The sequence below is a fragment of the Kitasatospora sp. NPDC004272 genome (assembly GCF_053603035.1).
On the sequence record NZ_JBSGET010000015.1, the window covers coordinates 1 to 81,532 of the forward strand.

General features: G+C 73.2%; 69 protein-coding genes and 1 pseudogene. 49 read left to right on the forward strand and 21 right to left on the reverse strand.

What is annotated here, in order from left to right:
• Positions 1-381, reverse strand: a pseudogene (locus ACWEO5_RS07260) (hypothetical protein); the annotation flags it as partial.
• Between the two features lie 31 nt (positions 382-412).
• Positions 413-1,390, reverse strand: a complete 978-nt coding sequence (locus ACWEO5_RS07265; RefSeq protein WP_452160960.1) for an aldo/keto reductase — start codon at positions 1,388-1,390, stop codon at positions 413-415.
• A 273-nt stretch (positions 1,391-1,663) separates the two neighbouring features.
• Between ACWEO5_RS07265 and ACWEO5_RS07270 the strand changes: the two genes are divergently transcribed.
• Entirely contained in the window at positions 1,664-2,710 is a 1,047-nt protein-coding gene (locus tag ACWEO5_RS07270; RefSeq protein WP_344557730.1) for an LLM class F420-dependent oxidoreductase, read from the forward strand.
• Between the two features lie 30 nt (positions 2,711-2,740).
• Here the strand turns inward: ACWEO5_RS07270 and ACWEO5_RS07275 are convergent, their stop codons facing one another.
• The 10 genes from ACWEO5_RS07275 to ACWEO5_RS07320 form a co-directional block, all read right to left on the reverse strand.
• A complete protein-coding gene (locus ACWEO5_RS07275) occupies positions 2,741-4,024 on the reverse strand; it encodes a cation:proton antiporter (protein ID WP_452160963.1) in 1,284 nt (427 codons plus the stop codon).
• A 155-nt stretch (positions 4,025-4,179) separates the two neighbouring features.
• Positions 4,180-4,719: an RBBP9/YdeN family alpha/beta hydrolase gene (locus tag ACWEO5_RS07280; protein WP_452160965.1), complete on the reverse strand. Its 540-nt coding sequence runs from the start codon at positions 4,717-4,719 to the stop codon at positions 4,180-4,182.
• 2 nt (positions 4,720-4,721) lie between these two features.
• The gene (gene cmlS / locus ACWEO5_RS07285) at positions 4,722-6,449 is read right to left on the reverse strand and encodes a chloramphenicol-biosynthetic FADH2-dependent halogenase CmlS (protein WP_452160967.1); all 1,728 of its coding nucleotides are present in this window, start codon (positions 6,447-6,449) and stop codon (positions 4,722-4,724) included.
• A gap of 63 nt (positions 6,450-6,512) precedes the next feature.
• Positions 6,513-7,136: a DapH/DapD/GlmU-related protein gene (locus ACWEO5_RS07290; RefSeq protein ID WP_452160969.1), complete on the reverse strand. Its 624-nt coding sequence runs from the start codon at positions 7,134-7,136 to the stop codon at positions 6,513-6,515.
• The gene (locus ACWEO5_RS07295; RefSeq protein ID WP_452160970.1) at positions 7,133-8,554 is read right to left on the reverse strand and encodes a long-chain fatty acid--CoA ligase; all 1,422 of its coding nucleotides are present in this window, start codon (positions 8,552-8,554) and stop codon (positions 7,133-7,135) included. The genes ACWEO5_RS07290 and ACWEO5_RS07295 overlap by 4 nt, the downstream gene beginning before the upstream one ends.
• A 1-nt stretch (position 8,555) precedes the next feature.
• Positions 8,556-9,254 (reverse strand): SDR family NAD(P)-dependent oxidoreductase, encoded by a 699-nt coding sequence (locus ACWEO5_RS07300; RefSeq protein WP_344557720.1) that lies wholly within the window; start codon positions 9,252-9,254, stop codon positions 8,556-8,558.
• Between the two features lie 31 nt (positions 9,255-9,285).
• A complete protein-coding gene (locus ACWEO5_RS07305; RefSeq protein WP_344557718.1) occupies positions 9,286-9,612 on the reverse strand; it encodes a hypothetical protein in 327 nt (108 codons plus the stop codon).
• A 62-nt stretch (positions 9,613-9,674) separates the two neighbouring features.
• Positions 9,675-10,976 (reverse strand): MFS transporter, encoded by a 1,302-nt coding sequence (locus ACWEO5_RS07310; RefSeq protein ID WP_344557716.1) that lies wholly within the window; start codon positions 10,974-10,976, stop codon positions 9,675-9,677.
• On the reverse strand, positions 10,973-13,456 hold the full coding sequence (locus tag ACWEO5_RS07315; protein ID WP_452160973.1) for an ATP-grasp domain-containing protein: 2,484 nt from the start codon (positions 13,454-13,456) through the stop codon (positions 10,973-10,975). Before ACWEO5_RS07315 ends, ACWEO5_RS07310 begins: the two co-directional genes overlap by 4 nt.
• 182 nt (positions 13,457-13,638) lie before the next feature.
• A complete protein-coding gene (locus ACWEO5_RS07320) occupies positions 13,639-14,919 on the reverse strand; it encodes a condensation domain-containing protein (protein ID WP_452160975.1) in 1,281 nt (426 codons plus the stop codon).
• 1,024 nt (positions 14,920-15,943) lie between these two features.
• Here ACWEO5_RS07320 and ACWEO5_RS07325 point away from each other — a divergent pair.
• Together ACWEO5_RS07325 and ACWEO5_RS07330 are read left to right on the forward strand one after the other, a co-directional pair.
• Entirely contained in the window at positions 15,944-17,146 is a 1,203-nt protein-coding gene (locus ACWEO5_RS07325; RefSeq protein ID WP_452160977.1) for an ALF repeat-containing protein, read from the forward strand.
• 323 nt (positions 17,147-17,469) lie between these two features.
• On the forward strand, positions 17,470-18,783 hold the full coding sequence (locus tag ACWEO5_RS07330; protein ID WP_452160979.1) for an ALF repeat-containing protein: 1,314 nt from the start codon (positions 17,470-17,472) through the stop codon (positions 18,781-18,783).
• Positions 18,784-18,901: 118 nt separating this feature from the next.
• On the opposite strand, the gene corA is transcribed toward ACWEO5_RS07330, so the two are convergent.
• The gene (gene corA, locus ACWEO5_RS07335; protein ID WP_452160981.1) at positions 18,902-19,891 is read right to left on the reverse strand and encodes a magnesium/cobalt transporter CorA; all 990 of its coding nucleotides are present in this window, start codon (positions 19,889-19,891) and stop codon (positions 18,902-18,904) included.
• Positions 19,892-19,955: 64 nt separating this feature from the next.
• Between corA and ACWEO5_RS07340 the strand changes: the two genes are divergently transcribed.
• From ACWEO5_RS07340 to mshC, 4 genes are all read left to right on the forward strand, one after another.
• Positions 19,956-20,657 carry a histidine phosphatase family protein gene (locus tag ACWEO5_RS07340; protein ID WP_452160983.1) on the forward strand — a complete coding sequence of 234 codons (702 nt, stop codon included), beginning with the start codon at positions 19,956-19,958 and terminating at the stop codon, positions 20,655-20,657.
• A gap of 124 nt (positions 20,658-20,781) precedes the next feature.
• Entirely contained in the window at positions 20,782-21,345 is a 564-nt protein-coding gene (locus ACWEO5_RS07345) for a DUF3090 domain-containing protein (RefSeq protein ID WP_344557699.1), read from the forward strand.
• 92 nt (positions 21,346-21,437) lie between these two features.
• Positions 21,438-22,235, forward strand: a complete 798-nt coding sequence (locus ACWEO5_RS07350) for an SCO1664 family protein (protein WP_452161064.1) — start codon at positions 21,438-21,440, stop codon at positions 22,233-22,235.
• An 89-nt stretch (positions 22,236-22,324) separates the two neighbouring features.
• Complete coding sequence (mshC, locus tag ACWEO5_RS07355) at positions 22,325-23,554, forward strand: cysteine--1-D-myo-inosityl 2-amino-2-deoxy-alpha-D-glucopyranoside ligase (RefSeq protein WP_452160985.1); 1,230 nt, start codon at positions 22,325-22,327, stop codon at positions 23,552-23,554.
• A 226-nt stretch (positions 23,555-23,780) separates the two neighbouring features.
• Here mshC and ACWEO5_RS07360 read toward each other — a convergent pair whose 3' ends face one another.
• On the reverse strand, positions 23,781-24,692 hold the full coding sequence (locus ACWEO5_RS07360; protein WP_452160987.1) for a PAC2 family protein: 912 nt from the start codon (positions 24,690-24,692) through the stop codon (positions 23,781-23,783).
• Between the two features lie 256 nt (positions 24,693-24,948).
• On the opposite strand from ACWEO5_RS07360, the gene adhP reads away from it, so the two are divergent.
• The 3 genes from adhP to ACWEO5_RS07375 all read left to right on the forward strand — a co-directional run bounded on the left by adhP (position 24,949) and on the right by ACWEO5_RS07375 (position 31,633).
• Complete coding sequence (adhP, locus tag ACWEO5_RS07365; protein WP_452160989.1) at positions 24,949-25,962, forward strand: alcohol dehydrogenase AdhP; 1,014 nt, start codon at positions 24,949-24,951, stop codon at positions 25,960-25,962.
• 142 nt (positions 25,963-26,104) lie between these two features.
• Positions 26,105-27,118 (forward strand): LacI family DNA-binding transcriptional regulator, encoded by a 1,014-nt coding sequence (locus tag ACWEO5_RS07370; protein WP_344557691.1) that lies wholly within the window; start codon positions 26,105-26,107, stop codon positions 27,116-27,118.
• A gap of 213 nt (positions 27,119-27,331) precedes the next feature.
• Positions 27,332-31,633: a discoidin domain-containing protein gene (locus ACWEO5_RS07375; protein WP_452160992.1), complete on the forward strand. Its 4,302-nt coding sequence runs from the start codon at positions 27,332-27,334 to the stop codon at positions 31,631-31,633.
• Between the two features lie 147 nt (positions 31,634-31,780).
• Here the strand turns inward: ACWEO5_RS07375 and ACWEO5_RS07380 are convergent, their stop codons facing one another.
• Positions 31,781-32,791: a LacI family DNA-binding transcriptional regulator gene (locus ACWEO5_RS07380; RefSeq protein ID WP_452160994.1), complete on the reverse strand. Its 1,011-nt coding sequence runs from the start codon at positions 32,789-32,791 to the stop codon at positions 31,781-31,783.
• A 261-nt stretch (positions 32,792-33,052) separates the two neighbouring features.
• Between ACWEO5_RS07380 and ACWEO5_RS07385 the strand changes: the two genes are divergently transcribed.
• The 4 genes from ACWEO5_RS07385 to ACWEO5_RS07400 all read left to right on the forward strand — a co-directional run bounded on the left by ACWEO5_RS07385 (position 33,053) and on the right by ACWEO5_RS07400 (position 37,992).
• Positions 33,053-34,456 (forward strand): ABC transporter substrate-binding protein, encoded by a 1,404-nt coding sequence (locus ACWEO5_RS07385; protein ID WP_452160996.1) that lies wholly within the window; start codon positions 33,053-33,055, stop codon positions 34,454-34,456.
• A gap of 75 nt (positions 34,457-34,531) precedes the next feature.
• Positions 34,532-35,479, forward strand: coding sequence for a carbohydrate ABC transporter permease (locus ACWEO5_RS07390; protein ID WP_452160998.1), 948 nt, complete (start codon positions 34,532-34,534; stop codon positions 35,477-35,479).
• Positions 35,480-35,481: 2 nt separating this feature from the next.
• Complete coding sequence (locus tag ACWEO5_RS07395) at positions 35,482-36,372, forward strand: carbohydrate ABC transporter permease (protein WP_344557681.1); 891 nt, start codon at positions 35,482-35,484, stop codon at positions 36,370-36,372.
• 51 nt (positions 36,373-36,423) lie between these two features.
• Positions 36,424-37,992 (forward strand): glycoside hydrolase family 13 protein, encoded by a 1,569-nt coding sequence (locus ACWEO5_RS07400; protein ID WP_452161000.1) that lies wholly within the window; start codon positions 36,424-36,426, stop codon positions 37,990-37,992.
• Between the two features lie 167 nt (positions 37,993-38,159).
• On the opposite strand, the gene ACWEO5_RS07405 is transcribed toward ACWEO5_RS07400, so the two are convergent.
• Positions 38,160-39,272 (reverse strand): hypothetical protein, encoded by a 1,113-nt coding sequence (locus ACWEO5_RS07405; protein ID WP_452161002.1) that lies wholly within the window; start codon positions 39,270-39,272, stop codon positions 38,160-38,162.
• A gap of 146 nt (positions 39,273-39,418) precedes the next feature.
• Between ACWEO5_RS07405 and metH the strand changes: the two genes are divergently transcribed.
• The 3 genes from metH (at position 39,419) to ACWEO5_RS07420 (ending at position 45,917) form a co-directional block, all read left to right on the forward strand.
• Positions 39,419-42,922 (forward strand): methionine synthase, encoded by a 3,504-nt coding sequence (metH, locus tag ACWEO5_RS07410; RefSeq protein WP_452161004.1) that lies wholly within the window; start codon positions 39,419-39,421, stop codon positions 42,920-42,922.
• 353 nt (positions 42,923-43,275) lie between these two features.
• A complete protein-coding gene (locus tag ACWEO5_RS07415; RefSeq protein ID WP_452161006.1) occupies positions 43,276-43,980 on the forward strand; it encodes an HAD family hydrolase in 705 nt (234 codons plus the stop codon).
• 347 nt (positions 43,981-44,327) lie between these two features.
• Positions 44,328-45,917 carry an ABC transporter substrate-binding protein gene (locus ACWEO5_RS07420; RefSeq protein ID WP_452161008.1) on the forward strand — a complete coding sequence of 530 codons (1,590 nt, stop codon included), beginning with the start codon at positions 44,328-44,330 and terminating at the stop codon, positions 45,915-45,917.
• 69 nt (positions 45,918-45,986) lie between these two features.
• Here the strand turns inward: ACWEO5_RS07420 and ACWEO5_RS07425 are convergent, their stop codons facing one another.
• Both ACWEO5_RS07425 and ACWEO5_RS07430 read right to left on the reverse strand, forming a co-directional pair.
• Complete coding sequence (locus ACWEO5_RS07425; RefSeq protein WP_452161009.1) at positions 45,987-46,658, reverse strand: response regulator; 672 nt, start codon at positions 46,656-46,658, stop codon at positions 45,987-45,989.
• A 1-nt stretch (position 46,659) separates the two neighbouring features.
• Positions 46,660-47,526: a RecB family exonuclease gene (locus ACWEO5_RS07430; protein ID WP_452161011.1), complete on the reverse strand. Its 867-nt coding sequence runs from the start codon at positions 47,524-47,526 to the stop codon at positions 46,660-46,662.
• Positions 47,527-47,676: 150 nt separating this feature from the next.
• Between ACWEO5_RS07430 and ACWEO5_RS07435 the strand changes: the two genes are divergently transcribed.
• The 3 genes from ACWEO5_RS07435 (at position 47,677) to ACWEO5_RS07445 (ending at position 50,633) form a co-directional block, all read left to right on the forward strand.
• Complete coding sequence (locus tag ACWEO5_RS07435; RefSeq protein WP_452161013.1) at positions 47,677-48,873, forward strand: site-2 protease family protein; 1,197 nt, start codon at positions 47,677-47,679, stop codon at positions 48,871-48,873.
• Positions 48,874-48,918: 45 nt separating this feature from the next.
• A complete protein-coding gene (locus ACWEO5_RS07440; protein WP_452161015.1) occupies positions 48,919-49,887 on the forward strand; it encodes a tRNA (adenine-N1)-methyltransferase in 969 nt (322 codons plus the stop codon).
• 173 nt (positions 49,888-50,060) lie between these two features.
• A complete protein-coding gene (locus ACWEO5_RS07445; RefSeq protein WP_452161017.1) occupies positions 50,061-50,633 on the forward strand; it encodes a hypothetical protein in 573 nt (190 codons plus the stop codon).
• Between the two features lie 7 nt (positions 50,634-50,640).
• On the opposite strand, the gene ACWEO5_RS07450 is transcribed toward ACWEO5_RS07445, so the two are convergent.
• A complete protein-coding gene (locus tag ACWEO5_RS07450; RefSeq protein WP_033212814.1) occupies positions 50,641-50,928 on the reverse strand; it encodes a ferredoxin in 288 nt (95 codons plus the stop codon).
• Between the two features lie 232 nt (positions 50,929-51,160).
• On the opposite strand from ACWEO5_RS07450, the gene arc reads away from it, so the two are divergent.
• From arc to ACWEO5_RS07575, 25 genes are all read left to right on the forward strand, one after another.
• Complete coding sequence (arc, locus tag ACWEO5_RS07455; protein ID WP_344552722.1) at positions 51,161-52,927, forward strand: proteasome ATPase; 1,767 nt, start codon at positions 51,161-51,163, stop codon at positions 52,925-52,927.
• Between the two features lie 105 nt (positions 52,928-53,032).
• Positions 53,033-54,544: a depupylase/deamidase Dop gene (gene dop, locus ACWEO5_RS07460; RefSeq protein WP_452161020.1), complete on the forward strand. Its 1,512-nt coding sequence runs from the start codon at positions 53,033-53,035 to the stop codon at positions 54,542-54,544.
• A 97-nt stretch (positions 54,545-54,641) separates the two neighbouring features.
• Entirely contained in the window at positions 54,642-54,860 is a 219-nt protein-coding gene (locus ACWEO5_RS07465; RefSeq protein ID WP_380239164.1) for a ubiquitin-like protein Pup, read from the forward strand.
• 178 nt (positions 54,861-55,038) lie between these two features.
• A complete protein-coding gene (gene prcB, locus ACWEO5_RS07470; RefSeq protein ID WP_452161022.1) occupies positions 55,039-55,884 on the forward strand; it encodes a proteasome subunit beta in 846 nt (281 codons plus the stop codon).
• Positions 55,885-55,915: 31 nt separating this feature from the next.
• Positions 55,916-56,668 (forward strand): proteasome subunit alpha, encoded by a 753-nt coding sequence (gene prcA / locus ACWEO5_RS07475; protein ID WP_344552727.1) that lies wholly within the window; start codon positions 55,916-55,918, stop codon positions 56,666-56,668.
• Between the two features lie 96 nt (positions 56,669-56,764).
• Positions 56,765-58,126: a Pup--protein ligase gene (pafA, locus tag ACWEO5_RS07480; RefSeq protein ID WP_030458364.1), complete on the forward strand. Its 1,362-nt coding sequence runs from the start codon at positions 56,765-56,767 to the stop codon at positions 58,124-58,126.
• 80 nt (positions 58,127-58,206) lie between these two features.
• On the forward strand, positions 58,207-59,202 hold the full coding sequence (locus tag ACWEO5_RS07485) for an FKBP-type peptidyl-prolyl cis-trans isomerase (protein ID WP_452161025.1): 996 nt from the start codon (positions 58,207-58,209) through the stop codon (positions 59,200-59,202).
• A gap of 113 nt (positions 59,203-59,315) precedes the next feature.
• Positions 59,316-60,611 carry an FKBP-type peptidyl-prolyl cis-trans isomerase gene (locus ACWEO5_RS07490; protein WP_452161027.1) on the forward strand — a complete coding sequence of 432 codons (1,296 nt, stop codon included), beginning with the start codon at positions 59,316-59,318 and terminating at the stop codon, positions 60,609-60,611.
• A gap of 59 nt (positions 60,612-60,670) precedes the next feature.
• Positions 60,671-61,042, forward strand: coding sequence for an FKBP-type peptidyl-prolyl cis-trans isomerase (locus ACWEO5_RS07495; RefSeq protein ID WP_452161029.1), 372 nt, complete (start codon positions 60,671-60,673; stop codon positions 61,040-61,042).
• Between the two features lie 118 nt (positions 61,043-61,160).
• Positions 61,161-62,135 (forward strand): helix-turn-helix transcriptional regulator, encoded by a 975-nt coding sequence (locus ACWEO5_RS07500; protein ID WP_344552735.1) that lies wholly within the window; start codon positions 61,161-61,163, stop codon positions 62,133-62,135.
• A complete protein-coding gene (locus tag ACWEO5_RS07505; RefSeq protein ID WP_344552736.1) occupies positions 62,132-63,088 on the forward strand; it encodes a helix-turn-helix transcriptional regulator in 957 nt (318 codons plus the stop codon). Before ACWEO5_RS07500 ends, ACWEO5_RS07505 begins: the two co-directional genes overlap by 4 nt.
• A 5-nt stretch (positions 63,089-63,093) precedes the next feature.
• Positions 63,094-63,324, forward strand: a complete 231-nt coding sequence (locus ACWEO5_RS07510; RefSeq protein WP_344552737.1) for a hypothetical protein — start codon at positions 63,094-63,096, stop codon at positions 63,322-63,324.
• Positions 63,325-63,338: 14 nt separating this feature from the next.
• A complete protein-coding gene (locus tag ACWEO5_RS07515) occupies positions 63,339-63,494 on the forward strand; it encodes a hypothetical protein (RefSeq protein ID WP_344552738.1) in 156 nt (51 codons plus the stop codon).
• 206 nt (positions 63,495-63,700) lie between these two features.
• Positions 63,701-63,973: a twin-arginine translocase TatA/TatE family subunit gene (locus ACWEO5_RS07520; protein ID WP_452161033.1), complete on the forward strand. Its 273-nt coding sequence runs from the start codon at positions 63,701-63,703 to the stop codon at positions 63,971-63,973.
• Between the two features lie 118 nt (positions 63,974-64,091).
• Positions 64,092-64,988 (forward strand): twin-arginine translocase subunit TatC, encoded by an 897-nt coding sequence (gene tatC / locus ACWEO5_RS07525; protein WP_452161066.1) that lies wholly within the window; start codon positions 64,092-64,094, stop codon positions 64,986-64,988.
• Between the two features lie 157 nt (positions 64,989-65,145).
• Positions 65,146-66,303, forward strand: a complete 1,158-nt coding sequence (locus tag ACWEO5_RS07530) for an NAD(P)/FAD-dependent oxidoreductase (protein WP_452161035.1) — start codon at positions 65,146-65,148, stop codon at positions 66,301-66,303.
• Positions 66,304-66,505: 202 nt separating this feature from the next.
• Positions 66,506-66,814: a (2Fe-2S)-binding protein gene (locus ACWEO5_RS07535; RefSeq protein WP_452161037.1), complete on the forward strand. Its 309-nt coding sequence runs from the start codon at positions 66,506-66,508 to the stop codon at positions 66,812-66,814.
• On the forward strand, positions 66,795-68,264 hold the full coding sequence (locus ACWEO5_RS07540) for an FAD/NAD(P)-dependent oxidoreductase (RefSeq protein WP_452161039.1): 1,470 nt from the start codon (positions 66,795-66,797) through the stop codon (positions 68,262-68,264). The genes ACWEO5_RS07535 and ACWEO5_RS07540 overlap by 20 nt, the downstream gene beginning before the upstream one ends.
• Before the next feature lie 161 nt (positions 68,265-68,425).
• Positions 68,426-69,364 (forward strand): dihydrodipicolinate synthase family protein, encoded by a 939-nt coding sequence (locus ACWEO5_RS07545; protein ID WP_452161041.1) that lies wholly within the window; start codon positions 68,426-68,428, stop codon positions 69,362-69,364.
• A 95-nt stretch (positions 69,365-69,459) separates the two neighbouring features.
• The gene (locus ACWEO5_RS07550) at positions 69,460-70,464 is read left to right on the forward strand and encodes a proline racemase family protein (protein WP_452161043.1); all 1,005 of its coding nucleotides are present in this window, start codon (positions 69,460-69,462) and stop codon (positions 70,462-70,464) included.
• A gap of 177 nt (positions 70,465-70,641) precedes the next feature.
• Complete coding sequence (locus ACWEO5_RS07555) at positions 70,642-72,021, forward strand: aldehyde dehydrogenase family protein (RefSeq protein WP_452161045.1); 1,380 nt, start codon at positions 70,642-70,644, stop codon at positions 72,019-72,021.
• A gap of 86 nt (positions 72,022-72,107) precedes the next feature.
• On the forward strand, positions 72,108-73,121 hold the full coding sequence (locus ACWEO5_RS07560; protein ID WP_452161068.1) for a proline racemase family protein: 1,014 nt from the start codon (positions 72,108-72,110) through the stop codon (positions 73,119-73,121).
• Positions 73,118-74,026, forward strand: a complete 909-nt coding sequence (locus ACWEO5_RS07565) for an ornithine cyclodeaminase family protein (protein ID WP_452161047.1) — start codon at positions 73,118-73,120, stop codon at positions 74,024-74,026. Before ACWEO5_RS07560 ends, ACWEO5_RS07565 begins: the two co-directional genes overlap by 4 nt.
• 110 nt (positions 74,027-74,136) lie before the next feature.
• Positions 74,137-74,856 (forward strand): GntR family transcriptional regulator, encoded by a 720-nt coding sequence (locus ACWEO5_RS07570; protein WP_452161070.1) that lies wholly within the window; start codon positions 74,137-74,139, stop codon positions 74,854-74,856.
• 114 nt (positions 74,857-74,970) lie between these two features.
• Positions 74,971-75,768, forward strand: coding sequence for a hypothetical protein (locus ACWEO5_RS07575; protein ID WP_452161049.1), 798 nt, complete (start codon positions 74,971-74,973; stop codon positions 75,766-75,768).
• On the opposite strand, the gene ACWEO5_RS07580 is transcribed toward ACWEO5_RS07575, so the two are convergent.
• Positions 75,765-76,475 carry an ABC transporter ATP-binding protein gene (locus ACWEO5_RS07580; protein ID WP_452161052.1) on the reverse strand — a complete coding sequence of 237 codons (711 nt, stop codon included), beginning with the start codon at positions 76,473-76,475 and terminating at the stop codon, positions 75,765-75,767. The two genes, ACWEO5_RS07575 and ACWEO5_RS07580, sit on opposite strands and share 4 nt — an antisense overlap.
• A 32-nt stretch (positions 76,476-76,507) precedes the next feature.
• On the reverse strand, positions 76,508-77,566 hold the full coding sequence (locus ACWEO5_RS07585) for an FtsX-like permease family protein (RefSeq protein ID WP_452161054.1): 1,059 nt from the start codon (positions 77,564-77,566) through the stop codon (positions 76,508-76,510).
• Positions 77,567-77,743: 177 nt separating this feature from the next.
• On the opposite strand from ACWEO5_RS07585, the gene ACWEO5_RS07590 reads away from it, so the two are divergent.
• The 4 genes from ACWEO5_RS07590 to ACWEO5_RS07605 form a co-directional block, all read left to right on the forward strand.
• Positions 77,744-79,021, forward strand: a complete 1,278-nt coding sequence (locus ACWEO5_RS07590) for a sensor histidine kinase (RefSeq protein ID WP_452161056.1) — start codon at positions 77,744-77,746, stop codon at positions 79,019-79,021.
• A complete protein-coding gene (locus ACWEO5_RS07595; RefSeq protein WP_452161058.1) occupies positions 79,018-79,662 on the forward strand; it encodes a response regulator in 645 nt (214 codons plus the stop codon). The genes ACWEO5_RS07590 and ACWEO5_RS07595 overlap by 4 nt, the downstream gene beginning before the upstream one ends.
• Positions 79,663-79,790: 128 nt before the next feature.
• Positions 79,791-80,693, forward strand: a complete 903-nt coding sequence (locus tag ACWEO5_RS07600; protein ID WP_452161060.1) for an AraC family transcriptional regulator — start codon at positions 79,791-79,793, stop codon at positions 80,691-80,693.
• A gap of 139 nt (positions 80,694-80,832) precedes the next feature.
• The coding region (locus ACWEO5_RS07605; RefSeq protein ID WP_452161062.1) for a TetR/AcrR family transcriptional regulator at positions 80,833-81,532 on the forward strand (700 nt) is incomplete at its 3' end.

Consider the following 81,532-nt stretch of genomic DNA (forward strand, 5'->3'; position numbering starts at 1 on the left):
GACGGTTGCGGCCGCGGGCGCCGGCTCCTCGGCCGGGCCGCCGTCCGGGCCGCCCTCCGGCCCGGGGCCGTCGGACTGATCGTCGGACGGGCCGTCGGCCTCCGCCGGCTCGACCTCGCGCGGGGGCGGCGGCGGGGCGACGATGTCGTTCGCGTTGATCGCGCCGATCGCCTTGGCCAGCGCGGCCACCGCGGCCGCGCGCTGCTCGCCGGTGAGCGGGGCTCCGGCGGCCGGCGCACCGGCGGGCCGCCCGGCGCCGCCGTCCGGACCCTCCTGGCCGGTCGGGGCAGCCGGGCCGCTCGTCGGGCCCGCCGGGCCGGTCGTCGGGGCAGCCGTCGGCTCGGCCTGGCTCTCGGCCGGGCGCTCCTCGGGGGTGGTCATCGCGGGAAGGCTCCTTCGACGGGCGGGACGGTTACAGCTCCGTCCAGCCCTGGTCCGGGTAGCGGTGCACCGGGGCCGACACGTCGTCCAGCGCAGCGCGGATCTCACCCGGAAGCGTAAGGGCCTCGACCGACAGTGAGGACTGCAGTTGGGCGGCGGTGCGGGCGCCCAGCAGGGTGGCGGACACGCCGGGGCGGTCGCGGACCCAGGCGAGCGCCACCTTGAGCGGGGTGGAGGCGAGCCCGTCGGCGGCGGTGGCCAGCGCGTCCACGATCCGCCGGGAGGTCTCGCCCAGGTAGGGCTGCACCGATCCGGTGGGGTGCGGGGAGGCGCCGCGCGACTCGGGCGGCACGCCGTGCCGGTACTTGCCGGTCAGCACGCCCCGGCCGAGCGGCGAGCAGGCCAGCAGGCCGACCCCGGCGTCCAGCGCGGCGGGCAGCGCCTCGCGCTCGATGCCGCGCTGGAGCAGCGAGTACTCCAGCTGGACGGAGGCCAGCGGGGTGCTGCCGGGCGCCGCGTGCTGCCGGGCCGCGGACTTGGCCAGCTGCCAGCCGCTGTACTGGCAGACCCCGACGTACCGGGCCCGGCCGGAGGCGACCGCCAGGTCGAGCGCGTGCAGGGTCTCCTCGGTGGGGGTGGCCGGGTCGTGCGCGTGCACCTGCCACAGGTCGACGTGGTCGGTGTTCAGGCGGCGCAGCGAGGCGTCCAGGGCGGTCAGCAGGTGGCCGCGGGAGGTGTCGTGGCGGTGCGAGCCGGGCAGCGCGCCGGCCTTGGTGGCGATCACCAGCTCGGAGCGCGGCACCAGGCCGTCGGTCAGCCGGGAGAGCAGGTACTCGGCGCCGCCGTCGGCGTACACGTCGGCGGTGTCGACCAGGGTGCCGCCCGCGTCGACGAACGCCTTCAACTGCTCGGCGGCCTCGTGCTCGTCGGTGTCCCGGCCCCAGGTGAGGGTGCCCAGGCCGAGCCGGGAGACCCGCAGGCCGGTGCGGCCGAGCCGTCGCTGTTCCATCGCGCCCTCCGTCAAGCCGGCTGCGCCAAGTGGCGATGGTGCGGCAAGTAGTGATGGTGCAGGTCGGGGGCGGTGCCCCCGGGGTGCCGCGGGGGTGGCTGCCCCCACGTGCTGTGAGGGTAGCGGCGAAACCCCCCGGGGCCGGGGACCACCCGCGCGCCGCGCCGCCGCGCGCGCCGGGGCTGTGACCCGCACCACCCTTACCGGTCAGTAGCATGACGTCCGGCGGGCGACTACGCTCACCCGCACCACCCGACTGGAAGGCTTGGGCACATGCGACTCGGGATCAACCTCGGTTACTGGGGACTCGGCCTGGACGCCGACAACATCGCGGTCGCCCAGGAGGCCGACCGCCTGGGCTACTCGGTCTGCTGGGCCGCCGAGGCGTACGGCTCGGACGCCGCCACCGTGCTCTCCTACGTGGCGGCGAAGACCGAGCGGATCGACGTCGGCTCGGCGATCTTCCAGATCCCGGCCCGCACCCCCGCGATGACCGCGATGACCGCCGCCACCCTGGACACCCTCTCCGGCGGCCGCTTCCGGCTCGGCCTCGGCGTCTCCGGCCCGCAGGTCTCCGAGGGCTGGTACGGCGTCAAGTTCGACAAGCCGCTGGCCCGCACCCGCGAGTACGTGGAGATCATCCGCAAGGCGATGTCCCGCGAGCGCCTGGTGCACGACGGCCCGAACTGGACGCTCCCGCTGCCCGGCGGCCCCGGCAAGCCGCTCAAGCTCACCGTCCACCCGGTCCGCGAGCGCGTCCCGCTGTACATCGCCTCGATGGGCCCGAAGAACCTCGAACTCACCGGCGAGATCGCCGACGGCTGGCTCGGCCTGTTCTTCGCCCCCGAGCACGCCGCCCTCTCCGTCGACGCCCTCGCCGCGGGCCGGGCCCGGGCGGGGCTCACCCTCGACGGCTTCGACCTCTGCCCCACCGTCAACATCGCCGTCGGCGACGACGTCCGGGCCGCCGCCGACACCCTGCGCGACTACACCGCCCTCTACCTCGGCGGCATGGGCAGCAAGGAGAAGAACTTCTACAGCCAACTCGCCCGCCGGATGGGCTTCGAGCAGGCCGCCGACGAGGTGCAGACCCACTACCTCGCCCGCGACAAGGCCGCCGCCGCGGCCGCCGTCCCGCACGAGTTCATCGACGCCACCGCCCTGCTCGGCGACACCGCCCGGATCGCCGACCGCATGCAGGCGTACGCCGCCGCGGGCGTCAGCACCCTCACCCTCGCCCCGGCCGGGTGGACCCTGGACGAGCGGATCGCCGCCCTGCGCACCGGGGTCGAGGCCCTGGAGCGGGCCGGGCTCGCCTGACCTGGCGGCCCGGCCCGGCCGGTGGCCGGCTCAGCCGGCCGCGGCCTCCAGGAGTTCGGGTTCGGCCTCGGCCGACGGGGCGGGCTTGCGGGTGACGGCCCTGATGACGGGGGCGGCGAGGGCGGTGGTGACCAGGGCCATCAGCACCATCGAGGAGTAGAGCGGGACGGTGAGCAGCCCGAGGTTCAGGCCGATGCTGAGCAGGACGAGTTCGGTCACGCCCCGGGTGTTCATCAGCGCGCCGATCACGGTGGCGTCGCGCCAGTTCGTGCCGGTGGCCCGGGCGGACAGCGTGACGGCGCCGAGCTTGCCGACACAGGCCACCAGGATGATCAGGCCGGCCTGGGCGAAGCCGCCGAGGGAGAGGGTGGTGAGGTCGACGGAGAGGCCGGTGACCACGAAGAAGACCGGCATCAGCAGGCGGCTGACCGACTCGAACGGGGCGTGCACGGCGCGCTGCAGCAGCAGGCTCTGCTCGGGCCGGGGCATCGCGGTGCCGAAGATGAACGCGCCGAAGATCGCGTCGATGCCGATGTGCGCGGTGGTGTAGGCGGAGAGGAAGATGCCGGCGGCGACCAGCGGCGCGGCGTACGGCAGGTGCCGGGAGCGCATCCGGGCCGCGGCGGCGGCCAGCAGCGGGCGGACCAGGCCGAACAGGACGGCGAGGTAGAGCGCGGACCAGCCCATCACGCCGAGGAAGCCGCCGGCCCCGCCGGTGTTGGTGAGGGCGACCACGACGGCGAGCATGCACCAGGCGAGCAGGTCGTCGGCGGCGGCCAGGCCGAGCGAGAGGTTGCCGGCGCGGGTGCCGCGCAGGCCCTGGTCCGCGACGATGCGGGCCAGCACGGGCAGGGCGGTGATGGACATCGCGAGGCCGAAGAAGAGCGCGAACCCGGTGTCGGAGACCGGGCGGCCGCTGGTGCTGAGGACCGGGTGCTCCAGGGTGCGGGCGAGCAGGAAGCCGAGCACCAGCGGGACGGCCAGCGAGGTCGCCCAGATCGTCCCGGCGGAGCCGAGCCGGCTCCGGACGAAGCGGGTGTCGAACTCCCAGCCGATGCCGAACATGAAGAGCAGCAGGCCGACTTGGGCGACCATGCTCAGGTAGGGGCGGGCTTCGGGCGGGAAGAGGTGGGCGGGCAGGTTCCCGGGGAGCAGCCCGAGCAGGCTGGGGCCGAGGCAGATGCCCGCGGCCATCTCGCCGACCACGGCGGGCTGGCCGAAGCGGCGGCAGAGCATGGTGACGCCGACGCCGACGGCGAGGGCGAGGGCGAGACCGCTGAGTGCGGTGACGGAGATCGACTGGGCGGCGGACACGGGGTTCTCCAACCTGCCGTGGGCGTGGGAAGCGGCACGCGGGGAGCGGCGCGCGGGAGCGGGGAACGCGGAGCTGGGAACGCGGAGCTGGGCATGCTGCGGCGGCCCCCGGCGGTGGGCCGGGGGCCGCCGTTCTCACGGGTGCGGCCGGCGGGTCAGCCGCCGAGCAGCTGGTCGAGCAGGGCCCGGCCCTCGGGCCAGTCGCCGAGGCCCGACTCGGCGTTGATGTGGCCCCGGTGGCCGACGTCGACCAGCTCGGCGCCGAAGAGCTCGGCGTCGGCGGCCGCGTGCTCCGGGGAGCCGTACGGGTCGTCCTGGCTGCTGACCACGAGCGAGCGGAACGGCAGCCGGCCGTGCCGGGCCGAGTCGAAGCCGGTGGCCTGGGTGGGGAACTCGGGGCCGTCGACGTCGGGGACGGCGACCAGCAGCGCGGCGGTGACGTCCTCGTCCCGGTGCTCGGCGGCCCATTCGGCCACCAGCGTGCAGCCGAGGCTGTGCGCGACCAGGACCTTGGGGCCCGGGACGGCGCGCAGGGCGGCGTCGAGTTCCGCGACCCAGGTGTCCCGCTCGGGCTCGTCCCAGGAGGTGTGCTCGACCCAGACGGCGCCGTCGGTCCGGTCGCGCCAGAGCGACTGCCAGTGGTCGGGGCCGGAGTTGCCGATCCCGGCGATGAAGACGTGGGTGGGGGTGCTCATGGTCAGACCTCGTACTCGACGCCGACGCCGTCGAAGCGCAGGCGGTCCTGGACGACGACCCGCTCGTCGTTCTTGTCGTAGCCGGTCAGCAGGCCGGCCTCCATGAGCCGGATCACGATCTGCGAGCTGATCTCCTGCTTGCCGGTGTCGTTGAGCTGCTTGATCAGGCTCTTGTACCCGACGGTCTCCTTGGTGACCAGCTGGAAGATCTCCCGGTGCACCTCCTCCAGCGGGAACTTGATCATGTCCAGGCCGTCCTCGTTGGCGAGGACCTGCTTCTGCTCCAGCCGGAAGGAGTGCGGCTCGACCTTGTAGTAGGGCTTGAGCAGCACCTCCTCGCCGGTCCAGGCGAGCCGGGTGATCCGGTTGAGCTGCTTGGTGAGCGCGCCGATCCACTGCACCCGGGCCGGGTTGAGCTCGTCGTCGGAGAACTCCGAGCTGAGCTCGTTGCGCTGGTGCCGGCCGATGGCGATCATCGTGGCGGCGCGGTCGCGGAAGTCGGCCACCGACCCGGTGGGGTTGGCGGCGCCGCCCTCGACCAGGCGCTCGAACCACTTCTTGCGGCTGAGCCGCTCGTCGTCGGACTCGGTGATCCGGCGCTTGAGCCAGAACTCGGACTCCGGCTCGGTGTAGGAGGCGAAGGTGTAGAACGAGGCCAGGAACTCGTGGTACTGCTCGTAGGTCTCGCGGTAGCTGCGGTTGTACCAGGCGTGGACCGCCTCGGCCTCCTCCGGGGCGCCGGTGATCCGGTCGATCGCGGAGGCGGCGCTGACCGCGGACTGGGTCGCCAGGTGCACGCCCTGGGAGAACAGCGGGTCGGTGAAGCAGGCGGCGTCGCCGACCAGGAAGTAGCGGTCGGCCGAGACGTGCTCGGAGTCGTACGACCAGTCGTGGACGATCCGGGTCTCGTCGATCGTCTCGGCGTCGCCGAGCAGGGCGACCGCGCGGGTGGCCTTGGCCAGCGTCTGGCGGTAGAACGCGTCCGGGCCGAGCTCCTTGACCTCGGCGGCCTTGGAGCGGTCGACCACGATGCCGACGCTCAGCACGTCGTCCTTGAGCGGGATGACCCAGACCCAGCCGTCCTCGAAGGTGATCGAGTAGGTGGTGCCCTTGAGGCCGCCCTCGAACGGGTCCTTGCGCTTGAAGTAGTTCCAGACCGCGAAGTTCTTGTAGAACTCGTCGTAGCGGCGCACGCCGAGCTGGCGGGCCAGCGGGCTGCCCGCGCCGCCCGCGTCGATCACGAAGTCGTACTCCGCGGTGCGGGTGCCCCCGCCCTCGCCCTCGCCGTCGCGGATCGTCAGGGTGACCCGGTCGGCGGCGGAGACGTCCACCTTGGCGACGGCGGTGCCCTCGTGGACGGCGACGCCGCGCTCGCGGACCTCGTCCAGCAGCAGCTGGTCGAACTCCTCGCGCTTGACCTGGATGGCGTGGTCGAAGATCCACGGGGCGGTGCGGGCGGTGGCGAAGGAGAAGGTCCAGGGGGCCTGGTCCTGGCCCCACAGGAAGGTCGCGGAGGGCTTCTTCACGAAGTTCCGCTCGTCGATCTTCTCCTGGAGGCCGAGCCGGTTGAGGATCGACAGGGTGCCCGGCAGGAAGGACTCGCCGACCCGGTAGCGCGGGAAGCGGCCCTTCTCGAACACCTCGACGTCGTGGCCCAGCTTCTGGAGGCTCAGCGCCGCCACGCAGCCGCCGGGGCCTGCTCCGATGACGGCGACCTTCGCTCGGTTCATGGTGGGGTGGTGCCTTTCTGTGGGGTGGTTCGGGAGGAGTTCCTGACCTGGGGCGGTGGCCGCTCAGGGCAGCGGGAGCGCCTTGACGCGGTTCGCCGTGAGGTAGCTGTGCCGGCTCGGTGCGTCCTCGAACAGCACCAGGCCGGCCTGGAACCGGCTCGCGCTGCCGACGGTCACCCCGGGGGCGACCGTGCAGCTCAGGCCGAAGAAGTTGTCGTCGCCGACGGTGACGCTGTTGCCGCAGTGGAAGTTGGGCGCGAGGAAGTTGTTGGCGCCGACGGTCGAGTGGTTGCCGATGCTGCAGTGGTTGTGGACGACCGTGTGCGCGCCGAGGACGACGCCCGCGCCGACGTGGCAGAACGGGCCCACCACCGTGCCGGGCCCGGTCAGCGCGGCCGGGTCGACCACCGAGGTCGGGTGCACGACGCTCTCGGCGACCAGCGCGTGCGCGTCCACGAAGCCGTCGATCAGCTCGCGCCGCCGCACCGGGTCGGCGGTGGCCAGCAGCACCCGGGTGCCCGGCTCCGGCCGGTACCCGTCGAACGGGACGCGCAGCCCGGCGGGGGCGTGCGCCTCCTCGTCCGGCAGGACGAGGTACCGCTCGACCGGCCCGAGGCCCGCCTCCCGCGCGTACCGGGCCAGCTCGACGGCGAACTTCCCGGCGCCGATCGCCAGCAGGCCGCTCACGGCAGGATCCGCTTCTTCTTGAACCGCTCGGAGACGGTGACGGCCTCGACCAGGTTGACCTTGGTCGGGATCTTGAACGGGTCGACCCGGCCGGTGAGGAACGCGACCACGTGCTTGCGCAGTTCGGCCCGGGTGGGCGTGCCCACCGGGATGACGTCCACGCAGACCGACTGGCCGGTGATCGCGTTGGGGCGGCCGTACACCGTGCAGTCGGCGACCATCGGGCTGGCCAGCAGCAGCGACTCCAACTCCAGCGGGAGGACCTTCTCGCCGCCGACGTTGATCACCTCCTTGGCCCGGCCCTTGATCTTCAGGTAGCCGTCCGCGTTCTCCTCCACCAGGTCGCCGGTGCGGAACCAGCCGTCCTCGGTGAGCGAGTCGCTCGGGTAGTTGAGGTACCCCAGGAACTGCGTGCTGCTGCGCAGTTGGAGCTCCCCGTCGACGATCCGGTGCTCGACGCTCGGGTCCTCGATCCGGAAGAAGGTGCTGCGGGAGGACTCGCTGGTGGTGGTGGAGATGCCGGTCTCGCTGGTGCCGAAGGTCTGCAGCAGCCGGGCCGCCGGGAAGGCCGCGCCGACCCGGGCCAGCAGCTCCTCCGGCATCGGCTCGGTGCCGTAGCTGATCATGCGCAGGCTGCTCAGGTCGTACTTCTCGTGGAAGCCGGCGATCAGGATCAGGTTGAGGAAGGTCGGGCTGGTCGGCAGCAGCCGGATGCGGTGCTCCTGGATCAGCGCGCAGATCTCCTCCGGCGTGCGCTGCCGGGGCAGGATCGCGGTGCCGCCCAGGCGCAGCACGCCGAGCAGCGAGTTGATGCCGCCGATGTGGTCGAACAGCAGGAACATCAGGATCGGGGCGGGCCGCCCGGCCGTCCGGGGCCGCTTGCCGAGCTTCTCCAGCACCAGCGCGTCCAGGTCGTGCAGGATCGCCTTCGGCGCCCCGGTGCTGCCGCTGCTGAGCAGCACCAGGCCGGACGCGCCGCGCTCCACCAGGCCGGCGTAGCCCGCCGCCGGGGCGTCGGACACGCCGGCCACCGGCTCGATCGTGACCCCGTCCGCGCCGACCCGCAGCAGGTGGCGGGGGGAGCAGGACTCGGTGACGGTGGCCAGGGTCGCCTCGGTGAGGGTGACCACCGGGACGGCCACGGCGCGGTGCAGGTGCAGCGCGAGCAGCGCGGCGATCGAGCGGAACGAGAAGTCGCCGTTCAGGATCACGGCCTGGTGCGGCCGCACCCCGGCGGCGTCCAGCTCCTTGAGCCGCAGCCGCACCTCGTCGGCGAGCTCGGCGTAGCCGTACCGCTCGTCGCCGTGCACGACGGCGGTGCGGTCGCCCAACTCGTCGAGCCGGTCGAGGAGTTCGGACCGGCCCGGGAGCCCGGGGAGGTCGTGCGGGTCGTGGGGTTCGGCTGTTTCGTACGTCACGTCAGTGCACTCCGCCAAGGAATAGTGTCTCGCCGGTGACGAACCGGGACTGCGGTGAGAGGAGGAACTCGACGGGTCCGACGACGTCGTCGGTGTCGCACATCCGCTTGATGGCCTGGCGCTGGACCAGGGCGTCGATCTTCTCGGCCGGCACCGTCCGGGTCAGGACGGTGCGCACCGGCGGCAGCCCGAGTCCGTTGACCCGGATGCCGAACTCGGCCAGCTCCTTGCTCATCACCCGGGTCAGCTGCTCGACGGCCGCCTTGCTGGCGGAGTAGAGCAGCTGGCCCTCCAGCGCCCACGGCACGGCGACCGTGGAGACGTTGAGGATCGCGGGGGACGGCTCGGTGCTCCGGCGGAGGAGTTTGACGGCCTCCCGGGAGCAGCTGAGGACGGCGAAGAAGTTGACGTCGAACAGGTGCCGGGCGGTCTCGTCGGGGGTGAGCATGAAGTGGTTCATGGTCGCCACCCCCGCGTTGTTGACCACCGCGTCGAGCGAGCCGTGGCTGGCCCGCAGCGAGCGGAACATCGCCTTGACCTGCTTGGGGTCGGTGAGGTCCGCCTCGTGGTGGGTGTACTCCGGGTGCTCGATGGTCGACGGCCGCCGGCTGCACCCGACGACCCGGTGGCCGAGGTCGAGGAAGTGCCGGGCGAGGGCCTTGCCGATGCCGGTGCGGGTGCCCGTGATCAGGATGATCATGTCTGTGCTGTCGGCCGCGGGGCCGTCCGCCCTAGGCGCCCTGCCCGGCGAGCTCGCCCTCGCCGCGGGCCAGCGCCAGCTCCTCCTCGATGAAGTCGATCAGGCGGCGGCCGCTGCTGAACGGGCTGACCCGGCGGGAGACGGCCTTCGCCGAGGTGAGCGAGATCTCGACGTCGAACTCGTCCTCCAGCGCCTCCTCGACCAGCACCAGGAAGTTCACCAGGTGCATCGAGTCGAAGACTCCGGCGTCGCCGTACAGGCAGACCTCCCGCAGGTCCTCGGTCGGGATCTTCTCCTCGCGGCGTTCGTTCAACTCGTCGACGACGCCGACGAGCAGTTCGAGGAGCTGGTCCTCCATGGCGGTTCCTCTCAGATCGGTCAGGGCCTGCGCCCGGCGGGCGGCAGGGACGGGGGAGTGGCTCAGTGCTGGGCGGCGGGCTCGGCCGCCGGTCCGTCCGCGGGCTCGGCCGCGGACGCGTCCCGCTGCGGGAGTTCGGCCCGGGCCAGCCGGCCGCCGAGCACGCTCACCGCGGCGGCGGTGCCCAGGAACAGCACGGCGAGGGCCAGCAGCCCGGCGGTCTCCCGGGCGAGCAGCAGGCCGAGCAGGGCGGGGCCGACGATGCCCGCGGCCGAGGTGCCCAGGTTGAACACCGACAGGTACTCGGTGCGCCGCTCCTCGGGCGCGTGCCGGTACGACAGCTCCCAGCCGCCGGCGCCCTGGAGCAGCTCGCCGCAGGTGAGGACGGCGGTCGCGGCCACCAGCAGGCCGATGGTCAGCCAGCGGTCGGTGTGCATGGTGGCGATCAGCAGCAGGCTGAAGGCGGCCAGCGCGAGGCCGGCGTTGCGCAGCGCGCGGGTGCCGTCCCGGGTGCTCTTGACGTTCTTGGCGAACGGCACCTGGAGGACGATCGCCAGGCCGGTGTTGACCGCGAACAGCGCGCTCAGGATGCCGACCGGGGCGTTGGTGGACTGCACGATCCACAGCGGCAGGCCGATGCCCAGCAGCACGGTGTGCAGGAACACCACCCCGTTGGCGGCCGTCAGGCCCAGGTAGCGGCGGTCGCGGCCGACCACCAGCAGCCCGGCGTGCCAGCGGGCCGGGGCCTTCTCGACCGGGGCGGCGGCGGGTTCGCCCCGGAGCAGGCCGAACACGCCCGCCGCGGACAGGCACAGCACGGCGCCGATCAGCAGCACGGCGCGCAGCATCCCGGTGCCGCCGACGGCGAGGAACGGCGTGGCGGCCAGCGCGCCCACCGACATGCCGACGTTGATGACGGAGCTGATCACGCCCAGGGTGCGGGTCCGGTCGGCCTCCCCGGCGACGCCGTTCACCAGCAGCTGCACCATCGGGAAGACCGGGCCCTGCGAGATCGCGAACAGCGAGGCGAACAGCGTGAAGGTGTACACGTCGTGGGTGAAGGCCAGCGCCGCGAACCAGGTCGCCCGCCACACCTGGAGGAGGCGCAGCAGCCGCAGCGGCCCCCAGCGGTTGGCCAGCAGGCTGACCGGCACGGTGGTGAGGAAGCCCACCAGCCCGGCGATGGTCAGCCCGGTGCCGATCTGGGCGGTGCTCAGGCCGGCGCCCTTGAGGAAGTAGACGGTGCCGCCGGCCAGGTAGAGGCCGCTGCTGCTGGCGTACACGACCACGCCGGAGGCGATGATCCGGCCGCCCCGGCTGGGCAGCGTGTAGGTGCTCAGCAGTCTGCGCAGGACGCCGCTCACCGGCCCTCCTCGCGGCCGTCCGGGTCGGCGGGCAGCGGCTCGACCTCGGCGCGGACCAGGGCCTCGGCGCGGTCCAGGACCTCCCGGCACTCCTCGGGGGTCCCGCCGGTGGCGATCACGGCGGCCAGCCGCGGCACGATGCCGCGCGGCGGCAGCAGCAGCCGCGTCCCGGGCCCGGCCAGCGGCACGATCCGCTCGACGCCGGGCACGGCCGCGGCGGCGGCGGTGTCCAGGGCGCGGACGGTGCCGTCGTGCGCGGGGTAGAGGAAGCGCACCTCGGCGCAGCGGTCGTACGGCTGGGTGAGGTCGGGTTCCGCGCCGAGGGCGAGGTCCAGGGCGGCGGCGGTCAGGTCGACGCCGTTGGCGAGCCGGCCCAGCAGCGGGATGAAGTCGCCGCCGAGGCGGCCGTTCAGCTCGACCAGCCGCGGGCCGGCCGCGGTCAGCCGCACCTCGGCGTGGGTGACGCCGGTGGTGACGCCCAGCGCGCGGTGGGCGGCGGTGACCAGCTCGACCAGCTCCTCGGCCCACGGCTCGTGCCGCCAGGGCGCGGCGAGGTGGCCGACCTCCTCGAAGAACGGGTCGTAGCCGAGGCGCTTGCGCACCACGTTCACCGGGCGGACCTCGCCGTCCCGGACCACCGAGTCCACGCTGACCTCGGGGCCGTCGAGGTACTCCTCCAGCACCAGGCCGTCCAGCGCGTCCAGGCCGGGGTAGGCGGCGTCGGAGGCGTGGTGGTAGAGCGCCCGCAGCCCGTCGGCGTCGGGGGCGACCACCACGCCGACGCTGCCGGCCAGCGAGCGCGGCTTCACCACGACGGGGTAGCCGATCGCCGCGGCGGCGGCCAGCGCCTCCTGCGGGCCGTGCACGTGGGCGTGGCCGACCCCGGCGACGCCCTCCTCCGCCAGCAGCCGGCGGGTGGCGAGCTTGTCGCGGCAGTTGCGGGCCGCCCCGGGCGACATGTGCGGCAGGCCCAGGCGGTGGGCGGCCTCGGCGGTGGCCTCCAGCAGCACCTCGTCCCAGGTGAACACGCCGACCCGGCCGGTCCGCCCGGCGGCGGCCGCGCCGATCGCCCGGACCAGCTCCTCGGGGGTGGTGGCGTCCACCTGCTGGTGGCCGGTCAGGTAGCGCTGCTGCCAGTCGGCGCCGGTGGCGGTGACCAGGGCCAGCTCGGCGCGGGCGGCGGCGGCCTCGAAGGCGTACTCGCGGTAGGCCCGGCCGCCGCTGCCGACCAGCACCACCAGGTCGGGCTCGGACGGGTCGACCGGCGCGCACCGGAAGTCGAAGGCGGCGACGGTGTGCTCCACCGCGGCCCGCACCTCGGCGCTGCTCGCGCCGCGGAAGCGGAACCGGGCGCCGGAGTGCTCGTAACCGGGCAGGTCGGCGAGCAACTGGCCGACCACGGGCACGCGTTCGGTGTACGGGCCGGACTCCGTCCCGACCCGGCTCCCGGCGGCGGTCACCCGGCAGGGGCGGACGGCAGGGGTGGGCACCAGCAGCCAGCCGCCGCGCTCCCCGGCCGACGGGCCGCCGCCGGTGCGGGCCGCCTCCGGCAGCGGCGCGTCCAGCTGGACGGCGAAGGCGGCCGCCATCAGGTCGACGCCGTGCACCTCCCGCCACAGGAACGGGATCTCCGCCCCGCCCGGGCGGGCGCCGACCTCCAGCACCTGCAGCTCGGGGGCCTCCGGCGACCCGGAGAGGAACAGCTCCAGGTGGAACACCCAGGCGTTGTCCGACAGGGCGCGCGTCACCCGGTCGGTGAACTCGCCGATCATGGCCAGCAGTTCGGGGTCGTCCAGCTCGACCGAGCCGAGCGCCGTCCCCTCGGTGAACTCCAGGCAGGTGTTCAGGTAGCTCGATGCCCGCCAGGCTCCCAGCCCCGTCCCGGTGGCCACGCCGTCCACGTGCAGCACCTCGTGCGGCAGGTACGGCTGGACCAGCACCGGCACGTCCGGCGGGAAGGCGTAGGCGGCCAGTTCGGCCTCGCCGTCGAGCCGGGTGACGCCCGCGCTCGCCGTCCCGCGCACCGGCTTCACCAGCACCGGCCAGCCGTGCACGGCGGCGAAGGCGCGCACCGCGGCGTGGTCCGGCGCGGGCTCGGTCGCCGGGACGGGCACCCCGGCGGCGGCCAGCCGACGGGCCATCACCAGCTTGTCGCGGAACGGCGCCAGCCCCTCCGAGCGCTCGCCCGGGACGCCCAGCTCCTCGCGCAGTTCGGCCGCCATGTCCAGGTCGACCTCGTGCAGCGCCACCACCCGGGCGGGCGGGCCGAACTCCTCGACCAGCGCGGCCACGGCCTCCCGCACCGCCTTGCCGTCCTCGGTGCTGTCGACGATCCGCACCGCGGCCGCCCCGGCGGGCAGCGCCGGCGCGCCCCGGCGGGTCGTCACGTAGCTGACCCGATGGGTGCGGTGGTCCAGGTAGGAACCGTAGTCCGCGTAACTGTCACTCCAGCGGTGGAGGACGACGAGGTGATCTGACACTTCCCCTCCCGGGGGAACGGCGGAGCTGGGACAGGGAAAAGGCGGTGGCGCCGGAAAGGAGGGCCGGAGGACGGGACGGCCGGCACCGGAATTCTTGGAATTCCGGTGCCGGGGAGCGCGCGGAAAAGGAGGTGCGGTGGAGCGGGGATCCGGTGGAAAAGGGGCGCCGCGGGGCGGAGGTGCTATTCGGCCGATTCGGCGGGTTCGGCCGGGTTCGCGGCGGCCGAGACCAGGACGTCCTCCAGCGCGAGCAGGATCTCCGTCACCACCTTGAAGTCCGCCGAGGAGGAATTCTCCCGCAGGGTGCTGGTGAGGGCGTCGCCGTCCTGTACCTGCAGGTAGAGCGGGGCCCCGATGTTGCGCCCGCCGGTGCCGGTCTCCATCGCGGAGTTCACCGGGGTCTGGTCCCGCTGGTAATCGCCGAGGTAGTTGAAGAAGTAGCGGAAGAAACCGCTGACCGACCCGGCGAAGGAGCCGTTGACGGTGCCCTCGTAGCCGTTCTCCGCGCCCGCCAGCAGCGCGTCGTCGACGTTGTAGGCCGCGTGCTTGTACGAGCGGATCAGCTCCCAGTGGACGCGGGTGGCGAAAGCGCCGAACTCCTCGTCCGGGGTGGTCTGCACCAGCAGCGGGATGATCTGGTTCTGGGCGGCCACCAGGCCCTCCCAGCGCGGGTCGCTGCGGTTGTTCGCGTAGACCGCGACCAGCACCCGCTCCTCGCCGGTGTGCCGCGCCAGCGCCGCGCAGAAGGCCGCCAGCAGCACCGAGGGCGCCGAGACGCCCAGCCGCTCGGCGAGCGTGCGCACCGCCTCGCCGGCCGGCGCCGAACCGTGCCTGGCCCACCGGCTGGTGACGGCCTCCGGGGCCGCGTCCCGGGCCATCGGCGGGGCGTCGGCGAGCACCTGCCGCCAGTGCCGCAGCGCCGCCCGGCGGCGGTTGGCGCGGGCCTCGGACCACTGCTCGGCGGCCAGTTCGCGACAGCTCGGGGCCGCGCCGGGCAGCTCCCCGCCCGCCACCAGGACGCCGAACTCCTCGTGCAGCTGGTTGATCGCCCAGGCGTCCACCGCGATGTGGTGGAAGCAGATCGCCAGCGCGGTCGGCACCCCCCGCTCGGTGACCAGCGCGGCCCGCCAGGGCCGGTCCGCCGCCGGGTCGAACGGGACCGCCGCCAGCTCCGCGGACACCTCCGCGGGCACCCCCTCGACCAGGTCGAGGTCGGCGGGCGCGGCCGGTTCGACCAGTTGGACGAGGCCGCCCTCCGCGGTCTCCGCGTACCGCGTGCGCAACGACTCGTGCCGCGCCTCCAGGCGCTCCAGGGCACGTCCGACCGCGTCCGGGTCGGTGCCCGGGGGGAGGGCCCAGGTCTGGGGGAGGTTGCAGGCGGTGGGCGGGATGTTCGCGATGGAACGCCAGAGCGAGAGCTGACCGAAAGTGGCTGGTCCACTGACAGCGGAAGAATTTTGCATGACAACGCACCTTGCAGTGAATAATTCTGCGCATTGGTGGAGCGAAGGAACGGGGCGCTTCGATGAGAAGATGCCAAGCACGCTTCGTTGCGTGAATCAGCCCGCGCCGGTAGTCAACGGATCGAGCGGCCGGCATCCGATCGGGATTGGCCGCGCCGGTAACCGGCGGATGCCCATTTATAGCAACGCCGGGCAGCGCCGGACAAGACTTTCGATCACACTCGGTGCACCACTGGTCCCTCCCGGCACCCTCCGGCGGAATGCGGGTACACGCAGCACCCTTTCCCCGCCTGGCGACACGGTCCGGACGGCCCGGCTCCCCGCCGGAAAGCGGCGCTCCGGCCCGGGCATGCCGGGAAGGTTCAACTTATGTGGTTTCCGCCGAACCGTTACGGTGCCGAGCGCCGTTCGGAAACCTCCCATTAACAAATGGGCGGTCCGGAGATCCGGTCCCTTTCCGCGACCGCGGTCCGGGGGCGCCCGGGCCGGTGGCGGCCGCCCCGCCAGGCCGCTGACCAGCGCGGACGCCTCTCCCCGCGCCGCGGGCCCGCTCCCGCGGCACCCCGGCGGGGCCCGGAACGGCACCACCGCGGACCGTGCGCGTTCCGTCCCACACCGGCCCAGCCCACGACACCTCGCCCATACGGCAGAAATGCCTCATCCGCGTTCCGGTGAACATCCTCCGAACGCACGGGGCCGCGCCGGCGGCCGGAAGGCGTTCGAGGGCGGCGGACCGGCGGCGATCGGCCGCTTCCTCGACGTCGACCCCCCGGCGCCGGTCCGACCCGGGCCCGCGGCTCCCGCCGCCGGCCCCGGGCGCGGGCCGCGCCCGCCCGGGTCCACCCGCGCGGGGCGGAGGCGGGGCGGGAGCGGGGGCGGCGCCGGAGTCGGCAGTGGGCAAAGGACCGGGAAAGAAATCGCCGTGGCGGGTCGGAAGGTTCCGATACGATCTCCCGCGTCCGCCGCCGGTGAGTGGTCCCGGCGGAGCCGCTTCCCGCGCGTACTGCCTTCCCCGGGGGGAAACTTGAGCATCCGTCAAACGATCGCCGCCGCCGTCTTCGTCGCCGCCGTGGCCGCGCCCACCGCGCTCGTCGCCGGCCAGGCGGTGGCCGACACCGGCCCGGTCGGCCAGTCCCAGCCGGACGCGTCCGTGCCGGACGCCGCACCCGCCGAGGCCACCCCGGCCGCCGACACCCCGGCCCCCGCCGCCCCGGCCGCGCCGACTGCCCCGGCCGGTTCGGAGACCCCGGCTGCCCCGGCCGGTTCGGAGGCGTCGGAGGCCCCGGCCGGCACGGAGACCCCGTCCGGGTCCGCCCAGCCCGCCGCTCCCGCGCTCGACGAGGCCGCGCTGCGGGCCCGGCTGGACGCGCTGCTCGCCGAACCGGGCCACTCCAGCTACTACTACGAGGCGGTGGCGGCCGCGAAGGGCGGCACCGCCGAGGAGATCCGGCAGTTCCTCGACACCGGCCTGACGGAGATCCACTACAGCGACCGGCGGGTCCAGATCTCCCAGGCGATCTACCGGGCCGGGTCGGAGAGCCGGATCGGGCTGGCCGGCCGGAAGGCACTCGACGACGGCAGCCGGGCGGCGATCGACCACTTCCTCGACGTCGAGCTCCCGGCGCTCCTGCTCTCCGACGACCGGGTCAGGATCTCCCAGCTGGCCGACGAGCCGGGCATCGGCGCCAGGCTGCGCCAGGCGGCGCTGGACGCCCTGGAGGGCGGCGACGAGGCGGTCGCCGCGTTCATCGAGCAGCTGCCCGAACTCCGCTTCCAGGACGACCTGTTGCGGGCCTCCCGGGCGATGTCCGACGGCGGCCCGGAGGTGCGGAAGGCCGCGGGCGCGGCGCTGGACGCGGGCACCCCCGAGGCCCTGCGCGCCTTCATCGCCACCGGCCTCGCCGAGGCCCGGGCCAAGGACGCGGCCGCGTCCGGCGGCCAGCAGCAGGGCGGTGGCCAACAGGGCGGTGGCCAGCAGCAGGGCGGCGGCACCGGGGTCACCCCGGTCTCCGACGAGGCCGCGGGCACCCCGCAGACCGCGGGGAGCGGCACGACGGGCACCACCGCCACCGGCGCCACGGCCACCGGCGGCACCACCACCGCCACCGGCCTGGCCTCGACCGGCACGGACGCCCCGGTCGGCGCGCTGACCGTCGGCGGTGCCACCGCGATCCTGCTCGGCGCGGGCACCCTGGTGGCCGCCCGCCGCCGGCGGCAACAGTCCTGACGCACCGTCACCGACGGCCGTCCGCGCACCCGCCGGGCGGCCGTCCGCGCGTTCCGGAGGGACGGCCGCGGTTCCGGGGGGATGGCCGGATCCGGCCCTTGACGAACCGTCCGGCCGGGCGGAACACGGCCGCGGGCCGCGGAGTTGACTGACCGGTAGTGGCCGGATCCGTTCTGACCTGCGACTCTTCCCGATCGCAAAGAGGGAGGAAAGATCTCGCTTTGCCGGGCGGGAAGGTTCCGATACGATCGCCCGGTTCGCCGCCTTGTGGGTTCGGTCCCGCGGCGGCTGTCGTCGTACGACTCGCTTCCCAGGGGGGAATCTTGAGCATCCGTCGCTCACTCGCCGCTGCCGTGTTCGTGGCCGCCGTCTCCGCGCCCACCGTCCTCGGCGCCACCCAGGCCGTGGCCGACACCGGCCCGGTCGGCCAGTCCCAGCCGGACGTGTCGACCCCGGACGCCGAGCCGACCGACGACGCGCCCAGCACTCCGGAGGCCACCCCGTCCGCGCCGCAGGCCAAGGCCGCGTTCGCCGCGGTCACCGCCGACGCCAGCGCCTCCGCGTCCTCCTCCGCCACCGGCGACCCCACCGGTGACCCGACGGGCGACCCCACGGGCGACCCGACCGGTGACCCCACGGGCGACCCCACGGGTGAGCCGACCGGCACCCCGACGGGTGAGCCGACCGGCACTCCGACCGGTGAGCCGACCGGCGGCCCCACGGGTGAGCCGACCGGCGGCCCCACGGGCGGCCCGACGGGCGGCCCGACCGGTGAGCCGACGCAGAGCGAGGAGGAGAAGCTGCGCGCCGACCTCGCGGCGGCGATCGCCGAGACCGGCCACAGCGACGAGTACTACGCCGCGGCCCACGCCGCGGCCGCGGGCGACGTCGAGGCCGTCCGCCACTTCCTGGAGGTCGAGAAGGGCCAGATCGTCGCGAAGGAGGCCGCTCAGAAGGAGCTGGACCAGAAGCGCGCCCAGCTCCAGAAGATCATCGACAACCCCAACACCTCCGACGCGATCCGCGCGAAGGCCAAGGCCGTCCAGCAGGGCACCGACGCGGCCGCGATGGACAAGTTCATCGCCGTGGACTACCCGTCGATGGTGGCCGCCGAGAACCGCTCCGCGGTCCTGGCGATCCTCTCCACCCCGGGCATCGGCAACCACGTCCGGAACGCCGCGAACGCGGCCCTGGCCGGCAGCGACGCCGACGTGATCGCCTTCCTGGACCACGTGCCGGACTACTTCCTGGCCGACCTGATCGACCTGGTCAGCCAGGCCGCCACCAACGGCGGCCCCGAGGTCCGCAAGGCCGCCCAGGCCGCGCTCGACCAGGGCGACCAGTACACCCTGCTCAACTTCCTCACCAGCGGCCTCGACGAGGCCCGCGCCCGGGACGCGGCGGCCGGCCAGTCCCAGGACGACGGCCTGGGCAACCCGAACGTGCCGACCCTGCCCAGCACCCCCAAGAGCGAGCTCACCGACGTCACGCTGGACGACGGCATCACCGCCGACGCCACCGAGCTGGCCTCGACCGGTACCGACGCCCCGATCGGCGGCCTGACCGTCGGCGGCGCCACCGCGATCCTGCTCGGCGCGGGCACCCTGGTGGTCGCCCGTCGCCGCCAGCAGTCCTGACGCACCGCGAACGGCCGTCCGGCACCCGCCGGGCGGCCGTCCGCGCGTTCCCGGCCCGGTGAACTGGCCCGGTGAACTGGCCCGGTGAACTGGCCCGGCGGGGCGCGCGAGGAGCCGGCTACAGCCAGCCGGCCCGCTTGAACAGCCGGTGCAGGCCGACGCAGACGCCCGCCATCACGGCCAGCACCGCGGGGTAGCCCCAGGGCTGGCGCAGCTCCGGCATGTGCTCGAAGTTCATCCCGTAGATGCCGGCGATCATCGTCGGCACCGCGGCCAGCGCGGCCCATGCCGAGATCTTCCGCATGTCGTCGTTCTGCTGCACGCTGACCTGCGCCAGGTTGGCGGACAGGATGTCGGACAGCAGCCGGTCCAGGCTCTCCACCACCTCGTTGACCTTGGCCAGGTGGTCCGCCACGTCCCGGAAGTACGGGCGCAGTCCGTCCGCGACGAACGGCACCTGCACGTCGGCGCCGACCCGGGTCAGCCGCAGCGCGGGCTCCATCAGCGGGAAGGTCGCCTTGCGGAAGCCGACCACCTGCCGCTTGAAGCCGTAGATCCGCTCGGCCGCGCCGCGCGAGCGCCCGGGGGAGAAGATCTGCTCCTCCAACTCGTCCAGGTCGGTCTGCAGTTCGGTGGCCACGTCGAGGTACTGGTCGACCACCAGGTCGCAGACCGCGTACAGCACGGCGGCGGGCCCGTGCGCGAGCAGCTCGGGCTGCTCCTCCAGGGTGGCCCGCAGGTCCTTGAGCGGGCTCTCCGGGCCGTGCCGGACGGTCATCACGTACGAGTCGCCCAGGAAGATCATCAGCTCGCCGATCGAGACGGTCTCGTCCGACTGGTGGTACGCGGCGGTCTTCAGGACGGTGAACACCGAGTCCCGGTAGATGTCGACCTTCGGGCGCTGGTGCGCCGTCACCGCGTCCTCCACCGCCAGCGGGTGCAGGCCGAACTCCTCGGCGACGTGGTCGAACTCCGCGGTGGTGGGGTCCGCCAGGCCGATCCACAGGAACCCGTCCCCGGCCGCGCGGACCTCCGCCAGGGCGTCCGAGAAGTCCTCGGGGCCCCGGGTGCGCTTGCCGTCCCGGTAGGTGCCGCAATCCACGATCATGACCGCCATTGTGACCGAACGGGCGGCCCGCGGGGAGGGGGTCCGACCCCGTACCCTTTCAGGTATGCCCACCCTGCTGCTCGTCCGCCACGGCCGTTCCACCGCCAACTCCGCCGGGATCCTCGCCGGATGGACCCCCGGAGTCGACCTGGACGACACCGGCCGGGCCCAGGCCGCCGTGCTGCCCGAGCGGCTCGCCGGGCTGCCGGTCGCCCGCCTGGTCAGCAGCCCGCTGGAGCGCTGCCGGCAGACCCTGGAGCCGCTGCTCGCCGCCCGCCCCGAACTGGCCGCCCCCGAGCTGGACGAGCGGCTCGGCGAGTGCCACTACGGCGAGTGGACCGGCCGCCCGCTGTCCGAGCTGGCCGGCGAGCCGCTCTGGCGCACCGTCCAGGACCACGCCTCGGCGGCCGCCTTCCCCGGCGGCGAGTCGCTGCGCGCGCTCAGCCACCGCACCGTCGACGCGGTCCGCGAGTGGAACGACAAGGTCGCCGTCGACCACGGGCCGGACGCGCTCTGGGTGGCCGCCACCCACGGCGACGTGATCAAGGCGATCGTCGCCGACGCCCTCGGCCTGCACCTCGACCACTTCCAGCGGATCTCGGTCGAGCCCTGCTCGGTCACCGCGATCCGCTACACCCCCAACCGCCCCTACCTGCTGCGCCTGGGCGACACCGGCTCGCTGGCCGCGCTGGCCCCGCGCCCGCGGGGGCACTCGGCCGGGGACGACGCGGTGGTCGGCGGCGAGACCGGCACCGCGACCGCCTGAACCCCGTCAAGGCGGCCAACTCTCCGGGCACGCACGGGAACCGACCGCCCCGTGTGCCGCGCCGGGCCGGTTTGGCCGTAGGGTGAGATCGAGAAGACCGCAACCCCCCTCCGGAGCGAGCAGCGTGTCCCGTCAGGTCCACTTCTTCGACCAGCCCGAGCGCTTCGTGGCGGGCACCGTCGGCCAGCCCGGCGCCCGCGCGTTCTACCTGCAGGCCTCCTCGCGCGGCCGGATCACCAGCGTCCTGCTGGAGAAGACCCAGGTCGCCGCGCTCGCCGAGCGCATCGAGGAGGTCCTCGACGAGGCGCTGCGGCGCAGCGGCGGCGAGGCCCCGATCCCGGCCGTCGCCCCCGCCGAGCTGCTCGACACCGCCCCGCTCGACCTGCCGCTGGAGCAGGAGTTCCGGGTCGGCACGATGGCGCTGGCCTGGGACGCCCGGGACGAGTGCCTGGTGGTCGAGGCGCAGGCGTTCGTCGAGGAGTCCGAGGAGGAGAACGAGGCCGAGGTCTTCGACGACGAGAACGGCCCCGACCTGCTGCGGGTGCGGCTCAGCGGCGCGATGGCCCGGGTGTTCGCCAAGCGCGCCCTGGACCTGGTCGCGGCCGGCCGCAAGCCGTGCCCGTTCTGCAACCTCCCGCTCGACCCGGAGGGCCACCTGTGCCCGCGCGCGAACGGCTACCGGCGCTGAACGAGGAGGGCGCCGAGGGGGGCGCCGAGGAGACCGGCGGGCAGCCCGCGGAGGTGGACGCCCCCGCCACCGACCCGGCCACCAGCGCCGCGCTGGCCGCCGACCCCGCCACCGCGCTCACCCTGCTGCGCGAGGGCGCCCTCACCGTGCACGGCCGGGTCACCGACGCCTCCAACGCCGTCCTCTACTGCACGGTCGAGCTGGACGGCCTCACCGCCCCGTGCGTCTACAAGCCCGTCGCGGGGGAGCGCCCGCTGTGGGACTTCCCCGACGGCACCCTGGCCGGCCGGGAGACCGCCGCGCACGAACTCTCCGCCGCCACCGGCTGGCACCTCGTCCCGCCCACCGTGCTGCGCGACGGCCCGGCCGGGCCCGGCATGGCGCAGCTGTGGATCGAGCCCGACCCGGACGCACCCGAGCTGCTCGACCTGCAGCCGCTGGACGGCGTCCGGGAGGGCTGGCTGCCCGTGGTCCGGGCCGAGGTCGGCGGCGGCCGCCAGGCCTGGCTGGTGCACCGCGACGACGCCCGGCTGCGCCGCCTCGCCGTGCTGGACGCCCTCCTGAACAACGCCGACCGCAAGGGCGGCCACTGGCTGCCCGCCGCCGACGGCCGGATCTACGGCATCGACCACGGCGTCACCTTCCACACCGAGCCGAAGCTGCGCACCCTGCTCTGGGGCTGGGCCGAACAGCCGCTCACCGCCGAGGCGCTCGACGTCCTGGAGCGGCTCGCCGCGGCCCTGGAGGGCCCGCTGGGCGAGCGGCTGCGCCCGCACCTGACACCGGGTGAGCTGACGGCGCTGAAGGCCCGGACGGCCGCGCTGCGGGCCGCCGGGAGGCATCCGCTGCCGTCACGGGAGTGGCCTTCTATTCCCTGGCCGCCGGTCTGATACCGATCCGAAACCGAGGACGAACCGATTCAGGCCGATCGCGTCCGTAGGTTGGTCTTTCAAATGATCGCAAGGTTAGAGTCGGTCCCATGCATGCCTGGCCCGCCTCCGAGGTTCCCGCCCTGCCCGGTCAGGGGCTCCCCCTGCGCATTTACGACACCGCCACCAGCAGTGTCCGAGAAGTCGTGCCCACCGGCCCGACCGCCCGGCTCTACGCCTGCGGCATCACCCCCTACGACGCGACCCACCTGGGCCACGCAGCCACCTACAACGCCTTCGACCTGGTCCAGCGGGTCTGGAAGGACGGCGGCCACGACGTCCTCTACGTCCAGAACGTCACCGACGTCGACGACCCGCTGCTGGAGCGCGCCGTCGCCACCGGCCAGGACTGGACCGAGCTCGCCGAGCGCGAGACCGCGCTGTTCCGCGAGGACATGACCGCGCTGCGGATGCTCCCGCCCGCGCACTACGTCGGCGCCGTCGAGTCCATCCCGTGGATCGTCCCGCTGGTGCAGCGCCTGCTCGCCTCCGGCGCCGCCTACGAGCTCGACGGCGACGTCTACTTCTCGGTCGAGTCCGACCCGCACTTCGGCGAGGTCTCCGGCCTCACCCGCGAGCAGATGCTCCCGGTCTTCGCCGAGCGCGGCGGCGACCCCGAGCGCGCCGGCAAAAAGAACCCGCTGGACGCGCTGCTCTGGCTCTCCGCCCGCCCCGGCGAGCCCGCCTGGGAGACCGAGCTCGGCCGCGGCCGCCCCGGCTGGCACATCGAGTGCGTGGCCATCGCGCTGGAGTTCCTCGGCATGGACTTCGACATCCAGGGCGGCGGCAGCGACCTGTCCTTCCCGCACCACGAGATGGGCGCCGCGCACGCCCAGGTCGCCCTCGGCGAGCACCCCTACGCCCGGGCCTACGTGCACGCGGGCATGGTCGGCCTGGACGGGCACAAGATGTCCAAGTCGCGCGGCAACCTGGTCTTCGTCTCGGCGCTGCGCCGCGACGGCGTCGACCCGGCCGCGATCCGGCTCGCCCTGCTCGCCCACCACTACCGCAGCGACTGGGAGTGGACCGCCGCGGACCTGGACACCGCCCTGGACCGCCTGGCCACCTGGCGCTCCGCGGTCTCCCGCCCCGACGGCCCGCCCGCCGAGACCCTGCTCGCCGAGGTCCGTGCCGCCCTCGCCGACGACCTCGACGCCCCGGCCGCCCTGGCCGCCGTCGACCGCTGGGCCGCCACCGCCCGCACCGAGGGCGGCGAGGACACCGGCGCCCCGGGCCTGGTCTCCCGCACCGTCGACGCCCTGCTCGGCGTGGCCCTCTAGGAAGCCCGGACGGGGGCAGGAGCGCAGCCTCCTGCCCCCCGGGCCTCCCGGCACCCCGCCGGGCCCCTGCGGGCAGAGGCGGAGCCTCCCGCCGTCCCCTGAACTTCCGCGCCCGCGCCAGGGGCGCGGGGAACTGCGCGAGCGACCAGGTGCCTGCAGCAGCGATCGGCCCGGGGAGAGTACCGCCCTCCCCGGGCCGATCCGCGTTGGGCGGGTGCGGGCCCGCCTACTCCTCGTCCTCGTCCTTCGGCCGCTCGGTCGCATGACCGGTGATCGGCTTCTCGCCCCGCGGCCCCTGGTTGTCCCGCCGCCGCAGGTAGCGCTCGAACTCCCGGGCGATCGCGTCCCCGGAGGCTTCCGGCAGTTCCGCGGTGTCCTGCGCCTCCTCCAACTGCTGCACGTACTCCGCGACTTCGGAGTCCTCCGCGGCGAGCTGGTCGACCCCGAGCTGCCAGGCCCGGGCGTCGTCGGCCAGTTCGCCCGGCGGGATGCGCAGGTCCAGCAGGTCCTCGACCTTGTTGATCAGGGCGAGGGTGGCCTTCGGGTTGGGCGGCTGCGAGACGTAGTGCGGGACGGCGGCCCAGAAGGTCACCGCGGGGACGCCGGCGTGCGCGCAGGCCTCCTGGAGGACGCCCACGATGCCGGTGGGGCCCTCGTAGCGGCTCTCCTCCAGGTCGAGCGAGCGGGCCACCGTGGCGTCCGAGGTGACGCCGGAGACCGGGACGGGCCGGGTGTGCGGGGTGTCGCCGAGCAGCGCGCCCAGGATCACCACCAGTTCGACGCCCAGCTCGTGGGCGAAGCCCAGCAGTTCGTTGCAGTAGGAGCGCCAGCGCATGCTGGGCTCGATGCCGCGGACCAGCACCAGGTCCCGCGGCTTGGGTTCGGTGACCCGGACCACCGAGAGCCGGGTGGTGGGCCAGGTGATCCGGCGGACGCCGCCGTCGAGCCAGATGGTGGGCCGGTTGACCTGGAAGTCGTAGTAGTCCTCGGCGTCGAGCGCGGCGAACACCTTGCCGCCCCAGGTCTCGTCGAGGTGCCCGAGCGCGGCGGAGGCCGCGTCGCCGGCGTCGTTCCAGCCCTCGAAGGCGCAGATCATCACCGGGTCGATCAACTCGGGAAGGTCTTCCAGCTCGATCACCCGGCATCTCCCTCCGTCAGTGGTGGGGGCTCTGCCGCCCCCGTGGTCCCTTACTGCCCAGCCTACGGGCATTGAATGCCCCCGTGGGCCGGGTGAGGTGCCCAAGCGTAGTGGCGTCGGCCGACGGCCCGGCCGGAGCCGGTCGGGTCCGCCCCCACGGCGCGTCCGTTCGCGATTCGAACCCGGAACCAGCAGGCTGTTCCGGGGGATTCGCCCCTTTTTGTCAGCATCGTTCGGTCTGCGAGGAGAGAAGGACATGAAGGCAGCCGTCGTCCGGGACTTCACCAAGCCGCTGGAGATCGAGGAGCGCGAGGTGCCCGCCCCGCAGCCGCACCAGGTGCTGGTGCGGATCGAGTGCTCCGGCCTGTGCCACACCGACATCCACGCCGCGCACGGCGACTGGCCGGTCAAGCCGTCCCCGCCGTTCGTGCCCGGTCACGAGGGCGTCGGCATCGTGGAGGCGGCCGGGGCGGACGTCCGGCACGTCAAGGTCGGCGAGCGGGTGGCCATCCCGTGGCTGGCCGACGCCTGCGGCCGGTGCGACTACTGCGTGACCGGCTGGGAGACGCTCTGCCTCAGCCAGCACAACTCCGGCTACTCGGTGGACGGCGCCTACGCCCAGTACGCGCTGGCGCACGGCGACTACGTCGTCCCGGTGCCGGACGGCGTCGACCCGATGGACGCCGCCCCGCTGTCCTGCGCGGGCGTCACCACGTACAAGGCGGTCAAGCTCTCCGGCGCCCGGCCGGGCACCCGGGTGCTGATCTCCGGCATCGGCGGCCTCGGCCACCTGGCGCTGCAGTACGCGCGGATCTTCGGCGCCGAGACCGTCGCCGTCGACATCACCGACGACAAGCTGAAGCTGGCGAAGGAGCTCGGCGCCGACCACGTGATCGACGCCCGCACCCAGGACGTGGCGCACGAGGTGGGCAAGCTCGGCGGTGCGGACGCGGCGGTCTCGCTGGCCGTCTCCAACGCCTCATTCCGGGCCGCCTACGACTCGCTGCGCCGCGGCGGCACGCTGGTCCTGGTCGCGCTGCCCGCCGGGGGCGAGCTGACCCTGCCGGTGTTCGACACGGTGCTGAACGGGACGAAGGTGGTCGGCTCGATCGTCGGCACCCGGGAGGACCTCGCGGAGGTGTTCCGGCTGCACCAGCTGGGCCGGACCACGGTGATCCGGGAGACCCGCAGGCTGGAGGACGTCAACGCCTGCTTCGAGGAGGTGCTGGCCGGCAAGGTCTCGGCCCGGCTGGTGTTCGACCTGCGCTGACCCGGCGGCGGCCGGCGGCCGGCGGCCGGCGGCCGGCGGGAGGACGGAAGACGGAAGACGGACAGAGGGCGGAACCGACCGGTTCCGTCCTCTTCTGCAAATCAACGCAAGCGGCTTGCGTTTTCTGTCGTACACTCAGCGCATGACACGACGACTTGCCGAGGTGGCGAAGAAGGTCGGGGTCAGCGAGGCGACCGTCAGCCGGGTGCTGAACGAGAAGCCCGGTGTCTCCGAAGCGACCAGGGCGGCCGTGCTCACCGCCCTCGACGTGCTCGGTTACGAGCGGCCCACCCAGTTGCGCGGGGAGCGCGCCCGGCTGATCGGGCTGGTCCTGCCGGAGCTGGGCAACCCGATCTTCCCGGCGTTCGCCGAGGCGGTGGGCGGCGCGCTGGCCGGCCAGGGCTTCACCCCGGTGCTGTGCACCCAGACCGCGGGCGGGGTCTCCGAGGCCGACTACGTCGACCTGCTGCTGGAGCAGCACGTCTCCGGGGTGGTCTTCTTCGGCGGCCTGTACGCGCAGGGGGACGCCCCGCACGACCACTACCAGCGGCTGGCCGAGCGCAGTCTGCCCACCGTGCTGCTGAACGCGGCGATCGAGCACCTGGACTTCCCCCGGGTGTCCTGCGACGACGCGGTGGCGGTCGAGCAGGCGTTCGGCCACCTGCGGCAGCTGGGGCACACCAAGATCGGCCTGGTGCTCGGCCCGCTGGACCACATGCCCTCGCAGCGCAAGCTGGCCGCGGCGCGGGCGGTGGTGGCCAAACTGGGCCTCGACCTGCCGGACCAGCACGTGGAGCGGGCGCTGTTCAGCCTGGAGGGCGGCCAGGCGGCCACCACCCGGCTGCTGCGCCAGGGCGTCACCGGCGTGGTCTGCGCGAGCGACCCGCTGGCGCTGGGCGCGGTCCGCGCGGTGCGCCGGGCCGGGCTCGCGGTGCCGGACGACGTGTCGGTGGTCGGGTACGACGACTCCTCGTTCATGATGTGCACCGACCCGCCGCTGACCACCGTCCGGCAGCCGATCGAGGCGATGGGCCGCGCGGTGGTGGACCTGCTGGTCGGCGAGATCGCCGGGGTCCGGGTCACCCACGACGAGCTGCTGTTCGAGCCGGAGCTGGTGGTGCGCGGATCGACCGCGCCGGCCCGCGAGCGGAGTTGAGGAAGGGCTGATCAGCAGCAGGTAGCGGGCCCCTGACGGGGCGCCACGACAGGACCGCCGAGCGGGCGGGCACTTCGGTGCCCGCCCGCTTTTCGTATGCGCACGCTTGCACCGATCCGTTGACATGCTCGTAGCGCCGCTGTAACTCTTGGCTGCCATCACGCAAAAGATGGACAGAAGATTGTCATCTTCTCGACCTTATGAAGGGACGTCATGAGATCGAAGCGCATAACCGCGAGGCTGACGGCGTCGTCGGCCACGCTGGGAATGCTCCTGCTCGCCGGGCCCCTCCTCCCGGCGGCACAGGCGGCCGGAGGCCCCAACCTGGCGCTCGGCAAGACCGTCACCGCCTCCAGCACCAACGGCACGTTCGCGGCGGCCAACGTCAACGACGGCAGCCAGGACAGCTACTGGGAGTCCAACGGCATCTCCTCCGCGCAGTGGGTCCAGGTGGACCTGGGCGCGGCGGCCTCCGTCGACACGGTGGTGCTGAAGGTCCCCTCCTCCTGGGGCGCCCGGACCGAGACGCTCAGCGTGCTCGGCTCCACCGACGGCAGCAACTTCTCCACCATCGCCTCCTCGGCGAACTACACCTTCGACCCGGCCTCCGGCGACAAGGTGACGATCTCCTTCGGGGCCACCAGCGCCCGCTACGTGCGGGTCAACGTCACCGCCAACACCGGCTGGCAGGCCGCCCAGATCTCCGAGTTCGAGGTCTACGGCGCCACCTCCGCGTCGGCGAACCTGCTGGCCGGGCGCACCTTCACGGCCAGCGGCACCTCGCAGAGCTACGTGGCGGGCAACGTCGGCGACGGCAACCAGGCCACCTACTGGGAGAGCGCGAACAACGCCTTCCCGCAGTGGGTCCAGGGCGACCTGGGCTCCGCCGTCCCGGTCAACAAGCTGGTGCTGAAGCTGCCGGCCGGCTGGGACAAGCGGACCGAGACGCTCAAGGTCCAGGGCTCCACCGACGGCAGCAACTTCACCGACCTGGTGGCCTCCGCCGGCTACGTGTTCGACCCGGCGGCGGGCAACGCGGTGACCGTCAACCTGGCGACCACCACCACCCGCTACCTGCGGCTGACCTTCACCGCCAACACCGCCTGGCCGGCCGGCCAGCTCTCCGAGTTCGAGGCGTACGGCCCGACCTCCGGCGACACCCAGGCCCCCACCGCCCCGGCCAACCTGGCGTACACCTCGCCCGCCGCCGGCCAGGTCAAGCTGACCTGGGGCGCCGCGAGCGACAACACCGGTGTCACCGGCTACGACGTGTACGCCAACGGCGCGCTGCTCACCTCGGTGTCCGGCACCACCCTGACGTACACCGACAGCCGCTCCGACAGCGAGACGGTGTCGTACTACGTCAAGGCGAAGGACGCGGCGGGCAACCAGTCCGCGGCCTCCAACACCGTCACCCGCGCCGGCCAGTCCGGCGACACCCAGGCGCCCACCGCCCCGGCCAACCTGGCGTACAGCTCGCCCGCCGCCGGCCAGGTCAAGCTGACCTGGGGCGCCGCGAGCGACAACACCGGTGTCACCGGCTACGACGTGTACGCCAACGGCGCGCTGCGCGGCAGCGTCAGCGGCAGCACCCTGACGTACACCGACAGCCAGCCGGACACCGCGACCGTCTCGTACTACGTGAAGGCGAAGGACGCGGCGGGCAACGTCTCCGCGGCCTCCAACACGGTGGTGCGCACCGGCAGCGGCGGCGGCACCGGCACCAACCTGGCGGCGGGCAAGCCGATCTCGGCCTCCTCGTCGACCTTCACCTTCGTGGCGACCAACGCCAACGACAACGACACCTCCACCTACTGGGAGAGCGCGGCGGGCAGCTACCCGAGCACCCTCGCGGTGAAGCTGGGCGCGAACGCGACCACCAGCGCGGTGGTCGTCAAGCTGAACCCGGCCTCGGCGTGGGGCGCCCGCACCCAGACCATCGAGGTGGACGGCCGCGAGCAGAGCGCGAGCGGCTTCAGCACCCTCGTCCCGGCGCAGAGCTACAGCTTCGACCCGGCGAGCGGCAACACCGTCACCATCCCGGTGTCGGCGACCGTCGCCGACGTGCAGCTGAAGTTCACCACCAACTCCGGCTCCAGCGGCGGCCAGGCCGCCGAGTTCCAGGTGATCGGCGTCCCGGCCCCCAACCCGGACCTGACCGTCACCTCGGTGAGCAGCAACCCGGCCGCCCCGGTGGAGACCGACACCCCGACCCTGTCGGCGGTGGTGAAGAACACCGGTACCAACGCCTCCGGTGCCACCTCGGTCAACTTCTACCTGGGCGCCACCAAGGTCGGCTCGGCCAACGTCGGTGCCCTCGCGGCCGGTGCCTCCACCACCGTGACCGCGCAGATCCCGGCGCAGAACGCGGGCAGCTACCAGCTGACCGCGAAGGTCGACGAGGACAACAAGGTCATCGAGCAGGACGAGACCAACAACTCGTTCACCGCCGCGAGCGCCTTGACGGTCAACCAGGTCGCCTCCTCCGACCTGGTCGCCGCCCCGTCGACCTGGTCGCCCTCCAACCCGGCCGACGGCAGCGCGGTGAACTTCACCGTCGCGGTCAAGAACCAGGGCACGGTGGCCAGTTCGTCCGGCAGCCACGGCATCACGGTCACCGTCGCGGACGCCACCACCGGCACCGTGCTGAAGACCCTGACCGGCGCGTACACCGGCACCCTGGCGCCCGGCGCCACCGGCAGCCCGGTCTCGCTGGGCAGCTGGACCGCCGCCAACGGCCGCTACACGATCAAGACGGTCATCGCCAACGACGGCAACGAGCTGCCGGTCAAGCAGGCCAACAACACCAGCACCCAGTCGCTCTACGTCGGCCGCGGCGCCAACATGCCGTTCGACAACTACGAGGCCGAGGACGGCGTGCTCGGCGGCGGCGCCCAGGTGGTCGGCCCCAACCGCACCATCGGCGACGTCGCGGGCGAGGCGTCCGGCCGCAAGGCCGTCACGCTGAACACCACCGGATCCTCGGTGGAGTTCACCACCAAGTCCTCGACCAACACCCTGGTCACCCGGTTCTCCATCCCGGACGCGGCGGGCGGCGACGGCACCAGCGCCACCCTGAACGTCTACGTGGACGGCACCTTCCTCAAGTCGATCGACCTGACCTCCAAGTACGCCTGGCTGTACGGCTCGGAGACCAGCCCCGGCAACGGCCCGAGCGCCGGCAGCCCGCGGCACATCTACGACGAGGCCAACGTCCTGCTGGGCACCACCGTCCCGGCCGGTCACAAGATCAAGCTGCAGAAGGACTCGGCGAACACCTCGCAGTACGCGATCGACTTCGTCAGCCTGGAGCAGGCCACCCAGGTCGCCAACCCGGACCCGGCCAAGTACGTGGTCCCGACCGGCTTCGCGCACCAGGACGTGCAGGCGGCCCTGGACAAGGTCCGGATGGACACCACCGGCACCCTGGTCGGCGTCTACCTGCCCGCGGGCGACTACCAGACCGCCAGCAAGTTCCAGGTCTACGGCAAGCCGGTGAAGGTGGTCGGCGCCGGCCCGTGGTTCACCCGGTTCTACGCCCCGACCAGCCAGTCCAACACCGACGTCGGCTTCCGGGCCGAGGCCACCGCCAACGGCTCGACCTTCAGCGGGTTCGCCTACTTCGGCAACTACACCTCGCGGATCGACGGCCCGGGCAAGGTGTTCGACTTCTCCAACGTCGCGAACATCACGATCGACAACATCTGGACCGAGCACATGGTCTGCATGTACTGGGGTGCCAACACGGACTTCATGACGATCACCAACTCGCGGATCCGGGACACCTTCGCCGACGGCATCAACATGACCAACGGCTCCACCGACAACCTGGTCTCCAACAACGAGGCCCGGGCCACCGGTGACGACTCCTTCGCGCTGTTCTCCGCGATCGACGCGGGCGGCGCGGACGAGAAGAACAACGTCTTCCAGAACCTCACCTCGATCCTGACCTGGCGCGCGGCGGGCGTGGCGGTGTACGGCGGCTACGCCAACACCTTCCGCAACATCTACATCGCGGACACCCTCTGCTACTCGGGCATCACCATCTCCTCGCTGGACTTCGGCTACCCGATGAACGGCTTCGGGGCCTCGCCCACCACCAACCTGCAGAACATCTCGCTCGTGCGGGCCGGCGGCCACTTCTGGGGCCAGCAGGTCTTCCCGGCGATCTGGGTGTTCTCCGCCTCCAAGGTGTTCCAGGGCATCCGGGTGAGCGACGTGGACATCGTCGACCCGACCTACAGCGGCATCATGTTCCAGACCAACTACTCGGGCGGCCAGCCGCAGAACCCGATCACCGACACCGTCTTCACCAACGTGTCGATCAGCGGGGCGCAGAAGAGCGGTGACGCCTTCGACGCCAAGTCCGGGTACGGCATCTGGGTCAACGAGATGCCGGAGTCGGGCCAGGGCCCGGCGGTCGGCAACGTCACCTTCAACCACCTGACGCTGAGCAACAACTACAAGGACATCCAGAACACCACCTCGACCATGCACATCACGGTCAACCCGTAGCACCCCCGCCAGCGGTACGGGCGGGCGTCCGGTCAAAGGACGCCCGCCCGTTTCGGCGTGCCCGGCACGCGGCCGCGGAGCCCGGCCCTGAGCCGGGCCCTGAGCCCGGCCCAGGCCCCCCGCCCAGGCCCGGGTTCAGGGCCCGGCTCAGGGCCGCTGCGGGGCCGGGCCGGTGGAGCCCCGGACGACCAGCTCGGGCTCGAACAGCAGCTCGCCCGGGGCCGCCGGCGCGCCGTCGATCTGCCCGGCCAGCAGCGAGACCGCGGTCCGGCCGATCGCCTCGATCGGCTGCCGGACGGTGGTCAGCGGCGGCCGGGTGCAGTTGAGGAAGACCGAGTCGTCGAAGCCGATCACCGACAGGTCGCCGGGGACGTCCAGCCCGGCCCGCCGGGCGGCCCGCACCACCCCCAGGGCCAGCGGGTCGCTGGCGCAGACCACGCCGGTCACCCCGGCCTCCAGCAGCCGTTCGGCGGCGGCGTGGCCGCCCTCCAGGCCGAACATGGTGTGCGCCACCCACTCCGGGCGCGGCTCGCGGCCGCGCAGGGCGTACTGGCGGGTGAAGGCGGCGAGCTTGCGGCGGGACGGCACGTGGTCCTCGGGGCCCACCAGCAGCCCGATCCGGCGGTGCCCCAGGGTGTCCAGGTGGGCGAACGCCTGGGCCACCGCGACGGCGTCGTCGGTGGCGACCTGCGGGAAGCCCAGCTCCTCCACCGAGGCGTTCAGCAGCACCACCGGGACGCCGCGCTCGCGCAGCTGCGCGAAGTGCTCGTGCGAGGCGTCGGCCTGGGCGCAGTGCCCGCCGGCGAAGACCACCCCGGAGACGTGCTGGTCGAGCAGCGCGCCGACGTGGTTCGCCTCGCCCAGGCCCGCGGTGCGGGTGCACAGCAGCGGGGTGAAGCCGCGCTGGGCGAGCGCGCCGCCGACCACCTCGGCCAGCGCCGGGAAGATCGGGTTCTGCAGTTCGGGCAGCACCAGGCCGATCAGCCGGGCGCGTTCGCCGCGCAACTGGGTGGGCCGCTCGTAGCCGAGGACGTCCAGGGCGGTGAGGACGGCGAGCCGGGTGGCGGTGCTGACGCCGGGTCTGTCGTTCAGGACCCGGCTGACCGTGGCCTCACTGACTCCGACATGGTGCGCCACCACGGAGAGCTTGCTCTTCATGCGCAAAAGTAGAACAGAATCTAGCAAGAAGCGGCAAGGACGGCTGCAAGTACGCTGAGGTCGGGTTCTGTCCGGCTCGGGGCGACCGGCGGGGCGACGGCTGGCTGTCGATGCGCAGTCGTAACTTTTCACTTTCTCGTCAACCTCTTGCGTTACGAGATTCAAGGACCTACGTTCCTCACACGTCGGTTTTCGTCCGGCCTCTCCCGAAACCTCTCCCACCCATGGGGTACACGCATGAAGCTGAACAGATCGAGCAGGATGGCCGCCATCGCTCTCGCCGCGGGCATGCTGCTGAGCACCGCCGCGTGCAGCAGCGGTTCCTCCGGCGGCAAGACGGACGCCGCCGCCGGGGTGGCGGACGGCAAGCCGCTCGACCCGAACGCGACCGTCACCATCTCCATCGACTGCGCCCCGGGCGCGGACCAGGCGGCGGGCAAGGCCAACTACGCCGACGACCTGGCGCTGTTCAAGACGAAGTACCCGAACGTCACCATCAACGCCAAGCCGTACGTCGGCCAGTGCGAGGTTCCGGCCCAGCAGACCGCGCAGTACAAGGCGCACAACGAGACCGGTGCGTTCCACGCCTACTTCACCGACCGCGACGCCACCCTCAACTCCGGCGACGCCGAGGACATCACCAAGTACGTCAACGACGAGACGCTGCCCGGCTTCTCCTCGATGCTGCCGTCCGTCAAGGACAACATGACGGTCGACGGCAAGGTCTACGCGCTGCCGATCAACTACTACACCACCGGCCTGGTCTACAACCGCGACCTGTTCAAGCAGGCCGGCCTCGACCCCGACAAGCCGCCGACCACCTGGGACGAGGTGCAGGCCGCCGCGAAGAAGATCGCCGCGCTCGGCAACGGCATCAGCGGCTACGAGGACTACTCCGGCGGCAACACCGGCGGCTGGCACTTCACCTCGGAGCTCTACAGCCTCGGCGGCAAGATGGTCACCGACGACGGCAAGAAGGCCGCGTTCAACTCGGCCGAGGGCAAGCAGGTCCTCAAGCGCCTGCACGACATGCGCTTCACCGACCAGAGCATCAGCGCCACCCCGGTCACCCAGTGGGCCGACGCCTTCCCGCCGCTGGCCACCGGCAAGGTCGGCATGTTCCTCGGCGCCCCCGACGTCGTCAAGCACCTGATCGAGGTCCTCGGCGCCGACGCCAAGGCGTACGGCATCGGCCCGATGCCCGGCGCCACCGGCCCCGGCGACAGCCTCGGCGGCGGCGACCTGTACTACATCAAGAAGGGCCAGACCCCGAACCAGATCAAGGCCGAGATCGCCTGGATCAACTTCCAGTACCAGACCCCGGACGCCGGCCAGTTCAACTTCGCCCGCTCCAAGACCCTCGCGGGCAGCAGCAAGGACCCGGTCGCGATCGCCGTCCCGCAGCCCTACTTCTGGTCCGCCGACTCGGCGCAGATCCAGGCCATCACCGAGTCGCTGAAGACCAACGGCAACCTGCCGCTGAGCAACTACGACCCGTACGTCAAGAACCCCACCAAGTCCATCACCGAGCCCCCGGCCGCGCAGCAGCTCTACAAGATCCTCGACACCGCGATGTCGGCCGCGATGACCGACCCCAACGCGAACCTCGACAGCGTGCTCGCCACCGCCGAGTCCCAGGCCAACCAGATCCTGGCCAACCAGTGACCCCGCGCCACCGGCCGGGCCGCGACCTCCCGCGGCCCGGCCGGTGGCCGGCCACCTGACGAGGAGTCACCACCCATGACCACCACGCTGACCCGCGGGCGCACCGGCGCCGAAGCGGCCCGCACCCGCAACCGCGGCCGGACACCGGGCGCACTGCGCCGGGCGCTCGCCCGCAACCTGCGGGCCCACGCCTTCCTGATCGGCGCACTGCTCTGCTTCGCGCTGTTCACCTGGTACCCGATGGTCCGTGAGATCGTCATGTCGTTCCAGAAGGTCCGCTACGGCGAGACCCACTGGGTCGGGTTCGACAACTTCCGGCAGATCTTCGCCGACCCGGAGTTCTGGCCGGCCTGGAAGAACACCTTCGAGTTCACCGGCATCGCCCTCTTCTTCGGCTTCTTCGCACCGTTCGTCACCGCCCTGGTGGTCAACGAGTTCCGGCACGCCCAGGGCTACCTGCGCATCCTGGTCTACCTGCCCGTGATGCTGCCCCCGGTCGCGGGCATCCTGCTGTTCAAGTACTTCATGGACCCCGGCTACGGCCTGTTCAACCAGATCCTGCAGGCCCTGCACCTGCCCACCTCGTCCTGGCTGGCCTCGCCGGACACCGCGATGCTCTCCCTGGTCCTCGTCTCCACCTGGGCCAACATGGGCAGCGCCACCCTGGTCTACCTGGCCGCCCTGCAGAGCATCCCCGGCGAGCTCTACGAGGCCGCCGAACTCGACGGCGCCGGACTGCTGCGCCGGATCTGGCACGTCACCATCCCGCAGACCCGGCTGATCCTCTCGCTGATGCTGATGCTGCAGGTCGTGGCGACCATGCAGATGTTCACCGAGTCCTTCGTGCTCACCGGCGGCGGCCCGCAGGGCTCCACCACCACCGTGGTCTACATGCTCTACAACTACGCGTTCAATTTCGACAAGTTCAACACCGCGGCCGCGCTGGGCGTCGTCCTGCTGCTGGTACTGGGCGCCTTCTCCGCCGTCTACCTGTGGCTGGAGCGCCGGGGCGGGGAGGAGTGACGATGAGCAAGACCGTCCGAAGCAGCGCCACCCGCACCCTGATCTCCCCGGTCCGGCTGAACCAGCCGGGAGGCCGCCGCGCCTACTGGACCGTCCTGGTGCTGACCCTGGTCGTCGCCACCCTCGTCTTTGTCGGCCCGCTCTACTGGATGGCCACCGGCGGCTTCAAGTCCTCCCAGGAACTCGTCCAGACCCCGCCGACGATCATCCCCTCCCACCCCAGCACGCACGCCTTCACCGAGGCGTGGGACCGGCTCGGGATGGGCCAGCTGCTGCTGAACACCGTGGTCTACGCGGGCGGCGCCCTGCTGCTCCAGCTGACCTTCTGCGTCGCCGCCGCCTACTCGCTGTCCAAGCTGCGCCCGGTCCTCGGCAACGTGATCCTCGGCATGATGCTGGCCTCGATGATGATCCCGGCCGCCGCCCTGGTGATCCCGCAGTACCTGACGGTGCTCGACCTGCCGCTGGTGCACTGGAACCTGATGAACACCCCGTGGGTGATCTGGCTCCCCACCGTGGCCAACGCGTTCAACGTCTTCCTGCTCAAGCGGTTCTTCGACTCGATCCCGAACGAGCTGCTGGACGCCGCCGCCATCGACGGGGCCGGCCCGCTGCGCACCCTGTGGTCGGTCGTCCTGCCGCTGTCCCGGCCGATCCTCGGCGTGGTGTCGATCTTCGGCCTGGTCGCGGTCTGGAAGGACTTCCTGTGGCCGCTGATCACCGTGCCCGAGCACGAGACGCTCAACGTCGGCGTCAACACCGCAGCCACCTCCATGCCGCAGAACACCCTGATCGCCGGCCTGTTCCTGGCCTCGATCCCGACCATCGCCCTGTTCCTGGTCTTCCAGCGCAACATCATGGCCGGTCTCACCGCGGGTAGCCTCAAGGGCTGAGACCCGCCAGGCGACCCCGGTCCAACAACCTTCTGAAAGGAAACCCTGACCGTGTCAGAGCAATGGTGGCGGAACGCGGCGATCTACCAGGTGTACCCGCGCAGTTTCGCCGACGGCAACGGCGACGGCATCGGGGACCTCGCCGGAGTGCGCGCGAAGCTGACGTACCTCGCCGAACTCGGCGTGGACGCCATCTGGTTCAACCCCTGGTACCCGTCCCCGATGGCCGACGGCGGCTACGACGTCGCCGACTACCGCGGCGTCGAGCCGGTCTTCGGCACCCTGGAGGAGGCCGAACAGCTCATCGCGGACGCCTCGGACCTGGGCCTGCGGACGATCGTCGACATCGTCCCCAACCACGTCTCCGACCAGCACCCCTGGTTCCGGGCCGCCCTGGCCGCCGCCCCCGGCAGCCCCGAGCGCGACCTGTTCCACTTCCGCGAGGGACGCGGGGAGGACGGCGAACTCCCGCCCAACGACTGGAAGTCCGAGTTCGGCGGCTGCCCCTGGACCCGCCTCCCCGACGGCCAGTGGTACCTGCACCTGTTCGCCGCCGCCCAGCCCGACCTCAACTGGGCCCACCCCGCCGTCCGCGAGGAGCACCTGGAGATCCTCCGGTTCTGGTTCGACCGCGGCGCCGCCGGCGTCCGGATCGACTCGGCCGGCCTGCTCACCAAGGACCCCGACCTCGCCGACGTCGAACCCGGCCGCCCGCACCCCTACGTCGACCGCGACGACCTGCACGAGATCTACCGCAGCTGGCGCGCTGTCGCCGACTCCTACAGCACGCCGCGCGTCCTGATCGGCGAGATCTGGGTCCCCGACGCCGAGCGCTTCGCCCGCTACCTGCGCCCGGACGAGATGCACACCGCGTTCAACTTCGACTTCCTGGCCCGGCCCTGGGACGCCGCCGCGCTGCGCGAGTCCATCGACACCACCCTCGCCGCGCACGCCCCCGTCGGCGCCCCCGCGACCTGGGTGCTCGCCAACCACGACATCACCCGCACCGTCACCCGCTACGGCCGCGAGGACACCCGCTTCCAGTTCGCCACCAAGTCCTTCGGCACCCCCACCGACCTCGACCTCGGCCGCCGCCGGGCCCGGGCCGCCGCCCTGCTCAGCATGGCGCTGCCCGGCGCGCTCTACCTCTACCAGGGCGAGGAACTGGGCCTGCCCGAGGTCGAGGACCTCCCGCTGGACACCCTCCAGGACCCGATGCACTTCCGCTCCGGCGGCACCGACCCCGGCCGCGACGGCTGCCGCGTCCCGCTCCCCTGGAGCGGCACCCACCCGCCCTACGGCTTCACCCGCGAGGGCAAGGACCCCTGGCTCCCGCAGCCCCTCGACTGGGCCCCGCTCACCGTCGAGGCCCAGAACGGCGACCCGGCCTCGATGCTCGCCCTCTACCGCGAGGGCATCCGCACCCGCCGCGAACTGCGCGGCGAGTTCGGCTGGCTCCCGGACGCCCCCGAAGGCGTCCTCGCCTTCCGCCGCGGCGACGTCCGCTGCCTGGTCAACCTCTCCGCCTCGCCGCTCCCGCTCGACGGCGAGATCCTCCTCGCCTCCGGCCCCCTCACGGACGGCCGGCTCCCCGCCGACACGGCTGTCTGGCTCCGGTAGGGCGAACCCCGGAGGCGCACCGACAGGGGCGCGGGGAACTGCGCGGCCAACCGAGCACGCACAGCCAGATCGCGACGCGGGACAGTACCCGCACCACCTCGCGATCCCGCTGAAGGTGCCGGGCCGGTCGCGCGGTTCCCCGCGCCCCCGGTTTCGCCCCAATGAAGCTAGTCGCACCAGCCGTCCCGGTACGCCGCCCAGTGGTCCGGCGTCGCCGCGAAGTCCACGTACAGCGCGAGCCCGAAGTTCTGCCGTCCGCCCGGGCCGAGGCCCAGCCGGGCGCCGCGGACCGCCGCGCGGACGGTCTCGGCGTCGCCCCGGTGCGAGGGCGTGTCCGCCCAGTACGCGGGCAGGCCCATCAGCAGGTCGACGTCCGGCGGGGTGTTGGCGAGGGCGAGCGAGGTCTGCCGGGCGACGTAGCCGCCGTAGAGCGACTCCACCGGCATCGAGGTGTCGTAGGACATCACCGCGACCTGGTCGACCCGGCGGGCCGCCGCCGCGAAGTACCCGGCGGACCAGTACTTGCCGTGGTGGCTGAGCGCGAAGGTGACCCGGCCCAGCCCGGGGACGGGGTCGATCTGCGGGGCGGCGATGGACAGCGGGACCGCCCGGGCGGCGGTGAGCGCGTGCACCTGGTCGAGCAGGGCGAGGAAGCCGGCCGAGCCCGAGTGCACCGGCTCCAGGTCGAAGTGGACGCCGTCGAAGCCCAGGTCGAGGACCTGCCGCGCGGAGGCGGTGATCCAGTCCCGGACGTCGGCCCGGTCCAGGTGCAGGCCGTCCTTCTCGGGCGCCACCACGTCCCCCAGCCAGGACTGGACCCGCACCCCGGGCATCGCCGCGTGCGCCCGGGCCAGGAAGTCCGCCGCGCCGGGCGCCAGCCCCGGATCGAGCGAGCCGTCGTGCGCCAGCGGCCCGGTGTGCACGTACAGGTCGTGGATGCCGGTGCTGCGCACCTTCGCGGCCAGCGCGGTCAGCTCCTCCGGGGTGCGCCGCCCGTCGACCCAGGCGTGGCCGAGCCAGATCGCGTCCCTGCCGCGGGTGCGGGCGTCCGCGGCCGGTTCGCCCGCGTACTCCCAGCGCAGCGCCGCGGCCGCGCCGAGCACCGGCAGGACCAGCAGGGCGAGCGCGGTGCCGAGCGCGGTGAGGGCGCGCCGACGCCGGCTCCAGCGGGTCCGCTCCCGCCAGCGGCGGCGCGCCCGGGCGGGCAGTGTCCGCCATTCGGACGCGCGCAGGGCGTGCCGGACGTGCTTCCACCGGCTCCGCTTCCCCGAAGTGGGCATGATCGTGCTCCCTTCCGGAGGACAAGGACGCCCAGGATGCGGAACGGGTTCCGTCCGCACCCCGGGGGACCGATACCCTGGCGGGGTGCGCCCCCGGTCCAGGCGGGACGCATAGCCGACAGCCGTCGCACTCAGGGAGCAGCCACATGGCCACCGTTGTACCCACGTCCGCCCAGCAGGACCGCGCCGACGCCCTGCGAGAGGCCCTCGCCACCCGAGTCGTGGTGGCCGACGGGGCAATGGGCACGATGCTCCAGGCGCAGGACCCGTCGATGGAGGACTTCCAGCAGCTGGAGGGCTGCAACGAGGTCCTGAACGTGACCCGCCCCGACATCGTGCGCTCGGTGCACGAGGCGTACTTCGAGGTCGGCGTGGACTGCGTGGAGACCAACACCTTCGGCGCCAACCACTGGGCGCTGGGGGAGTACGAGATCTCCGACCGGATCTTCGAGCTGTCCGAGGCCGGCGCCCGGATCGCCCGCGAGGTGGCCGACGAGTTCACCGCGAAGGACGGCCGCCTCCGCTGGGTGCTGGGCTCGATGGGCCCGGGCACCAAACTGCCGACGCTGGGCCACACCACCTTCGCGGTGGTCCGCGAGGGCTTCCGGCAGAACGCGGCGGGCCTGATCGCGGGCGGGGTGGACGCGCTGCTGATCGAGACCAGCCAGGACCTGCTCCAGGTGAAGGCGTCGGTGCTGGGCTGCAAGGCCGCGCTGGCCGAGGCGGGCGTGAACCTGCCGATCTTCGCGCAGATCACCATCGAGACCACCGGCACCATGCTGCTGGGCTCGGAGACCGGCGCGGCGCTGACCGCGCTGGAGCCGCTGGGCATCGACTTCATCGGCCTGAACTGCGCCACCGGCCCCGAGCAGTACAGCGAGCACCTGCGCTACCTGGCGAAGAACGCCAAGGTCGGCCTGTCCGCGATGCCGAACGCCGGCCTGCCGGTGCTCACCAAGGACGGCTCGCACTACCCGCTCAGCCCGGCCGGACTCGCCGACGCGCACGAGGTGTTCGTCCGGGACTACGGCCTGGCCCTGGTCGGCGGCTGCTGCGGCACCACCCCCGAGCACCTGCGGCAGCTGGTCGAGCGGGTGCAGGGCCGGCCGCTCGCCCCGCGCGACCCGCGGCCCGAGGCGTCCGCCGCCTCGCTCTACCAGTCGGTGCCGTTCCGGCAGGACACCTCCTACCTGGCGATCGGCGAGCGCACCAACGCCAACGGCTCGAAGAAGTTCCGCGAGGCGATGATCGCCGGGGACTGGCAGAGCTGCGTGGAGATCGCCCGCGAGCAGATCCGCGAGGGCGCCCACCTGCTGGACCTGTGCGTGGACTACGTGGGCCGGGACGGCGTCGCCGACATGCGCGAGATCGCCGGCCGCCTCGCCACCGCCTCCACCCTGCCGATCGTGCTGGACTCCACCGAGCCGCCCGTGCTGCAGGCCGGCCTGGAGATGCTGGGCGGCCGGGCCGTCCTCAACTCCGTCAACTACGAGGACGGCGACGGCCCCGACACCCGGTTCGGGAAGATCGCCGCGCTGGCCCGCGAGCACGGCGCCGGCCTGATCGCGCTGACCATCGACGAGCAGGGCCAGGCCCGCACCGCCGAGCACAAGGTCGCCATCGCCGAGCGGCTGATCGAGCAGCTGGGCCGCGAGTACGGCATCCACGAGAGCTCGATCCTGGTCGACTGCCTGGCCTTCACCCTGGCCACCGGCCAGGAGGAGTCCCGCCGCGACGGCATCGAGACCATCGAGGCGATCCGCGAGCTCAAGCGCCGCCACCCGGAGGTGCAGACCACCCTGGGCCTGTCGAACATCTCCTTCGGCCTCAACCCGGCCGCCCGCCAGGTCGTCAACTCCGTCTTCCTGCACGAGTGCGTGGAGGCCGGCCTGGACTCGGCGATCGTGCACGCCGCCAAGATCCTCCCGATGAACCGGATCCCGGAGGACCGCCGGCAGACCGCCCTGGACCTGGTCTACGACCGCCGCTCCGAGGGCTACGACCCGCTGCAGAAGCTGCTGCAGCTGTTCGAGGGCGTCTCCGCGGCCTCCTCGGCGGCGTCCAAGGCCGAGGAGCTGGCCGCGCTCCCGCTGGAGGAGCGCCTGCAGCGCCGGATCATCGACGGCGAGCGCAACGGCCTGGAGGCCGACCTGGACGCCGCGCTGGCCGAGCGCCCGGCGCTGGAGATCATCAACGGCACGCTGCTGTCCGGCATGAAGGTGGTCGGCGAGCTGTTCGGCTCCGGCGAGATGCAGCTGCCCTTCGTGCTGCAGTCCGCCGAGGTGATGAAGGCCGCCGTCGCGCACCTCGAACCGCACATGGAGAAGTCCGACAGCGCGGGCAAGGGCACCATCGTGCTGGCCACCGTCAAGGGCGACGTCCACGACATCGGCAAGAACCTGGTCGACATCATCCTGTCGAACAACGGCTACAACGTCGTCAACCTCGGCATCAAGCAGCCGGTCTCGGCGATCCTGGAGGCCGCCCAGGAGCACAAGGCCGACGTGATCGGCATGTCCGGCCTGCTGGTCAAGTCCACGGTGATCATGAAGGAGAACCTGGAGGAGCTGAACCAGCGCGGCCTGGCCGCCGACTTCCCGGTCATCCTCGGCGGCGCCGCCCTCACCCGCGCCTACGTCGAGCAGGACCTGCACGAGATCTACCAGGGCGAGGTCCGCTACGCCCGGGACGCCTTCGAGGGCCTGCGCCTGATGGACGCCCTGATCGGCGTCAAGCGCGGCGTCCCCGGCGCCGCCCTGCCCGAGCTGCGCAAGCGCCGGCACGCCCGGGTCGAGGTGGAGGAGCCGGAGGAGGTCAACCTCGGCCAGATCCGCTCCGACGTGGCGACCGACAACCCGATTCCGACCCCGCCGTTCTGGGGCGACCGGATCATCAAGGGCGTCCCGTTCCAGGACTACGCCTCCTGGCTGGACGAGGACGCGCTGTTCAAGGGCCAGTGGGGCCTCAAGGGCGGGCGCTCCGGCGGCCCGACGTACGAGGAGCTGGTGGAGACCGAGGGCCGGCCGCGGCTGCGCGGCTGGCTGGACCGCCTCCAGACCGAGGGCTGGCTGGAGCCCGCCGTGGTCTACGGCTATTACCCGGCCAACTCCAAGGGCGACGACCTGATCCTCTACCGCGAGGACGGCTCCGAGCTGACCCGGTTCACCTTCCCCCGCCAGCGCCGCGGCCGCCGGCTGTGCCTGGCCGACTTCTTCCGCCCGGAGGAGTCCGGCGAGCGCGACGTGGTCGGCCTGCAGGTCGTCACCATGGGCAACCGGATCTCCGAGGCCGCCAACGAGCTGTTCGCCGGCGACTCCTACCGCGACTACCTGGAGCTGCACGGCCTGTCCGTCCAGCTCGCCGAGGCGCTGGCCGAGTTCTGGCACGCCCGGGTCCGCTACGAGCTCGGCTTCGGCGACGAGGACCCGCAGGACGTCCGGGACATGTTCGCCCTCAAGTACCGCGGCGCCCGCTTCTCGCTCGGCTACGGCGCCTGCCCCAACCTGGAGGACCGGGCCAAGATCGCCGAGCTGCTCAAGCCCGAGCGGGTCGGCGTGGTCCTCTCCGAGGAGTACCAGCTGCACCCCGAGCAGTCGACCGACGCGATCGTGCTGCACCACCCCGAGGCCAAGTACTTCAACGCGCGGTAGGTCTTCAACCGGAGATCATCCGTTCGCCGCACCGCCGACCGGTGCAATCCCACCGGCCGGGCGTATTCTTGATGATCCTGAAACGGGCCGGTCCGCTCGGGCCCGGCCCGGCCGGTCTCACCGGGCGCGCGACGCCGTGCATCCCGCCTGGAAGCACCGGCGAAACACCCAAGTGCACCCAGTACGAGGGCGTTCCGCCGGCACTCCCAGCCGGGCGCCCAACGCCGCGCGCTGATCCGGTGAGACCGGCCGGGCCGGGCCAGGCGGGCCGGCCCGTGCCATCCCCGGACGCATCCGCGCCCGGCCCCGGACGCGCCCGCGCGCCCGGCCACCCACCCGGAAGGACGGCGCGCATGACGACGGTCTCGACCCCGGTCCGCATCGGCGGAGACGGCGAGGACAGCGGCCTGCACGCCGTCCTGCTCGACATGGACGGCACGCTGGTCGACACCGAGGACTTCTGGTGGCAGGCCGAGGTCGACCTGTTCGCCGAACTCGGCCACCGGCTCACCGCCGAGGACCGCACCCACGTGGTCGGCGGCCCGATGACCCGGGTCATCGACTACCTGCTGGGCCGCACCGGCGTCACCCTCAGCCCCGCCGAACTGACCGTGCTGATCAACCAGCGCTTCGTCGACCTGCTGGCCGGCGGCGTCCCGCTGATGCCCGGCGCCGAGCGGCTGCTCAACACCCTGGGCGCGCACGGCGTCCCGGCCGCGCTGGTGTCCGCCTCGCACCGGCACATCATCGACATCGTGCTGCGCAGCCTGGGCGCCCAGCACTTCGCCTTCACCGTGGCCGGGGACGAGGTCGCCCGCACCAAGCCGCACCCCGACCCCTACCTGGCCGCCGCCGCCCGGCTCGGCGCCGACCCGGCCCGCTGCGTGGTCGTCGAGGACACTCCCACCGGGGTGGCCGCCGCCGAGGCGGCCGGCTGCCCGGTCATCGCCGTCCCCTCCATCACCGCCATCGAACCCGCCCCCGGCCGCCTGGTGCTGCCCTCGCTGGAGCACGTCGACCTGGGCCTGCTGCGCACCCTGGCCGGCGCCCGGGTGTGAGGTTCGTCTCCCTCGCACCGCTTTGCCGGTTTCGTTCCGCGTCCGTCGGTACGCGGAACGTGTCCGGCCGCGCGGCTGAAAACGGGCATTGGCTGACAACTCGTCGGGTGCTCGGACAAGATCGTCCGAACCCCGCGCGGCCGCCCCGGCCGGACCCTCGGTGACCGTCCGGGGGCGATGTGGCACGCTAAGGCGTCTCAGTCCCCGTGCCGTGCCGACGCCCACCCCGGAAACCCGGGACGACGGGCGCGCACGGCCGCAGCAGACCCGCGGCCCCGCCCCACCCCGGCGCCGGGCGGCGGGCACCGGCGACAGCCGGCCGCACGCAGTGAGGAAGACCACCCCGCATGACGACGCCCAACCGACTGGCCGCACTCAGCTGCGCCGCCCTCGTCGCCACCACGGCGGCCGGCTGCGCCTCCGTCGAGAAGGCCGCCGGCGGCGGCGACGCCGCCATCACCATGGGCACCACCAACGTGACCAGCGTGCTGGACCCGGCCGGCGCGTACGACGCGGGCTCCTGGCTGATCCTCAACAACGCCTTCCAGTCGCTGCTGAGCTTCCCGGCCGGCGCGACCGAGCCGCAGCCCGACGCCGCCGAGTCCTGCCGCTTCACCGACACCGACGCGCTCACCTACCAGTGCACGCTGCGCAGCGGCCTGAAGTTCTCCAACGGGCACCCGCTGACCGCCGCGGACGTCAAGTTCTCCATCGACCGGGTCAAGAAGATCGCCGACCCGTCCGGCCCGAGCCCGCTGCTGTCCACCATCGCCTCGGTGGAGACCTCCGGCGACCGCGAGGTCACCTTCCACCTGGAGAGCCCCGACGCGGTGCTCCCGGCCAAGCTGGCCTCCGCGGCCGGGTCGATCGTCGACCACCAGGTCTTCCCGGCCGACAAGCTGCTCGGCAACACCTCCCTGGTCGGCTCCGGGCCGTACCGGATCGACTCGGTCGAGATGAACGGCAAGGCCCCCAGCAAGGTCCAGCTCAGCGCCAACCCGAACTACCGGGGCACCGCCGAGCTCCGCAACACCAAGTTCACGGTCCGGTACTTCGACAAGCCCGCCGAGCTGAAGTCCGCCCTGGACAGCGCCGCCGTCGACCTCACCGACAACAGCCTCGACCCCGCCCAGGCCGCCGAGATCAAGGACGCGGACCTGGCCGGCACCGGCGCCCTGCGGGTCGCCGAGGGCGCCTCCGGCGACACCCGCTACCTGGTCTTCAACACCAAGGACGAGACCGGCGGCAACCAGGCCGTCCGGCAGGCCGCCGCCCAGCTGATCGACCGCAAGGCGATCTCCCAGGGGGTCTACGCGGGCACCGTGCAGCCGCTGTACTCGGTCGTCCCGGCGGGCGTCGCCGGCCACAGCACCGCCTTCTTCGACAAGTACGGCGAGCCCGACCCGGCCAAGGCCAAGCGGATCCTGGCCAACGCGCACGTCACCACCCCGGTCAAGCTCACCCTGACCTGGTCCCGGGCCCGGGCCGGCGAGGCCGAACTCCAGGCCGTCAAGGAGGAGTTGGAGAACGGTGGGCTGTTCCAGGTGACCGTCCAGCAGGAGCCCGACTGGACGGCCTACCAGGCCGGCTGGAAGAACGGCAGCTACCAGGCGTACACCGTCGGCTGGACCCCCGACTACGCCGACGCCGACGACTACATCAGCCCGCTGGTGGTCAACGGCGGCGCCTACCACAACGGCTGGAACAACCCGCAGATCAGCGACCAGCTGGTGCCGGACTCGATCAAGCTCACCGACCGCACCGGCGGCGGCGCCTACGAGCAGATCCAGAAGATCCTGGCCGACGCCGTCCCGATGGTCCCGCTGTTCCAGAACAAGTCCTTCTACGTCTACCGCCCCGGCATCACCGGCGTGGACGGCACCCTGGACAACACCGGCGTGTTCCGCTTCTGGGCGATCGGCCGCACCTCGCAGTGACGCCCGGTCGCAGCGCCGAACGGCCCGCCACCCCCTCGGGGTGGCGGGCCGTTCGGCGCTCGCGGCGGACTACAGCGCGCCCGGGCGCACCAGGCCGCTCTCGTACGCGTACACCGCCGCCTGCACCCGGTCGCGCAGCTGGAGCTTGGTCAGCACGTGGCCGACGTGCGTCTTCACGGTCGTCTCCGAGACGAACAGCTCGGCGGCGATCTCCGCGTTCGACAGGCCGCGCGCCACCAGCCGCAGCACCTCCACCTCACGCTCGGTCAGCACCGTCAGCGCCTGCGGGGGCGCCTCGTCCCCCGAGGGCAGCTTGGTGGCGTACATGTCCAGCAGCCGGCGGGTCACCGAGGGGGCCAGCATCGCCGCGCCGTCCGCCACCACCCGGATCGCCTGCACCAGCTCCTCGGCCGGCACGTCCTTCAGCAGGAAGCCGCTGGCGCCCGCGCGCAGCGCCTCCACCACGTACTCGTCCAGGTCGAAGGTGGTCAGCACCAGCACCTTCGCCGGGCCGTCCCGGTCCGGCCCGGCGATCCGCCGGGTCGCCTCCACGCCGTCCATCCGCGGCATCCGGATGTCCATCAGCACCACGTCCGGCTGCAGGGCGCGGACCTGGTCCAGCGCCTGCTGCCCGTCGCCCGCCTCGCCGACCACCGCCAGGTCGGACTCCGCCTCCAGGATCATCCGGAAACCGGTACGCAGCAGCGGCTGGTCGTCCACCAGCAGCACACGGATCGTCAACCTACGACTCCTTGCCGGGAATGGTCACACTGGTCAGGGGCAGCGGGTACGGCGGGGGAGTGCCGCCGAACTCCGGGCAGGACGCCTGGTGGTCGCACCAGTCGCACAGCCGGTTGCGCGTCGCCGGGAAGTCACCGGTCGCCACCGCCGCCGAGATCGCCTCCCACAGCGCCTCCAGCTTCCGCTCCACCGCGAGCAGGTCGGCCTCGTCCGGGTCGTACGTCACCACGTCCCCGCCGCCGCCCAGGTAGACCAGCTGCAGGCGCTTGGGGACCACGCCCTTCCAGCGCCACACCACCAGGGCGTAGAACTTCATCTGGAACATCGCCTTGCCCTCGAAGTCCCGCGAGGGCGCCCGGCCGGTCTTGTAGTCCACCAGCCGCACCTCGCCGGACGGCGCGACGTCCACCCGGTCGATGTACCCGCGCAGCAGCAGGCCCGACTCCAGCGCGGTCTCCACGTACAGCTCGCGCTCCACCGGGTGCAGCCGGACCGGGTCCTCCAGCCGGAACCACTTCCGCACCAGCTTCTCGGCGTCTGCCAGCCAGTCGGCCAGCTTCTCCGGCTCGCCCGGGAACAGTTGCGCCAGCTCCGGCCGTTCCCCCAGCAACCGCTCCCACTGCGGGCCCAGCAGCCCGAGCGCCCGCTCCGGCGTGCGCTCGGCCGGCGGGTGGTCGAACAACCGCTCCAGCACCGCGTGCACCAGCGTCCCCCGGGTCGCGGCCGCGCTCGGCGGCTCCGGCAGCCGGTCGATCACCCGCAGCCGGTACAGCAGCGGGCAGGTCATGAAGTCACCCGCCCGGGACGGCGACAGCCCGGTCGGCCGGGCGGCCGGACGCGGGGCGGGCGAGGGGTCGGTCTGCTGCATGCCACGACCCTATTGCACCGGAGCGACAGCACGGGCGAACGGGTCGCGGAGCTGGGTACAAGTAAAGGGGAGGGCGGGGGCACCGCCGTTCCCGGGACGAGATCACGTAGCGTACGAGGCACCAGCGGACGGCGGAACGGAAGGAGCACGGTGAACGACACCGAGGGGCGGGCACCACAGGAGCCGAAGCCCGGGGAGCAGCCGCGCGGCGGCATCCTGATGGGCCGTCCGTTCGGCGTGCCCGTCTACGTCACCCCGTCCTGGTTCCTGGTCGCGGCCCTGATCACCTGGGTCTTCGGCAGCCGGCTCGCCGACGTGCTGCCCGACCTCGGCGCGGGCCGCTACCTGCTCGCCTTCTCCTTCGCCGTCGCCTTCTACGCCTCGGTGCTGGTCCACGAGCTCGCCCACACCGTGGTCGGGCTGCGCTACAAGCTCGGCGTGCGCCGGATCCAGCTCCAGTTCCTCGGCGGCGTCTCCGAGATCGAGAAGGAGGCCGACCGCCCCTGGCGCGAGTTCTGGCTGGCCTTCGTCGGCCCGCTGCTCTCGCTGCTGCTCGGCGGCGCCTTCTGGCTCGGCCTGCGCGCCGTCGAACCCGCCACCGTCCCCGGCGTGCTGCTCGCCGGGCTGATGGTCTCCAACCTGGTCGTCGCCGCCTTCAACCTGCTCCCCGGCCTCCCGCTGGACGGCGGCCGGATGCTGCGCGCCGTGGTCTGGGCGGTCACCGGCAACCCGATGAAGGGCACCCTCGCCGCGGTCTGGGCCGGCCGCGCGCTGGCCGTCGCCGTCGTCCTCGGCCTGCCGATCCTGAGCTCCTCCCAGGACGTCGAGCGCACCTCCACCGAGGCCATGGTCGACGGCGTGCTGGCCGCGATCCTCGGCTTCATCATCTGGCAGGGCGCCGGCAACTCGCTGCGCAACGCCCGGCTCAAGGAGGTGCTGCCCCGGCTCAAGGTCCGCGAGATGGCCCGCCGCAGCATCGACGTCCCCGCCGACACCCCGCTCGGCGAGGCCATGCGCCGGGCCCGCGAGGCCCACGCCGGGGCGATCGTGGTGGTCGACGGGCGCGGCGAACCGGTCGCCGTGGTCAAGGAGTCCGCGGTCAGCGCCGTCCCCGAGCACCGTCGGCCCTGGATCGCCGTCACCGCCGTCTCCCGCGACCTCGGACCCGGCCTCACCGTCCCCGTCGACCTGGCCGGCGAACAGATCCTCGACACCCTGCGCCGGGCCCCCGCCACCGAGTACCTGGTGGTCCGCCCGGACGGCTCGGTCTACGGCGTGCTCTCCCTCACCGACCTCGAACGCAAGCTCACCGCCGCGCTCCAGGGCCGGGCCGCGGGCCCGAACTGATCATGTGGTCGGGGGCAGCCCTCCGGCTCCCGTAGGATGGCCCCCATGTCCGAACCGACCGGTGCCACCCGCCGACGCGGGCCCTTCCAGGTCGGGGACCAGGTCCAGCTGACCGACCCCAAGGGCCGCCACTACACGTTCACGCTCCAGGCCGGGAACCAGTTCCACACCCACAAGGGTATGTTCCCGCACGACGAGCTGATCGGCGCTCCCGAGGGCACGGTCGTCCGCACGACGGGCAACGTCCCGTACCTCGCGCTGCGCCCCCTGCTCCCCGACTACGTCCTGTCCATGCCGCGCGGCGCGGCGGTGATCTACCCCAAGGACGCGGGCCAGATCCTCGCCATGGCCGACATCTTCGCCGGCGCGAAGGTGGTCGAGGCGGGCGTCGGCTCCGGCGCCCTCTCCACCTACCTGCTGCGCGCCGTCGGCGACACCGGCTCGCTCGCCTCCTACGAGCGCCGGCAGGACTTCGCGGACATCGCCAAGGGCAACGTCGAGCGCTACTTCGGCGGCCCGCACCCGGCCTGGAAGCTCACCGTCGGCGACCTCCAGGACAACCTGGTCGAGACCGACGTCGACCGGGTCATCCTCGACATGCTCGCCCCCTGGGAGTGCCTGGACGTCGCCTCCAAGGCGCTCGTCCCCGGCGGCCTGATCTGCTGCTACGTGGCCACCACCACCCAGATGTCGCGCACCGTCGAGGCGCTGCGCGAGCACGGCACCTTCACCGAGCCGCAGGCCTGGGAGACCATGGTCCGCACCTGGCACCTGGAGGGCCTCGCGGTCCGCCCGGACCACCGGATGATCGGCCACACCGGCTTCCTGCTCACCGCCCGCCGCCTCGCCGACGGCGTCGAGCCCCCGCTGCGCCGCCGCCGCCCCGCCAAGGGCTCCTACGGCGAGGACTACGAGACCGGCCCCGAGACCGAGCTCTCGCTCGTCGAGCGCGCGGCCATCCGCAAGGCGCAGCGCCAGGCCGCCTCGCACGACGCCCGGGACCTCCCGGAGTAGCACGCACGACACGCACCCGCCGACAGCCGGGTCGCGGGGGAGCGGCAGGTCACTGCCCGCCCCGCGACCCGGCTGTCGGCGTCTCCCGCCCCGCGCGCTCCCCGCGCCCCTGAGGGGTCGCCCCGGCACCCGGTGTGGAAGGATGCCCGGACCGGAAAGAGGGGAGTCTCGTGGTGACGGAGCGTCGGATACCCGGGCACGCGCGGTCGGGGCTGAAGCACTGGGTGCTGGTCGCGGCGGGCTGCGCGGCCGTGGTGGGCGGGGCGCTGGGCGCCACCTCGGCGACCGGGGCGGTGACGGCGGGTCAGGCGGCCGACGGGCCGGCCGCGGAGCCGGCGCCCCCGGCCGCGACGCCGCTGCCGGAGGTTGACCCGGCCAAGGCCGACCTGCCGCTGGAGTGCGGCCCGTTCCCGGTCGCGGTGAGCCTGAAGGCCGCCGCGGTGCTGGACGGCGCCCCGGTGACCGTCGCCGCCGCGCACTGCCGGGCGGACATGGGCACTCCGCCGGACGGGGTGTTCCTGCTGGCCGCCGCCGGCGCCCCGGTCACCCTGCTGTCCGACAGCGAGGGCCTGACCGTCACCGAGCTGGCGATCCGCAGCGACGGCTCGATCCGCGGCACGGCCCGCGGCTACTCCTCCCCGGACGTGCCGCGCTTCTCGCCCGACCTGCGGGTCGACCTGACCTGGACCCGGACCGCCGGGACGTGGACCAGGAACGAGACCAGCACGCCGGTGCACGGCGCCTGAGCGGCCGTCAGTCGGCGTCCGGCCCGTAGACCTCGACGCCGTCCGCCGCCCGGCGGACGTGGATGCAGTCGCCCGGGCAGTCCTTGGCGGAGTCCACCACGTCCTGAAGCAGCGTCAGCGGCACGGGCACGCTCTCGCCCGGCTGCTGGCGCAGTTCGTCGTCCGCGCCCTTGACGTAGGCGAGCCCGTCGATGTCGAGCTCGAAGACCTCGGGCGCGTACTGCGCGCAGATGCCGTCGCCGGTGCACAGATCCTGGTCGATCCAGACTTCGAGTGCCTCGCCAGTCCCCGCCATTGCCCCTGCCGTTTCTGCTCCGGTCGCCCCGCATTCGGGGACATTCCTGTCACGATACATCCGCGCTGCTTTGAACCGTTGAGCGGTGGGCATCTCCTCTACCAAGAGGGGAAGCACGCAGGGCGAACAACCGGACACGCCCGACCCGCCTTTCTGATCACTAAGGGGTTTACATCGCCCTGGTCCCAGGTAGGTTTGGGTCGTCCAGCTCCCCCAGGAGGAGGTGAGGACCGTGGCAGCCCACGATGACGAGTACGACCGCAGCGCCGGCAGGCCCGCACGGGGGTCCGACGAGGCCGCGCAGGTCTCCTACCTCGAACAGGAGATCGCCGTCCTTCGGCGCAGGCTCGCGGATTCCCCGCGCGGATCGAGGATCCTTGAGGAGCGGATCACCGAGCTGCAGACCGGCCTGGCCGGTGTGACCGCCCAGAACGAGAGGCTCGTCGCCACCCTGCGCGAGGCCCGCGACCAGATCGTGGCCCTCAAGGAGGAGGTCGACCGACTCGCCCAGCCGCCGGCCGGATTCGGCACCTTCCTCGAAAAGAACGAGGACGGCACCGCCGACATCTTCACCGGGGGCCGCAAGCTCCGGGTCAACGTCAGCCCCAGCGTGGAGCTGGACGAGCTGCGCCGCGGCCAGGAGGTGATGCTCAACGAGGCGCTCAACGTCGTCGAGGCGATGGCGTTCGAGCGGATCGGCGAGATCGTCACCCTCAAGGAGGTGCTGGAGGGCGGTGACCGCGCGCTGGTCACCGGCCACACCGACGAGGAGCGCGTGGTGCGGCTCGCCGAGCCGCTGCACGGCCTGACGCTCCGCCCGGGCGACGCCCTGCTGCTGGAGCCCCGCTCCGGCTACGTGTACGAGGTGGTGCCGAAGTCCGAGGTCGAGGAGCTGGTCCTCGAAGAGGTCCCGGACATCGACTACCGGCAGATCGGCGGCCTCTCCGGCCAGATCGAGCAGATCCGGGACGCCGTCGAACTCCCGTACCTGCACGCCGACCTGTTCAAGGAGTACGAGCTCCGGCCGCCCAAGGGCGTCCTGCTCTACGGCCCGCCCGGCTGCGGCAAGACGCTGATCGCCAAGGCGGTGGCCAACTCGCTGGCCAAGAAGGTCGCCGAGGTGACCGGCCGCCCGCAGGGCAAGAGCTACTTCCTCAACATCAAGGGCCCCGAGCTGCTCAACAAGTACGTGGGCGAGACCGAGCGGCAGATCCGCCTGGTCTTCCAGCGGGCCCGGGAGAAGGCGAGCGAGGGCACGCCCGTCATCGTCTTCTTCGACGAGATGGAGTCGCTGTTCCGCACCCGCGGCTCCGGCGTCAGCTCGGACGTGGAGAACACCATCGTCCCGCAGCTGCTCGCCGAGATCGACGGCGTGGAGGGCCTGGAGAACGTCATCGTCATCGGCGCCTCCAACCGCGAGGACATGATCGACCCGGCGATCCTGCGGCCCGGCCGCCTGGACGTCAAGATCAAGATCGAGCGGCCGGACGCCGAGGCGGCCAAGGACATCTTCTCCAAGTACCTGCGCGACACCCTCCCGTTCCACCCGGACGACCTCAAGGAGCACGACGGCTCGGTGTCGGTCACCGTCGCCGCCATGATCCAGTCGGTGGTCGAGCGGATGTACTCGGAGACCGAGGAGAACCGCTTCCTGGAGGTCACCTACGCCAACGGTGACAAGGAGGTCCTGTACTTCAAGGACTTCAACTCCGGCGCCATGATCCAGAACATCGTGGACCGGGCCAAGAAGATGGCCATCAAGGACTACCTCGACCACGGCCAGCGCGGTCTGCGCGTCTCCCACCTGCTCGCCGCCTGCGTGGACGAGTTCAAGGAGAACGAGGACCTGCCCAACACCACCAACCCGGACGACTGGGCCCGCATCTCCGGCAAGAAGGGCGAGCGGATCGTCTTCATCCGCACCCTCGTCACCGGCAAGCAGGGCGCCGAGTCCGGCCGCTCCATCGACACCGTCGCCAACACGGGGCAGTACCTGTAGCACGCGCACGACCCCGTCCGGCTGCGGCGCTCGGCAGGGCTCCGCAGCCGGACGGCGCGTCTGCACCGGCAGCACCCAGCAGTACCCACAGGTCAGGAGGGCCGCATGACCGTACGGCGCGTGATGGGGATCGAGACCGAGTACGGCATCTCCGTGCCCGGCCACCCCAACGCCAACGCCATGCTCACCTCGTCCCAGATCGTCAACGCGTACGCCGCGGCGATGCACCGGGCGCGCCGCGCCCGCTGGGACTTCGAGGAGGAGAATCCGCTGCGCGACGCCAGGGGCTTCGACCTGGCCCGGGACGTGGCGGACGCCAGCCAGCTCACCGACGAGGACATCGGCCTGGCCAACGTCATCCTCACCAACGGCGCCCGCTTCTACGTCGACCACGCGCACCCCGAGTACTCCTCGCCCGAGGTCACCAACCCGCGCGACGCGGTGCTCTGGGACAAGGCCGGCGAGCGGATCATGGCGGAGGCCGCCGAGCGCGCCCTGGAACTGCCCAGCGGGCAGCGGATCCTGCTCTACAAGAACAACACCGACAACAAGGGCGCCTCCTACGGCACCCACGAGAACTACCTGATGCAGCGGACCACCCCGTTCGCCGACATCGTCCGCCACCTCACCCCGTTCTTCGTCTCCCGCCAGGTGGTGTGCGGGGCCGGCCGGGTGGGCATCGGCCAGGAGGGCGGCGGGCACGGCTTCCAGATCAGCCAGCGCGCCGACTACTTCGAGGTCGAGGTCGGCCTGGAGACCACCCTCAAGCGCCCGATCATCAACACCCGCGACGAACCGCACGCCGACGCCGAGAAGTACCGCCGGCTGCACGTCATCATCGGCGACGCCAACCTGTCGGAGATCTCCACCTACCTCAAGCTCGGCACCACCGCCCTGGTGCTGTCGATGATCGAGGACGGCTTCATCGCCGTCGACCTCGCCGTCGACCAGCCCGTGCGCACCCTGCACCGGATCTCCCACGACCCCGACCTCAAGCAGCTGGTCCAGCTGCGCAGCGGCCGCCGGCTGACCGCCGTCCAGCTCCAGATGGAGTACTGCGAGCTGGCCCGCAAGTACGTCGAGGACCGCCACGGGCAGGACGCCGACGACCAGACCCTGGACGTGCTGGCCCGCTGGGAGGACGTGCTGGGCCGGCTGGAGCGCGACCCGATGAGCCTGTCCCGGCAGCTCGACTGGATCGCCAAGAAGGAGGTCCTGGAGGGCTACCGGCAGCGCGACGGCCTGGACTGGGACAGCCCCCGGCTCCAGCTGGTCGACCTCCAGTACAGCGACGTGCGGGCCGACAAGGGCCTGTACAACCGGCTGGCGGCGCGCGGCCGGTTCGAGCGGCTCTTCACCGAGGACGAGGTGCGCCGCGCCGTCACCCAGCCCCCCGACGACACCCGGGCCTACTTCCGCGGCCGCTGCCTGGAGCAGTACGCCGACCACGTGGCCGCGGCCTCCTGGGACTCCGTCATCTTCGACCTGCCCGGCCACGACAGCCTCCAGCGCGTCCCGACCATGGAGCCGCTGCGCGGCACCCGGGAGCACGTCAAGGAGCTGCTCGACCGGTGCCGCACCGCCGAGGACCTGGTCCGGGTCCTCTCCGGCGGGTAACTTTTCGATCACCGGGGGTGAACATTTCCCCAGCGGGGAATCATTCCGGTGAGCAGCCAGCGTTGAACGAGAACACCGAACGAGCGGGGTGAGGGAAATGGCGGAGAAGGACACCGGCGGCGGCCAGCAGCGGGCGAGCCGCTCCTCCGAGGAGGTCGAGGAGCAGGCCGCGGAAACGCAGGCTTCGGACGAGCTCAAGGAGCGCCAGGAAAAGCTCAGCGACGACGTCGACTCGGTACTCGACGAAATCGACGAGGTACTGGAATCCAACGCGGAGGATTTCGTGCGCGGATTCGTGCAGAAGGGCGGCGAGTGAGAGGGGGAATCCCCTCCGCCACCGAAAACAGCACCACGAGCGCCGCAGGTGTGCCCTGAGCGCGCCTGCGGCCTCGTGTTCCCGCAAGCTCCCGTGCGCAGCGCGTGGAACCGGCCCCGGAAGCGGGTAGGGTCCGGGGCACCAAGCAACTTTCGATCTTCGATCCGGAAGGACACGTGTGGAAGCCAACCTCAGTGGCACCGGGCGTCTGCCGGCCGCCTTCCTCACCCCCGGCTCCTCCTCGTTCCTCGACTTCCTCGACAGCCACGCGCCCCAGCTGCTCCCCGGCCGGCGCCCCCTCCCGGAGGGGATGACGGTCGAGGCGCCGCACGGCACCACCATCGTCTCCGCGGTCTTCGACGGCGGCGTGGTGCTGGCCGGCGACCGCCGCGCCACCATGGGCAACGTCATCGCCCAGCGGGACATCGAGAAGGTCTTCCCGGCGGACGAGTACAGCGCGGTCGGCATCGCCGGCACCGCGGGCCTGGCGGTCGAGATGGTCCGGCTGTTCCAGCTGGAGCTGGAGCACTACGAGAAGATCGAGGGCGCCGTGCTCTCCTTCGAGGGCAAGGCCAACCGGCTCACCACGATGATCCGCTCCAACCTGGCGATGGCCATGCAGGGCCTCGCGGTCGTCCCGGTCTTCGCCGGCTACGACCTCGACCTCGGCCGCGGCCGGATCTTCACCTACGACGTCACCGGCGGCCGCTCCGAGGAGCGGGCCGGCTTCGCCGCCACCGGCTCCGGATCGGTCTTCGCCCGCGGCTCGATGAAGAAGCTCTACCGGGACGGGCTGACCGGCGAGCAGGCCGCCACCCTCGCCGTCCAGGCGCTCTACGACGCCGCCGACGACGACTCCGCGACCGGCGGCCCCGACCTGGCCCGCAAGATCTTCCCGATCGTCACGCTGATCACCGAGGACGGCTTCCGCCGGCTCACCGAGGACGAGGTCGCCGCGATCGCGGTCTCCATCACCGACCAGCGCCGCCAGCACCCGAACGGCCCGCAGGCCCCGCTCCTCTGAGTCCGCCCCAACCACCGAAGGGAGACCGGCGGTGTCCACGCCGTTCTACGTCTCGCCCCAGCAGGCCATGGCGGACCGCGCGGAGTACGCCCGCAAGGGCATCGCCCGCGGCCGCAGCGTGGTCGTGCTCACCTACGCCGACGGCATCGTCTTCGTCGCGGAGAACACCTCCCGCGCGCTGCACAAGGTCTCCGAGATCTACGACAAGATCGCCTTCGCCGCGGTCGGCCGCTACAACGAGTTCGAGAACCTGCGCATCGGCGGCGTCCGCTACGCCGACCTGCGCGGCTACTCCTACGACCGGGCCGACGTCACCGCCCGCGGCCTGGCCAACGTCTACGCGCAGACCCTCGGCACCATCTTCTCCTCGGTCGGGGAGAAGCCCTACGAGGTCGAGCTGATCGTCGCCGAGGTCGGCCGGAGCGACGCCGACGACCAGATCTACCGGCTCACCCCCGACGGCTCGGTGGTGGACGAGAAGAACGCCGTGGTGGTCGGCGGCAACGCCGACTCCATCGGCAGCTACCTCGGCCAGCGCCACCGCGCCGGGCTGGGCCTCGCGGAGGCGCTCAAGCTGGCCGTCGACGGCCTGGCCCGCGACCCGAACGGCGGCACCCCGCGGACGCTGACGCCGGAGCAGCTGGAGGTCGCGGTGCTGGACCGCCAGCGGCCCCAGCAGCGGAAGTTCAAGCGCATCCTGGGCGGCCAGCTGGCCCGGCTGCTCAGCGGTGACGAGTCGGCCGCCGCCGAGGACGGCGACGACGAGGGCGCCGACACCGAATGACCGGCCCGGGCGGCCCGCCGAACGCGGCGGGCCGCCCCCCGGTCCACCACCGCCACCGAGGGGTTCCACCGAGCTTCGAACAGAGAAGAGGCGTCCATGGACCGTCGAATTTTCGGGATCGAGAACGAGTACGGCGTCACCTGCACCTTCCGGGGCCAGCGCCGGCTCTCGCCGGACGAGGTCGCCCGCTACCTCTTCCGCCGGGTCGTCTCCTGGGGCCGCAGCAGCAACGTCTTCCTGAAGAACGGCGCCCGCCTCTACCTCGACGTCGGCTCCCACCCCGAGTACGCGACCCCCGAGTGCGACGACGTCACCGAGCTGGTCACCCACGACAAGTCCGGCGAGCGGATCCTCGAAGGGCTGCTGGTGGACGCCGAGCGGCGGCTGCACGAGGAGGGCATCGCCGGGGACGTCTACCTGTTCAAGAACAACACCGACTCGGCCGGGAACTCCTACGGCTGCCACGAGAACTACCTGGTGGCCCGGCACGGCGAGTTCTCCCGGCTGGCGGACGTGCTGATCCCGTTCCTGGTGACCCGGCAGCTGATCTGCGGCGCCGGCAAGGTGCTGCAGACCCCGCGCGGCGCGGTCTACTGCGTCAGCCAGCGCGCCGAGCACATCTGGGAGGGCGTCAGCTCCGCCACCACCCGCTCCCGGCCGATCATCAACACCCGGGACGAGCCGCACGCCGACGCCGAGCGCTACCGCCGGCTGCACGTCATCGTCGGCGACTCCAACATGTCGGAGACCACCACGCTGCTCAAGGTCGGCGCCACCGACCTGGTGCTGCGGCTGATCGAGGCCGGGGTGGTGATGCGCGACCTGACGCTGGAGAACCCGATCCGGGCGATCCGCGAGGTCAGCCACGACCTGACCGGCACCCACCAGGTCCGGCTCGCCAACGGCCGGGAGGCGTCCGCCCTGGAGATCCAGGAGGAGTACTACACCAAGGCGCTGGAGTTCGCCGACCGCAAGGGCCTCAACGAGGGCACCGTGGCCCGGGTGCTGGACCTGTGGGGCCGCACCCTGGAGGCGGTGCGCAGCGAGGACCTGGCCAAGGTCGGCACCGAGATCGACTGGATCATGAAGTACCAGCTGATCGAGAAGTACCGGGCCAAGCACCAGATGACCATGTCCAACCCGCGGGTGGCCCAGATCGACCTCGCCTACCACGACATCCACCGCCGCCGCGGCCTGTTCTACCTGCTGCAGAAGAACGGGCAGGCCCAGCGGGTCACCACCGACCTGCTGACCTTCCAGGGCAAGTCGGTGCCCCCGCAGACCACCCGGGCCCGGCTGCGCGGCGACTTCATCCGGCGCGCCCAGGAGCAGCGCCGCGACTTCACCGTCGACTGGGTGCACCTCAAGCTGAACGACCAGGCGCAGCGCACCGTGCTGTGCAAGGACCCGTTCCGTTCGGTCGACGAGCGGGTGGAGAAGCTGATCGCCGGCATGTGAGCCACCGGCGGCCGACGGTCCGTCGGGGGCGCGCCGAGCGCCTCCGACGGACCGGACGAATCGGGTCATAGGCTGACGCCATGCGTCGAACCGCCTGCCTGCTCACCGTCTCCCTGACCGTCGCGCTGATCGCCGGATGCAGTAGTTCGGACGGCTCGGGGAAGTCCGCCGCGACGACGGCCCCGGCCTCCTCGGCCTCCGCGGTCGAGGTGCCGAGCCCGGTGGCGTCCGCCTCGCCGATGCCGACCGTCAGCGGCGAGTTCGGCTCGAAGGCGACGATCACGCTGCCCTCCGAGCAGCCCGGCGGCCAGTTCGTGGTGAGCACCGTGAGCGAGGGCTCCGGGGCGGAGGTCAAGAAGGAAGACTGGGTGACGGTCAACTACACCGTCAAGGACTGGACCACCGGCAAGGACCTGTCCAGCTCCTACGACTCCGGCGGCAAGCCGCAGCTGTACCAGGCGGGCAGCGGGCAGCTGGTGCCCGCCTTCGACCAGAGCGTGGTCGGCAAGAAGGTCGGCTCCCGGGTGCTGGTGGTGGCGCCGCCCGCGGCCGGGTTCGGCAGCCAGGGGTCGACCGCGCTGGGCGTCGGCAAGGACGACACCGTGGTGTTCGTGCTGGACGTGATGAACTCCGTCGCGCCGGACACCACCATCCCCGGGGACCTCACCCAGCCGCCGGCGAACGCCCCGCAGGTGAAGGACAACGGCAAGGCCGCGCCGACCATCACCGTCCCCTCCGGCGAGCAGCCGCCCGCCGACCTGCAGCAGTACGTGCTGGTCAAGGGCACCGGGCCGGAGGTGCAGAGCGGGCAGACGCTGCTGGTCCAGTACACCGGCGTGACCTGGGCGGACGGCAAGCAGTTCGACTCCTCGTGGAACCACGGCGGCGCGCAGGCCCTCCAGGTCGGCACCGGCAGCCTGATCAAGGGGTGGGACCAGGGGCTGGTCGGCAAGACCGTCGGCAGCCGGGTGATGCTGGTGGTGCCGCCCTCGCTGGGCTACGGGGACCAGGCCAGCGGGTCGATCCCGGCCAACTCCACCCTGGTGTTCGTGATCGACATCCTGGAAGCCGTCTGAGAAGTGCCTGACAGCGGGGCGCGGACCGGACTGAACGGCTCTCATGCCGACCTGACATACTGCTGCCCCGCACCAGTGGTACACGCGTCGTCGGGCGAGTCGAATGGGGAGTCATGTCTGAGAAAGCGTCGAGCCCGGGCGAGGCCGACAGCACCGGGAACAAGCCCGTCGTGGACCGCGAGTCGATCGTCGTCCCCGCCGAGATCCTGACCCAGGCCGGCTGGGCGCCGCCCACCAACCCGGTCAACCCGGACGCCAAGGCCGAGCAGGCGCCGCAGGTCTTCGCGTCCAACCAGCGCAAGGTCCCGCTCTCCGAGGCCGGGTACAACGAGGACCCGGGCGGCGTGGGCCGGCTCGGCGTCATCCTGGGCTCGGTCCTCGCGGTCCTGCTGGTCGCCTCCGGCGTGACGATGTACTACGTCAACAAGGACGGCGGCAGCAAGTCCGCGGCGAAGTCGGACTCGGCCGCGGTCACGCCCAGCCCCGACGCGGGGGCCTCGGAGGCGGCGCCCAGCCAGGAGCCGGTGCCGCCGATCAAGGACAGCGCCAAGGTGCTGCCCTCGGTCTCCGGCGACTTCGGCACCAAGGCGAGCATCACCCTGCCCAAGGACGCCCCCGACGGGACGTTCGTGGTCAAGGTGCTGTCCGAGGGCAGCGGCCCGAAGGTCGACAAGAACAACTGGGTCTCCGTCGACTACACGGCTATGGACTGGCAGACCGGCAAGGACATCCCCGGCTCGTACGGGGAGCAGAACGGCAAGCCGCAGCTCTACCAGGCCGGCGCCGGTTCGCTGATCCCCGCGCTGGACAGCGCCGTCGAGGGCCACAAGGCCGGCAGCCGCCTGCTGGTGGTCGCCCCGCCCGCCGCCGCGTTCGGCGCCCAGGGCAACAGCCAGCTGGGCATCGCGGGCACCGACAGCCTGGTGTTCGTGCTGGACATCCGGCAGTCCACCGCCCCGAACGCGGTGCTCTCCGGTGACGTGACCCCGCCGCCCGCGGACTTCCCGCAGGTCAAGGACAACGGCAGCAAGGCCGCCGAGATCACCCCGGTCAAGGACGCCGCCGACCCGACCGAGCTCAAGAGCCACGTGCTGATCCAGGGCAAGGGCCGCAAGGTCGAGGCCGGCGAGAAGGTGCTGGTCCAGTACACCGGCGTGCTGTACAAGGACGGCAAGAAGTTCGACTCCTCGCTCGACCGCGGGCAGGCGTTCACCTTCACCACCGGCGCCGGCAGCGTCATCGAGGGCTGGGACCAGGGCATCACCGGCCAGAACATCGGCAGCCGGGTCGAGCTGGTCATCCCCGCCTCGCTGGGCTACAAGGACAAGGCCAGCGACAGCATCCCGGCCAACTCCACCCTGGTGTTCGTGGTGGACATCCTGGACGCGGGCGTCGGCGGCGACAGCTGACGGCCCGTCCGTGCGCCTAGGATGAGTGGCGTTCACGCAACCGAACGAGAAGAGCAATCGTGAGCCTGACCAAGCCGGAGATCGACTTCCCGGGCGGCGACGCCCCGAGCGAGCTCCAGATCCGCGACATCGTGGTCGGCGACGGCGCCGAGGCCAAGGCCGGCGCGACCGTCGAGGTCCACTACGTGGGTGTCACCTTCGCCTCCGGCGAGGAGTTCGACGCCTCCTGGAACCGCGGCCAGACCTTCAAGTTCCCGCTGGGCGGGGGCCGGGTCATCAAGGGCTGGGACCAGGGCGTCGAGGGCATGCGCGTCGGCGGCCGCCGCGAGCTGGTCATCCCGCCGCACCTGGCCTACGGCAACCAGTCGCCGAGCCCGCTCATCCCGGCCGGTTCCACCCTGATCTTCGTGGTGGACCTGCTGGGCGTCTGACCTCGGACGTACCACCGACACCCCCGGTTCCGCCAGGAGCCGGGGGTTCGGCTTTCTCTGGACGCGTCCGTACCGGTACGGTCAGGCGGGTCACCCCCGATCGGAGGAAGGGTCAGCGATGGCGATCGCCAAGGCAGAGCGGCTGATGAACCTAGCCCTGTGCCTGATGAACACCCGGCGTCCGCTCTCCAAGAAAGAGCTGCGCGAGTCCGTCGAGGCGTACCGGGAGGCCTGGCAGCAGGGCTCCGAGGACGCCTTCAACCGGATGTTCGAGCGCGACAAGGACGACCTGCGGGAACTCGGACTGATCATCGACGTGGACGAGAACGCGCTCGACGGCGAGATCGGCTACCTCGCCCGCCGCGACCGCAACCGCCTCCCGGAGATCGCCCTGGACGCCGAGGAGGCCGCCGCGCTGGCGCTGGCCGCCCGGGTCTGGCAGCAGGCCAAGATGTCCGGGGCCGCCAGCGGAGCCCTGCAGAAGCTCCGCGCCGCGGGCGTCCCGTTCGCCGAGGAGCCCGAGCACGGCGCGCTGGAACCGCGGATCCCCGGCCGGGAGGCCGCGTTCGAACCGCTGCTCACCGCCGCCCGCGACCGGCGCCCGGTCACCTTCGACTACCGCAAGGCCGGCGCCGCCACCGCCGAGCCGCGCTCGGTCGAGCCCTGGGCGCTGGAGTGCTGGCGCGGCCACTGGTACCTGGCCGGCTACGACCGCGACCGCGGCTCGGCCCGGGTGTTCCGGCTCTCCCGGATCACCGGCAAGGTCCGCTCCCGGGCCGGCGCGTTCACCGGCGAGGTGCCCGAGCACGTGGACGTCCGGGCCGTGGTGGCCCGGTTCGCCGGCGAGGGCGCGACCGCGGTGGCGAAGGTCGAGGTGCGCTCCGGCGCGGCCTACCCGCTGCGCCAGCGGGCGCTGGAGACCCGCGCGGTGAACGCCGACTGGGACGAGCTGGACATCCCGTACGGCAACGGCCTCGGCGCCGACCTGGCCGAGTACGGCCCCGACGTCATCGTGATCGGCCCCGAGGACCTGCGGGCCGACGTCATCGACCGGCTGCGCGCCGTCGCCGGTCTCGCGGAGGTTCAGGCATGAGTAACGCGATCGACCAGACGCGGCGGATGCTGTCGCTGGTCACCTACCTGCGCGAGCGCCCCGGGGCCGAGGTGGCCGAGGTGGCGCGGGCGTTCGGGATCACCGAGCGGGAGCTGATCGGCGACCTGAACGTGCTGCCGATGTGCGGGACGTCCTTCCGCGGCGGCGACCTGCTCGACATCGACACCGACGGCGAGCGGATCTGGTGGCACAACGTCGACGACGTCGCCCAGCCGCTGCGACTGGCCGCCGACGAGGCCACCGCGCTGCTGGTCGCCGCCCGCGCCGTCGCCGGGCTCCCCGGGCTGCGCGAGCGCGACCGGCAGGCGCTCACCCGGGCCGTCTCCAAGATCGAGGACGCGGCGGGCGAGAACGCCGAGTCCGCCGCCCGGATCGGCGTCACCTTCGAGGCCGAGGGCACCGTCTTCGCCGACATCGACCGGGCGCTCAGCGAGGGCCGGCTGATCTGGCTGCGCTACTGGTCGCACGGCCGCGGCGAGCTGACCGAGCGCGAGGTCGACCCGATCCGGCTGGTCACCGAGGGCCACACCTACCTGGAGGGCTGGTGCCGCACCTCCGAGGACCGGCGCACCTTCCGGCTCGACCGGATCGCCGAGATCAAGGTGCTGGACGAACCCGCCAACCCGCCCCGCCTCCAGCCCCGCGACCTGTCCGCCGGACTGGTCGCCCCCACCGCGGACGACCCGCAGGTGGTGGTCGAGGTCGGCCCCGGCGGCCGCTGGGTCGCCGAGTACTACACCCACGACAGCGCCGAGGAACTCCCCGACGGCGGCCTGCGGATCACCCTGCGCTCCGCCGAACCGGCCGGGCTGCGCACCCTCGCGCTGCGCCTGGGCCGGGACGGCCGGATCACCGCCCCCGCCCAGCTCGCCGAACAGGCCCGCACCGCCGCGCTGGCCGCGCTGGAGCACTACCGGGACGGACAGGTCTGAACCACGTGACCGAAGGCACCAGATTCAAGGTGTACTGCTCGCAGTGCCGGGAGAAGGTCGAACTCCCGGCCGGCGAGTTCCGGCTGGCCCTCGGCGCCAGCAAGGAACGCACCTTCTACAGCTTCACCTGCCCGGCCTGCGGAGCGGTCGTCCGCAAGATCGCCGGGGAGAAGATCGTCGCCGCGCTCACCGAGGCCGGCGTGCACACCATGCGGCTGCTGCCGGTGGACGGATAGGGGAGGCCCCGCACGTGAACTGGACCCTGGTCGGCGCCGTCCTGCTGTCCACCGCGGGCCTGCTGGTGCTCGGGGTGCTCGCGCTGCGGCTGTGGCTGGACGCCCGGGCGCTGGCCCGCGAGGTGGACGGCGCGGTCGGCGCGCTGCAGCGGGCGAGCGGCTCCGACTGATCCGGCGCGCCGGGGGAGCGGCTCCGAGTGGCGCGGCGCGCCGGGGGAGCGGTGCGGACCGGCGCGGGGCAGAACGGCGCGGTGCGGCGGGGGCGACCGGTATCCGATCGTTGGGTACCGGGTTCCCGCCGCGACACCCCGAGCGGCTACCATCGCCCGCAGAGGGGGAGCCCTGCCTCCCGGACAAGGAAGGCGGTGCCCCGGAGATGAGGCTCCTGTCGCCCGGCTCGCTGCTGCTGGTCACGGTGTTCGCGGTGCTGCTGTTCGGCGGCAAGCGGCTGCCGGACGCGGCGCGGGCGCTCGGCCGCTCCCTGCGGATCCTCAAGAGCGAGGGCAAGGCGCTGCGCCGGGAGTTCGACTCCGGCCGCGAGGACGCGACCCCCGCGAGCCCCGTGGCCCCGGCCGCGCGGCCCGCCGCCGAACCGGACCGGGTGGTCAAGGCGGCCCCCGGCGCCTCCCGCTCCGACCGGGTGGCCTGAGGGTCTTCCCCCTGAGCACCACCGTCGGGCTCCCGCACCACTCCGACTACGACGAGCGCACGATTCGAGGACCGGGTTGAGCAAGACGACCAAAGCGGCCAAGGACCCTGAGGGGCGGATGGCGCTCGCCGACCATCTCCGCGAACTGCGCAACCGGCTGGTCAAGTCACTGCTGGCGATCATCTTCTTCACGATCATCGCGGCGTTCTTCAACAAGCGGCTGCTGGACTTCCTGATCGCCCCGCTGCCGGCCTGCGGTCCGGACGGGCACCCGGTGCCGGGCGACGAGCACTGCGCCCAGGTGTCCAACATCGGTCTGCTGACGCCGTTCACCCTGGTGCTGAAGGTCAGCCTCACCGCCGGCGTGGTGGCCGCCACCCCGGTCTGGCTGTACCAGCTGTGGAAGTTCGTGGCGCCCGGCCTGCACCAGCACGAGAAGCGCTACTCGATCTCCTTCCTGGCCATCGGCACCCCGCTCTTCCTCGCCGGGGCGGCGTTCGCCTACCTGGTCATGCCGATGACCGCGCAGATGCTGATCAGCTTCGTCGCGGACGGCGTCACCTCGATCGTGCCGGTGGAGGACTACCTCGACCTGGTCACCCGCATGGTGCTGGTGTTCGGCGCGGGCTTCGAACTGCCGCTGTTCCTGGTGATGCTGAACCTGGTCGGGGTGCTCACCGGTCGGCGGATGCTGGGCTGGTGGCGCGCCATGGTGATGGGCATCACCGTGTTCGCCGCGTTCGCGACCCCGTCCGCCGACCCGGTGTCGATGCTGGCGCTGGCCGCGCCGATCTGGGCGCTGTACTTCATCGCGGTCGGCATCTCGCTGATGAACGACAAGCGCAAGGCGGCCCGCAACCCCGACGCCGGGCTGAGCGACGAGGAAGCCTCCGAGGTCGACCTGACGGTCGAGAGCGTGGCGGGTGCCGAGTCGGTCGGCGGGGTGGAGCCGGTGGAGCCCCCCGCGCCGATCCCGGCCGCGCGCCGCGACCAGATCGACGACGACATCACCTGATGAGCCGCTGAAGCGCTGATCGGCCCCGCCGACGGACGGCCCCGGACCCCTGTGGTCCGGGGCCGTCCGCGTTCCCGGGGAGCGCTGGTGGGCGCGGGGTCGATCCGCGCTGGTGGGGGGCTTGCCCGGGGTTCAAGCCATGTGACATATTACTGGCGTGCTCAAGCGAACCTCCTACGACGTCGTGGTGGTCGGCGCCGGCGTCGTCGGCGCCGCCTGCGCGTACTACGCGGCCCGCGCCGGCCTGCAGGCCGCCGTGGTGGACCGCGGCCCGGTGGCCGGCGGGACCACCGGCGCGGGCGAAGGCAACCTGCTGGTCTCCGACAAGGAACCCGGCCCCGAACTCGACCTCGCCCTGCTCTCCACCCGGCTGTGGCGCGACCTCGCCGAGGAGCTCGGCGACCGCGTCGAGTACGAGCCGAAGGGCGGCCTCGTGGTCGCCACCGGGGCCGCCGGACTCGACCTGCTGCACGGCTTCGCCGCGAAGCAGCGCACCGCCGGCGTACAGGCCGTCCCGGTCGCCGCCGACGAACTGCGCACCCTCGAACCGCACCTGGCCGAGGACCTGCCCGGCGGCTACCTGTACCCGCAGGACGCCCAGGTGCAGCCCGCCCTGGCCGCCGCCCACCTGCTGCGCGCCTCCGGCGCCGACCGGTACCTCGGCGAGGCCGTCACCGGCCTGCTGCGCGGCCCCGGCGGCGCCGTCACCGGCGTGCGCACCGAACGCGGCGCCCTCGCCGCGCCCGCCGTGGTCAACGCGGCCGGCACCTGGGGCGGCGAACTCGCCGCGCTGGCCGGGGTGCGGCTGCCGGTGCTGCCCCGGCGCGGCTTCGTGCTGGTCACCGAACCGCTGCCGCGGATCGTCCGGCACAAGGTCTACGCCGCCGACTACGTCGCCGACGTCGCCTCCGGCTCGGCCGACCTGCAGTCCTCCGCCGTGGTCGAGGGCACCCCCGCCGGGCCGGTGCTGATCGGCGCCAGCCGGGAACGGGTCGGCTTCGACCGCACCCTCGCCCCCGAGGTGCTGCACCGGCTCGCCGCCCAGGCCGCCGCGCTCTTCCCGGTGCTGCGCACCGTCCAGGTGCAGCGCTGCTACCGCGGCTTCCGCCCGTACCTGCCCGACCACCTGCCCGCCATCGGGCGCGACGCCCGGGTGCCCGGCCTCTACCACGCCTGCGGGCACGAGGGCGCGGGGATCGGCCTGGCACCGGCCACCGGGCTGCTGATCAGCCGCCAACTGGCCGGGGTGGAAACGGAGTTCGACCTTGCGCCGTTTCGGCCGGAGCGGTTCGCGGGTGCGGAGGAGTGGTCGTGAGTGCGGGGCGGAGCGGGCCGGCGGTCGCGGCGGGCGGGGCCGCCGGGCGGCGGCGGGAGCGGTTCGCGCTGCTCGGCGGGGGCCGCGTCGGACCCTCCCGCCCGTTGGGCGGACCCCGCGCGCGGGTCGGGGCCGGGGTGCCGGCCGGCCGGGTCGGGCTTCCCGCCGGGCGGTACGAAGCACGTGAAGGCGAGGAGTAGCGATGGACCCGCTCGACCTGGTGGGCGCCGAACCCGGCCCTGCCCGCACCATCCTGTTCGACGGCCGCCCGGTGCCCGCGCTGCCCGGCCAGACGCTGGCCGCCGCGCTGTGGGCCGACGGCGTGGCCGCCTGGCGCACCACCCGCGGCGGAGGCCGTCCGCGCGGGGCGTTCTGCGGGATCGGCCAGTGCTTCGACTGCCTGGCCACCGTCAACGGCCGCCCCAACCAGCGCCTGTGCCTGCTGCCCGCGGAGCACGGCGACACCGTCAGCACCCAGGAGGGCCACGGCCGTGCCGACCTCGAAGTCTGAGCCGCGCGACGGCGCCGGGGAGGTCCACGACCTCGCGGTGATCGGCGCCGGCCCCGCCGGACTGGCCGCGGCCGACGCCGCCGCCCGGCTCGGCCTGCGGGTCGCGCTGGTGGACGCCGGCAGCCGGCTCGGCGGCCAGTACTACCGGCACCCCGGACCCGAACTGGGCGCCGCGCGCCCCGAGAAGCTGCACCACGGCTGGGCGGTCTTCGCCCGGCTGCGCGAACGGCTGGCGGCCTCGCCGCTGGTCGACCACCTGGCCGGCCACCACGTGTGGGCGGTCGAGGCGGGCGTCCCCGGCGACGGGGAGCGCCCCTGGCGCCTGCACGCCACCCGCGGCCCCGGGGCGGCCGACCGGGCCACCGTCCTGGCCCGCGCCGTCCTGCTGGCCACCGGCGCCCACGAGCGGCACCTGCCCTTCCCCGGCTGGACGCTGCCCGGAGTGGTGACCGCGGGCGGCGCGCAGGCGGTGCTCAAGTCCTCGCTGGTGCTCCCCGGCCACCGGATCGTGGTGTCCGGCAGCGGCCCTCTGCTGCTGGCCGCCGCCTCCTCGCTGGTCTCGGCCGGCGCGGAGGTCCCCGCGATCGTGGAGGCCACCTCCTACCTCGGCTACCTCCGCGGGCTGCCGGTGCTGGCCGGCAACCCCGCGAAGCTGGCCGAGGGCGCCGCGCACGGCGCCAGGCTGCTGCGGCACGGCGTGCGGCTGCGCCGCAGCAGCGCCGTGGTCGAGGCGCACGGCACCGACCGGGTCACCGCCGTCACGGTGGCCCGGCTGGACGCCCGCTGGAAGCCGGTGCCCGGCAGCGAGCGGCGGATCGCGTGCGACGCGCTGGCGATCGGGCACGGGCTCGTCCCGCAGATCGAACTGGCCGCCGAACTGGGCGCCGAGACGGTCACCGGGCCGGACGGCGCGGTCGCCCTCAAGGTCGACGCCGAGCAGCGCACCAGCGTGGCCGGGCTGTGGGCGGCGGGGGAGACCTGCGGCGTCGGCGGCGCGGACCTGGCGCTCGCCGAGGGCGTGCTGGCCGCCCACGCGGTGGCCGGGCGTCCGGCCCCGGCCCGGGAGACGGCCGTCCGGCGGCGGCGGCGCGCGTTCGCCGCGCTGATGGCCGCCGCGCACGTGCCCGGGCCGGACTGGACCGGCTGGGTCACCGACGACACCGAGGTCTGCCGGTGCGAGGAGGTTCCGGCCCGGGAGGTCCGGGCGGCCGTCGAGGAGCTCGGTGCCGGTGACGCCCGGACGGTCAAGCTGCTCACCCGGGCCGGGATGGGCTGGTGCCAGGGCCGGATGTGCGGGCCCGCGGTGGCCTGCCTGTCCGGTGGCGGCGCGGGGCGGCAGGACAGCCGACCGCTGTCCTGCCCGGTGCCGCTGGCGCAACTGGCCGCACCCCGGCCGGAGCCGGAGCGGTCGGGGCTGGAGCCGGGGCCGGAGCGGTCGGGCCGGCACTGAGGCCGGTTCGGGTGGTCTCGGTCCGTCGGTCGTGAGGCTCGGCGGGTCGGGAGCATGCAGCGGCTTGCCGTTCCTCGGCGGTGAAGGCTGTCCGACGCGCTGCCGGGTCGTTGCCGGGGTGGGCGGGTCCCTCTTGTGGACCCTGCTCGCCCGCTTATAAAATGTCACACATCATATCTAGGGAGACCCCCGTGACCCGCACCCCCCACGACCCCGCCCGTCCCTGGCGCGGCATCATGGTCGCCACTACCCTGCCCTTCCGTGACGACCTCACGGTGGACTACGACGCCTACGCCGAGCACGTCCGCTGGCTGATCGACAACGGCTGCGACGGCGTCGTCCCCAACGGCTCGCTCGGCGAGTACCAGACGCTCACCCCCGAGGAGCGCGCCAAGGTCGTCGCCACCGCCGTCGAGGCGGCCGGGGACGGCGCCCGGGTGATGCCCGGCGTGGCCGCCTACGGCAGCGCCGAGGCCCGCCGCTGGGCCGAGCAGGCCGCCGAGGCCGGGGCCGGCTCGGTGCTGCTGCTCCCGCCGAACGCCTACCGCGCCGACCACGCCGCGGTGCGCGCCCACTACGCCGAGGTCGCGGAGGCCGGGGTGCCGGTCGTCGCGTACAACAACCCGATCGACACCAAGGTCGACCTCGTCCCGTCGCTGCTCGCCCGGCTGCACGCGGACGGCTCGATCGTCGCGGTCAAGGAGTTCTCCGGCGACGTCCGCCGCGCCTACGAGATCGGCGAGCTGGCCCCCGGCCTGGACCTGCTGGTCGGGGCCGACGACGTGCTGCTGGAACTGGCCGTCGCCGGCGCGGTCGGCTGGATCGCCGGCTACCCGAACGCGCTGCCCGCCGCCAGCTCCGCGCTGTACCACGCCGCCGTCTCCGGCGACCTGGCCACCGCCGTCCCGCTCTACAAGTCGCTGCACCCGCTGCTGCGCTGGGACTCCAGGACCGAGTTCGTGCAGTCCATCAAGCTGTCCATGGACATCGCCGGGCGCCCGGGCGGCCCGACCCGTGCCCCGCGGCTGCCGCTCGTCCCGGAGATCGAGGCCGCGGTGCGCGCCGCGACCGAGAAGGCGCTCGCCGAGGGCCACCGGTAACCACCCGGCGAGGCGGTCCGGACCGGCCCCGGGGGAGCAGGTCCGGACCGCCGCACCACCCGACCCGCCGTCAGCTGACTGGAGAGAGCACCGCGATGCGGACCCGTCACGTCTTCCACGCCGTCGACTCGCACACCGAGGGCATGCCCACCCGGGTGATCACCGGCGGCTTCGGCACCGTCCCCGGCGCCACCATGGCCGAGCGGCGCGCCCACTTCCAGCAGCACCTGGACGGGTTCCGCACGCTGCTGATGTACGAACCGCGCGGCCACTCCGCGATGAGCGGCGCGATCCTGCAGCCGCCCACCCGGCCGGACGCCGACTTCGGCGTGCTGTACATCGAGGTCTCCGGACTGCTGCCGATGTGCGGCCACGGCACCATCGGCGTCGCCACCGTGCTGGTGGAGACCGGCATGGTGCCGGTGGTCGAGCCGGTCACCACCGTCCGGCTGGACACCCCCGCCGGACTGGTGGTCGCCGACGTCGCGGTGGAGAACGGCGCCGCGGTCGGCGTCACCATCCGCAACGTGCCCTCGTACGCGGTCGCGCTGGACCGGGAGCTGACGGTGCCCGGCTACGGGAGGGTCGGCTACGACCTCGCGTACGGCGGCAACTTCTACGCGATCCTGCCGCTGGAGCGGTTCGGGCTGCCGTTCGAGCGCGGGCGCAAGGACGGGATCCTGGCCGCCGGGCTGGCCCTGATGGACGCGATCAACGCCTCCGACGACCGGCCGGTGCACCCCGAGGACCCGTCCATCCACGGCTGCCACCACGTCCAACTGCTCGCGCCCGGCTCGGACGCGGTGCACTCGCGGCACGCGATGGCCATCCACCCCGGCTGGTTCGACCGCTCGCCGTGCGGGACGGGCACCTCCGCGCGGATGGCGCAGCTGCACGCCCGCGGCGAGCTGGCGATCGGCGCGGACTTCCGCAACGACTCCTTCATCGGGACGACCTTCACCGGCCGCCTGGTCGAGGAGACCACGGTCGCCGGCCGGCCCGCCGTCGTCCCGACCGTCACCGGCCGGGCCTGGGTGACCGGCACCGCGCAGTACTTCCTCGACCCGACGGACCCGTTCCCGACCGGCTTCCTGCTGTAGCGGCGCCGCGGGCGGGCGTGTTCGGGGCACGGGCGGAGAGGGGGCCCGCCCGGTTCGGCGGAACCGGGCGCACCGGCCGCCGCCCGTGCCCGGACCACGCCCGTCCGCGCCCGTCCGTGTCCCCCTCCCGGATTCGGCAGTCTCCGTCAACTCCCCTTCTGTGAAAGGTTCCTGAGCATGACCACGATCGACTCGTACAACCCCGCCGACCCCGACGACCTGGTCGCCTCGGTGCCGTCGACGGGGGCCGACGGCGTCGCGGCGGCGCTCGCGGGCGCGCGGGCCGCGCAGCGCGGCTGGTGGGAGCTGGGGGCGGCCGGCCGGTCGCTCGCGCTGACCCGGGCCGCCGCGGCGATCGAGGCGGCCGCCGAGGAACTGGTCGCCCTGGTGGTCCGCGAGGTCGGCAAGCCGGTCGCCGAGGCGCGCGGCGAGGTCGCCCGCACGGTGGCGATCTGGCGCTACTACGCGCAGGCGCCGTTCGCCGCCGCCGGCGAGGTGCACGAGCCCGCCGCCGGTCCCGGCCTGCTGCTGACCCGCCGCCGCCCGTACGGGGTGGCCGGGCTGATCACCCCGTGGAACTTCCCGCTGGCGATCCCGACCTGGAAGGCCGCGCCCGCGCTGGCCGTCGGCAACGCGGTGCTGCTCAAGCCGTCCTCCGAGGCGGTGGCGGTGGCGCTGCGGCTGGCCGAACTCACGGACCTGCCCGCGGGCGTGCTGACGGTGGTGCCGGGCGGCGCCGAGGCGGGGACGGCACTGATCGGCGGCGCCGACGTCGTCTCCTTCACCGGCTCCACCGGGGTCGGCCGCGCGGTGATCGCCGGGGCGACCGAACGCGGCGTCCCGGTGCAGGCCGAGATGGGCGGCCTGAACGCCGCCCTGGTCCTCCCGGACGCCGACATCGCGCAGGCCGCCGCCCACCTGGCGGGCGCCGTGGCCGGCTACGCGGGCCAGAAGTGCACCGCCACCAGCCGGGTGATCGCCGTCGGCGGCGCCTACGAGCCGCTCGCCGAGGCGCTGGCGAAGGCGCTCGGGCGGACCCCGGCCGCGGACCCGGCCGCGCCCGCCACCGCCTGCGGCCCGGTGATCAACCGGCAGGCGCTGGAGCGGCTGACCGGGGCGATCGACACCGCCCGCGCGGGCGGCGCCACCGTGCTGGCCGGCGGCGGCCGGGCCGACCGGGCGGGCTGGTTCCTGGAGCCGACCCTGGTCGAGCACGTCCCGGCCGGGCACCCGCTGCTGGAGGAGGAGTTCTTCGGCCCGCTCGCCGTGCTGCTGCCCGCCGCCGACCTGGACGAGGCGATCGCGCTGGCCAACGACACCCGGCACAGCCTCTCCACCTCCGTCCACTCGCGCAGCCTGGACGTGGCGCTGGCCGCCGCCGACCGGCTGGACGCGGGCATGATCCGGATCAACGCGCCCTCCAGCGGCGTCGACTTCCACCTGCCGTTCGGCGGCGCCAAGGGCGCCTCGTACGGCTCCCGCGAGCAGGGGCAGGCCGCGCTCGACTTCTACACCGCCGCGCGCACCGTCAGCGTGCTGCCCGCCGGGGCGTACTGATGGACCGGGGCGGACTGACGGGCCGGGGAGCACCGGCCAAGCGGGGAGCAGCGACGGACCGGGGAGCACCGGCCAAGCGGGGAGCGCTGGTGAACCAGGTCTCCACCACCGACTACCACACCGCGGGCGAACCGTTCCGGATCGTCGTCGCCGGGCTGCCGCCGATCCCCGGCGACACCGTCGCCGAACGCCGCTCGATCGCGATCGGCGCGGGCGGCAGCGCCAACGCGCCGCGCCCCGGCGCGCTGGACGACGTGCGCCGCCTGCTGACCCGCGAACCGCGCGGGCACGCGGGCATGTACGGCGGGTTCGTGGTGCCCGCGGACGACGGCGAGGCGCACTTCGGCGTCCTGTTCTGGCACAAGGACGGCTACTCGACCGCCTGCGGCCACGGCACCATGGCGCTCGGCGCCTGGGCCGTCGACACCGGCCTGGTCGCCGCCCCCGACGACGGCACCGCGCTGGTGCGCATCGACGTCCCCTCCGGCCGGGTCAGCGCCACCGTGCACCGCAGCGGCGGCCGCACCACCGCGGTGACCTTCCGCAACGTGCCGACCCGGGTGCTGGCCCGCGGGGTCGAGCTGTCCACGCCGCTCGGGACGGTCCGGGTCGACCTGGCGCACTCCGGCGCGGTCTACGCCTCGCTGCCCGCCGCCGCGCTCGGCCTGTCCGTCGTCCCCGGCCGGCTGGCCGAACTCACCGCCGCCGGGCGGGAGGTCCGCGCCGCACTGGAGGGCCACGAGGCGCTCGCCGGGCACCGCGACGGCGTCTACGGCGTCATCCTGCACGACGAACTGCCCGACACGCCGACCGGCCCGCACCAGCGCAACGTCACCGTCTTCGCCGACGGCCAGATCGACCGCTCCCCGTGCGGCTCCGGCACCTCCGCCCGGCTCGCCCTGCTCGCCGACGAGGGCGCCCTCACCGGCGGGCGGGTGCTGCGCCACGACTCGATCATCGGCACCGTCTTCACCGGCCGGGTCCGCGAGCCGCGGGCCGGCGGCGTGATCACCGAGGTCACCGGCACCGCCCACCGCACCGGCGAGCACCGCTTCGTCCTCGACGGCGAGGACACCCTCGGCGCGGGGTTCCTGCTGTGACCGCGCAGTTGGAGCTGACGCTCGACTTCCCGGCCGCCGTGGCCGCGCTGGAGCGGACGCTGGTGGAGGGGCTGGACGTGGAGGCGTGTCCGGCGCGGTCCAACGTGGCCGTGCCGGCGGGGGAGTTGCTGCTGATGCCGGCCGCGACGGACCGGTACGCCGGGGTGAAGGTCGCGGGGGTGGCGCCGGGCAATCCGGCGGCCGGGCTGCCCCGGATCACCGGGTCGTACCTGCTGCTGGACGGGCCGACCCTGCAGCCGCTCGCGCTGCTGGACGGGGCGGCGCTCACCGCGCTGCGGACCCCCGCGGTCACCGCGCTGGCGCTGCGGGCGCTGGCCGGGCCGGACACCCGGCACCTGGTGCTGTTCGGCGCCGGGCCGCAGGCGCTCGGGCACCTGGAGGCGCTGAACGCGGTGCTGCCCGGGCTGGACCGGGTCACCGTGGTGGCCCGCCGGCCCGGGCCGGCCGCGGAACTGGTCTCCCGCGCGGCCGAGTTGGGCCTGTCGGCGGCCGTCGGCACGCCCGGGGCGGTGGCCGGCGCGGACGCGGTGGTGTGCTGCACCACCGCCCGCACCCCGCTGTTCGACGGCGCGCTGGTGCCGGACCGGGCGGTGGTCGCGGCGGTCGGCTCGCACGAGCCGGCGGCCCGCGAGGTGGACGCCCGCCTGGTGGACCGCGCCGACCTGTTCGTGGAGGCCCGCGAGGTCGCGCTGCGCGAGGCCGGGGACCTGCTGATGGCCGGGGCCGGGGCCGAACGGCTCGCCAATCTGGCCGAACTGGTCACCCGGAAGGCCGTCGTCCGCCATGATCGACCCAGGTTCTTCAAGAGCGTGGGCATGGCGTGGCAGGATCTTGCGGTGGCGGCGGCGCAGTACGTCTCGGCGCGGCAGCGGACCGGCGGGTAGGCGGGCCGCGCGGGTGCGGACACGGACGGCGACAGTCGCAGGTAGGGCATTCACTCTCCGCAACGTGACATTGTACAATGGGGTTCTGTTTGAACCTCCGGAGGAACACCATGGCCGACCTCAAGCCCCGCAACCCCATCTCCGTCCAGGAGCGGCTGCGCGACCAGGTCGCCCACGCCCTGCGTGCGGCGCTCATCTCCGGTGAACTGCGCCCCGGGGTGGTCTACTCGGCCCCGACGCTGGCCGCCGACTTCGGCGTCTCCGCGACCCCCGTCCGCGAGGCGATGCTCGACCTGGCCCGCGAGGGCCTGGTCGAGGCCGTCCGCAACAAGGGCTTCCGGGTCACCGAGCTCTCCGACCGGGACCTCGACGAGTTCACCGAGATCCGCGCCCTGATCGAGGTCCCCACCGTCGGCCGGGTCGCCCGGACCGCCACCGCCGAACAGCTCGAAGCACTGCGCCCGCAGGCCCGGGCGATCGTCGCGGCCGCCCGCAAGCACGACCTGATCGGCTACCTGGAGGCCGACCGGCAGTTCCACCTCGACCTGCTCGCGCTGGCGGGCAACGCCCGGCTGGTGGAGACCGTGGGCGACCTGCGCAAGCGCTCCCGGCTCTACGGCCTCAACCGGCTCGACCAGCAGGGCGAGCTGGTCAGCTCCGCCGAGGAGCACCTGGAACTGCTCGACGTGCTGCTGACCGGCGACGCCGAGGCCGCCCAGGAGTGCATGACCCGGCACCTCGGCCACATCCGCCACCTGTGGGCGGTCGGCGACAGGCCCGCCGGGCAGGCCGGCGAGCCGGAGGGCGCGCTGCGGCCGTCGGGGCGCTGACGGGTCGTCACCACCCCGGGGCAAAGGACGAGTAAAGACAAGGGGGGTGGTGGGTAAAGCGCCCCGGGCTGCTGCCACGCTCGCGCGGTCGTCAACCGTTCGAACGGGAACCACATGCCCATGCGCACCCACCGGCTCTCCGGGGTCGTCCTGCTGTCCACGCTCGCCGCGGCGGGCCTGACGGCCTGCGGGCCCGAGGGGGCCGGCGGGTCGGACGCCGCGGCCTCCGCGCCCGCCGCCCCCGCCTCGCCGCTCACGAAGAGCAGCCCGGCCGTCCCCCAACCCGTGGAGCTGCTGCGGAGGGCACGGACGGCCGGGGTGGCGCTCACCTCCGTCAAGGCCACCTACACCGGCCACGGCGACGGGCAGGTCACCGGCAGCGTGTCGGCGGACCGGGACGGCAACTGCGTCGGCGCGCTGGACGTCGAAGGCACGGGCGGGGCGCAGATCATCCGCAGCGGCACCACCGTGTGGATGAAGCCGGACGCCCGGCTCAAGGCCAGGATCGCGCTCGGCTCGGCCGACCGCATCGGCGACAAGTGGCTGGCCTACTCCGCCCACGGCATCACCACCGCCGCGAAGTTCGCCGATTTCTGCGACCTCGGCCTGGAAGCCCAGGAGCAGGCCGGTCTGGCGGACAGCGGCGCCGAAGCGAGCACCTTCGGCCCGGCGGTGCCCAAGACGGTCAACGGCACCGAAGCCCTCACCTTCACCATGCTGGACACCACCCACGGCTACGACACGGTGGAGGTCGCCGTCACCCGCGACACCGAACCCCACCTGCTCTCGGTGGGCGGCGACCCCCTCGCCGTGGCGTTCAGCGAGTTCGACGCGCCGGTGCGGGCCGCGCAGCCGCCCGCCGGGCAGCTCTTCAACGGCGGCAAGCTCCTCGACCGGGTCCCGATCCCCTAACGCGCCCGGGACAGCCGGCCGTCGTGCATCTCCAGCACCCGGTCGGCCCGGCCCAGCAGGTCGCGGTCGTGGGTGACCATCACGGTGGCGGTGCGGTGCGTCCGGGTCACCTCGGCCAGCAACTCGACCACCTGGGCGCCGCGTTCGTGGTCCAGCGCCGAGGTCGGCTCGTCCACCAGCAGCACCGACGGGCTGCCGAAGAGGGCGCGGGCGATGTTCACCCGCTGGCGCTCGCCGCCCGACAGCTGGTGCGGGCGGCGGCGCTGCTCGGCCCCCGCCAGGCCCACCGACTCCAGCAGCTCCCCGGCCCGGGCGCGGGCCCGGGCCGGACGGCGGCCGCGCACCGACTCCAGGACGAGCAACTGCTCCACGGCGGTCAGCGAGGCCAGCAGGTTCGACTGCTGGAACACGATGCCCAGGCGCTCGCGGCGCAGCGCGGTCCGCTCGCGCTCGCCCAGCGCGCCCGCGTCCACCCCGTCCACCAGCACCTCGCCGCGGTCCGGGCGCAGCAGCGTCGCGGCGACCGCCAGCAGACTGGACTTGCCGGAGCCGGACGGGCCCGCGACGGCCGCGAACTCGCCCGGGGCGACGGACAGTTCGACGTCGTCCAGGGCGACCAGCCGGCTCTCGCCGTCCGGGTAGCTGAGGGTCACGCCGCGCAGCGCCAGGCCGGTGCGCAGGGAGGTGTCGGTGGTCGGAGCAGTCACGGCGGGGCCTTCCGGAGCAGGGGGACGGGGAGTCATCGGTTGGCGCCCAGGGCGGCCAGCGGGTCGACGGCGGTGATCCGGCGCACCGCGAGGGCCGCGCCCAGCAGGCCCAGCAGCACCATCGCCGCCACCGGGACGGCGACCGTCGACAAGCCCACGTCGAACGGCACCGACGCCGAGGCCAGCGCCCCGCCCAGCGCGCCCAGCGCCCCGCCCAGCACCGCCCCCGCCAGCAGGACCGCCGCCGCCTGGGCCAGCGCGTCGCGCACCAGGTAGCCGCTGGAGGCGCCCACCGCCTTCAGCACCGCGACGTCCGGGCGGCGCTGCACCGTCCACACCGTGAAGAACGCGCCCACCACCAGGGCGCTCACCGCGAACAGGAACCCCTGGATCAGCTGCAGGCTGCCCTGCTCGGCCGCGTACCCGTTGATGCCCGCCAGCGCGTCGTCCAGCGACACCGCCGCCAGGTCGGCGGGCAGGCCGTGCGGCAGGCCGCCGCGCACCGCCAGCGCCGTGGGCTGCCGCTGGCCGGAGACCGACTGCCAGGTCGACGGCGTGGTCCACACGCTCGGAGCGTGCGAGAGCGAACGCGGCGCGGTGACCGCCGAGACCGTCAACTCCCGCGCGCCGAGCGTCACCCGGCTGCCCGGGGCGAGGTGGTGCGCGGCCGCCGTGTCGGCCCCCACCGCCAGCTCGCCGTCCACCGGGGCCGCGCCCCGCAGCAGCGGCGGCAGCAGGTCCGCATCGGTGCCCAGCACGCTCACCGAGGCCGCGCCGCCGCCGTCCGCCGTCAGGCGCGACATCGCCACGCCCAGCGGGTGCACCGCCCCCGCCCCCGCGCCCGCCACCGCCGCGCGCTGGCCCGGCGAGACCGTGCTGGACGCGAACGACACCTCCGCCTCCCCGCCCGCCGGGGCGCCGAACACCACGCCGTCCGCCGGGAGGCCCGCGATCGCCGAGGACGCCGCCGAGGCCAGGCCCCCGGTCAGGCCGTACAGGAACACCACCAGGGTCGTGATCAGGGCGACCACCGCACCCATCAGGGCGAACCGCCCTCGGGCGAAACGGATGTCACGTAGAGCGACGAACACGGGAGACCTTTCGGAGGACGGACGGCGGGACGGTCCCAGCCTGGTCCGCGCGGCCCCCGCCGACATCGGGGAGAGGGAGGGAGCGCGCACCCGCCGGGCGGTGCACCCGGAAATCCACCGAACGGTTGATGCCGCGGCGGCGTGCGCGGGCGCCGGCGCCCCGTACCCTCGGACAGCGTGCCCCGTACCGAACCCCACCCCTCCCCGGCCGGCCCGACGCCCGCGCTGCGCCTGGCCAACCTCGCCGTGCACGGCCTGTTCCTCACCCTGCTCGCCGTCCTGCTGGCCCGCGCCGCCGCCGACGGGGCACTCGGACCGGGCGGCTGGGCCACCGCCGGTGCGCTCGCCGCCGTGTACGCCGCCGGGGGCGCGCTGCGGCGGATCCGCGCGTCGCGGCCGCTGGGCGCCGGCTGGCTGCTCGCCGTCGCCGCCCTGTGGATCGGACTCACCCTCCAGCACCCCGAGTTCAGCTACCTCGCCTTCCCGCTGTACTTCGTCTGCCTGCACGCCCTGCCGCCCCGGCTCGCCCTGCCCGCCGTCCTCGCGCTCACCGCCGCCGTCGTCGCCGCCCAGAGCACCACCCCCGGCGGCCTCACCACCGCCAAGGTCCTCGGCCCGCTGGCCGGACTCGCCGTCGCCCTGCTCACCGCGTACGGCTACGCCGCCCTCTACCGGGAGAGCCGTGCCCGCCAGCAGCTCATCGACGACCTGGTCCGCACCCGCGACGAACTCGCCGCCAGCCAGCGCGAGGCCGGCCGGCTCGCCGAACGCCAGCGCCTGGCCCGGGAGATCCACGACACCCTCGCCCAGGGCCTGGCCGGGATCGTGCTGCTCGCCCGCGAGGCCGGCGGCGCCCCCGACCCGGCGCCGCTGCTGGACGAGATCGAACGCACCGCCTCCGCCAACCTCGCCGAGGCCCGCCGCTTCGTCCACGCCCTCACCCCGCCCGCGCTCGACGGCACCACCCTCACCGACGCGCTGCGCCGCCTCGCCGACGGCGCCGGCGCCGCCTTCCACCGCGACGGCGACCCCCACCCGCTGCCCGTCGAAGCCGAGGTCGCCCTGCTGCGGCTCACCCAGGAAGCCCTCGCCAACGCCGTCCGGCACGCCGCCGCCGCGCACGTCGCCGTCACCCTCGCCTACCTCGACGACGCCGTCACCCTCGACGTCTACGACGACGGCACCGGCTTCGACCCCGCCACCGCGCCCGCCCCCGACTCCTTCGGCCTGCACGGCATGCACGAGCGGATCGCCGCCCTCGGCGGCACCCTCACCGTCGAATCCGCCCCCGGCGAGGGCACCGCGGTCGCCGCGACGCTCCCGCTGCGCGCCGTCGAACGGCCCGCGGCCGGTGCCGCGGAGGAGACCGCCGCGCCGCCCGGGCAGGAGCCGCCCGGGGCGGCGCGGCGGACGGCCGGACGGTTCGCGCTCGTCCTCGCCGGGGTGCGGCGGTGATCCGGGTCCTGGTGGTCGACGACCACCCCGTGGTCCGGCGCGGCCTGCGCGCCATCGTCGAGGAGCTGCCCGGGGTCACCGCCGTCGGCGAGGCCGCGGACGGCGCCGCCGCGCTCGCCCTGCTCGCCGAACTGCCCGCCGACCGGCGCCCGCACGTCGTCCTGATGGACCTCCAGATGGGCGCCGGCATGCACGGCGTCGAAGCCACCCGCCGGATCACCGCGCTGCCCGAACCGCCCGCCGTCCTGGTCCTCACCACCTACTCCACCGACGCCGACATCCTCGCCGCCGTCGAAGCCGGAGCCACCGGCTACCTGCTCAAGGACGCCCCGCCCGAGGACCTCGCCGCCGCCGTCCACGCCACCGCCCGCGGCGAGACCGTCCTCGCCCCGCCCGTCGCCGCCCGCCTCCTCGGCCGGGTCCGGGCCGGACGCCCCACGCTCTCCCCGCGCGAGGCCGAGATCCTGCAACTCCTCGCCGAGGGCCTGCCCAACCGGCAGATCTCCAAGCGGCTCTTCATCAGCGAGGCGACCGTCAAGACCCACCTGGTGCACGTCTACGACAAACTCGGCGTCGACTCCCGCACCTCGGCGATCGCGGCGGGCCTCTCCGCCGGAATCATCCGCGCCGTAGAACGCTGACCGGGACCTCCCCGCGCGGGTCGCCCGGTGGCGGGGCCGGGACCCGACCGGAGCGGGCCGGGAATGTCGGGTGCGGGCGGGGCGGCCCTCCCTAGGGTCGAGGACAAGGAAAAGGGAAGGGAGCCGGGGTGCTGGAGCGGCTGAACCAGGCGATGGACCACGTGGAGGAGCACCTCGACCGGCGGTTGGACGTGGCCGAGCTGGCCCGGATCACCGCCACGTCGGAGTACCACTTCCGGCGGCTGTTCTCGTCGTTGGCGGGGATGCCGCTGTCGGAGTACGTCCGGCGCCGGCGGCTGACCGTCGCGGCGGCCGAGGTGCTCGCCGGGCAGCCGTCGCTGCTGGACGTCGCGGTGCGCTACGGCTACACCTCCGGGGAAGCCTTCGCCCGGGCGTTCCGCACCCTGCACGGGGTCGGGCCCGGGGAGGCGCGGCGCAACGGCGCGGTGCTGAACGCGCAGCCCCGGCTCTCCTTCCGTCTCGTCGTCGAAGGGAGTGCCACCATGCGGTACCGCATCGTGGAGAAGGAAGCGTTCCGGGTGGTGGGCAGGAAGGCCCGGGTCCCGCTGATCCACCAGGGGGTCAACCCGCACATCGTCGAGCACGTGCGGAGCGTCCCGCCGGAGACCACGGCGCGGATCGTCGCGCTCTCCGACCAGGAGCCGGAGGGCCTGGTGGCGGCGACGGTCCGGCTGCCGGAGGAGGGGACGGACGGGCCGGACGGGCCGGCCGGCTTCGCGGAGGGCAGCCTGCTCGACTACTACCACGCGGTGGTGAGCGGGGCCGCCGAACTGCCCGCTGACCTCGACGTGCTGGAGTGCCCGGCGGGCAGCTGGGCGGTGTTCGAGAACACCGGGCCGTTCCCGCAGGCACTGCAGCAGATGTGGGCCGACGTCGCGGCCCGCTGGATCCCCTCCAACCCGTACGAGTACCGGCCCGGCCCGGAGATCCTGCGCGTCCGGCCCGTACCGGACGACCCGGAGCAGTCGACCGCACAGCTGTGGATCCCGGTGCTCCGGACCCCGGCGTAGGCCGGGGTCCTCTCGGCGCCGGGGCCTTGAGGGGACGGGGCCTTGAGGGGACGGGGCCTTGAGGGGACGGGGAGCGAGGGGACGGGGGAGTGAGGGGACGGGGAGTGGGCGGGCTCCGGCGTGTGACAGGATCCGGGGCATGGTCACCCAGCATTCCCGCCCGTCCGCGCGGGTCGGCCGGCCCCGGGTGGCGGGGCCCTCGGAGAGTGAACTGACGCCGCGCGAAGAGGTGTTGGCGGCGGCGGCGGAACTGTTCACGGAGAACGGGTACGCCGCCACCACCACCCGCGCGGTGGCGGAGAGGGCCGGACTGCGGCAGGCGTCGATGTACCACTACTTCGCGCGCAAGGAGGACATCCTCGCCACCCTGCTGGAGTCCACCGTCGAGCCCTCGCTGCTGCTGGCCACCGCGCTGCTCGCTCGGCCCGCGGTCGACCCGGCCGCCCGGCTCTGGGCGCTGGCCGCCGCGGACGCCGCGCTGCTGCACCGCGGCCTGTACAACCTCGGCGCGCTCTACCAACTCCCCGAGGTGCGCGGCGAACGCTTCGCCGGGTTCCGCCGCTCCCGCGCCGAACTGCGGTCCGCCTACGGCGAGTTGCTGCACCTGATCGACCCGGCGGGGCCCGGCCGCGAGCTGCGCTGCGACCTGCTGCTGGGCCTGGTCGAGGGCGGTGTCGCGGTGGTCCGCGGCCGGCCGGAGAGCAGCGGCTACGACACGGCGGAGGTCGGCGCGGCCGTCGCCGACGCGGCGCTGCGGCTGGCCGGCTGCGACCGGGCCGGGCGGGAGGCGGCGGCGCGGGAGGGCGCCGAGCTGGAGGCGGCGGTGTCGGTGGCCGCAG

Bases quoted from the DNA above. Each gene is read 5' to 3' on its own strand.
- ACWEO5_RS07265 (WP_452160960.1), bottom strand. From the start codon at position 1,390: ATGGAACAGCGACGGCTCGGCCGCACCGGCCTGCGGGTCTCCCGGCTC.
- ACWEO5_RS07270 (WP_344557730.1), top strand. From the start codon at position 1,664: ATGCGACTCGGGATCAACCTCGGTTACTGGGGACTCGGCCTGGACGCC.
- ACWEO5_RS07280 (WP_452160965.1), bottom strand. From the start codon at position 4,719: ATGAGCACCCCCACCCACGTCTTCATCGCCGGGATCGGCAACTCCGGC.
- cmlS (WP_452160967.1), bottom strand. From the start codon at position 6,449: ATGAACCGAGCGAAGGTCGCCGTCATCGGAGCAGGCCCCGGCGGCTGC.
- ACWEO5_RS07300 (WP_344557720.1), bottom strand. From the start codon at position 9,254: ATGATCATCCTGATCACGGGCACCCGCACCGGCATCGGCAAGGCCCTC.
- ACWEO5_RS07305 (WP_344557718.1), bottom strand. From the start codon at position 9,612: ATGGAGGACCAGCTCCTCGAACTGCTCGTCGGCGTCGTCGACGAGTTG.
- ACWEO5_RS07320 (WP_452160975.1), bottom strand. From the start codon at position 14,919: ATGCAAAATTCTTCCGCTGTCAGTGGACCAGCCACTTTCGGTCAGCTC.
- corA (WP_452160981.1), bottom strand. From the start codon at position 19,891: ATGATCGTGGATTGCGGCACCTACCGGGACGGCAAGCGCACCCGGGGC.
- ACWEO5_RS07340 (WP_452160983.1), top strand. From the start codon at position 19,956: ATGCCCACCCTGCTGCTCGTCCGCCACGGCCGTTCCACCGCCAACTCC.
- mshC (WP_452160985.1), top strand. From the start codon at position 22,325: ATGCATGCCTGGCCCGCCTCCGAGGTTCCCGCCCTGCCCGGTCAGGGG.
- adhP (WP_452160989.1), top strand. From the start codon at position 24,949: ATGAAGGCAGCCGTCGTCCGGGACTTCACCAAGCCGCTGGAGATCGAG.
- ACWEO5_RS07370 (WP_344557691.1), top strand. From the start codon at position 26,105: ATGACACGACGACTTGCCGAGGTGGCGAAGAAGGTCGGGGTCAGCGAG.
- ACWEO5_RS07375 (WP_452160992.1), top strand. From the start codon at position 27,332: ATGAGATCGAAGCGCATAACCGCGAGGCTGACGGCGTCGTCGGCCACG.
- ACWEO5_RS07380 (WP_452160994.1), bottom strand. From the start codon at position 32,791: ATGAAGAGCAAGCTCTCCGTGGTGGCGCACCATGTCGGAGTCAGTGAG.
- ACWEO5_RS07385 (WP_452160996.1), top strand. From the start codon at position 33,053: ATGGCCGCCATCGCTCTCGCCGCGGGCATGCTGCTGAGCACCGCCGCG.
- ACWEO5_RS07390 (WP_452160998.1), top strand. From the start codon at position 34,532: ATGACCACCACGCTGACCCGCGGGCGCACCGGCGCCGAAGCGGCCCGC.
- ACWEO5_RS07395 (WP_344557681.1), top strand. From the start codon at position 35,482: ATGAGCAAGACCGTCCGAAGCAGCGCCACCCGCACCCTGATCTCCCCG.
- ACWEO5_RS07405 (WP_452161002.1), bottom strand. From the start codon at position 39,272: ATGCCCACTTCGGGGAAGCGGAGCCGGTGGAAGCACGTCCGGCACGCC.
- metH (WP_452161004.1), top strand. From the start codon at position 39,419: ATGGCCACCGTTGTACCCACGTCCGCCCAGCAGGACCGCGCCGACGCC.
- ACWEO5_RS07415 (WP_452161006.1), top strand. From the start codon at position 43,276: ATGACGACGGTCTCGACCCCGGTCCGCATCGGCGGAGACGGCGAGGAC.
- ACWEO5_RS07420 (WP_452161008.1), top strand. From the start codon at position 44,328: ATGACGACGCCCAACCGACTGGCCGCACTCAGCTGCGCCGCCCTCGTC.
- ACWEO5_RS07430 (WP_452161011.1), bottom strand. From the start codon at position 47,526: ATGCAGCAGACCGACCCCTCGCCCGCCCCGCGTCCGGCCGCCCGGCCG.
- ACWEO5_RS07440 (WP_452161015.1), top strand. From the start codon at position 48,919: ATGTCCGAACCGACCGGTGCCACCCGCCGACGCGGGCCCTTCCAGGTC.
- ACWEO5_RS07450 (WP_033212814.1), bottom strand. From the start codon at position 50,928: ATGGCGGGGACTGGCGAGGCACTCGAAGTCTGGATCGACCAGGATCTG.
- dop (WP_452161020.1), top strand. From the start codon at position 53,033: ATGACCGTACGGCGCGTGATGGGGATCGAGACCGAGTACGGCATCTCC.
- ACWEO5_RS07465 (WP_380239164.1), top strand. From the start codon at position 54,642: ATGGCGGAGAAGGACACCGGCGGCGGCCAGCAGCGGGCGAGCCGCTCC.
- pafA (WP_030458364.1), top strand. From the start codon at position 56,765: ATGGACCGTCGAATTTTCGGGATCGAGAACGAGTACGGCGTCACCTGC.
- ACWEO5_RS07485 (WP_452161025.1), top strand. From the start codon at position 58,207: ATGCGTCGAACCGCCTGCCTGCTCACCGTCTCCCTGACCGTCGCGCTG.
- ACWEO5_RS07490 (WP_452161027.1), top strand. From the start codon at position 59,316: ATGTCTGAGAAAGCGTCGAGCCCGGGCGAGGCCGACAGCACCGGGAAC.
- ACWEO5_RS07500 (WP_344552735.1), top strand. From the start codon at position 61,161: ATGGCGATCGCCAAGGCAGAGCGGCTGATGAACCTAGCCCTGTGCCTG.
- ACWEO5_RS07505 (WP_344552736.1), top strand. From the start codon at position 62,132: ATGAGTAACGCGATCGACCAGACGCGGCGGATGCTGTCGCTGGTCACC.
- ACWEO5_RS07520 (WP_452161033.1), top strand. From the start codon at position 63,701: ATGAGGCTCCTGTCGCCCGGCTCGCTGCTGCTGGTCACGGTGTTCGCG.
- tatC (WP_452161066.1), top strand. From the start codon at position 64,092: ATGGCGCTCGCCGACCATCTCCGCGAACTGCGCAACCGGCTGGTCAAG.
- ACWEO5_RS07535 (WP_452161037.1), top strand. From the start codon at position 66,506: ATGGACCCGCTCGACCTGGTGGGCGCCGAACCCGGCCCTGCCCGCACC.
- ACWEO5_RS07545 (WP_452161041.1), top strand. From the start codon at position 68,426: ATGTCACACATCATATCTAGGGAGACCCCCGTGACCCGCACCCCCCAC.
- ACWEO5_RS07550 (WP_452161043.1), top strand. From the start codon at position 69,460: ATGCGGACCCGTCACGTCTTCCACGCCGTCGACTCGCACACCGAGGGC.
- ACWEO5_RS07555 (WP_452161045.1), top strand. From the start codon at position 70,642: ATGACCACGATCGACTCGTACAACCCCGCCGACCCCGACGACCTGGTC.
- ACWEO5_RS07570 (WP_452161070.1), top strand. From the start codon at position 74,137: ATGGCCGACCTCAAGCCCCGCAACCCCATCTCCGTCCAGGAGCGGCTG.
- ACWEO5_RS07575 (WP_452161049.1), top strand. From the start codon at position 74,971: ATGCCCATGCGCACCCACCGGCTCTCCGGGGTCGTCCTGCTGTCCACG.